Here is a 115343-nt window from a genome sequence, read left to right as displayed (position 1 = left end):
CCAATGCGCTGTGGGGTTCGAACGGTGTCGCGTTCGGGCCCGACGGGCGGCTGTACGCCGCGCAGTTCCTGGCGGGCCGGATCAGTGCCGTTGACCCCGCCACAGGGGACGTCGAGACGGTGGTGCCGATGGACGGGCCGGTCCAGTCCCCGGACGATCTCGCCTTCGCGCCGGACGGCTCGATGTACATCACCGATCTGGTGCCGGGGAGGGTGTGGCGTCGCAGCCCACAGGGGGCGTACACCCTCGTCTCCGACGAGGTGAAAGTGCCCAACGGCATCGCCTGCGTCGGCGACCGGCTCTTCGTCAACGAGATGAGGATGAACGGCCGGCTGCTGGAGCTGTTCCCCGACGGCGGCGGCTCCCCTCGTGTGCTCACCGAGGGGCTGGCCCTGGGCAACGCGATGCAACTCGGCCCGGACGGCCACCTGTACTACCCGCACATGGTGACGGGACAGGTCTGGCGGATATCTCCCCACGGTGGAGAGCCCGAACTCGTCGCGGAGGACGTGCACGAACCGGTCGCCGTCCGCTTCGACCGGGGCGGGGTCATGCTGGTGCTGTCCCGGGGCCGAGCGGGCATCGTGACCCGCGTCGATCTGCACGGAACGGGCTCCCGGTCCGTCGTCACCAGCGGCCTGGCGGGGCTCGACAACGCCGCCTTCGACGCGGAGAACAGGATGTTCGTCTCCAGCTTCGCCAGCGGCGGCATCACGGAGCTGCACCCCGACGGCCGGACCCGGGAGATCGTGCCCCGCGGCCTCGACGGCCCCTTCGGCGTCACCGTCGACCTGGCGGGCACGGTGTACGCCGCGGACCACTACCGCGTGGCCGGCCCCGATAGCCGCGCGGCGGACGCACCGGACGGGGTCACCACGCACGTCCTGCGGCCCTTCGCCCACGGCATCAGCGCCCAGGACGGACTCCTGCACCTCACCTCGCAGTACGGCGAGGTGACCACCTACGACCCCGCACACGGGACCACGCGCGTCCGGGCGAGCGGTCTGCGGCAACCCACGGGCATCGCCGCGCGGCCCGGGGGCGGGCTGATCGTCGCCGAGACGGGCGCGGGGCGGCTGCTCGCCCTGGCGGACGACGACACCGTCACCGTGCTCGCCGAGGGACTCGACCACCCCGTGGACGTGGCCCTCGACGGCGAGGGGCGCTGCTTTGTGAGTGACGATCAGCTCGGGGCGGTCCTCAGGATCGAGGACGGAAGGGCGATCACCGTCGCGGACGGACTCGACGCCCCTCAGGGACTGACGGTGCTGGGTGACGAGGTGTTCACCGTGGAGACGGGCTCGCGGAGGTTGCTGGCCATTTCGCTCACCACCGGGGAACACCGGATCGACGCCGAGGATCTGCCGGTCGGCCTGCCCCCGGGCACCGCCCGCCGCACCCGCCCCGCACTGTTCACCCACGGCATGCCCGGCGTGCCGGATCCGTTCGCCGGCCTCGCCGCGGCTCCCGGTGGCTGCCTTCTTCTCTCGGCCAACGGAGAGGGGACCGTCCTGCGACTGTCCCCCCGCTCCCCGAGAACCGATACGCGCGGTGCGGGACAGCGGCCCGCCGGCGAGCCACGCGAGGACGGCAGCGTCGAAGGAAGCCCCCTCAGTCCCTCCACGGAAAGGATTCACCATGACCAGTAAGGGTTTGGCGGGACGCGGTGTCGTTGTCACCGGGGCCGCGTCCGGCATCGGCAGGGCCACGGCCCTGCGATTCGCGGAGGAGGGCGCCCGGGTGCTGGTCGCCGACCTGAACGGGAGCGGCGCCGAAGAGGTCGTCCAGGAGATCGAGGAAGCCGGGGGCAGCGCCCTCGCCGTCGCCGGTGACCTGAGCGACCAGCAGGTGGTGGACACGGTCGTCGAGCGGGCCGTCGCGGCCTTCGGTGGTCTGGACGTCTTGGTGAACAACGCCGGCATCATGGACCGGATGTCCGCTTTGGGCGAGACCGACGACGCGGAGTGGGAGCGCGTCATACGGATCAACCTGACCGCGCCTTTCCTGCTGACCCGTGCCGTGCTGCCGCACATGCTCGCCGCCGGGCGCGGCTCGATCGTCTTCACGGCCTCGGAGGCCGGCCTGCGCGGCGGCGCGGCAGGCGCCGCCTACACCGCGTCCAAGCACGGCGTGGCCGGCCTGGTGAAGAATCTCGCCGTGATGTACCGGAAGCAGGGCATCCGAGCCAACGCCATAGCCCCCGGCCCCACCTTGACCAACATCAGCGTGGACGCGGCACCGGAGGCGCACGGCCCCGCCCTGATAGGTCAGCTGATCGGGGCGAACATCGGCAGGCTGGGCAGCGCAGAGGAACAGGCCGCCGCCATCGTCTTCCTGGCTTCCGACGCCGCCGCGTTCGTCAACGGCGCCGTCCTCCCGGTCGACGACGGCTGGGCGGCCGTCTGAACGTGCAAACGGCCCCGTCCCCTCACGATGCGAGGGGACGGGGCCGAGATGGAGCGCCGGGCAGGCCTTGCACCTGCATCTCCCCGCAGGAAGCGGGGCGTCTTTCCTTGGACAACCGACGCCGGACACACCGTCACATGGTGAACGGCGCGTTCAAGATCAATAGTATCGCAGCTGACGTCCTGTTGGCCACACGGCCCGCGCAGGACACCACTGCGCCCGTAGACGGTCGCCCCGGGAAAATACCCGCGCGCCGCAGAACCGCGAGCGGTACGGTCCGGGGATGCATGACGAGGACGGCTACTTCGGAGCGGACGTCGCATCCACCTATGACGAGTCCGCCGCGGACATGTTCCGGCCGGAGGCGGTGGACCCGGCGGTCGAGCTGCTGGCCGAGCTCGCCGGCGACGGCGGTGCCCTGGAACTCGGCATCGGCACCGGCCGGATCGCGCTGCCGCTGGCCCGCCGCGGCGTTCCGGTGCACGGTATCGACATGTCCCGGGCCATGGTGGCCCGGCTGCGCGCCAAGCCCGGTGGCGATGCCATCGGGGCGACCATCGGCGACTTCGCGACGACGCGGGTGCCCGGCAGCTTCGCGGTCGCCTATCTGGTCTTCAACACCATCAACAATCTGACGACGCAGGACGCCCAGGTGGCCTGCTTCCGCAACGCCGCCGCCCACCTCGTGCCCGGCGGCTGTTTCGTCATCGAGGTGGGACTGCCGGAGCTACGCCGTCTGCCACCGGGGCAGGACGCCGTGCCGTTCCACATCAGCCCGACGCGGTGGGCCTTCGACACCTACGACGTCGTCAGCCAGGCCATGAGTTCGCACTACGTCACGATCGTCGACGGGAACGCCGAGCACCGGTCCATACCGTTCCGGTACGTGTGGCCCTCCGAGCTGGACCTGATGGCGCGGCTCGCCGGGCTCCGGCTGCGCAACCGGTGGGAGGGCTGGACCCGGGCGCCCTTCACCAGCGAGAGCAACGGGCACGTCTCGGTCTGGGAGAAGCCCGCCGACTGACCGGAGCACCAGGGGCCGTCTGACCTCGGCAAATGGCCGGGCGGCCCGGCCGGGGAGACGAGCCGAGGGTCCGGGTACGCGGTGCCGGCGCCACGAACGGAACGGCCGGACTACGACCGACGGCGGGGTTTGCCGCGTTTGCCGCCCTTGGGACCGCCCGAAGCGCGCCGTGGATTCTTGCCGGTCGGCTTGCCGCCCGCGGGCTTCCGCTGCGCACCACCCGTATCGGGGCGCTTGCTCTTCGGCTGCGCCGGGGTCGGGGGCCGGCCACGTGTGCTGTTGACCGTCCGCCCCCGGACGATCCCGATGAACTGCTCCACCAGGTCGGTGGTGGCGTCCTCCGGCCACGACAGGGCGACGCGCGACTCGGGGGCGTCGGCGACCGGCCGGTAGGTGAGGTCCTTGCGGTGGTGCAGGCGGGCGAGTGACTGCGGCACGACCAGCAGTCCCACCCCTGCCGCCACCAGCTCGATGGCGTCCGCCGTCGTGGCGGGGCGCTCGTTCGCCGGCCGGCCCGGCCGGCTCTCCCAGACGAGGGTGTCGTCGAGGGGATGCAGCATGATGTCGTCGGCGAGATCCTCCGCGGAGACCGCGTCGACCGCCGCCACGACGTGGTCCTTCGGGACCACGACCACCGTCGTCTCGGTGTAGAGGGGGATCGCGCTGAGGTCCGCCCCGTCGACCGGCAGCCGTACGAATCCGGCGTCGGCGTCGCCGTCCCGCAGCGCTTCGCAGGCCGCGGCGGCGGGCACCGCGACAAGGGTCAGTGGGACGTCGGGCAGCCGCTCGTTCCAGATCCGCACCCACTTCGTGGGCGTCACGCCGGGGACGTACGCGAGCCGGAATGACGGGGTTACTTCCGAGCGTGTCACTCCGCCAGGTTACCGGTCCGTGGTCGGAGGTAGCGCACACGGTCGATACCCTTGACACCATGACGTCGCACCAATCCACCCAGACGATGAAGCCCGCCACCGCGGCGAAGAAGCTGGGCGTGTACCTCGAGGCCACCCCCGCCGAGTTCCAGGAGGGTGTGGTCTCCCGCACCGAGCTGAACGCCCTCCAGTCCGATCCGCCCGAGTGGCTGGTGGAACTGCGGCGCAACGGCCCGCACCCCAGGCCGGTGGTCGCGGCGAAGCTGGGCATCTCCATCTCCGGGCTCGCCCGCGGCGGCATCACCGACCCGCTCACCACGGAGCAGATCGAGGCGCTGAAGCAGGAGGGCCCCGAGTGGCTCGAGCGGGAGAGGGCCACCCAGGCCGAGGTCCGCAAGGAGGCCACGCGGATCAAGGAGAAGAACAAGGAGAAGGACGCGGAGAGCGGCGATCAGCCGGGCCGTCCGCGTTCCTGATCTTCCCGCCGAAGGCGTCTGACGAGCTGCGGCCCGTCGGGCGCCTTCGTCGTGCCGGGAGGCCGGGGAGCCGGGGAGGAGAGGCGCGGGCTTGCCTCGCGCACCGGGGTGAGGCGGGCCCCGTTCCTGGTCGTGCGCCCCCGCCGCCGCGGATGCCCGTGCGAAGATCCCTTCGATGCGCACCGGTTTCCGAACCTTGAAGGGGACGATGTACGCGGTATCCCTGGGCGACGACGGCGCGGAGCTGCGCCCACTCGAACCGTGGCAGGCGGAGGAGTTTCTGGCCCACATGGACCGGGGCCGGGAGTACATCGGGCAGCACAACGCGCTGCCCGACATCGTCACCGACCTGGAGTCGAGCCGGGCGTTCCTCCAGGCGTACGCGGAGAAGGCCGCGGCCGACACCGGGCGGATCCACGGCATCCGGTCGGACGGCAAGCTGGTCGGCGCCGTCATCCTCCGGACGATGGACGTCGAGCAGGGCACCGCCGAGGCGGGCTGCTGGCTGGAGCCGTCGGCGGTCGGCAGGGGGCTGGTGACCCGGGCCGCGCGCGTGCTCATCGATTGGGCCGTCGAGGAGCGGGGCATCCATCGCGTGGAGTGGTGGGTCTCGGTGGGCAATGAGGCCAGCATCGCCGTGGCCCGGCGGCTGGGGATGACGCGGGACGGCGTGCTGCGGGAGAGCTATCTCCACAAGGGGAAGCGGCACGACGAAGAGATCTGGGCGGTGCTCGCGCCCGAGTGGCGGGCGGGCCGGCGACCTTCTGCCTGAGCGCATCGGCCACATGACGAGCTTTCAGCATCCTGCGGTCGCGGCCCTCGCCCGTGCTGACATCGGCCGCACCTGAGGCTGCCTCCCCTTCGATTCCCCCAAAGCATCTGTTTCGTCATCAACTACAACTTTGCTGAACTTTGGTGTAGTTGAATCAATTTTCACTCCAGTCTCGACGGCAACAGGCGGCGAACGCGGCACTCGCGAACCGCCGCTTCCGCAATGCCAGGCGAGAGGTATGAGCACTATGGCAAGAACCCGCAGGACCCGATACGGAAGTCGGGCGCTCGCGCTGTCGACGGCAGCCCTGGGCATGGTCGGAGCGATGGCACTGCCCGCCGCGGCCGCCTCCACCGAAGAACCCACCCGGGAGCAGCTGATAGCCGACTGCGCGTCCGGAGAGGGAAAGTGCACCTTCAACGAGCCGACCCTCGGCAAGGCGTACCTCGGTGACTTCCGGCAGGTCTCCGACTCGCTCTACAACTGCAGCACTTCGGACGCCAGTCAGTCGATGGGCTGGTCCGACACCGTGGGCGCCACGGACTCGGCAGGGGTTTCGGTCACCGCGGGCGGCAAGATCGCCGGCCTCATCGACCTCAGCGTGACCGCCACCTACAGCCACACCTGGACGAGTTCGCACACCGAGAACAGCTCCCTCAACATGACGGTGAAGCCGGGTGAAGTGGGCTGGATCTCCCGTGCGCAGGTGATGCAGAAGGTCTCGGGCACCTGGCAGACCCACTACGACAGCCCGAAGTGGGACCACTATTACTGGTTCGTGCCCGAGACCGTCACCGGCCCGGCGCCGAACGGCACGGACGGGCAGGGCAACGCGGTGATCGTGAAGTCGCGGAAGATGACCGCCGAGGAGAAGGCGTCGTGCGGCGCCGATGCGAAGAAGGGCCGTTCCTTCGTGGTCACGCGCTGAGAGAACGCACGGCGGGCTCGGCCGGCATCGCGTGAATGCCGGCCGAGCCCGCCCCTCCGGCCCGGCGCACAAGAGCCGGGCCGGTCACTTCGTGGCTACGGCGCCATCTCGTACGCCCCGGCCAGGGCCTCGACGCGCTCCCAGACGCGGGCCGAACGGGCGTCGTCGACGACCGGACGCCGGACCGCGCCGAGCGCCCAGCTCTGCTGGTCCGCGGAGGCGGAGTCCTTGCCGTGCAGTTCGACGGCGTGCGCGGAGAAGTCGCGGACGAGGACGGCGAAGAGCTCGTCGAGCACGTCCTCCTCAAGGCCGGTCAGCCGCGCCTGCTCCAGGATCAGCTGACCGTGCACGACGAGCGCGAACAGCTGGCCGACGGCGAGCAGCAGGTCGAGGTCGCGGGCCTGCTCCGCGTCGGGCGCGGCGGTGGTGACGAACTCGCACAGCGCGTCCGCCTGCTCCCGGAAGCGGCCGACGTTGGGCACGTCGGCGTACGCGTCGTAGGCGGTGCGCCAGTCGTGGAACCGCACGGACCCCAGGCCGCGGGCCGGTCCCTGCTGGAAGAGGAACGCGTCGTCGGCCGCGTCGAGGCGGGTCGGCACCGCCTCGTAGTCGGCCGGGTTCAGCAGGTGGTTGCCCATGAACTTGAGGATCAGGGCGAGGTTGACGTGGACGGTGCCTTCCAGCTTCGGCAGTCCGCGGATCTCGGTCGCGGCCTGGGAGAAGTAGGTGTCCTTCTCGAAGCCCTTGGCCGCGATGACGTCCCACATCAGGTCGATGACCTTCTCGCCCTCGGTGGTCACCTTCATCTTCGTCATCGGGTTGAAGAGGAGGTAGCGGCGGTCGTCGGGGCCGGCCGAGCGGAAGTAGTCGACGGCCCGGTCGCTGAACAGTTTCATCCCGACGAGGCGGACGTACGCGTCGGTCAGCTCGCGGCGCACGTGCGGGAATGCCGTGACGGGGCGGCCGTAGAGGATCCGGTTGTGCGCGTGGGTGACGGCCTCGTACATCGCGTGCTCGCAGATGCCGATCGAGGCGGTGCAGAGGTTGAACTTGCCGACGTTGACGGTGTTGAGCGCGGCGTCGAAGGCGGCGCGGCCGGTGTGCAGGACGTCGTCGGGCCCGACCGGGTAGTTGTCGAGGCGGAACTCGCTGACGTACTTCGAGGAGTCGACGACGTTCTTCACCAGGTGGTAGGCCGGGTGGCGGCTGTCGGCGGCGAAGAAGACGTAGCCGTCGGGGCCCTCGACGTCAGTGCGGCGGCCGAAGACGGACACGAGTCCGGCTTCGTTGCCGTTGCCGATGTAGTACTTGGAGCCGCTCGCCGTGAAGCCGCCGGCCCCGTCACTGTCCGGCTCCAGCAGCATGTCGGTGGAGTAGATGTCGGCGCCGTGCGCCTTCTCGGAGAGGCCGAAGGCGAACACCTCGCCCTGGTCGAGGAGTTCCGCCGCGCGGGTGCGGGCGGCGGCGTTGTCGCTCTGCCAGACCGGGCCGAGTCCGAGGATGGTGACCTGCCACGCGTACCAGTAGTCCAGGCCGTAGAACCCGAAGATCTCGTTGAGAGCCGCGATCCGGGCCGTGTCCCAGCGCTTGTCCTCGTGCCCCTCCGCGGCGGACGCCGGGGTGAGGAAGGCCGCGAACAGCCCTTCCTTGGCGGAGAACGCAAGGAAGTCCGCCAGCCACGCACGGGAGCGGTAGTCCTCGATCAGCCGGCGCTTGCCGCGGGCCTCGAACCAGTCGACGGTGGCGCGCAGCAGCCGGCGGGTCTCGGGGTCGAAGTGCTCCGGGTCGTAGGTGCTCGGGTTGAACAGCAGCGGGTCGGCCATGGATGTTCGCCTTTCCGGCTCGGGTTGAGGGGTGAGGGTCGGGGCTTGAGGTGCGTGGGCGAAGGAGGGCGCCGATGAGACCGGCCGGCCCGGTGGCGCGTCGGCTCGGGTTCAGTGCTCGGGATCGAGTCGGCGGAGGGTGGCGAGGACGTCGTCGAGCCAGGCGAGCGTCATGCGCTCGTAGGCGATGCCGCCGCGCAGCACGACATGCTGGAGCTCCTGACCCGCGTCGGGCGGCCCGTGGGCCTCGGGGTCGGGGAAGTCACGCCGCTCCCCCGCGAGATAGTGCGCGAGCCGGTCGGTGTGCGCCTGGTGATGCCGCTCGACCTCGCGGATCAGCGCGGCCGGGTCGTCGAAGGCCGCGCCGCGGATCTTCACGGCGAGCTCGTGCCGGACGCTCTCCGGTTCGATCGGCGCGTGCAGCCAGTCGGAGAGGGCGGTCCGGCCGAGGTCGGCGACGGAGTACTCCTTCTTGTCCGGCCGGCCCTGTTGCGGCACCTCGCGCACATCGATCCAGCCGTCGCTCTCCATCCGCTTGAGAACGCGGTAGATCTGCTGGTGGGTGGCGGTCCAGAAGTATCCGATGGACCGATCGAACCGCCGGGCCAGCTCATAGCCGGAGCCCGGCTTCTCCAGCAGGGAGACGAGGATCGCGTGCTCGAGCGCCATGCCCCGATCCTTCTATGCAACTCGTTGCATAGACAAGAGGCACCGGCCGGGTGAGACACGGCTCACCCGACGGGCTCGCCAAGGGCGGCGGGAGGCCCTGGTCGTTTCTCGTTCACGTACCGCAGGGTCGGCCCGTACCGCACGGTCCCGTACCGCAGACGAGCGGCGCCCCCAGGGCGTGCAACCTCCACGCAACCTTGGGAAGCATTAGCTGGGTACTCCTGTCCTGTGGCGATGCGGCGAGCGGAAGGCAGGCGGCTCCGGCCGTTCAGGGGCTTGGCCGGTGCCGCGCTCCCGCCGTCGCCCGGGTGGGACCTCCGGTGGGCCGGCGAGCGAAGGGACCAGGCGTGTGCCGATGCGAGAAGAAGAACCTGCGGGTCAGCTGCTCGGCGAAGCGGCCGGTTCGCTGATGGCGGCGCAGGACGCCGCCGGCGTTGCCGCCACCCCGGACACCACGCGCCCCCCAGGCGCCCCGGACGCCGCGGCCACGGAGGGCAGCACCGCGCGAATCGCGCTCAGCGCGGCGGCCGTCGAACTGTTGCGCCTGCTGCGGGAGCAGCACGGGCCGCTGATGTTCCACCAGTCCGGCGGCTGCTGCGACGGCAGCGCGCCCATGTGCTACCCGGCCGGCGAGTTCCGTACGGGTTCCTCGGATGTGCTGCTGGCCCGGCTGGCCGTGGAAGGGGTACCCGAGACGGTCGGATTCTGGATGTCGGGGGACCAGTTCGCGCGCTGGCGGCACACGCATCTGACGGTGGACGTCGTGCCCGGACGCGGCAGCGGCTTCTCCTTGGAGGCGCCGGAGGGGGTGCGGTTCCTGATCCGCTCGCGGCTGTTCACCGACGAGGAGACCGAACGTCTCGACGACTGAGCAAGGCCACGGGGCCCGCAGGTGTCGTGAGGGCCGCGGCGGCGCGATCGCGGAACGGAAAGCTGGGAAAGCTGGGAAAGCTGGTGAGGCCCCGCGCACGGGGGATGGCGCGGGGCCTCACCACGGACAACGGGCAGGCGGGGGCGCGAGTTCCCGGGTCGTGAAGATTTGGCGAAGAGATTTTCACCCGGGTGCCCGGCGTCAGGCGTCGTCTCCCACCAATCGCTCCAGCATGTCCTGGAAGTCGTGGTCGACGACCACGCGCAGGCCCTCGCCGTCCGGCTCGCTCAGCGGGGTCATCACGCCTCGGCGCCACCAGAAGACGTTGGGGCTGATCGCCCCCGCCGCGTCCTCATGGCCGGCCGCCGCGAACTGCGCCATGGCCTGAAGCGCCGGGATGACGTGGGCGTCCTGGATGCGGTGGAACGCCAGTTGGTGCCGGAAGGGCATCGCGACCAGCGCACCGTCCTGGGTGAGTTCGGATCCCATGATCCGCTGCACCAGTTCGTCCAGCACCAGCACCCGGCTCGCGGTGAAGAAGGAATCCCCGAGCAACACCTCGAAGGCCGATCCGTCGCCGCGCCGCACCGTCTCGTGTCCCTCGACCGGCAGCGCCCGCAGATTGTTCATCGCGCGAATACGCAGCTCGGCGACGTCCCCGAGGTCGGTCAGGGAGTCCTCGCTCAGCATTTGCACCGCCTCGGGCAGGTCGAGCGCGAGCACTTCGCGCAGCCCGGGAGCCGGCTCCTTGCCGTATCGGAAGGAGTCCGAGGCGGGCAGCGTCTCCTGGGCGACCACGCGGGGGTAGAGGCAGGCCCGGATCTCGTCCTCGGAGAGGATCTCCAGCGGCTGCGGGCCGTCCATCGTGCGCAGGACCTTGCCGACGTGGTCGCGGATCAGGCCGGGCCAGCTGCGCTCGCCGCGGCGGTCGCGGTGGCACACCGCGGCGAGGTTGCCGAGGCCGAACTGGCGGCCCGCGGAGTCCGTGACGACCCCTGCGTAGGCGGTGACTTCGAGCCCCAGTTCGGCGAAGGCCTGCCGGACCTGCGATCTGAAGACGCCGCCCTCTCGCTCGGAGAAGAAGGTGAATTCCTCATCGCGTGCGAGGTCGCGGGAATCCCGCTTCGGTCCTCGGCGGAACAGGCCCATCTCTTCCTCCCGGCGACGGCCACGACGACGGCCACGAATGGGCCGATCGTAACGGGTGCGTCTGACGCAACCGACGCGCTCCACCGGGCCGGAGCCGGGTACGGCGCCCGCCCGCACACCCGGAGGCCGCCGGGACGCCGCCCGGCCCGCTCCGCGTCCGCGTACGGCCCCCCACCTGCCGCACCGTCCCGCACCGTTCGTGCCGTACGCACCGCCTACCGTCTCTCCGTACCCGTCCGTGGCACCGTCCATCCGATTCGCCGGAATAGCACGACCGAGCCCTTGGCGCCCCCTCAACTCCGCTGCGAATGGGGTGGCTTGTGTGTGCGGGGGCAGGGTCGGCCTGTGAGCATCTCGGCAAGGTGACCCGCCGTCATGGGCCATCGGGGAAGGTGGCACGGGAGGCCGATCCTGGGCCCCGGACAGGTTTGTCGCCCCGTTGCCCGGAACGGCAGCGGGGCGACACTCGGTGTCCTGCGGTCAGCCGCCGATGTTGACGTCGATGCAGGCGTAGAACGCGTTGGCGGTGTCGGCGATGTTCCAGACCGCCAGGATCTTCTGCTTGCCGGTCGCCCCACCGAAGTTGACGTTGTGGGAGACCGTCTCCGGCGGCTGCGCGCCACCGTCGTTGAATTCGGCGACCTTCCGGCCGCCGACGAAGTACTGCCAGGTGCTGGTGGAGTGCCGGGCCGTCAGCTTCCAGTTGAAGGTCGCGGACGTGCCGACCGGGGTGACCCGCCACCCCTTGGAGTCATCGTCGAGTTCGGCGAACTGACTGTTGCCGCCGCTGCAGCTCGTCAGCCCCTTGGGCCCCTCGACGCTCTGCGGCTCCCACTTGATCGGGCCGCATTCGATGGTGCCCGCCGCGCACTGCGCCTGCCTGCTGGGCGGCGAGGACACATAGCCGTGCGCACTCGCCGGGCTCGCGGGCATGGTCACGACGAGGAGCGGAGCGATGCCCGCGCCGATGGCGAGCGCCAGCCTTCTTTTCCTGTTCATGTCAACCCTTTCGCGAAGGGAGGCCGCCGCGCGGGAACAGGGGACCTGGCGCCACCGGTGGGCGCCGAACGTCCGCCCCGGGAAGCCTCGTTGGGGGGTGGATGACGCGAAGGTGTTCCACGGCGACCGCCCCCGCGCGGAGTCCCGCCCGGCGCCGACACCGGGCATGGACGGCCGCAGGCGGCCCGCCAATTGGTCTAGACTTTACCGGTTGATGGCGCACGGTCAAGAGGACGGTCACTCTCCGCTCCTCGCCACTGGCGGCACCTGCGTGAGGTGCGGAGACACCTGGTGCGTACGGGGCGGCCCCCTTCCCCGGGCTCCCCCGGGCATCGGACATGCGGCCGTGCGCCGGACCTGCGCGGCCCCGCGCACACGCGGGTCCCGCCACCGCACGCCTTCCGGGCGCGGCGGCGGCACGCGCCAAGGGTCGCACTCAATAGGCCGCGAGAGGCAGAACCTCACCTTCCCGGGCGCCGCCTGCGCCGGTGCGCGTCCGCTCTGCGGAAAGATCGTCGGGGCCGGGCGTCAGCGGCCGGCCGATCGTCCGGGAGGAGGTGCGGTGCGGGACGCGGACATCGTCATCGTGGGTGCGGGTGCGGCCGGTCTGTCGCTCGCGTACCGCCTCTGCACGGCTGCCGCCGGGTCCTCACGCCCCTCCGTCGTCCTCGTCGACGCGCCCCGGGGGCCGCTCAGACCGCCGGAGCGCACCTGGTGCTTCTGGGAGGCGCCTGGCGGCGAGTACGACGCCGCGTTGTCGGCGTCGTGGGAGCAGCTGCGGGTACGGGGCCGGGACGGCGGTTGCACCGTGGGGCGGCCGGCGCCCTTGCGGTACAAGATGCTCCGATCGAGGGCTTTCGAGACCCTGACCGGGGAGCGGCTGTCGCGCGCGGACGGGTTCCGCCGGGTCGAGGCCACGGTGCACAGCGTCCGCGACGCGCCCGGCGGCGCGGAGGTCCACGGGCAGGACACGGCGGGCAACCCGGTGCGTATCAGGGCCCGGTGGGCCTTCGACTCCCGTCCGTCGCCTCATCTGCCGCCCGCGCGCACGACGTTGCTCCAGCACTTCCGGGGCTGGTTCCTCCGCACCGCCCGCCCGGCCTTCGATCCGCGGGTCGCGGACCTGATGGACTTCCGTACCCGGCAGCCCGCGCACGGCCTGTCCTTCGGCTACGTCCTGCCGCTGGGGCCCCGGGAAGCGCTGGTGGAATACACCGAGTTCTCGCGCGCGGTGAGCGACGACGACGCCTACGACCGGGCGCTGCGCCACTACACCGGTGACGTCCTGGGGCTCGGCGAGTTCCGCGTCACGGCCGTGGAGCAGGGCGTGATCCCGATGACCGACGCCCGCTTCCCGCGCCGCGCGGGCCGTTCGGTGCTGCGGATCGGCACGGCGGGCGGCGCCACCCGGCCCTCGACCGGATACACCTTCGCCGCCGTACAGCGTCAGTCCGCGGCGATCGCGGACGATCTCCTGGCCGGGCGGCCGCCGTCGCCGCCACCCCCGCACGCACGACGGTCCCTGGCAATGGACGCGGTGCTGCTGCGCGCGCTGGACAGCGGGCGGGTGGACGGGGCGGAGTTCTTCACCGGGCTGTTCCGCGCCCTGCCGATGGGGCGGATGCTGCGCTTCCTCGACGGCCGGTCCCGGGTGTGGGAGGAACTCCTCATCGGACTGCACACGCCCATGGCGCCGATGGTGCGTACCGCCCTCGAAGTTCCGTGGCTGCCCCGGCGGCCGTCCCCGGCACGATCCGCGTCCGGCCGTCCGGACCGGCCCTGCGACCAGGAAGAGAGCGTCATATGACCCTGCTGCGCGATGACGAGCTGTCCGCGGCTTTCGACCACGCCTCCCGCGCCTACGACCGGCTGGTGGCGGTGAATCCCGGCTACCACCATGATCTGCGGCGCTCCGCCCGCCGGCTGCGGCTGCCCGCCGACGGCGCGGGCATGCGCCTGCTCGACCTGGGCTGCGGCACCGGCGCCTCCACCGCCGCGCTGCTCGCCGCGGCTCCCGAGGCCGAGATCGTGGCGGTGGACGCGTCGGCCGGGATGCTGGAGCGGGCAGCCGCCAAGTCCTGGCCGCGCGCGGTGTCGTTCGTGCACGCCTCGGTGGAGGAAATGGGCGCGGCGGGCGTGGCAGGGCCGTTCGACGCCGCATTCGCGGCGTATCTCTTCCGTAATGTCACCGACCCCGAAGGGGTCCTCACCGCCTTGCGCGATCTGCTCGCGCCCGGCGGCCGGCTTTCCGTTCACGAGTACACCCTCGGCGGGAGCGCAGGGCACCGCGCGCTGTGGACGGCGGTGTGCCGCGGCATCGTGATGCCGGCCGGTCGGCTCACCGGGGACGCGGAGCTGTACCGACACCTGTGGCGCAGCGTCGTGGAGTTCGACACCGCGCCGGCGTTCGGCGGGCGGGTGGCCCGCGCCGGGTTCACGGACGTACGGGTACTGCCGATGCCGGGGTGGCAGACCGGCATCACCCACACCTTCGTGGCCCGCGCGCCGGGGTCGGCGGAGGGAGGGCGGTGAACGCCCGCGAGGTCGAGGCGGCCGGCGCGGTCCCGGCGCGCGGCAGGGACAGACGGGCGCGGGTGGTGTGGCCGGCGCCGGGCAGCGGCCGCTTCGGCGGCGGCAGCGCACCCGGCGTGGCGGTGATCGGCGGCGGCATCGCCGGACTCGCCGCGGCCACGGCTCTGGCCGAACGCGGCGCGCGCGTGACGCTGTACGAGCGCGAGCAGCACCTCGGCGGCCGGCTCGCGGGCTGGCCGGTGGAGCTCGCGGACGGCTCCCGGGCCACCATGAGCCGCGGTTTTCACGCGTTCTTCCGCCAGTACTACAACCTGCGGGGACTGCTGCGCCGGGCGGACCCGGCGCTCGGCATGCTCACCGCGTTGCCCGACTATCCGCTGCGGCACAGCGGCGGGATGTACGACAGCTTCGCGCGGGTGCCCCGGACCCCGCCGTGGAGCGCCCTCGGTTTTGTCGCGCGCAGTCCCGCCTTCGGCTGGCAGGACCTGCTGCGGCTGAATCCGGGGGCGGCGCTGCCGCTGCTCGACGTGCGGGTGCCGGAGGTGTACGAGCGGTTCGACGACCTCAGCGCACGGGAGTTCCTGGCCCGCATCCGATTCCCGGAGGCCGCTCACCATCTGGCGTTCGAGGTGTTCTCCCGGAGCTTCTTCGCCGATCCGCGGGAACTGTCCGCCGCCGAGCTGGTGTTGATGTTCCACATCTACTTTCTCGGCTCCAGCGAGGGACTGCTCTTCGACGTGCCCGACGAGCCGTACCCGCAGGCGCTGTGGGAACCGCTGGCCCGCTATCTGACCGGGCACGGCACGCAGGTGCGTGCCGGGGTCGAGGTGACAAGCGTGCAGCCCGCGGTGGGCGGCGGGCTGGTCGTCGAAGCGGAGGGCCGCACCCGGCACCACGACGCGGTGGTGCTCGCGCTGGACACCGGCGGCCTGCGGCGGTTGGCCGGCGCGTCGCCACGGCTGGGCGACGCGCCGTGGCGCGCACGCCTGGCACGCTTGCGCACCGCGCCCCCGTTCCTGGTGTCCCGGCTGTGGCTGGACCGACCGGTGGCGGCGCACCGGCCCGGGTTCCTGGGCACCAGCGGCTACGGTCCGCTGGACAACGTCAGCGTGCTGGAGCGCTGGGAGGGCGAGGCGGCCCGCTGGGCAGCGCGCACCGGCGGATCGGTGGTGGAACTGCATGCCTACGCGGTCGACCCCGGAGCTGATCGTTCCACCGAACAGGACCGCCTGGTACAGCAGTTGGCTCGCGTGTACCCCGAGACACGGGAGGCGAGGGTCATCGACGCCCGACACGAGTGGCGTGCCGACTGCCCGCTGTTCCCCGTGGGCGGCTTCTGCGACCGGCCCACGGTGCGCACCCCCGATCCGTCCGTGGTGATGGCGGGCGATGTGGTGCACACGCCGTATCCGGTGGCGCTGATGGAGCGGGCGGCAACCACCGGGTTTCTCGCCGCGAACGCCTTGCTGGAACGGTGGGGCGTGCGGGGCCAGGTCCTGTGGACGGTCCCGGAGAAGGGCCGCTCGGCGGCTCTGCGGGCCGTGGCGCGACTGGGAGCCGGCTGATGCGGACCGCCCCGTGCGGCGTGCCGCGCCGGCGTGCCGATCAGCCCGGGAAGCGGCCGCTGCTGCGCAGGGCCCAACGCCGTTCCGCGTAAGCCATGTCGTCCCGCCACAGTCGCCCGGCGGCCGCCCGCATCAACGGGCGGAGTACGGGCGCGGCGGCTCGGGCCACGGCGAACCCGGGCCGGTCGGAGGAGGCGACGACCGCCTCGATGACCGCGGTGCGTGGCTTGCCCCGGTCATCCGGCCCGAGCGGGGTGGCGTGTGTCTCCACCACGGAGCCGCGCCCCTCCCCCTCGGTGATGTGCATGACGACCGTGCGGGGCTCGGGCGCGGTGAAGACCGCCCGAACCGGCACCACGGCTCGTCCGGCGACCTTGAAGGAGACGTCCAGCACGAACCCGTCCCCGCCCCGGCCCTCGGCGGGCACGTCCACCACGCTGAGATCGACGAAGGAGTACGGGTGGAGCCACGCTCCGTGCCACGGATCGAGCCGGTTGGCGACCACGTCCTGCGGTTCGCACACGCCGGTGCCGGTGTAGACCGCCGCGACGGCTCCGGCGGGGTGCGGACGCTCGGGGAGAACCGGCCGGTCCAGGGGCTCCTCCGCCCCCGCCTCGTCCAGGCGCACCCAGGCCAGCACGCCGTCGTCGTACGCCGGGAAGGGCTCCCAGCCCGCGAACGGCGCGCCGTCCAGGGCGAGTCCGTGCCAATGACAGATGAGAGTGCCGCAGCGCACCGGGCTGTCCTTGAGCGGCGCACCCAGATGGGGGCAGGCGCCCGGTCCCGCGACCAGCTGCCCTCCCGCGTCGCGCCAGAGCACCACTTCCCTGCCGGCGACGGTACGGCCGAAGGGACGGCCGGGCGTGATGTCGCGCGCGGCACCGACCACGTACCAGTTCCCGGAGGGGCGGGCCGTCGCCCGCTTCAAGGCGTCGGCGATCAGGCCGGGCCTTGCGTCCTGCCATGTGGGCCGCTGCTGCTCCCAAGGGACGGGGCGGCGACGCAGCCGCAGCGGATAGCGCCCGCGCCACGCGCGGTCCGCGCTCAAGCCGCCTCCTCGTGGGTGCGCCCGGGAGCCGGGAGCCGGCACGCCGCTTCCGGTCGGGGGAAGCCGGTCGCGCGCACGCGGGCGGCGGCGACGCGCGTCAGGCCGTCGAGCGCCACCGCGACGCGGCGCCGGCGGGGCACCACCGCGCGGCGGTGCAGTACGGCATAACCGTCATCGCGTACGGCGTCGAGGATGCCGGCGTAGAGGACGAACGCGGTACGGATGCAGGGGCGGGACACCGGGTCGAGTATGGCGAGACCGGGGGCCGCCTGGCGGTAGATGCCGCGGGTGAGGTCGGCGGCGGCTTCGAGGGAAGCGGTGATGCGCGGGTCCCGGGCACCCGTCGCCCGGCTCCAGCGCAGGAGTTCACGGTCGGCACCGTGGGCGGCGAGCAGGTCCGCGGGCAGATAGACACGGCCGCGGTCGAGGTCCTCGCCGACGTCCCGCAGGAAGTTGGTGAGCTGGAAGGCGACCCCGAGGGCTGCCGCGTGCGGCGCCGCTTCCTCGCGGGGGACGACGGTGCCGAGGACCGGCAGCATCTGGAGGCCGATCACCGCGGCCGACCCGTGCATGTAGCGGCTCAGGTCCTCGAAGGTCGGATAGTCGGTCACCTCCAGGTCGCTGCGCATGGACGCCATGAAGTCCGCGAAGTGGCGGTGGTCGATGCCGTACGCGCGCGCGGTGTGGGTCAGTGCCCGGACCACCGGCTCGGTGCTGTCGCCGTGGCGCAGCCCGCACTCCAGCCGCTGTTGCAGGGCGGCGAGGGCGCGGCCGCGTTCCGCGTTGGTCGCGTCGCTGTCGAGGTCGTCGACGATGTCGTCGGCCCAGCGCGCGAAGCCGTAGAGGGCGTGCACCGCGGGGCGTCGTGCGACGGGGAGCAGCCGGGTGGCGAGGAAGTAGGTCTTGCCGTGCCGGGCGTTGAGGCTCCGGCACCGCGTGTAGGCGGCGCGCAGTGCCGGATCGGTGATGCCCGCGGCGTCCAGTTCCCGGTCGGTCATGCCGGCACACCCTTCGCCGCCGGCCGGGGGGCTGCGGACGCGAGGCGCCGGGGCCGGGGGCCGGTGACGCGGGCGGCGGCGAGCTTGCCGGAGAGGAGGACCGTCGGTACGCCGACGCCCGGGGTGGTGCCGCAGCCCGCGAGTACGGCGTTCTCGGTGCCGTTCACCAGATTGCGCGGGCGGAAGGGGCCGGTCTGCGCGAAGGTGTGCGCGGTGGCGAACGGGGTGCCCGCGGCGTGCCCGGCCGCGGTCCAGTCCGCCGGGGTGACCAGGCACTCCTCCTCGATGGCGGAACCGAAGCCGCCGAGGCCGCGGCGGTCGAGCGTGGCGAGCAGCCGGTCCCGGTAGCGGGGCGCGAGGTCCTGCCACTCGCGGGCGCCCGGTCCGATGTCGGTGTTGGGGCAGGGGGCCAGGATGTAGTGCAGGTGGCGGCCGGGCGGCGCGAGTCCCGGGTCGGTGGCCGTGGGGCGGGTGATGAGCAGCGAAGGGTCCGTCATCAAACGTCCGGTACGTGTCAGTTCATGGAACGTGCTCTGCCACGCGGCGCCGAACGAGAGGGTGTGGTGGGCCAGTTGGGGCCAGGTGCGGTCGGTGCCGGCGTGCAGGACCACCGCCGAGGGTGAGTGCCGCAGCGCGAGGGGGCGGCGCGGCCGCCGACCGAGCAGGCCGTAGCTGACCGGCAGGTCCGGGGTGAGGACCACGGCGTCGCAGGGCAGGCGTTCCTGGTCGGTGATGACGGCGGTGATCCGGTCACCGGCGCGCTCCAGCCGGGTGACGTCCTGGCCGTAGCGGAATTCGGCGCCTGCGTCGGCGGCGGCGTCGGCCATGGCCTGCGGCAGCGCGTGCATGCCGCCGCGGGGGAAGTACACCCCGGCGACCGTGTCCATGTAGGCGATGACGGCGTACGCGGCGAGGGCGCGGGCGGGCGGCACGCCGGCGTACAGGGACTGGAAGGTGAAGACGCGGCGCAGCCGTTCGTCGGCGAGGAACCGGCCGACGCGGGCGTCCAGGCGGCCGAAGCCGCCGAGGGCCGCGAGCCGGGCGAGGTCGGGGTGGAGCAGTTGCAGCGGCGAGTCGAAGTTGGCGTCGATGAAGCGGCGCATCTGGACGCGGTGCAGCTTTTCGAGCCAGTCGCGCAGCCGCCGGTAGCCGGCCGCCGCGGCGGGCCCGGCGAACCGCTCGACCTCGGCTTCCATCGCCTCGGCGCCGGTGTGCACGTCCAGCTGGGTGCCGTCGGCGAACCGGGCGCGGTAGGCGGGGTGCAGGGCGACGAGCTCGATCCGGTCGCCGAGCCGTTCGCCGACCGCCGCGAAGCACTCCTCGACGAGGTCCGGCATGGTGAGCACGGTCGGTCCCGCGTCCATGCGGTAGCCGTTGCGTTCGATGCGACCTGCGCGGCCGCCGGGCAGTGCGTCGCGCTCGACGACGGTCACCCGGCGCCCGGCGCCGAGCAGATGCAGGGCCGCCGACAGCCCGGCGAGCCCGGCACCGACGACCACGACGTGGTCCGTGGGCCCGCTGAGTACCTTCATCGGCCACCTCTCCTGACGGCGCCGGTGACGGTCGCTGCGCCGCCGGGGCCTGCGCCGCCGTCCGGCGGGCCCGGGGCGCACCGCCGGCCGTCGGCGGCCCGCTTACCGGCGATGGCGCACACCATGTCCCGCAGGCGGCCGCCCGGCACCGGCGCCACGCCTGCCTCGTCCAGGTGGCGCGTGCTGTCTGCGGCGAGCCGGCCGATCTCGGCCTCGACGACGGCGCGGGCGCCGTTCGTCACGAGCACGTCGCGCACCCGGTCCACGTCGTCGTCCGACAGGCCGGCGTCTCCGAGGGCGCGGTCGAGAAGTGCCCGTGCCGCCTGGTCCCCGGCGCTCTCCGCGCGTGCCCTCGCGACGGCGACCAGGTAGGTCAGCTTGCCCTCCCGGATGTCGTCGCCGGACGGTTTTCCGGTGCGGTCCGGGTCGCCGAACACACCGAGCAGATCGTCGCCGAGCTGGAAGGCGATCCCCGCGCAGCGGCCCGCGGCGGCCAGGGCACGGGTGGTGCGCTCATCGGCCCCTGCCAGGGCCGCACCGAGGGTCAGCGGCCGCTCGACGGAGTACCGCCCGCTCTTCAAGGACGCCGTGCGGATCGCCTGCTCCCGCGAACGGCTGCGCGTGACCTGGTTGTGCAGATCGAGGTACTGGCCGGCGACCATCTCCGTGCGCATGGCCCGCCAGATCCCGTCCACCCGGCGGCGCGGGCCGGGAGCCAGGACGGTGTCGGTGACGGTGTCGTCGGCCCAGGCCAGCGCGAGGTCCCCGGCGAGGATGGCGGCCGCCGTACCGAACGGCTCCCGGGCGCCGTCGCCGTATTGCGCCGTCAGGTCGGCGTGCACCGCCGGCCGCCCGCGGCGCAGCGGAGAGCCGTCCATGACGTCGTCGTGCACCAGGGCGCAGGTCTGGAGGAGCTCCAGCCCGGCGGCGATGCGCAGGGCTGCCGCCACGTCCACCGAGGTGGTGCCGCCGCCGCAGGCCCGCAGCCCCCACCACAGGAACTGCGAGCGCGTACGTTTCCCGCCGTTCAGGGTGAAGCGCGCGACGCGCTCGGCGAGGTCCCTCGCGAAGGTTTCGTCGATCCCCGCCGCGCCGGCGACCCGCTCGCTCAGTACGGCCGCGAGGACACCGTCGACGGCGCCCGGGACGTCGGCGTCCACCACCTCGGGCTCCGCACTGCCCTCAAGCGCCACGCCCGGATGCGCGGAGTCCGGCCCGCGCACCGGACCGGACGGAGCCCTGCCGGGTCCGGACGGAGCCGTACCGGAGTCGGACCGCTCAGTCGCACAACACAGGGAAGCGAGGGACTCGTTCGCCCGGGTGCGCATCGCACGTCCTCTCCTGGCATCGATCTCTCATGGCGTCGATCGAACGAGGTCGTAGCTGTTCCCGGCTCGGCGCGCCATCGGAAAAACGCGGTGAACGGCGCCGTGCCGTGGGCCGAGCCGGCGCGGTCACCGCCGGTGCAGTCCACCACGCCCCTTCCCGCCCGCTTCGACGCCACGGCCGGGAGGCCGCCCGTTCGGCGGAGGCGACAGCACGCCTCCGCACGCCTGGTGACGTCCCGTCACCCAAGGAACGCGTGAGCGAGCCCTGCCGAGCACCGCCCCGTAGACATGTGGCCAGCGCCCGACGGCGGAGCGGGCGGTGCCACTCGTCGGCGCGGGCCGGGCGAGGGTCGCCGAGCGGGCCCACTCCTGCGCCTGCTCAAGTGGCGCTGTGGGGAGGCCCCTCCCTCAGCGCACGCGCCCTCGTGCCTGCCCCTCTTCCTCCTCGTCCTCCTCGTCCGGCAGGTGGATGTCGTCGACGGCGATGTTCACCTCGACGACTTCCAGACCCGTCATGCGCTCCACCGCGGCGATGACGTTCTCGCGGGTGTCGGCGGCGATCTCGGTGATGGGAGGGCCGTACTCGACGACGATGTCGAGGTCGACGGCGGTCTGGCGCTCACCGACTTCCACGTTCACTCCGCGGGTCACCTGCCCGCGGCCGCCGGGGACCCGGTCACGTACGGCGCCCATGGTGCGGGCGAGTCCGCCGCCCAGCGTGTGGATGCCCGGCACTTCCCGTGCCGCAGTACCGACGATCTTCGCCACCACGCTGTCGGAGAGGGTGGTTTTCCCCCGGCTCCCCGGCGGCGCGTCAGGCCCGGTCTCACCGGACTGCAATGTTGCTTCGTCCTTTCGTCCGGATCCCCCGGACGCACTGGTTCTGGTCTGCTCCGCCATGGGCGGCCACCTCCTGAACAGGACCGGGGCCACCGGTTCCGAGAACACGGGGAACACGGTGAACGCACCCGTTACCTCCAGTTTGCTGCGACGTGCCACCGGCGGCGACCGCACCGCTGTGAACAGGCATCGCGCCCGAGGCGCCGTCGGCTTGCCCGCTTCGCACGGCACCGGCGGCGGGCCGTTGCAGCGCATTGCGCGGCTCGTCACCGCCACGAGAGGTGACCGGCGGTGACCGCCGGCCTCCGGGCTGTACGGCTGCCCGCCGATCGAGAGATGCTCCGGGACGCGGTCACTGCGCGCCTGAGGAGGCCCAGCCCTCGGTCCCCCGGCCCGGGTTGGCCCAGCGGCTCCTCCGGGCGTGGGAGGGCAGCGTCGGCCGAGGGCCCAGGGACGCCACGATGCGCTGGACCGGGAGAGCCTGACGTGGCATCAGGGACCGTCGGCCGCCTCCGGCGCTCCTCGGTGCGGCTCTGCGGACGGCACCCGCTTCCGTCTTAAGCTCGGCCGTGTGACGTGGCTGCGGGCGCTGAGGGAGATCGTGCGCTCCGGGCTGACGATCGAGCGGACCCGGCTCGAACCGCTGGTCGCGCTGCGCGCGGCGGCCGGCGTGGCGATCGTGATCGGCCTCGCGCTGTCGCTGGTCTCCCCTGCGTTCGCCGCTTCTGCCGCGTTCGGCGCCTTCTCGGCCGGCACCGCCACCTTCCAGCGGAGCTGGCGCCCGCGAAAGGTCGTCGCGCTCGGTGCCGGTGCCGGACTGGCACTCAGCACCTTCCTGGGCTATCTCGCGGCGGCGTACACCGTGCCGTTCCTGCTGCTGCTCGCCCTGTGGGCCTTCCTCGCCGGGATGGCGTGGTCGGTCGGGCCCACCGCCGGGATCGTGGCGGCGACGACGGTGGCCATGATGCTGGTGACGGTCACCCTGCCCACCAGCGTCGTGGACGCGCTGGAGCACGCGGCGGTCATCGCGTTCGGCGGGGTGGTGCAGGCGACGCTGATCTTCCTCTTCCCCATCCGCCGATGGGGAGACCACCGGGACGCACTCGCCGACGCCTTCGCCGCGGTGGCGGACTACGCCCGGCGGCTGCGCCACGACCCGGTGGCCCCGTTCGACCCGGAGCCGATGATGACGGCTCGCAGCGCCGCCACCGTCACGCCGTCACAGGCACGCAGACGGCCTGCCGCCCTGCACGGCCCCCGGGGCCTGGCCGAGCGCATCCGGCCGGTCCTCGCCTCTCTCGCCGACCCCCGGGTGGGAGCCCCTGAGGAGGGGCCGGGACGTGACCGGGCCCGGGAACTGCTGAGTTCGGCCGCCGACATCCTGGACGGCGCGGCCCGCTCGATCCGTCGCGACGGCCCGGCCTTCATGCCCTCGGAGGGCGTACACGTCACGGACGACGACGTGTTGGAGGGGCCGGCGCGGCAGGCGGCGGTCCGGCTGGCCGATCAGCTCGGCGAGGTCCAGGAGATCGCCGGCAGCGGACGGACCCACGAGCCGTCCGGCGGGGCCCACGCGGCGGCTGAATCCCCCGCCCTGCTGCGTCCGACGCTGTTCCGGCTGGTACCGGTCATCCTCCGGGCGTTGCGCCGCGAACTCGACCCCGACTCCCCCGTCCTCCGGCACGCCGTACGCCTCGCGGCCGTGGCGTCACTCGGCTACCTGCTCGGCACCGCGCTTCCCCTGGGCCACGGCTACTGGGTGCCCATCACCTCGGTGTTGGTGATGCGGCCGGACTTCCACCAGACCTACTCCCGCGCGGTGGCACGGTTCGCCGGCACCCTGGTGGGCGTGGCGCTGGCCACCGGGGTGGTGCAGCTGGCCCACCCGGATGCGTCGCTCTCGGGCTGCCTGGCCGTGCTGTCGGCCGCGCTGATGTACCTGTTGATGCGCACGGGGTACGCGGTGTCGCAGTCCTTCGCCGCGGCGTATGTGGTCTTCCTGCTCGGGATGGGCGGCGCGGAGTGGCACCAGACGGTGCGCGACCGGGTCCTGCTCACCCTGCTCGGCGGTCTGCTCGCGATGCTCGCCTACCTGGTGTTCCCGGCCTGGGAGACACCGCGGCTGCTGGACCGGCTCGCGGACTGGCTCACCGCGAGCGGGCGGTACGCGGCGGCGGTGGTCGGCAGTTACGCGGATCCCACGGGCCGGCACCGCGCGGACGTACGCCGGACGCTGCTGGCAGCCCGCGAGGCGCAGACCGCATGGGAGGAGGCCTTCGAGCGGGCAAAGCAGGAGCCCGTACGGCACCGTGGGCTGACCCGCGAGGCAGCCGATGAGGCCCAGGACGCGCTCACCGCGCTGGGGCGCGCGGCGATGCTGCTGGAGGCGCATCTGCCGGAACGCGGAGCGCGGCCCGTCCCGGAGGCCGAGGACGTCGCCGAAGCGCTCCGTGGGGACACCGAGCACGGCGCACGGGATCTGCGGAGTTGGCGCGCCCCGAGCTGGGAGCGAACCGAGAAGGCGCTCGACGCCTGGGAGGGAGCCGGCGCCGACCGCGATCCGATGGTGCGACGCGGGGCGGAACTCCTGCTGGGGGCCATGCAGGAACTGGCGGACGCCATGGACACATCGCCGTTGGAACGGGACATCGAATCCGCCCTGCAGGAGCGGCACGCTCGTGCGGAACGGGAAGAGCAGTCCGGGGAGGGGGCCGGAACGGGGACGGGCGCGGGAAAGGGAGCGGAAACAGGCGGCGCGGAGGGCGCGCGGCGGGATCGCGGTGCCGGTCCGCCCGCGCCGCCCACGGAGACCGGCTGAGTCCTGATCACCTAGACTCTGCGGATGGCGAAGTATTTCGACGTGCACCCCGACAACCCCCAGCGGCGCACCATCAGCACGGTTGCTGACAGCATCCGCTCCGGTGCGCTCGTCGTGTACCCGACGGACTCCTGCTACGCGCTGGGAACCCGGTTGGGCAGCCGTGACGGCATCGGCCGGATCCGGTCGATCCGCAACCTCGACGACCGCCACCACTTCACCCTGGTGTGTCAGAACTTCTCGCAGCTCGGGCAGTTCGTCCACGTCGACAACGACGTGTTCCGCGCGATCAAGGCAGCCACCCCCGGCCGCTACACCTTCATTCTTCCCGCGACGAAGGAGGTGCCCCGCCAGCTGCTGCACCCCAAGAAGAAGACGGTGGGGGTGCGGATCCCCGACCATGCCGTCGCCCAGGCACTGCTCACCGAGCTCGGTGAACCGCTGCTCTCCAGCACCCTGCTCCTGCCGGACGAGGAGGAGCCGATGACCCAGGGCTGGGAGATCAAGGAGCGGCTCGACCACGTCGTGGACGCGGTGGTCGACTCCGGCGACTGCGGCACCGAGCCGACCACGGTCATCGACTTCTCCAGCGGCACGCTGGAAATCGTCCGCCGAGGAGCCGGCGACCCCACGCGCTTCGAGTAGCCGGAAGCAACTCCGCACATCGGGCACGGGCGCACGGACGCCCGTGCCCGTAACTGTGCCTGGGCACAGGCCGAGGCAGATCCCCGACTGCCGGTCCGGTCAGTCCCAGACGACGACGTTGCGGCGGACGGGCACCGACCCGGTGTCCGTGGCGAACAGCTCGGGCGAGCGTGCCCGGACGCGCTCGACGTCGTCGAACACCGCCCTCAGATGGGCGCGCATGGCCGAGCGGGCCTGAGCTGCTTCGCCCGCGAGCACCGCGTCGAAGATCTCGACGTGCTGGGCGGCGAAGCCCGCCGGCGAGGCGGTGTCGTAGAGGCCGAGCCGGCGCGCCCGGTCGAGATGCCCCTTGGCCGAGACCACGGTCGCCCAGGCGCTGCCGTGCCCGCTCAGCCGCAGCAGGGCGTGGTGGAACGCCTCGTCCAGCGCGAAGAACTCCTCCAGGTCAAGGCCCGGCCGCTGCTGCTCGGCGAGGTTGCGGCGCAGCTCCTCGATCTGCTCGGGATCGAGTGCGGTGGGGAGGTCGTCGAGCGCGGCGAGTTCCACGGCCTCCCGCAGGAACTGCGCGTCGGCCACCCTGGCCGGATCGACACGCGAGACGAACGATCCGACCTGCGGAAAGATCTGGACCAGCCCCTCCTGTGACAGGAGGATGAGGCTCTCGCGGACCGGGGTGCGACTCACCCCGAGGGACGCCGCGAGCTCGTTCTCGGAGAGCGCCGCGCCCGGTGGGAGTTCCAGGGCCAAAACCTTGCGGCGCAGCGTCTCGTAGACGGCTAGGCGGCTGGTTCGTTGCCGGTTCGATCGGGCCATGCGCTCATCGTATCGGGGCCCGCCGACCGCTCCGCCCATGCTGGTCAATCGATGTTTCGAAAGTATTGCGCAGCTGTACGACCAATGCTTGTATACCAGTGCTGGTCGGCCAGCTGTCGGATCGGCCGCACGCCGCCCACCGGCACGGTGCGTATACCGAAGGAGCAAGATTTCCGTGAGCAAGATCGAGCGTGTCGAGGTGTTCGTCGCCTCCCCCGGACGGACATTCGTCACCCTGCGCATCACCACCTCGGACGGCGTGACGGGGCTGGGCGACGCCACCTTGAACGGGCGCGAGCTGGCCGTGGCGAGCTATCTGCAGGACCACCTCGTGCCGCTGCTGATCGGCAAGGACCCGGCCCGTATCGAGGACATGTGGCAGTACCTGTACCGCGGTGCCTACTGGCGCCGCGGACCGGTGGCGATGACCGCCATCGCCGCCGTGGACACCGCCCTGTGGGACATCAAGGGCAAGGTCGCGGGCCTGCCGCTCTACCAGTTGCTCGGCGGCCGCTCCCGCGACGGCGTCATGGTCTACGGGCACGCCAGCGGCACGGACACCGCGTCCCTGCTCGACGACGTCGACCGCTACCTCGACCTCGGCTACAAGGCTGTGCGCGCGCAGGCCGCCGTCCCGGACGTGGGCGGCACGTACGGCGTGCGCAAGGGCAAGGTCTACGAGCCGGCCGCCACCTCACTGCCCGACGAGCAGCCCTGGGACACCGAGTCCTACCTGCGGTTCGCCCCCACCTACCTGGAGGCGGTCCGCGAGCGCTTCGGCTTCGGGTTCCACCTCCTGCACGACGTGCACCACCGGCTCACCCCGATCGAGGCGGCCCGCTTCGGCAAGCAGGTCGAGGACTGCCGGCTGTTCTGGATGGAGGACCCGACGCCGGCCGAGAACCAGGAGGCGTTCCGGCTCATCCGGCAGCACACGACGACACCGGTCGCCGTCGGAGAGGTGCTGACCTCCATCTGGGACGTCCAGCACCTGATCACCGAGCAGCTCATCGACTACGTCCGCACCAGCGTCGTGCACGCCGGCGGCATCACGCACCTGCGCCGCATCTTCGACCTGGCCGCGCTCTACCAGGTCAGGACCGGCTCGCACGGGGCGACGGACCTCTCCCCGGTCACTCTCGCCGCCGCTGTCCACCTCGACACCACGGTCCCCAACTTCGGTATCCAGGAGTACATGGAGCACGCGGACGAGACCGCGGAGGTCTTCCGCAGCGGGGTGACGTTCGCCGACGGCATGCTGCACCCGTCCGAGGAGCCCGGTCTCGGCGTGGAGTACGACGAGGAGGCCGCCGAACGCTTTCCCTACCAGGCGCGCTACCTGCCCGTCGCGCGCCGCCTGGACGGCTCGGTGCACGACTGGTGAGCGCCATGAACCTGCCCTCGGCCCCGGCCGCTCCCACGCTGAGCCGCCGCACCCTCGACCTGGTCCCCCCGGCCCTGCGCCCGGCCGTCGATCCCGGCGACCTGCGTCCGCGCATCATCCACTTCGGACTCGGCGCCTTCCACCGGGCGCACCAGGCCCGCTACACGGAGGCCGCCGCCGCCCGCTCCGGCGAACCCTGGGGGACCGTCGTCGTCGCCCCGCGCTCGGCCTCCACGGCGGCGGCGCTGCGGTCGCAGGACTGCCTCTACTCGATGACCGAGCTGCGTCCGGAAGGCACGGTCACCCGCGTGTCCGGGGCGATCGTCGACGCCCTGGGAATGCAGCCGGACGCCGCGCGGATCGACGGACTGCTCGCCTCCCCCGACGTCTCCGTGGTGAGCCTGACCATCACCGAGAAGGGCTACCACCGCCGCCCGGACACCGGCGCGCTGGACACCGCGGCACCGGGGATCGCCGCCGATCTCACAGCCTGCGGGACCGGCGTGCTCAGCACCGTCATCGGGCGCATCGCCACGGGACTCGCCGCGCGGATGCGCTCCGGCGGCGCCCCCGTCAGCGTCGTCTCCTGCGACAACATGGCGGCCAACGGTGCCGCGCTGGGCCGGGTCGTGCGCGACTTCGTCGAGGCCGCGCCGTGGCCGGACCGGCAGGCCGTACTCGACTGGATGGCCCTGTCGGTCACGTTCCCCTCGACGATCGTGGACCGCATCGTGCCCGCGACCACCGACGCGGACCTGCGGGCGGCGCAGGCCGCACTCGGCGTGCACGACGCCCTGCCGGTCGTCGGCGAACCGTACCGGCAATGGGTCCTGGAGGATTCCTTCGCCGGGCCGCGGCCCCCGTGGCAGCTGGACGGCGCGCTGTTCGTCCCCGACGTCGTGCCGTACCAGCTCATCAAGCTGCGGATGCTCAACGGCTGTCATTCCGCGCTGGCCTACGCGGGCGCCGCGGCGGGCTGCACGACCATCGCCGACACCCTGGCGACCGACTGGGGCGAGCGGCTGGTGCGTGCCCTGTGCACCGAGATCGCCCCGACGCTGCCCGCCGGCGGCCCCGCCCCGGCCGCCTACGCCGAGGGCCTGGTGCAGCGGTTCCGCAATCCCGGTGTGCGTCACCTGCTCCGGCAGATCGGCTCCGACGGATCCCTGAAGATCCCCGAGCGGTGGCTCGACGCGCTGCGTGCGCTGCGGGCCGCCTCCGCCGCCACCCCCGTACTCGAACTCGCGCTGGCGGCCTGGGCCAATGCCACGCGGCCCGACGGTGACGGCGGACAGCTGTTCGGTACGACGGACCCTGCCGCCCCGGCCCTGCACCGCTGCTGGCACGACGGCACGGACTCCAAGAGGCAGGACACGATCCGCCGCCTGCTTCTCGTGCTCGGTGCCACGGACCTGGCCGAGGACGCCGCCCTGACCAGCGCCGTCGCGGCCCGGCTACCCGCCCTGCGCGCCGGCCGCATCGAGGTCTGACCCGCGCCCGGGTCCGGCCCCCACCACCCCCTGCCCCAAGGACCGCCCACCCAGGGAGCCACGCCCCCGTCCCACCGCTCCCGCACGGCCAGAGAACAATGGAGTTCCTCATGACGGAAACGCAAGCGACGGAGCCGATGAGCGCCGCGAGAAGAACGACCCGCGATCTCACCAGAGCAGCCGTCTCAGGCTGGCTCGGCACCGCCATGGAATTCATGGACTTCCAGCTCTACTCGCTGGCCGCCGCCATCGTCTTCAACAAGATCTTCTTCCCCGACGTCAGCCCCGCGATCGGCCTCATCGCGGCCATGGCGACCTACGGGGTCGGCTACGTCGCCCGGCTCGCCGGGGCCCTCTACTTCGGCCGGATGGGCGACCGCATCGGACGCAAGAAGGTGCTGTTCCTCACCATCCTGCTGATGGGCGCCTCGACCACGCTGATCGGCGTGCTCCCCACGTACGGGGCGATCGGCATCCTCGCGCCGATTCTGCTGGTCGTCCTGCGCCTCGTGCAGGGCTTCGGCGCCGGCGCCGAGATCGCCGGGGCCACCGTCATGCTCGCCGAGTACGCTCCCGTCCGGCGCCGCGGCCTGATCTCCTCCCTGGTCTCCCTCGGCACCAACTCCGGCACCCTCGCCGCCTCGGGCCTGTGGGCGGTGCTGCTCGCCACGCTGAGCGAGGAGCAGCTGATCACCTGGGGTTGGCGGCTGCCGTTCCTGCTGAGCTTCGCCCTCATGGTCTTCGCGGTCTGGCTGCGCCGGAACCTCAAGGAGAGCCCGGTCTTCGAGGAGCGGGCCGACGTCGTGGACGGAGTGGCGATGTCGCGCGCGGAGGTCGCCTCCGCGGTCGAGAGCAAGACCACCGATGAGCAGCAGGAAAGCGTCCTCGAAGCCGGTATCCGGCAGCGCAAGGGCAAGGCGTTCTTCCTCGCGCTCGGCCTCCGCTTCGGGCAGGCCGGCAACTCGGGACTGATGCAGACGTTCCTCGTCGGCTATATCGCCACCACGCTGGGTGCCGACCGGTCCGTACCGACCGACGCCATCGTGTACGGCTCGCTGCTGGGTTTCGCCACGGTGCCGCTGGTCGGCCTGCTCGGTGACCGCTTCGGCCGTCGCCCCCTCTACATCGCCCTCACCGTTCTGACCATCCTCCTCGCGTTCCCGGTGATGCTGCTCATCGCCTCCGGCAGCACGGCCGGTGTGATGGCCGGCATGGTCGTCGGGCTCAATGTGGGTGTCCTGGGTCTGTTCTCGTTGGAGAGCGTCACGATGGCCGAGCTGTTCGGCGCGCGGACCCGCTTCACCCAGCTGGCGTTGGCCAAGGAGATCGGCGGCATCCTCGCCACCGCCGTCGGACCGGTCGTCGCGGCCACCCTCACCGCCGTCACCGGCAGCTGGTGGCCCGTCGCGGCGATGCTGGTCGTCTACTCGCTCATCACCCTGGTGTCCATCGTCCTCGCCCCCGAGACACGCGGACGTGACCTGGTGCGTCTGGAGGACGCGGCATGAAGGCAGTTGTCGCCCACGGCCCCGGCGACCTCCGGATCGACGAGCGTCCCGCACCGGTGCCGGGCCCTTGTGAAGTCCTCCTCGCCATGGAGTGGGGCGGGATCTGCGGTTCCGACGTCGCCTACTTCAAGCACGGGGCCTCCGGTACGGCCGCGCTCAAGGATCCGCTGGTGCTCGGGCACGAGGTCGCCGGCCGGATCGCCGCCGTCGGCAAGGAGGTCACCGGGCTGACGGAAGGGCAGCCGGTCACCGTCCACCCGGCGGAACCGGTGGGAGACGACCGGCTGCCCGACCGGATCGCCGGCCGCACGAACCTCCACCCCTGCATCCGCTACTTCGGTTCGGCCGCACTCCATCCGCACACCGACGGCGGATTCAGCGAGTACCGGGTGGTCCGGGCGGCGCAGATACGGCCGCTCCCGGAGAACGTCAGCACCGAGCACGGCGCCCTCGCCGAACCCCTCGCGGTGGCCCTGCACGCCGTGCACCGCGCCGGTGACCTGCGCGGAAAGACGGTACTGGTCAACGGCGCCGGCCCGATCGGTTCACTGGTGGTGGCCGCCGCCAGGCACCGCGGGGCCGCCGCGGTGATCGCCGCGGACCTCTCCTCGGCGTCGCTCTCGGTCGCCGAGGCCATGGGCGCGGACGAGACGGTCGACCTCGGCCACGGGGCGGCCCTCCCGCAGGACGTGGAGCTGGCCTTCGAGGCATCGGGCGCCCCGGCCGCACTGGGCCCGGTCCTGCGGGCAACCGCCCGCGGCGGCACCCTCGTGCAGGTCGGCAACCTGCCCGGCACTGCCGTCACCGCGGCCCTCGGAGATCTCGTCACACGGGAGATCACCTGGATCGGCTCGTACCGCTTCGTCGAGGAGATCGACGAAGCGCTCCTGGCCATGCAGCAGGGCCTCGACGTCTCGCCGGTCATCAGCCACCGTTTCGGGCTGGACCGGGCCGCGGAGGCACTGGCCGTCGCTGCCGACCCCACCAGCGGCAGCAGCAAGGTCATGCTGCGCCTGGGCACCGCACCGCCCAGGCCGGCCCGCGGAGGCAACCGGCCACCTGCCTGAGGGCCACGCCCCCCGCTCCGGCTCGAACGCCCGCTCCACCGGTTGAAGGATCCGGCGGAGCGGGCGTTGACAGGTCCCGGGGACGTTCCGCTGCCGATCAGGCCCGGCCGGGGTCACCGACCCGCTGAACAGGGCGTCCTTCGCCCATTTGGGAGCCGGTCGCAGATTTCACCGCGCACTCCGCTGTCGCGAACCTGCCGGCAGGGCAGAATGGCCTGATGAGGGTGTTGCCAGTGTGGTCACGGGTACGCCGTTGGATTCCGGCGGTAGTGATCGCTCTCGCGGCCCTGGTGGACCTGCTGACACCTCCCACGGTGTCGTCGGCCCCCTTGCTGGCCGTGGCACCGGTGACGGCCGTTTCCCTGCTCAGCCCGGCCGGCATCGTCGGCATCGGCCTTTCGGCGATGCTGGTGCAGGCGGGCCTGGGCTACGTCGACGGAACCTACGGCTGGCAGGACGACGCCGCCGTGCAGATCACCCTGGCGGCCGTCACCGCACTGGCCATCGGTCTGAACCGGTCGCTGCGCACCCAACATGTCAGCGCCAGCCGGGCACGCTACGCCGCGGAGGTGGCCCAACGGGCCGTACTGCCGCGTCCGCCGAGCCGGCTGGGAAACCTGCGGATCGCCGCCCGCTATGTGCCGGCCGAGGACATGGCGCTGATCGGTGGCGATCTCTACGTGGTCCAGGAGACGCCCTTCGGGGTGCGCGCCATGGTCGGCGACGTCAGGGGCAAGGGCCTGTCCGCCGTCACGGCGGTCAGCGTCGACATCGGGGTCTTCCGCTACGCCGCCGACCATGAGCCCGACCTGCCGAGCCTGGTGGAGTGCATGGAGGGGGCGCTGCTGCGGGAGAGCCAGCGACGCGAGGGGCTGGACTCGATCGAAGGGTTCACCACCGCCCTCATCGTGCAGTTCACCAGTGACCTCAGCCAGTTCCACCTCATCAACCGCGGCCACCCCGCCCCTCTCCTGCTGCACCAGGACGGCACCGCACGCGTACTGGAGCCGTCGGAGGAAGCACCGCCGCTGGGCATCACCGCTCTCGGGAGCTGGAAATCACCGGTGGAAACCCACCCTTTCCCACCCGGGGCCACGCTGTTGTGCTTCACCGACGGAGTGACCGAGGCCCGCGACCGCGCCGGCAACTTCTTCGACCCCGCCGAACGTGTCCCCCGCATGATGCAGTCCTACCTGCGCCAGACCGGCCAGCTCCCGGACCTGACCACCGTCCTGGACTTCCTCGTCCGCGATGTGAGCCGCCACAGCGACGGCGCCCCCCAGGACGACCAGGCCCTCCTTGCCCTTCACCGGCCCCTGCCCCGGGCGGACCTCCTCGCCCACCCCCTCTGACCTCGCTCGGTGGGCCGACAACCGAGATCCCGCACGCCGTCGGCGGACTCCGCCTAAGCGCGCAAGACCTTCCGAAGGAGCTGGCCGAACTCGGCGGGGTGCGTGGTCGAGCCGGTGTGCCCGCCGGGGAAGTGCAGGAGTTCCGTGCCGAGACGCTCGGCCAGGAAGGCGGCCGGCCGGTAGGGCAGCTCGCCTCGTGAGTCCTCGCCGCCGGCGAGTACGAGCCGGTCCGACACCGCCTGTAGCCGGTGGATGTCGGGGTCGTAGGACATGAAGCTGGGCACGATGCGCCCGACGAAGTACGGCAGGTTGGCCATCGTCGACTCGGCCCGCGCCGCTGCCTGCGGCGGAAGCTTCATCTCGGCCGCCGGCTCGGCGGTGTCCCCGGCCTTCTTCAGACCCGCGGCGAACACGGCCATCGCCGGCATGAGCCCCTGGGCGCGGAACGCCTCCTGCACGCGCGCGATGAGCGCGCGATGTTCGGCGGCGTCCGGCAGGACCTCCACGACGGGCGGTTCGTGCGCCACGACGCGTTCGACGCGTGCGGGGTGGGCGGTGAGCAGATGCAGGGCGGCGATCGCGCCCGAGCTGGTGCCGAACACCCGGGCGGGCTCATCGGGCGAGAGCAGGTCCAGTATCCGGAGCGCGTCAGCGGCGTGCTCGGCCACGCGTTGCTCGGCCTCGGGGTCGTCCAGCGTGCTGCGGGACATGCCGCGCGGGTCGTAGGTCGCGACGGTGAATTCGGCGGCCAGGTCATCGACGATGCCGTCGAAGGAGGCCGCGCCGCCCGACCCTCCGGGGATCAGCAGCAGGAGCGGGCCCTGGCCGCGTACGACGTAGTGCAGGGTCGCGCCGTTCACCCGCAGGGTGCTGATGGTCGGTGCGGTCATGAGGGGTCTCCTTCTCGGGACGGGGGCCAGTGCTCCAGGAGGGTGTGCAGGGCGTCGAGGGCGCGGACCCAGGAGTGCTGCGGTGAACGCTCGTGGGCGAACCCGCCTGCGGCCTCCAGGGCGACGAATCCGTGAAAGGTGCTGCGCAGCAACCGGACCGCGTCGGTCAGGTCGGGCTCGGGCAGTCCGTAGCCGCGCAGCATGCCGTAGGTCAGCTCGACCGCGCGCCGCGGTCCTGGCGCCTGTGCGGCAAGCTCGGGGTCGATCCGGATCCGGGTCTGCGTCGCCATGTAGCGACCCGGGTGCTGGTGGGCGTACTCCCGCCAGGCGTCGGCGAACGCGACCAGCGCGTCCTTGCCCGCCCGCCCGGCGGTCGCCTCCGCGATCCGGATGGTCTTCTCGTCCGCCGCCAGCAGCGCGATCCGTCCGCGCAGATCCTCCAGGTTGCGCACGTGCGCGTAGAGACTCGCGTCCTTCACGCCGAGCCGCCGCGCCACCTGCGACATGGTCACCCGGTCGAGCCCGACCTCGTCCGCCAGCTCGGCGCCCGCGATCGTCACCCGCTCCGCCGTCAGCCCTGCCCGCGCCATGCACCCTCCCATGATCCTAGGACCTCTAGATATAAACTAGGGGCCCTAGGAACGGCAAGTGGGATGGCGAGCGGCAGGCGTACTCGCGCCGATTCCGCCGAGATTCGGACAGGCTGACCGTGCGCACGCGCATCGACTGCAACGGTCCTCGTCGGCCATGTGCAGCGGCGCGGTCAGGGACTCCTGTGCCAGGCCGAGGGCGGAACGAAGGGTGTTCGCGTCGGCGGCGCGGGCATGTTCGGCGACCGGGGCGAAGCGCGCGCCGAGGAGCCGCCCGCAGCGGCTACCGAACGCGATCGGAACCGTATGCCCCGGGGACCGGGATGGGCCCGGCGACCTGCAAAAACGCAGGCCGGGAAGCCCATCCCCGTCCCACCTTCCACCCGACTCGGGCGATCCCCCGCGTCGCCCGAATCAGGGGGCTCTTACCGGATTCGCTGCCGAAGGCAGGCGGACACCCGGAGTTCCGCTGAGTATATTGGCTCTCAGCCAGTCAACGCAGGAGTTACAGCATGTCCCCCCGCAGCGCATCGGTCAATGAAGAGTTGCGGCGGCGATCTCGCGAGCGGCTGCTTCAGGCAGCGGTCGAGTTGGTGGGCGAACGCGGATATGAGGCGACCACGCTCGGTGACATCGCGCAGCGTGCGGGGGCGGCCCGCGGCCTGGTCTCCTACTACTTCCCCGGCAAGCGTCAACTGCTGCAGTCGGCGGTCCACCGCCTGATGCATCTGACCCTTGAGGCGGCGCTGCTGCGCGAGCCGCGACCGACGGGGCCGGAGGCGGGGAACGAGCTGATGGCCCGCGCCATCGACGCGATTTTGGGGCTGGCGCACGACCACCCGCTGCTGATGCGCACCCACATGGCCGGCATTCTGACGGCCGAGGGGTTCATCCGGTGTCCCGAGCAGCAGCGGCTGGCCCAGTTGCTGCGCGAGACGGTCACGGCGTACGGGTCGGTGGATCCGGACGTCGACTATCCGCTGCTCCGCGCGCTACTGATGGGCGCGGTGGTGGGCCTGCTCCTGCCGGGGGCACCGATGCCACAGGCCCGGCTGCGCGCAGAGCTGTTCCAACGGTACGGATTGGTATGGGAGTTGGGTGTCCCGCCGGCCGAGGAGCCGCCCGGCGGGACACGGGCGCCGGGCCCGACACGGCCGTAGCCGGCGTCGGACTCGGCTCTGACCGGTGTCGGTCTCAGCGGTAGTCGGGCTGGGTCTGGACGTTGAGCTCGCGCATCCGGACCGACTCGGCGCTGTCCGTACGACGGTCGTCGATCGCGAGAACGTCGAAGCCCTTGGCGATGTCGTTCGAGTAGATGTGCCCGTTGTAGTAGTAGGCCGACCAGGAACCGCCAGTGACCATCGAGCCCGTGGAGATCGGACCGCGCTCGAAGTAGCCGATCTCCTTCGGGTGTGCGGAGTCGGTGAAGTCCCAGATCGAGACGCCGCCCTGGTACCACGCCTGGACCATGATGTCGCGGTTCTTGGAGGGGATCAGCGAACCGTTGTGCGCGACGCAGTTCTCGGTGTCGGCCTGGTGGCGCGGAATCTTGTAGTAGCTCTTGAAGACGAGCTCGCGCCGGTCGCCCTTGCCGACGATGTCGTAGATGCCGTCCGCGCCGCGGTTCGGGCCGGTCGCCTCGTTGCAGGTGGCCGCGCCGCCGCCGCCCAACTCATCGGTGAACACGACCTTGTTGCCGCGCTCGTTGAACGTCGCGGAGTGCCAGAAGGCGAAGTTGACGTTGTCCTGGACCCGGTCGATGACCTTGGGCGCGGCCGGGTCGGAGATGTCCATCAGGATGCCGTCACCCATGCACGCGCCCGCGGCCAGCTTCAGCTTCGGGAAGGTGGTGATGTCGTGGCACCCGGTGGTCTGTGTCACACCGGGATTGGTGCTGCCCCCGGGGTTGCCACCGTCCGGGAAGAGGACTGGGAAGTCGACGACAGCGGCCTTCTCGGGCGCCGATCGCGGCACCTTGATGACCGAGACGCCGTCGTGCGGCGGCCGGCAGTCGGGGAAGGTCGCGCTGGGCGAGTAGGAGGACACGTAGAGGTAGACGTTGCGACGCTCGGGGACCAGCGTGTGGGTGTGCGAGCCGCAGGCGGTCTCGACGGCGGCGACGTACTTGGGGTTCTTCTTGTCGCTGATGTCGAAGACCTTCATGCCCTCCCACGAGGACTTCTCCGTGGCGGGCTGAGTGGTGCTGCTGCAGGAGTTGTCACTCCGCGAGGAGTCCGTGGAGAGAAACAGCAGGTTCCCGGAGACGGTGATGTCGTTCTGCGAGCCGGGGCAGAGCACCTGGCTCACGGTCCTGGGCGCCTTGGGCCGGGAGATGTCGTAGATGACAAAGCCGTCGTAGTTGCCCGCGAAGGCGTACTTGCCCTGGAAGGCGAGGTCGGAGTTGGTGCCCTGGAGCGCCTGCTTGGGGATGTTGGTCAGATGGCGGACGTTGTCGCTGTGCACGACCTCGTCCACGCCGGGTATCTCGCCGTCTTCCATCGCGGCCTTGGTGTCGGCCCGCTGACCGGGGCTCACCTCCTTGGCTGCGGAGGGGCTGTCGCCGGGATCGGGGGTCGCGGCCGCGGGTCCGGCCACGAGGAGTGCGGCCACGAGCCCGAAGGCCCCGGCCACCGCTCCGAGGTATCTGCGCCGCACGAGGGGTCTGTGCAACGACGTCACGAGGTCCTCCCTAGCGTCCGTTCGGAAGTGAACGGCTCATGGACCCGGTCATATCGCGCTGCTCATGTACATATCAATAGATGGGCTCGAAGATGTAACACCGAAATCCCTTCGGAGTACCCCATCGACAGGAGTACGCGCGTTGAAGCGTCCCAGGAGAGCCACCGCCCTCACCGTGTCCGGCCTCGGGCTGGCCATCTCCCTTGTGCTGAGCGGATGTTCGTCCGGCGACACGCCCGAGGCGAGCGATACCGGCGGCCCGAAGGTGGTGGCTCCGGGCAAGCCCGGTGAGCCGGCGAAGACGCTCACCGCCGACGAGGCCAAGAAGGCCCGGCGGGACGACTCCCCCAACTCCGCCGACTTCGGCTACGTCCAGATGATGATCGTTCACCACCGTCAGGCGCTGGTGATGACGGGCCTGGCCGCCCGGCACGCGGACACCGAGCAGGTCAGCCGGGTGGCGGAGCGGATAGCCGCGTCCCAGCGGCCCGAAATCGGCGCCATGGAAGGCTGGTTGAGCAACCACGGCGGCCCACGCAAGCAGCAGGGGCACCAGCATGCCGAGATGCCGGGCATGGCCACCGCCGCCGAGCTGGACCAGCTGCGGGAGGCGCGCGGCAAGGAGTTCGACGCGCTCTTCCTGAGGCTGATGATCGCCCACCACAACGGCGCGGTCACCATGGCCACCGATGCGCTCTCGGAGGGCAACAACACCCTGGTCGAGGAGATGGCGAACGACGTCATCGCGCAGCAGAGCGCCGAGATCGCCCGGATGCAGAAGATGCGGGCGGGCAAGGGTGATTGATGGCCCGCCGGGCGGCCGGTTGGCCCCTGGGCGGGAGTCGGCCTATGGCCGGTCCAGTCACGCGTGCAGGTCGGTCATGCGTATCGGTCGGTCATGCGTGTCAGTCGGCGATGTGTCGGTCGAGGGGTAAGGGAAGGCGGCAGCCCCGTGGCGCTAACGCTTGTGGCGCGGCGTCAGGAATCCCTCGTCGCGGGCTCCGGCGATCAGCCTCAGTGATCTTCGGCGATTGCGCCCGGTGGCGTGCATGACGGCCTCCACCGGGTCCCGACCCTGTCGTTGCGCCTCGCGGTAGGCGTCCGCGGCGAGTCTGCGGCGTTCGCTGGCCCGCGATCGGGCGAGGAGGGCGGGTGAAGCGTTCGGGTCGGACGGGGCCTCGGGGGCGGGGCCGCAAGACGTGAGGCAGGTGTCGGAGGCGGGCTCGGCACCCTGTTCGGGCGCAGCGTCGGCAACGGGTACGGGGCCCGAGGCCGACCCGTTCGAGGCGAGGGGATCGGTGACCTCCGGGGTGCCACTGCGTACGGCCCCCTGTACGCCGGACCCCTCGGTCTCGGCCTCGGCAGCGAAATGCGCCGGAGTGTCGGTGGGAGCGTGCGTAGGGGCGTCGAGAACGGCACCGCCTCGGTCGTCGGCCCCGATGCCATCTCGGGCGCCGAATCCGTCGCGATCGGCGGACGCGCCGGCCGCGCCGGTCAGGCCCGCCGCGTCCGCCCTGCCCACTGCGCCCGTCGCTTCCGCCGCGTCCGCGCCGCCCGTCGCGCAGAGCGGGCCCTCGCCATGGACGACACTCCCGGAAGGTGCTGCGATCGCCGGCCCCTGCGGCCGCGGCGCGCCGCCCTCCAGCCTGACCGGCGGCTCCGCCTCGGACCGCGCCTGCCACGGGTTCACCAAGGGTTTCGCCTCCGCGCCGGGCCGCGCCTTCCGGGGCCGGCCGGTGGCGGTCCGGCAGGCGTCGTCGAGCGGCCCGTCGATCCAGCGGGCCAGCGCGGCGAGCCCGTCGAGCGTCAGGGGCGGGTCGGCGCGCACGTCCTCGACGGCGATGCGGTCGTTGAAGACCGCCACCAGCACATCGACCCTGGCGCCATCGGCAAAGGTGAGCCGGGCGCTGAACCAAGGGCCCAGCGGATCGAGCCGTGCCGGCAAGACCCCGGGGCCTCGATCTCCGACCGGGTCGTCCAGGCAGGCAGGCTCAGGGGTGGGCGCGGCAGAGCCGTAGCCCTGCAGCTCCCAGACCGGCCATTCCGCGGCCACACCCTGAGCCCTATATCGGTCATTAACGGTATAAAAGTCACTTTCCGACACAAGGGAAACGTAGCCCCTAGCCCACCGGGCGCCGCCGCGCGGCACGCTTGGCGCACCGCGAGCAACCCCGATAGCGCATCTCCCCTCCCGCGCCCGCCAGTGGGATGCTGGGGGTACTTCGCGGAAGGAGCCACCTGTGCTTCGTGTCGCAGTGATCGGATCGGGACCAAGCGGCGTCTACACCGCCCAGTCCCTGGTCGAACAACAGGCCGTACCGGACATCGAGGTCTACGTCCTGGACCGGCTGCCCTGCCCGTACGGCCTGGTCCGCTACGGCGTCGCACCGGACCACGAGAAAATCAAATCACTGCAGAGCAATCTGCGGAGGGTGCTGGAGAACCCTCGCGTGCGTTTCCTCGGCAATGTGGAGGTCGGCACCGCGGGTTTGGGCCTGGAGGAGCTGCGGGAGATGTTCCACGCGGTGGTGTTCTGCGTGGGGGCGGCCACCGACCGGCACCTCGGGATCCCCGGTGAGGATCTTCCCGGCAGTCACCCGGCGACGGATTTCGTCGCTTGGTACAGCGCACATCCTGATGCCGCGGCCATCCGCTTCACCCTTGCCGCACGCTCCGCACTGGTGGTCGGCGTGGGCAATGTGGCCGTCGACGTGGCCCGGATCCTGGCCCGCGGCGCCGCGGAACTCGCCGCCACCGACATGCCGGAGGGGCCGCTCGGCGCGCTGGCGGACAGCCGTGTCGAGGACATCTGGATGATCGGCAGGCGCGGCCCCTCACAGGCCAAGTTCACGACCAAGGAACTGCGGGAGCTGGGGACAGTGCCGGGGGCGGAGGTGCTGGTGCGGCCGGAGGAGCTGGCGCTGGACCCCGCGTATCGCGACCCCGGTGCGCTGCCGGCGGCCGCACGGCGCAATGTCGAGGTGCTGCGCGGCTGGGCGGAACGGTCGACGTTGCAAGGGGCGGCAAGGGAACCGACCGCGGCGGAGCCGACGGCGGCGGCCGGGACGGGCCGTCCGCGCCGCATCCACCTGCGGTTCTTCCTGCGGCCCGTCGAGATGCTGGGAGATGCCGCGTCGGGCGTGCGGGTGGTCCGCTTCGAGCGGACGGCTCCCGACGGGCTCGGCGGGGTGGTGGGCACCGGCGTATTCGAGGACATCGAAGCGCAGTTGGTGCTGCGCTCGGTGGGCTACCGGGGTAAGCCGCAAGCGGGGTTGCCGTTCGACGAGAAGGGCGGGACGGTGCCCCACCTGGCGGGGCGCGTGCTGCTGCCGGACGGGACACCGCACCCCGGTGCGTATGTGGCGGGCTGGATCAAGCGGGGCCCCACGGGCGTGATCGGCACCAACCGGCCGTGCGCGAAGGAGACCGCGGCGTCACTGCTGGAGGATGCCACCACACTGACCGGGCACGAGGTGGCCGACGACCCGGTGGAGGCGCTGCGGCGGGCCGGGCAGCAGCCGGTTCCCTGGACAGGCTGGCTGGGCATCGAGGCAGCCGAGGCGGCGTGGGGGCATCAGCTGGGACGCGGGACGGTCAAACTCCCGGACTGGGAAGGGCTGTTGGGTGCGGCGGGCGCTGCGGGAACGGTGGACACGGTGAGCGCGGCAGGCACGGCGCGAACTGCTCGAACGGCCGTCGCTGCGGTCGCGGGGGCGGCGGGCCCAGCGGACGCGGGGGCCACGGGCTCTGCGGGGACGGCGGAGTCGGCAGGAACGGCGGGCGCCGCAGACTCGGCGGGCGCGCCGGGCACGAGCTCCGCGGGCGCGGGCACCGCCGGGTGAGCGTGGGCGAAGGCGGCGGACCGCAGGAGTGACCGCGCGGGCCTCACCCGGCCCTGGACACCGAGCGGCCGCCCCACACCTGCGCCGGACGTCGCCGGGCAAGCGGCCCCGTCAGACGTCTCGCGGAGTCGACGGCCCGGCGTCAGACATCGCCGAGTCGGCGGCTCTGCAGCTCGGCCGCCCGCAGGACGCCGTCGATCAGGCCGGGAAAGAGCGCGTCCAGGTCTCCGCGGCGCAGCCCGTTCATCTTGGCCGTGCCGCGGTAGCTCTGCCGGATGACGCCGTGCTCCCGCAGCACCCGGAAGTGGTGAGTGCAGGTCGACTTGCTGACCGGGAGCTCGACGTCCGCGCAGTTCAACTCCCCCTCGGCGGCGGCGAGCACGCAGACGATCCGCAGCCGCACCGGGTCGGCCAGCGCATGCAGAACGTCGGCGAGGCGGATGTCCTCAAGGGCCGGGTGCTCCAGCGCACGGGCGCCGGGCGCGGCGACCACGGGTGTCGTGTCGGTCGGCATGACGGCTCCTGACGTACGGCTCGGTCGGCATCCGCGTCGACCGTGCCGACCTCTCGACTGCTACCGCGAGGTCTTGCTCGACGCGTGGCGGGCGCCGCCCGCAGCGCCATTGTACGAGACCCGTCGTATTTTGCCATGCCCGGTGGTCACGACCTTGTCGCCCCTTGCCCCACAGCGCCGCGGAGCGGCCCACGTGGTGCGCCGTCAGTGACAGCACCAGCCCCGGCCACGGCCCCGCCCACGCCCACGCCGGGACTTGGCCGCGCACCCCCACCGCGCCCCGGAGGCCAGCAGCCCCAGGCCGATGCCCAGCATCCAGGAGTCCTTGGCCAGCACGATGCCGTCCTGGGTGGGGCGCGCACTGCCGGGCTCCCGCATTCCGGGCGTCCGCAGATACAGGCCCAGCAGACCGCCGGAGAACCCGGTGAGCGCCAAGCCGGCGACGGGTGTCGGCACGAAGGGGGCGAGGAGCGCTCCCCCGACCGTGATCTCGGTCCACGCCAGCAGGCGCGTGAAGCGTTCGGCCTCCAGCTTGCGCAGGAAGGGGTATGCCCCGCAGGCCATGCCGTGCAGGCCCTGCGCCATCGCCTCGTCCGCCTTCAACTTGCTCAGTCCGGAATTCAGAATGAACGCGCCGGTGACGAGACGCGGGGGCACGTCTCGCGGTTCGGGCACCTGCATCATCAAGGTCTCCTGAGGTCAGGTGGTCGGCCCCCTCGGCGAGCGTAGCCAGCGGCCCCTCGCCCTGCCATGCCACAGGCGCAGACGAGCGAACCTCGACGCCCCGCGCCCGCTTCCGCATCGCCCCTCGCGGTAGTACGACGGTCTTCGTAGTTTGACATCCACCGTAGTACGACGCCTATCGTATGATCGTGGATCCACCCGGAGCCCACCCCGCCTTCAGGTACAGGAGCTTGCCGTGAGCGCACTGTTCGAGCCCATCAACCTTCGCTCGCTGACCATTCCGAACCGCCTCTGGATGGCACCCATGTGCCAGTACTCGGCGGCGCCGGAGGGGCCCGCGGAGGGTGCGCCCGGCGACTGGCACTTCCAGCATCTGGCCGCACGCGCGGCGGGCGGGACGGGACTGATCCTCGCCGAGGCCACCGCGGTGAGCCCGGAAGGCCGGATCAGCCCCTTCGACCTCGGGCTCTGGAACGACACGCAGACCGAGGCGTTCCGGGGCATCACCGGCTTCCTCAAGTCCCAGGGGACGGTGCCCGGGATCCAGATCGCGCACGCGGGCCGCAAGGCGTCGACCGAGCGGACGTGGGTCAACCGCGGCGCCGCGCTCGCGCCGGGCCAGGACCACGGCTGGACGCCCGTGGGGCCGAGCCCGTTGCCGTTCGACGAGAGGTCCACGACCCCCGCGGAGCTTTCGGCGGCGCAGATCGGCGAGATCGTCGAGCAGTTCGCCGCGACGGCCCGCCGGGCACTGGCGGCCGGCTTCGAGGTGGCCGAGATCCACGGCGCCCACGGCTACCTGATCAACGAGTTCCTCTCCCCGTTCACCAACCGGCGCACCGACGGGTACGGCGGCTCGTACGAGAACCGGACCCGCTTCGCGCTGGAGATCGTGGACGCCGTACGTGCGGTGTGGCCCGAGGACCTGCCGGTGTTCTTCCGGATCTCGGCGACCGACTGGCTCAGCGAGAACGAGGCCGACGACCGGCAGGGCTGGACCGCCGAGGACACCGTGCGCTTCGCCGGTGACCTCAAGGCGCACGGCATCGACCTGCTCGACACCTCCACGGGCGGCAACGCGCCGGACGCGAAGATCGACGCGTCGCCCGGTTTCCAGGTGCCGTTCGCCGAGCGGGTCAAGCGGGAGGCGGGGCTCGCGGTGGGCGCCGTCGGTCTGATCACCGAGGCACGGCAGGCAGAGAAGATCATCGCGGACGGCCAGGCCGACGCGGTGCTGATCGGCCGCGAACTCCTGCGCTCCCCGAGCTTCGCCCAGCAGGCGGCGCGCGAGCTGGGCGCCGAGGTGCATGTCCCCCAGCCGTACCACCGGGCCGTCTGACCTGCACGAATATCATCCGGGACGCCATTGTCAGTGGTCGGGTGCAGACTGACGACTATCTGAGACAACGGCGTCCCGGAGGTGTCCGGAATGACAGACGTACTACTCGCGGTGGGCACGCGCAAAGGGCTGTTCATCGGCCGAAGGCGGCAGGGTGATTGGCGATGGGGCGGCCCGCATTTCCCCGCGCAGGCGGTGTACTCCCTCGGGATCGACACCCGCCGCGCGACGACCCGGCTGCTGGCCGGAGCCGACAGCGCGCACTGGGGCCCTTCCGTCTTCCACTCCGACGACCTCGGCGACACCTGGCACGAACCTGCCCGCCCCGCCGTCAAGTACCCGTCCTACACCGGGACTTCGCTGGAGCGCGTGTGGCAGCTGCATCCGGCGGGCCCCGCCGCCCCCGATGTGGTCTACGCGGGCACCGAGCCCGGCGGCCTCTTCCGGTCCGAGGACCGCGGCGAGACCTTTGACCTGGTGCGAGCACTCTGGGACCACCCCAGCCGGGAGAAGTGGGTCCCGGGCGGCGGCGGGCTCGCCGTCCATACGGTGATCACCGATCCGCGGGACGCCGAGGCGGTGACCGTCGCGGTCTCGACCGCCGGCGTGTTCCGCAGCGTGGACGGCGGGGCGGACTGGTCCCCGTCCAACAACGGCGTGAAGGCGGTCTTCCTGCCGGACCAGCACCCCGAGTTCGGCCAGTGCGTACACAAGATCGCGCAGGACCCGGTGGACCGCGACCGGCTCTATCTGCAGAACCACTGGGGCGTCTACCGCAGCGATGACGCCGGCGCCCGGTGGACGGATATCGGCCGCGGCCTCCCCTCGGACTTCGGCTTCGCCGTGGCCGCCCACCCGCGGAGAGGGAACGTCGCGTATCTCTTCCCCATCACCGCCGATATGGACCGGGTGCCCGCCGACCACCGCTGCCGGGTGTACCGCACGGCCGATGCGGGCGAGAGCTGGGAGCCCCTGAGCGACGGCCTGCCCGAGGAGGACCACTACGGCACGGTGCTCAGGGATGCGCTGACCGTGGACGACGCCGACCCTGCGGGCGTCTATTTCGGCAATCGCAACGGCGAGGTGTACGCCAGCGCGGACGACGGCGACAGCTGGCAGCAGCTCGCCTCCCATCTGCCGGATGTGCTGTGCGTGCGAGCCGCCATGGTGGGGTGAGCGGACGCGGAACCGTCTCGGGCCATGTCGACGAGCGAGGGGGCCGGGTCCTCGCGCGCCCCGGTTCGCCAGGCCGCGACGCCCCGGTTCGGCACACCGCGACCGAGCCACCACCGCGAACTCCCGCTAACTGTCATCGAGTTGGGGATGATCGCCGCAGAACACCGCCGTGAGCGCGACAGCCGAGGAACGACTCACCCGCGGACCATGGGCCACCCGGGCCACTGCCCACGGGAGGGCTCAGGCCATCGATTGAAGGGGGACGGTGCAGGGCCAGTAGGGTGATCCCGTGGCTGCACGACCTCTTCAAGACATCGTCGAACCCGGCTGGGCCAAGGCACTTGAGCCCGTCGCCGGACGGATCACCGCGATGGGCGACTTCCTGCGGGCGGAGATCGCCGCGGGACGGACGTACCTCCCGTCCGGCAGCAATGTGCTGCGGGCCTTTCAACAGCCCTTCGACGAGGTACGGGTACTCGTCGTCGGCCAGGACCCGTACCCCACACCGGGGCATGCGGTCGGTCTCAGCTTCTCCGTGGCACCGGATGTCCGTCCGCTGCCGGGGAGCCTGGAGAACATCTTCCGGGAGCTGCATTCCGACCTGGGCATACCGCGGCCGTCCAACGGCGACCTCACCCCGTGGACACGCCAGGGGGTGCTGCTGTTGAACAGGGCCCTGACGACGGCACCCCGCAAGCCCGCCGCACACCGCGGTAAGGGCTGGGAAGAGGTCACGGAGCAGGCCATTCGGGCCCTGGTGGGGCGTGGCCGCCCCATGGTGGCGGTGCTGTGGGGGCGCGATGCGCGCAACCTGCGGCCACTGCTCGGCGATCTCCCATCCGTCGAGTCCGCGCACCCCTCCCCCATGTCGGCCGACCGCGGCTTCTTCGGCTCCCGGCCGTTCAGCCGGGTGAACGATCTCTTGACGCGCCAGGGCGCCCAGCCCGTCGACTGGAGGCTGCCCTGACCCCGGGAGATAGTGTTCCCGCATGACACAAGCGAACATCCCTGCGGGTTGGTACGCCGACCCTCAGGGCACCCCCCACCAACTGCGCTGGTGGGACGGGGCACGGTGGACCGAGCACACCCACCCGGGGCAGCAGGCGCCATCGCCCGCCCCGAACCAGGCACCTCAGCAGGCGCCCCAGCAACAAACGGCCCCTCAGCAATCAGCACCGCAGCAACCGGCACCGCAGCAGGTCGCGCAGCAGCAAGCGCCCCAGCAGGTCGCACAGCAGCAGGCCCCCCAGCAGTACGCGCAGCAGCAGATGTCCCCGCAGTACGCGCCCCAGCATCAGCCGGCCCAGGCCCCGCAGCAGGGCGGGCCGCAAGGCGGTGCGCCGTACGGACAGCAGGGCTACGGCCACCCCCAGCAGGCGCCCGGTCAGCCCGCGCAGCAGCCGTATCCCCAGCAGATGCCGGGGCAGCCCGGCATGCATCCGGCCGGCTTGCCGCAGCAGGCACAGCAGCAGCCCGGGGCGGCTCCCGGCGGCCCGGGGGGCGGCAGCCTGTTCACCGAGCCGGTGCTGGTGGTGAACCAGAAGGCCAAGCTCATCGAGGTCACCAACGAGTACGGCGTCTTCGACCAGCACGGCAACGCCCTCGGCGCGGTCGTGCAGGTCGGCCAGAGCACCGCCAAGAAGGTGCTGCGCGTGGTCTCCAGCCTCGATCAGTACATGACCCACAAGCTGGAGATCCGGGACGCGTACGGTCAGCCGCAGCTGGTGCTGACCCGGCCCGCGAAGATCATCAAGTCCAAGGTGATCGTGGAGCGCCCGGACGGTCAGCCGGTGGGCGAGATCGTGCAGCAGAACGCCATCGGCAAGATCAACTTCGCGATCATGGTCAACGGCCAGCAGATCGGCGCGATCAAGGCCGAGAACTGGCGCGCGTGGAACTTCGCGATCGTGGACCACACCGACACCGAGGTCGCCCGCATCACCAAGACGTGGGAGGGCCTGGCGAAGACGATGTTCACCACCGCCGACAACTACGTCCTGCAGATCCACCGGCAGCTGCCGGACCCCCTGTTGAGCCTGGTCGTCGCCACGGCGCTGACCGTCGACACCGCCCTGAAGCAGGATGCCCGCGGCTTCGGGTGAGCCCGCCGACCGCGGCCGGCTCGTCGTGGGGGTCGACTCGGGCGGTTCCGGGCTGCGCGTCGCCGTCGCGCGCGCCGACGACCCCGAGGTCCGGCCGGTGGCCACGCGGCTCTCCGACGAGCCGGTCCGCACCGGCCCCGCGGGTATCGACGCCACCCACCTGCTGGAGCAACTGCTGCCCGCTGTCGAGGAGTTGACGGACGCGGCGGGCGGCGGGCGAGTGGCCGCCGTCTGCGTGGGCGCGGCCGGGATGGCCACGTTGGGCGACGATCTGCGCGCCCGGCTGCCCGGCGCACTGGCCACCGCGTTCGACGTGCGGCACCTCGCGCTGGCGGCGGACGCCGTCACCGCGTACGCGGGCGCACTGGGCCAGCGGCCGGGGGCCGTGGTCGCCGCGGGCACCGGAATGATCGCGATGGGCACGGACCTGACCCCGGCGGGCGGTTGGCGCCGCGCCGACGGGTGGGGCCACCTCCTGGGCGACTGCGGCAGCGGTGCCTGGATCGGCCGTGCCGGACTGGAGGCGGCGATGCGCGCCCACGACGGCCGGCCGGGCGGCTCCGGCGCGCTGCTGGCTCGCGCGCAAGCGCTGTTCGGGCCGGTCACCGGACTGCCGAACCAGCTCTACCCGCGGTCCGACCGGCCGGCCGTGCTGGCTTCCTTCGCCCCGGAGGTCGCCCGGTGCGCCGCCGAGCGGGACGCGGTGGCCGAGGGCATCGTGGGCGACGCCGCGCGCCATATCGCCGACGCGGCGGCGGCGGTCTGCCCGCCCGGTCCGAGCGCGGTGGCGTTCACGGGAGGCCTGTTCGGCATGGGGGAAGTGCTGCTCGCCCCGCTGCGTGCGGCGGTCGCCGAGCGGCTGCCGGAAGCCGTCCGGACGGAGGCGGCGGGCAGCCCGCTCGACGGGGCTCTGGCCATCGCCTCGGCGCTGGCCGGCGGACGGCTGGTTTTGCCCTCGGACGCGAGGTTGTTGCAGATCACATGCCCTGTGGGGTGATAGTGCCACCGTGACGCGCGGGATAAATCGGGACGGATACCGCTCGACCGAACCCTCCCTCGGCGCCGGGGTGGTCCGAGGCATTAGCATGCGGCGCCATGAGTTCCCCCACTGGGCCCGCACCTGGCACGCCCCATTTTGACGCCGATTCCCCGAGCCCGGGAGCCGCGCCCGGTCTGCCTGTACGGATGCCGCGCGCGCGGCAGTCCGGTCGCCACCGCAAGCCGGAACCCCTCGCCGCACCCGAGGGCGCACCCGCCCTGGTGCTGGCCGTACCCGGCACCCCCTCGCCCGCCACGCGCAGCCTGGCGGAGGAGGTCTCCAGCATCGCCCGCTCCGAGCTGCCCGGCCTCGACGCCCGGATCGGCTATGTCGACGGTGGCGACGAGGAGTTCCCGTCGCTGGAGGCGGTGCTCTCCCGGGCCGCCGCCGAGCAGCGGGCGCGGACCGGCCACGACGGACAGCCGGCGGACCCCGGCCCCGCCGCGGTGGTCGTGCCGCTGCTGGCCGGCCCCGAGAGCGCCCTGATGCGGCGGATACGCCAGGCCATGATGAACAGCGGCTCCGGCGCCGAGCTGACCGACGTGCTCGGCCCGCACCCGCTGCTCGCGGAGGCGCTGCACGTCCGGCTCTCCGAGGCCGGTCTGGCACGCGCCGACCGCGCGCGGCTGTTCACCGTCGCCACGGCCGCGGACGGCATCATCCTCGCCACCGTCGGCGGCGAGGAGGCCGTGCAGGCCGCCGGGATCACCGGCATGCTGCTCTCGGCGCGGCTCGCGGTGCCGGTGCTGGCCGCCGCCCTGGACGAGGAGGGCGCCATCTCGCGTACGGCCGAGCAGCTGCGCGGCTCCGGTTCGCAGCAGCTGGCGCTGGCGCCGTACCTGATCGGTCCGGAGATCGCCGACGGCCTTGTGGGGGCGGCCGCGGCGGAGGCGGGCTGTGCCGCGGCGGAGGCGCTGGGGGCGTACGGCACGGTGGGCCGGCTGGTGCTGTCGAACTACGCGGCGGCGCTGGGCATCACGCTGCAGCAGCCCGGCCAGGCGGCACCGACCCGATAGGGCTCGGCAGAGCGCATACCAGGCAAGGGCCGTCCTCGCGCTGAGCGCGCGGGGCGGCCCTCGCGTGTCTTCCGGCGGCGTCCGGCTCGACGCTCGATACCGTTGAGCGGCGCATACGCCCCTCTGCCGCCTCGGGACGACCACGGGCAGGGTGAATGTGCCAGGAGGGCCGCGCGCCCGCGTGCGGCGCTTTCAGGGCGGTTGCATCCCTGTTGCGGGACCGACCGATGAGTTCCATCGGCGGGCGGAGTCGACGTTCGAGATGAGGCCGCACGCGCGGAGCACACTCCGTACGCGGCACACGAGCCCTACGAGAGGACATGCCATGCAGTCCAGCGTCGATATCGTCCGCGCCTGTTTCGCCGGCTACCTCGCCCAGGACCGCGAGGCCATGGACCGCCTGCTCGCCGAGGATTTCGTGTTCACCAGCCCGCAGGACGACCACATCGACAAGGCCGCCTTTCTCGAACGGTGTTTCCCCACCGCGGACCGTCTGCGCTCCCAGGAGCTGCTCGAAGTCGTCCCGTTCGGCGACGGTGTCGACCATGTCTTCGTCCGTTACGAGTACGAGCTCAAGACCGGCGCGCGCCACCGCAATGTCGAGGTGCTGACGGTGCGCGGGGGCCAGGTCACCGAGACCCAGGTCTACTTCGGGGGCCGGTTTCCGCAGTCGTGAGGCGAGCGGGGCGCCGGGCCGCGCAGGAGAGCCTCCCCGGCGGCCGGGTCAGGCGAACACCACGCAGGAAGCGGCGGGGGCCGCCACGGAGCCGGCCGGGGACGGGATGCCGGTCTCCTGGTCGAGGGTGAACCAACTGACGTCGCCGGAGCGCTCGTTGGCGACGTAGAGGTGCCGGCCGCCGGGGTGGAGGGCCAGGTCGCGTGGCCAGTGGCCGCCGCACGGCACGGTCGTGACGAGGGTGGCGGTGCCCCCCGACGCCCCGAGCGCAAGCACGGAGATGCTGTCGTGACCCCGGTTGGCGACCCAGAGGAACCTGCCGTCCGGGGAGACGACCAGTTCCGAGGGGTAGGTGCCGACGGCCGAGGCCCCGTCGGGCAGCAGCCAGGTCTCGTTCAGCGGGGTGAGGGTGCCCCGGCCGGCGTCCCAGCGGCAGACCGTGACCGTCGGGTCGAATTCGTTGACGACGTAGGCGCGTGCGCCGCGCGGGTGGAAGGCGAGATGGCGCGGGCCGCTCCCGGGGCGCAGCGGGACCTCCTCGCGGACGGTCAGCGCTCCGCTCGCGGTGTCGAGGGTGCAGACCCGAACCGAGTCGGTACCCAGGTCGACGCTGAGCACCCAGTGGCCGGTGGGGTCGGGCAGCACCGCATGCGCGTGCGGGCCCTCCTGACGGTCGGTACGCGGGCCACTGCCTTCGTGCCGGAGGACGGTGGCGCGGTCGCCGAGCGTGCCGTCCGCCCGCAGGGGCAGCGTGCTGACGCTGCCGGAGCCGTAGTTGGCGGTGACCAGGTGCCCGGCGCTGAGGGTGAGGTGGGTGGGGTGGCCGCCGTCCACAGGGGTGGCCGGAGCGAGCAGCGCCGGCCCTTCCGGGGTGAGGGCGAACGCGGCTGCCGCTCCGTCGGGGGTCTCACTGACCGCGTAGAGGTACCTGCCGTCGGGGCTCGGCGCCAGGTAGGAGGGGTTGGGAACAGCGTCGGTGGAGCGCAGCGCGGTCAGCGCCCCGGACTTCGGGTCGACGGCCGCGACGGTCAGACCGTGGCCCCCGGCCGTCGTGAACGATCCGATGTATGCCCGTCGGCCCCTGTCCGTCGTCCCCACCAGGTCCGCCCCTTCGCCCGCTGCCGATTGAGCTGCTCGGGCGACGCTAACAGCCGGGAACGGGACTCCTCCGGCGATGGCTGATACCCGCGCGGAAGGGGCGTTCCGGCGCCCGCCTCAGGAGGCCGCGAAGGGTGCCCGCGGGGAACTGCGGACCGGGTGGGCGAGGGCGGTGAGGGCGGACTCCAGGCTGTGCAGGTGGGCCAGGGCCCGTTCGGCGCCGGGGTGGTGGTGCGGAGCCGATGCGGGTGCGGTGGGCGCGGCTGCGGGCTCCGCGCCGGGCGCGAAGAGGGTGCCGACGACGGCTTCGACGCGCTGGCAGGCGGCGGTGAGCCGGGCGTCGTGCGAGGCGGCCGGGTCGGCGGCGACCTCGGCGAGGCCCCTGACCTGCGCGGCGCAGTCGTCGAGGCAGGCGATGACCTGGCGGGCACGTGCCTTGCGGTGCCGCAACGGGTTGAGGGGGTGCAGCAGCGGCACCAGCGAGAGCCGGACCCGGGCCAGCAGCAGTTCGAGTTCGGCGACGTGCGGCGACGGGTCGGCGGCCTCGTCCCCGGCCAGCCGGCGGGCGGAGGTGGCGGTGCAGTCCCGTACGCAGTGCACGGCGCGCTGGATCCAGGCGTCGGTCGCCGCGTGCGTGGTGATCGGCAGGACGAGGGCGACGGCGAGCGCGGCGCCGAGCGCGCCGACGGCCGTCTCCTCGAAGCGGAGCGCGAGCAGCCCGGGGTGCAGCACGCCGAGCAGGCCGTAGAGCAGGCCGGCCATGACGGTGACGAAGAACATCATCCAGGAGTACGAGACGGCGGCCGTGTAGAAGATCCCGAAGACGCATACCGCGACGATCGCGGCGGTCGGTGCCGGCGCGCTGTGCAGCGGGATGGCGATGAGCAGCCCGGCGGCGATGCCGGCGACCGTGCCGAGGACCCGGCGGAAGCCGCGGACCAGGGTCTCGCCGCGGGAGGCGGTGTTCACGAAGATCCACCAGACGGCGCCGACGGCCCAGTACCAGCGGTCCTCGGACAGCATCTGGCCGACGCCCAGCGCGAAGGCGCAGGCGGCGGTCGCCTGGATCGCCTGGCGGGTGGTGGTGCGCGCCAGACCTCGGCCGGGGTGCGGCGCGGGGACGGCAGGCGGCGGTAGACGCCGTTCGTAGCACCAGACGCCGAAGCGGACGGCCGAGGAGGCGATCAGCGACAGCGCCACGGCGGCGTACAGCTCGGGCAGCTGATCGGGCGCCGGCTGGAGGAACTGCGCCATGAAGTAGGTCATGAACGCGAACACCCCCAGGGCGTGCCCCCGAGGGCCCCAGCGGCGCGCGTACACGCCGGCGCACACCACGGCGAGGAACGCGGCGTCCCGCAGCAGCGGATGCGCGTGCAGGACCGTGGCGAGGGCGAGCACCGGGAAGCCGACGGCGGGCAGCAGCGCGGTGGTGGCGGCCTGGCCCCGGACGGTGGCGTCGGTGACCGTGAAGAGCGCGAGCAGCGCGGAGAGCCCGCCGGCGATCGCCGCGACAAGCGAGTGGGCGGCAAGACCCGAGACGGTCACGGCCAGTGCGATGCCGAGGACCGCGCGGGCCGAGCTGCGCAGCCGCAGCCGCCCCGGATCCGGCGCGACGAACATCCTCTTCAGCACGGCCTCCGCGCCCCCTTACTTCCGCATGAAAAAGGCGCCGCGGGGATCCGCAGCGCCATCGACAAGAACATCAGACCATCCGGGCAGCCCTTGGCTCAAGGGACGCCCGGATGGCTGCGCCATTGGTACAGCATCTTCCCCGTGGGGTGGCCACAGGGAGGCCAACGGACCACCGCCGCGGACGGCGGCGGGACGGCGGCGGGGGACGGCGGCGGGCGGCGTCGCCATGGCTCGGCGGCGCCGGCCTGCCGTGCCGGCGGGTCAGCCGATCTGCGCCCCGGTCTTCTCCAGCACCTCGGCCACCGGCTGGTAGAAGGTCTCGCCGCCGCTGGAGCAGTTGCCGCTGCCTCCCGAGGTCGTGCCCAGTGCGGTGTCGCCCTCGAAGAGGGGGCCGCCGCTGTCGCCGGGCTCGGCGCAGACGCTGGTCTGGATGAGTCCGTCGACGGTGCCCTGCTGGTAGTTGACGGTCGCGTTGAGCGCGGTGACATTGCCGGCGTGCACCTGGGTGGTGCTGCCGCTGCGCTGCACCATCTGGCCCACGATCGCCTCGCCGGCCCTCGCGATGGGCTGTGTGCCGCCGTTGTAGAGGTTCACCTCGCTGGGGTGCGAGGTGTTGGCGGTGTACTTGACGATTCCGTAGTCGTCCCCGGGGAATCTGCTGGATTCCGTCGCGGCGATCTCGGCGCCGCCCTGGGTGGCGGCCCAGGTACGCGACTCGTTGGTGCAGTGCCCGGCGGTCAGGAAGTACGGCTCGCCGCCCTTGGTGACGTTGAATCCGAGGGAGCAGCGCGCGCCGCCGCCCCAGATGGCGTCGCCACCGGCGATCAGCGGGCTGAGCGTGCCGGTCGACTTCTTGATGGCGGTCCGGTCGCCCAGCGAGGAGGCGACCTTGGTGAGCTTCGCCAGGTTGGCGCCCTTGACCGTGCGGTCGGTGACGATGACGACCTTGTTGGTCCTCGGGTCCATCGCCCAGGACGTGCCGGGGACCGCCGCCTTCTGCTTCAGGGTGGCCTGCGCCTGCTCCAGCGAGACGAGGGAGTGCTTGACGACTCTGGCCTCGGCGCCGGCCGCGCGGGCCTTGCCCGCCGCCTTCTCATTGGTGACGTTGACGACCAGCTTGTGGCGGGTGGCGTCGTAGTAGGAGCCGGCGTGGTCGGCACCGAGGGTGGTGCCGATGGCCTTGGCGCGCTGGGCGGCGGCGGTGGCCGACGACGGGTCGGGGGCGGGGGTCGGAGTGGCGTGGGCACTTTGCAGGGTGAAGGCGGCGGTGATCACAGCCGCCACACCCGTACCGATGATGACGGAGTGACGCGTGGGTGCGCTCGTGTGCTTCAACTCGGAACCTCTTGTGGGGGTGGGCCGGCAGTGGGGGTGATCGGACCTGGAGGAAGCACGAGCGCCCGCCCTGGCCGAAGTCGCGTGCACGCCACGTCCCTCGGCAGGGCGCCCGGGCCCTCGCGCGGCGCAGAGCATCGCGCGAGGACCGTACGCCACCTTCACGGTCCGTCAGTTGCTTCGTGATGCGCCCGGCCCGCAAGGGGCTTTCGGCGCCCGCCAGGACAGGAAACCTGCGGGCGTGGCGCGGCAGAGCGCAGTTATTCTTGCCGTCACCTGCTCTGCGCTACACCCATGCGGCCACATATCCACACGAATCACCTGGACGGCCGGTGCGTCCCGCCACACCTGCCGCGTGGCCCGCCGAGCGTCACGGCCCGGGCCTGACGGGGCTGATCCCTTCCGTGCGGTCCGGTGAGGAGCCGCGGCCCGCCGACCGGCCCGCGTCACCCGACCGCGCCACCTTCACCCCGGGCCGCCGCTCCCCGACGATCGGCACGACGGTGGCGTCGAGGGGCGCCACCTCTCGCGCGACAGCAGGACCGGTGGCTCACCCCAGGCCGTGGCGAGATGGGCCATTGGTACAGTGAGCAGCGAATTAACCGACCGGGAGGAGGCCACCGGGCCATGGCCGTGGACGCCCTCGATGCCAAGATTCTCCGGCTGCTGCTGGATCAGCCGCGCACCAGCGTGCGGGAGTACGCACGCCTCCTCGGCGTCGCCCGGGGCACCGTGCAGGCGCGGCTGGACCGGCTGGAGCGGGACGGCGTGATCACTGCCTACAGCCCGCGGCTGTCGCCCGCCGCCCTGGGCCATCCCGTACTGGCCTTTGTGCACATCGAGGTGACGCAGGGCCATCTGGAGGAGATGGCCGACGCCCTGGCGGAGGTGCCGCAGATCATCGAGGCGTTCTCGACGACCGGCGGCGGGGATCTGCTGGCCCGGGTCGTGGCGCGGGACGCGGCACATCTGGAGGATCTGATCCAGCGGCTGATCAGCCTGCCGGGGGTGGTCAGGACCCGTACCGAGGTGGCCCTGCGCGAGCGGGTGCCGCACCGGATGCTGCCGCTGGTCGAGGACGTGGGCGGCACCGCGCAACAGCGGTGAGCACGCCCTTGGCATGCTGGAGGGCATGAGCACTTCCCCTGCCTCCCCGATCACGCCTGCCACGCCCACACCGGTGATCTTCGACCTCGACGGCACCCTGGTGGACAGCGAGCCGAACTACTACGAGGCGGGCCGCCGGCTGCTGGCCGGATACGGGGTGACCGACTTCAGCTGGGAGCAGCACACCCGCTTCATCGGTATCGGCACCCGCGAGACGCTGGAGATCCTCGCCCGGGAGTTCGGCATCGACGCGCCGCTCGACGAGTTGCTCGCGGGCAAGAACCGGGCCTACCTGGAGCTGGCGCGGGCCCACACCGAGGTCTTCCCGCAGATGCGGGTCTTCGTGGAGGGGCTGCACGCGGCGGGGCATCCGATGGCGGTCGCCTCGGGGTCCTCCCGGGCCGCGATCGAGGCGGTGCTGGCCGGCACGGGGCTCGACGCGCTGCTGACCACGCTCGTGTCGGCCGAGGAGGTCGCGCACGGCAAGCCGGAGCCCGATGTGTTCCTGGAGGCCGCCCGTCGGATGGGGGTCGCCCCGGCGGACTGTGTGGTGCTGGAGGACGCCCCGCCCGGTGCGCTGGCGGCGCACCGGGCGGGCATGCGGTGCATCGCGGTCCCGTATGTGGCGGGGACGGCGGACGACCCGGCGTTCACGAGCGCCGCGCTGCTGTTCAAGGGCGGCCAGGGCGAGTTCACGGCACGGGCCGCCTGCGACTGGCTCGGGCGGCCAGTTCGGTCTTCCTGATCTTTCCGGTAGCGGTCGTCGGCAGCGCGTCGACGAGTTCGAAGAGCGGCAGTTTGTAGCCCGCCATGATGCCGCTCGCCCAGTCCCGCAGGGCGTCGGCGGTGAGCGGGCTGCCGGGGACCGTGCAGACGTAGGCGTACGGGCGCTGACCACGGCGGGCGTCGTCGACGGCGACTACGGCCGCGGCGCGCACCTCGGGGTGCCGGCCGAGCAGCGTCTCAACCTCGGTGGGGAACACGCTCATCCCGCTGACCTTGATCATGTCCTTGTCGCGGCCGTGGTAGTGCAGCGCGCCGTCGGCGTCCAGGCTTCCGATGTCGCCGGTGTGCAGCCAGCCGCCGCGCAGTGCCCGGGCGGTGGCGTCGGGGGCGGACCAGTAGCGGGTGAGGACGGACGGGCCCCGGACGATGATCTCGCCACGCCCACCGACTGGCAGCGGTTCGCCGGTCACGAAGTCCACGACGAGGATGTCCGTGCCCGGCACCGGGAGGCCGCAGAAGACCGGGGCGGTGGTCAGGTCGTGGTCGTCGTCCTGGAAGCCGAGGGTGTGGGTGTCGCTGGTGTGCGTCTCGGTCATGCCGTAGGACGCCTCGCGCAGCACGCCGCCCGCCGCGGCACGCCAGCGTCGGCGTATCTCCGGGGTGAGCTTGCGGATGAAGGAGACGGTGAGCGGCGCGGTGAGGGTGGACAGGTCGCGGCGCGGCAGGTCGGGGTGGTCGAGGAGTTCGAGGTAGTTCTCGACGGTGCCGGCCATGGTGGTGACGCGGTGCCGTTCGACGGCCGCCAGGACCACGCCGGCGTCCCAGCGGGGCAGCAGCACGCCGGTACCGCCGGAGACGAGCGGGGCGAGGATGCCGAGGTTCTCCCCCGCTATCCAGAAGACCGGCAGGAAGCAGAGCGAGACCAGGGGCCGGGCGCGCTCGTCGGGTGCCCGGCCCGCCTCGATGGCGGTCGCGGTGTAGACCATGTGGCGCTGAGTGTGTTCGCAGCCCTTGGGCATACCCGTGGTGCCGCCGGTGTAGTTGAGGGCGGCGAGCACGTCCGGGTCGTCGGCGATGCGGCCGAGCGGGGCGTGCGCGAGCGCGGCGCGCCAGTCGTCGGTGTGGGTGACGAGGGTGTCCCGTACGGCGGTGCCCGCGCGGGCCGCGTCGAGGGCTGGTGCCAGGTCGGCGGCGGTGATGACCAGCACGGCGCCGGAGTCGGCCAGTTCGTGGCGCAGTTCGTCGGTCTTGAACATCGGGTTGACCGGCACGTGGACGGCGCCGAGGCGGAGCACGGCGAGCATCGAGAGCAGGAACTGCGGACAGTTGGGGAGGTGCACGCCCACGCGGTCGCCGAGGCGGACGCCGCGGGCGTCGAGTGCGCCCGCCAGCCGGTCGGCCGCGTCGTCGAGAGCGCCGTAGCTGTAGATCTCCTCGCCGTGCGGGCCGCCGGCGAAGACCAGGGCGGCGCGGCCGGGGTCGGTGCGCGCCCAGTGGTGGACGAGACCGGGCACGGTCACCGGGCCGGGCGGGTCGGGGACGGTGTCCGGCTGCCGTCCCTGCCGGGCGCGGGCCTGGCGGGCGCGCAGATCGTGCAGGTGCTCCTCGATGCGGGTGCGGCGGCTCACGGCTACTCCTTCGGTATCGCGTCGATTCCGAGCAGGTGCAGATACATGGCGGTGACGTCGCGCACGGCGGCGTCCAGCTCGCCGGGCTCGGCGGCGACCAGTCGGGCGAACTGGACGCTCATCCCGCCGACCGCGCGGGCGACCGCGAGCGGGTCGGCGACCGGGGCCAGCGCCCCGGCGGCGGTCATCCGGCGGATGTAACGGGCGGTGCGGTGCACGGGCCGTTCGGTGATCTCCTCCCACAGCGTGCGCACCTCCGCGTCCAGCTGGGCCTGCTGTTCCAACAGCCGTAGCAGGGGCAGGTGTCGGGCGTATGCGGCGATGAAGGCGGCGGTGGAGGCCGCGGCGACGGCGCGCACGTCGTCCGGGTCGGTGCCGGGGACGTCCTGCGCGGCGAGGAACGTGTCCCGCACCCGCACCGCGAGGACGCGGAAGATCTCTTCCTTGGACGCGAAGTAGACGTAGAAACTCGCCCGGGACAGATCCGCCTCAGCGGCGATGTCGGCGATGGTGGCGGGCCCGTAGCCGCGCCGCGCGAAGACCGTCTCCGCGGCGTCCAGCAGCCGGCCGCGGACGGCCGTCTCGGTGCGGTCGCGTGCGGTGCGGGTCGCCCAGGGCTCTTGTCTGCGTGCCACGCCCCGACCTTATTGACGTTGACGCCAATGTCAATGAGCATGACCGTGCCGTCTTCTCGGCCTGCTCGGGCCGTTCGGGAACGTGGAGGTTGTCCATGGGGCCAGCTGCCGTACTCGTCGCCAACCGTGGGGAGATCGCCGTACGGGTGCTGCGCGCCGCGGCCGGGGCGGGATGGCGCACGGCCACCGTGCATGCCGAGGACGACGCGGACGCGGGCGCCGTCCGGCTCGCCGACGAGGCGTACCCGCTGCCCGGCTCGGGCCCCGCGGCGTATCTCGACGCCGGGGCCGTCATCGCGGCGGCCCGGCGGGCCAACTGCGGCTTTCTGCACCCCGGTTACGGCTTCCTGAGCGAGGACGCCGACTTCGCGCGGGCCTGCGCCGCGGCCGGCATCACCTTCGTCGGCCCCTCCCCGCGGGTGCTGGAACTGTTCGGCGACAAGGTGGCGGCTCGCGCGCTCGCCCGGTCGCTGGGAGTGCCGGTGGCGCCCGGCACCGAGGGCCCTACGACCCTGGCGCAGGCCCAGGAGTTCCTCGCCGGGCTCGGCGAGGGAGCAGCGGTGATGATCAAGGCGCTCGGCGGGGGCGGCGGGCGCGGCATGCGGGCGGTGCAGGATCCGCGTGACCTGGACGCGGCGTGGGAGCGGTGCCGGTCGGAGGCACTGCAGGGCTTCGGTCGGGGCGAGCTGTACGTGGAGCAACTGGTCCGCGGCGCCCGGCACATCGAGGTGCAGACGGCGGGGGACGCGACGGGCGCGGTGACCCATCTGTGGGAGCGCGACTGCAGCGCGCAGCGCCGGCACCAGAAGTTGATAGAGATCGCTCCCGCGCCCGGCCTGCCGGAGACCGTGCGGGACGATCTGTTGAAGTGCGCGCTGCGGATGGCGCGCGAGGCGGACTGTACGGGCCTGGTGACCTTCGAATTCCTCGTGGACGGGCCGGAGTTCCACTTCATCGAGGCCAACCCGCGGCTGCAGGTGGAGCACACCGTCACGGAAGAGGTGACGGGCGTGGACCTGGTAGATGTCCAGTTGCGGCTGGCGGCCGGCGCGACGCTGGCGGAGCTGGGACTGTCGGAACCGCCGCCCCGGCCGCGCACCTTCGCGGTGCAGGCGCGGGTGAACGCCGAGGTGACGGGCGCGGACGGGGCGGTGCGCCCTGCCACCGGCACCCTGACCCGCTTCGAGGTGCCCACCGGGCCCGGGGTCCGGGTGGACACCGCGGCGCGCGCGGGCCTGGAGATCGGCGCGCGCTACGACCCGCTGCTCGCGAAGGTCGTGGCGCGGGCGCCGGGCCCGGATGTGGCGGCGGCCTGCGCGCGGGCCCACCGGGCGCTGGGTGAGTTCGCGGTCGAGGGGGTGCGGACAGGGATTGCGCTGCTGCGCGCGGCGCTGGCACATCCTGAGTTCACATCGGGCGGCATCCGCACCTCCTGGATCGAGGAGCGGTGGCCCGAACTCACCTCGGCAGAGGACGGCTTGGCGCTCATCGCGCCGACGGGTGCCGGCACGGGTGAGGTGGTCGCGCCGATGAGCGGCACGGTCGTCACCGTCGAGGTCGGCACCGGCGGGACGGTCCGGGCCGGACAGCAGTTGCTCGTCCTGGAGGCAATGAAGATGGAGCATGTGGTGCGCGCTCCGTCCGCCGGCACGGTGCTGTCCGTGGGCGTAGCGGTGGGCGAGACCGTCGACGAGGGCCGGCCGCTGGTGGCGCTGGCCCCGTCGGACGAGGACGCGCCGGAGGACGAGGCGGCGGAGGCGGCGGATCCGGACGCGATACGCCCCGACCTGGCCGAGGCGCTCCGGCGGCAGGCGATCGGGCTGGACGCCCAGCGGCCCGAGGCCGTCGCCAAACGCCGTGCGCTGGGGCGCCGTACGGCCCGGGAGAACATCGACGACCTGTGCGATCCGGGAAGCTTCACCGAGTTCGGGGCGCTCGCGGTGGCGGCCCAGAAACAGCGGCGCCCGCTGGCGGAGCTGATCGTGGCCACTCCCGCCGACGGCATGGTCACCGGCACCGGGACGGTGGACGGTGCGCCCTGCGTGGCCATGTCCTACGACTACACGGTGCTGGCCGGGACCCAGGGGCATCAAAACCACCGCAAGACCGACCGGATGCTGACGGTGGCAGAGCAACGACGGCTGCCCGTGGTGCTGTTCGCCGAGGGCGGCGGGGGCAGGCCCGGGGACACCGACACCGCCTCGGTCGCCGGCCTGGACGTGATGACGTTCCGGCAGATGGGGCGGCTGAGCGGACTGGTGCCGCTGGTGGGCATCGCCTCCGGACGCTGTTTCGCGGGCAACGCGGCCCTGCTGGGCTGCTGCGATCTGGTGATCGCCACTCCGGAGGCGTCCATCGGCATGGGCGGCCCGGCGATGATCGAGGGCGGCGGGCTGGGCACGTACCGCCCGGAGGAGGTGGGACCGCTCTCCGTCCAGGTGCCGAACGGCGTGGTGGATGTGGCGGTGCCGGACGAAGCGGCGGCGGTGCGCGTCGCCCGTCGCTATCTCTCGTACTTCCAGGGCGTGCACGCGAGTTGGGAGGCGCCCGATCAGCGTCTGCTGCGGCATGCGGTGCCGGAGAACCGGCGGCGCGCGTATCCGGTACGGACGGTGATCGAGGGACTCGCGGACACCGGCTCGGTGCTGGAGCTGCGGGCCGGTTTCGGGACCGGCGTGGTCACCGCGCTGGTGCGTATCGAGGGCCGGCCCATGGGGCTGCTGGCGAACAACCCGGAGCATCTGGGCGGCGCCGTCGACCGGGACGCCGCGGACAAGGCCGCGCGCTTCCTGCAGCTGTGCGACGCGTTCGGCCTGCCGGTGCTGTCACTGTGCGACACCCCGGGGTTCATGGTCGGACCGGACGCCGAACGCACCGCGACCGTACGGCACTTCTCCCGGCTCTTCGTCACCGGCGCCAACCTCTCCGTGCCGCTGGTGTCGGTGATCCTGCGCAAGGCCTACGGGCTGGGCGCGATGGCGATGATGGGCGGCTCCACCCGGGCGCCGCTGGCCACCGCGGCCTGGCCGAGCGGCGAGCTGGGCGGCATGGGCCTGGAGGGGGCGGTGCGGCTCGGCTACCGCAAGGAACTGGCGGCGGTGGCGGATCCGGAGGAGCGCCGACGGGCGTTCGAGGCGCGGGTGGCCGAGCTGTACGAGCACGGTAAGGCGGTGAACGCGGCGGCCGCGCTGGAGATCGATGCGGTCATCGACCCGGCGGGGACCCGGAGTTGGATCGTGTCGGCACTGGCCGGCCACGGTACGGCGGCGCCGGCCGCCAAGCGCCGGCCGTTCGTCGACACCTGGTGAGCGGGCGACCGGACAGACCGGGCTCGGGGCCGGTGGGAGACCGTGACGGACGACCGGCCGCCCCCATCGGGGCGGCCCGGTGATCCGCCGTCAGGCGCCGTCCGAGGTTCCCGGTACGCCGATCCGTATCAGCGAACCGGTTTCCAGCGCGACCCACAGGGCGCCGTCGGAGCCGACGGTGATGCCGTGCGGCTCCGACGCGCGGTCCGGCAGGTCGTATCCGTCGATCCGCCCGTCGGTGGTGATCCGGCCGATCCGCCCGGCGCCCCACTCGGTGAACCACAGGGCACCGTCCGGGCCGGTGACGATGGCGTGCGGGCGGGCATCCTTGTCGTGGAGCGGGAACTCCTCGATGGTGCCGTCGGTGGCGATCCGCGCGATCCGGCCGGCGGCGATCTCCACGCACCACAGCGCACCGTCCGGGCCGGGCGCGATGCCGACCGGGCCGGCGTCCGGGGTGGGCAGCGGGTGGAGGGTGAGGTCCCCGTCCACGGTGATCCGGCCGATGCGGCCGCCGGCCTGGTTGACGGTGAACCAGAGCGCACCGTCGGGTCCGGGCGCGATGACCGAGGCGAAGCCGCCACTGAGGGGCAGCGGATACTCGCTGACCTCCCCGTCGGTGGTGATCCGGCCGATCCGGTCGGCCGCGGACTGGGTGAACCACAGCGCACCGTCGGAGCCGGCGGCGATGCCGAGGGGTCCGGCGGTGGTGCCGGGCAGTGGGAACGAACGGATCTCACCTGCGGTGGTGATCCGCCCGATCCGGTGCGCCTTGAACTCGGTGAACCACAGGGCGCCGTCCGGCCCTGCGGTGATCATCATCGGCCCGCTCGACGCGGACGCCAGGTCATACGTGGTGACGGCGCCCTGTGTGGTGACGCGGGCAATGCCGCCGCCGTGCACCAACGTGCACCAGAGCGCGCCGTCAGGGCCTGTGGTGAGCGCGTAGGGCCCCGCCTCGGGCCCGGCGATGGTGAACTCCTGGAATACGACGTCGTGATGGGGCATCGGTGTGGGCAGTCCTCTCCGCGTTGGCAGGGGGAGGCTATGCCATCGCGTAAGGAAGTACCCAGGCATTTTCCGGGGGTGCGGCGGGCCCGCCCTCGTCCGCCGGTCCAGGCGGACGAGAGCAGCGGACGGGGCACCCGCACACCGTGCCGGGAAGCTCTCCGAGGCGCGGGGAGGCTCCGGTCACTCCAGGCCGAGGGACTTGCACTCCGCGGTGAGGTCCTTGCAGAGCCAGTCGGTGCGCACGACACCGTCCCGCACGACCGTGTCCTCCAAATTCTTCCTGGTCACGATCTGCGCCTCGAACAGCTTTGCGGGGATGCCGGACTTGCTCTTGCTGTCCGCCGTCGCCGGGGTAAGGGACTTGATGCTCTTCCCCTGAAGAAGACGGACGGCGATCTCCGCGGCGGTTTGCGCTTCCGGCCTGACCTCCTTGTAGATGGTGAAGGTCTGACTGCCGCTTACCAGCCGCCGCAGGGCCGGGAGTTCGGCGTCCTGGCCGCCGAGCGGCACATTCTCGACGCCGGCCGACTCCAGCGCTTCGGCAATGCCGCCCGCCATGCCGTCGTTGGCGGAGTAGACCGCGTCGAAACCGGCCGGACCGAGGTCGTCGATGACCTCGCTCATCTTCTTCTTGGCCTCCGCCGCGGACCAGTCCTGGATGTCCTTCTCGTAAACGATCTTGCGGACCTTGCGGTCGAGGATCTCGTGCGCGCCCTTCTTGAAGGACGGGGCGTTCGGGTCGCTCGGCGAGCCGTTCATCATGACGACGTCGGAGGTGGCCGCACGGGAGCCCAGGACAGCGGTGAGGCCCTTGGCCTGGAGCCGGCCGATCTCCTCGTTGTCGTAGGACACGTAGGCGGCGACGTCGCCCTCGGCGAGCCGGTCGTAGGCGACGACCTTGACGCCCTTCTTGGCGGCCTTGTCCACCCAGCTCCGGCTGGCCGCGGCGTCCACCGGATCGAGAATGATGACCCGCACGCCCTTGCTCACCAAGGCGTCGAACTGCCTTTTCTGCGTGGCCACATCCGACTTGGCGTTGCGGTAATCCAATTCGCATTCGAGGCACAGGGAGGCGACTCGCGAAGAAATAATGCGGCGGTCGAATTCCTCGTAACGAGATGCATTGTTCTCCGGCAGGAGCAGTCCAATGGACCGGTTATCCGCCGCTGCGCCGCTATCGTCATTTCCGCAGGCCGCAAGGGGCGCTACGAGCGAAAGCGCCATTGCACCCATGGCGACACGGCGCAGTATTGCATGCATTTCAGGTACCTCCAAAGGGGCCGTCCCTGACCGGCCCGTGAACGGCTGAAGTGAACGTCAATCACGCTCCGCAGTCAAGAATCGAAGCAATAACGATCCGAAAGCGACTTGTGCCTTGACGACCCGAAACGAGGTGATTGGGGTGTTGGTGGTCCGCGCCGGAGCGGGCCCCTCGTGGGCCGGACACCCCCGGGGCCGGCGGATCAACCGGCGCGGACGTGGCGATCGTCACCCCCGTGGGTGGCCGTGCGGGGAGCGTCGCCGCGGACCGGCACGCCCGGGGCCGACGGCCGCACGACCCTCTGCCACGCGACGTCCACACGTTCACCACATTTACCCGGCAGACAAATACACACCGCGCGTGGCTATGCCGTCACACCTTCCCCGCCCGGCACAGCGGATTTTCTCCAGGGGCGGCCGCGGAAACATACCGACAGGGGCACAGGGAGCGGATCCACGAGAAACAGCCGGTATGCCGATCACCTCGCGGGCGCCGGTCCGCGCCGCTCGCTGCGCGCCGCGAGCGACCCGGAGGATTTCCGCCGCCCCGCCCGGCTGCGCAGGGCCAGCTGGACGGCGATGATCACCACGGCGGTCACGATCGCGCTGTGCCACAGCAGCACGTCGAGCCGGTCCGCGGACAGGTAGGCCCCGGCCGCCACGGCGGCCAGCGCGCACACCCCTCGATCGACGATGCTCTCGACGGACAGCAGGGTGGCGCGCGGGGCGAGCGCCGGGATCGCGTCGTTGACCAGCTTGCGTTGGACGGGGTAGGCGAAGCCGGTGGCCGCCGCGAACACACACAGCAGCGCGACCACGGTCCACGGCCCGCCGAGGGTGATGCCGGCCAGCGTGCCCGCCAGCGCGAGGCTGAGCAGGGTCACCCAGGTCGTCGGTGCCGTCCTGCGGCCGAGCCACTGCGGACGCGCCGAGGCCACGGCCTCCGCCACGGTCATCGCCGCCAACACCCCGCCGTGCGCGCTCTCGCCGATGCCGTGGGCCATCAGGATGGGCTGGAAGAGATTGACCTGGCAGATGCGGGAGAGCGTGAACACGGCCACCCCTTGCACCATGAGCAGCGCGAGCCAGGGCGTGGCGCGCACCCAGCGCAGTGCCGCGGCCGCGTCGCGCACCAGCCCACCACGGCGGCGGCCGATGTCGTCGTGGTCGTGGGCTCCCGGCGCCTCGCCCCGGTGCGCCGGGGCCAGGCGCGGCAGTGCGACGGCACAGGCCAGCGAGCCCGCCGCGCTCACGGCGCTCAGCACGTACGGCGTCGGGTGGGCGACGGCCATCAACGGGCCGACCAGGGGCCAGCACATCACCTTCGCGGCGAGCCCCAGGGCGCGGGCGGTGCCCTCGGCCTTCAGATAGTGCTCCTCGCACCGCTCCTCGGCCAGGGCGTCGTACAGGTAGGCGCTGGCGGCGCCGGAGGTCAGGGAACGACCGGCGGCGATCGCCAGGAAGTGCACGAGGAAGCCCGCATACGAGGGAGCGAGCACCGGGACGAGGTTCGCCGCGGTCATCACCACCGCCCCGGCCCGCAGGCAGTTGCGGGCACCGATGCGGTCGGCCACCATCCCGGTCGGGATCTCGCACAGGCAGAACGCGATGTAGTAGATGCTCTGGATCCCGAAGATCTGCCCGTCGGAGAGTCCCGCCTGCCGTTGGTAGGCGTAGAACACCGGCATCCACCACAGCAGGTTGAACAGCAGCTGGAAGCCGTTGTTCAACCGGATGACCCGGCGGGCCACGGGGGTCGGGGGCGGTCCCGCCGGGCGTTGCCGGGCGGTGAGCCGGGGCCCGGGAAGCCGGCGGATCACAGCGCGTAGGGGCGGATCTGGACGAGCCGGAAGTCGCCCTGATCGGTCATCAGCCACTCGATGTCGAGCGGGCTGTCGGTGTCGGACTCGCTGAAGTGGGACTGCAGCAGCCTGCCGGTGAGAGCCAGGTCTGCGAGCCTGCCGCGGGTCACGGCGGGCAGGTCCGCGCCGGACGAGCCGAGCGCCACCGTGCGGCCGCCGCCCTCCACGGTGTTGTAGAGGTACTGCTGCGGCAGCGTCGTCCCGTCGACGACCGTCTCGGGAGAGCCCGGTGAGCAGTTGAGGTAGACGTTGCGGAAGTCTTCGCGCCGGGTCGGGTTGCAGGTCACCAGCACACCCCCGAGGTCCGCGGGGACGTACTGCTGGATGATCACCCCCATGTAGGTGTCGTCCAGCGAGATGCCGACCTGGTGGCGCAGCCGCACGCTGCGCGGCGACAGCAGGGAGGCCCACACCTGGCGTACCGCGGCCAGGAGTTCGTCGGCGCCGCGGACGGTGGTGACCGAGTCGTAGACCCCGGCCGCGGAGAACCCGGGCAGGTCCTCGGCGTTGGAGGAGGAGCGCACCACCAGGCGGCTGCCCGCGGCGAGCGGCGCGGGAAACGCCTGAGTGATCTGCCGGGTCACCTCGTCCGGCATCGGGGCGTGGCGGACGACGTGTTGCAGGTGCAGGCAGAGCGAGTCGAGCACCTCGACCGCGTCGAGTTCCAGCGCCATCTTGAGCTTGCCGATGCCCTGTTGCAGGGCCGGCGAGGAGATGAGAAAGCGGTGCTGCAGCGCGAACGGCAGGGCGACTCCGTCGGGAGCCGCGACGGTACGTGCGGCGAACGCGGCCGCCGCCGACCGGAGCTCGGCGGCGGTGGCGTCCGTGGTGCCGAGGCGGGCCGCGAGGTGGCCGTACAGATCGGTGCGGGGCGGCCGGGGCCGGGCGTAGAACGCGGTGAGGTCGGCGGTACGGCTGTCGAGGACGTGGTGCAGCTCCCCGAGGTTGGCCGCCTTGGTTCCGTAGCGGTCCCGGTCGGCGCGGCGCAGCCGGTGCAGGGACAGGGCCGGGACGTCCTCCAGCAGCGGCGGTTCCATCCGGATCCGCTGCTGGTGCCACGTCGGGGCCTGCAGGGCGGGGGCGTTCGCCAGCGGCGCGAGGGTGATCTCGTCGTCCCGCACCCGGTAGCGGACCCAGGCGCCGTTCAGGTCGTCCTGTTCGACGAGCTGCGGCAGGTCGCGGACGATCGCGTTGGGGATGCCCCAGCCGGAGGCGAGGACGTTGGTGTGGGAGAGCGGTGTGATGGGCGCGGTGTTGACGAAGCCGGCGACGCGCGGCACGTCGTCGGGCAGGCAGGCCATGGCGACGATGTCCGACCAGCCCAGTCCGGCGGCGACCGCCTCGTACTCCTCGCTGGTCGCGAAGTAGCGCAGCCGGCCGGTGGCCTCGCCCGGGTTGAGCGGGGTGCGGGTGCGGTTGCCGAAGAGCTCGTGGCTGAGGATCCGGGGCACCCGGACCCCGCTGATGGCGGTCAGTTCGTGTTCCTGACCGTGGTTGGCGGGCTTCAGCAGCAGCGGCAGGCGGCCGTCGACCCGGCTGCGGACGAATGTGTAGAAGTCTTCGAGCAGGGCGCCGTGCATGGTGTCGGCTTCGGTCGTCTCCAGGACGAGGAAGGGCCGTTCGCGGCTTTCGACGTCCTCGTCGGTGTGCAGGGAGAGCACGCCGAGGAGGAAGCGGCGCTCGGGGTCCGCGTACACCGAGGCGTTGAAGGCGTCCAAGGTCTCGTCCAGGGCCGTCAGTTCCATGCCGAGGATCCGGGTGGCGACGTAGTTGACGTGGAACGGGTGGACGGCGGTGTCGAGGAGATGCCAGGTGTTCTCGGTGCGGTCGACGACGACTTTCAGATAGGGGTGGCCGGCCAGCACTCCGGAGAGGGTGCGAAACAGCGGCAGCGAGAGGTTCTCGCCGACGACGGTGCGGTCGGTGTGCGGGCCCGGCGCCCCGAGCGTGAGCAGTTCGGTGGTCATGACGGGTCCTTCTCGGGGGCGACGGCGGGGAGGACGTGCGGCAGGGCGTCGACCAGGGTGCGGAAGTCGCCGAGGACGGTCTGCGGGTCGTCGGCGGAGAGCAGGCAGAGCGCCGCCATGGTGTTGGCGCCGGCGGCCGGGTCGTAGACCGGGACCACGGCGCCGTCGGGGAGGGAGTTCTCGGCCACGACGAACAGGCGGCTACCGTCACCGAGGGGGACGCCACGGGTCACCGCGGGGAAGTCCCAGACGCGCCGGTCCGGCCAGGGCTCACCGGCCCCGTCGACGGCCAGGACAACGAGCGAACCGGCCGCGCCCCGCGCCTCCTTCGGCGTACGGGCCCGTTCCGGCCAGATCACCGGGCGTCCCAGCAGGTGGTCGACGAGCATGCCGATGAGGTCGAGGCCGAAGACCTCCTCGATCTGCGGGACGGTCATCGCGCCGCCGAACCGGGCGGCCGTCTCGATCACCCACATCCGGCCGTCCGCACCGAGCTTGATCTCGGTGTGCGTACCGCAGTTCGCCAGGCCAAGCGCGTCCACGGCGTCCCGCGCGAGGGCCACCACCCGGTCCTGGGCGTCCTGCGGGAGCAGGGCCGGGGTGATGCCGGCGCGTTCGGTGAACGGTGCGACGGTCGGCATGCGGCCGCTGAGGCAGACCGGCCGGAAGTCGCCGTCGACGACGACGCCTTCGACGCTCACGTAGTCGCCCCACCCGGGCTCGTCGAACCAGTCCTCGGCCGAGCCCGTCACGATCTCCTCGACGAGGAAGTCCGCGCCGGCGCCTGCCACATGGAGTTCGGCGTAGCCGAGCTGAGCGGATTCGGCCATCACCGCACGCGACCGCTCCCAGGCCGCGCGCACCTCCCGCTCGGAGCAGATGATCTGGTGCGCGGTGGAGCCGGCGCTCCAGGCCGCCTTCAGCAGCAGAGGGAAGTCGAGAGCGGTGGCCGCGTCGTGCAGGTCCTGTTCGCAGGCGACCGGGCGGAACCGGGGCTGGGATATGCCCTGTTCCTGCCAGGTGCGTCGCATCATCCGCTTGTCGCGGGCGAGGACGCAGGAGGGGCCCGGGCCGGCGAGGCCGAGCTTCTCGCACGCCTCGGCGACGGCCACGACCGCGTACTCGGAGAAGGTGACGATCGCGTCCGCGCCGACGGCCTGGGCGCGGGCGACGATCAGGGAGACCAGGTCGTGCTGCTCCTGCGCGGTGGGGACCAGGACCGAGGCGCAGCGCCGCTCCGCGGTCGAGGCCAGGGTGGGAGGAAGTGCGCTGAGCGCCAACAGGTGCACTGCCGACCTCGCGGCGACCCGTGACAGAGCATGGCCGAGGGGCGGGCCGCCCTTGGCATGCACGTACAGCACCTTGCTCACAGGAATGCAACTCCTTCACGGAAAAGGGGTGGGGCGTCAAGAGGTGGACGGCGTCACCGGCGGACGGCGCGTCAAGGTGGCGGAAGGGGCGCCTCCAACGGGGCGCCTGCCACCCCTCAAGCGAAGCAGCCCCGAGGCTCCCGGGAAACCGCTTCGGGCGTCAGAGGGTCAGGCAAGTGCCAGAGTTGTGGGCGCCGTTGGGCAGGTGTGAAGGATCCGTGATGACGTATGGCGGGAGCGGCGGTGCGATGCCACCCGCCGGAGACCTCCCAGGTCGGCCGAGAACCGGGCTTGCGCGGGAACCGGACGGGATACGCATCGCGGTGTCACATCGCGCCAACCGGTTGAAACTTGATGGAAAGGTCGTCGTGGACGAGACCAGTCTCAAAGCGCTGCTCACACACCTCCCCGTGTCCTGGTGGGAGACCGACGGGCAGCTGCACGTCATCGACAGCGGCGGCGGCGCCTTCGGCGACACGCGGACGGCACAGCGGTTCCTCGACACACTGCGGCCCGATCTCGCCGCGAACACCGCCGGCCCCCGTCATTGGCACGCCCGGTTCGACGGTCGGGTCTTCGAGGTGAGCTGGCCCCTCGACGGCGCCGCCGGCCGCGGCCGCACCCGTGGACTTGCGGTGGAGGTCGACGCCAGGACCGCCCCCGGGCGCCGCTACGACGCGTTCGCCGACCTGGCCCCCGCCGCGGCCTTCATCCGGGACGAGAACGGGCGCTACCTGTGGACGAACCACGCCTACGCGCACCTCTACGGCGCCACTCCCCCGGACATCATCGGCAAGCACCTCAAGGACTTCGACTCCCCTGACGACGCCGCGCAGTTCCTCGCGCTCGACCGGGAGATCCTCGCCCACGGCAGGCCGGTGCGGCACACTCTGACGTACCACCGCGCCGACGGCAGCGACGGACACGCGGCGGGCCACCGCTTCCCCGTCCTGGAGGGCTCGCAGACCTGCGTGGCGGGCATCTACGTGGACATCACCGACTCCACGCGCGCGCTGCGCCAGCGCCGCGAGGCCGAGGAGAGCCTGCACGCGCTGCGCGACCACAGCGGGCTGCCCTGCGCCCTGATCTCGGCCGGGGGACGGATCAGGCAGGCGAGCGCCGCGGCCGCGGAACTGCTCCAGACCCGGCTCTCGGACCTCATCGGCCGCCGTGCCGACACCGTGCTGGCCCCGGCCCCGGAGCTCGACCTGCTGCACCACAGATGGAACGACCTGATAGCCCGCCGCAGCAGGCGGATCGAGACCTCCGTGGTGTTCCTGGACGCTCACGGCCGGCAGCGGCGGGCCCGGCTGCATCTGACGACGGTGGGCCGGACCTCGACGCGCGCGGCACACGTCTGGGCGGTCGTCACCCACCAGGGGCTCGCGCACGAGGTCCAACCGCCGCTCACCGCAAGCCAGATCCGCATCCTGTCCCTGCTGGCAGTGGGGCGCAGCAACGGGGAGATCGCCACGTCGTTGCGGCTCTCCCGGCAGACCGTCGACTACCACCTGCGACGGCTGCGCGATCTCCTCGGCGCCGCGACCAGACCCGCTCTGGTCGCCCGTGCGTACGTCCTGGGCATCCTCGCCCCCCAAGCCTGGCCGCCGCGTTCGGCCACGGCCACCCATCCACTCAGCCCCACCTGAGCGGAGCGGCGGCGGGCCGCTCCGGGGCGGGGCGCCGGTCGCCTGCGAGGACGGTCTGGGCGCGCAGAACGACCGGCCGGGGGCCGGTCGCGTTCCCGGGACGGGCGGCGGACCTCCCGCCCTGCCGCGCCCCACGTAAACTCACCCGGGACGGGGCAGGGGCACACCGACCGCGGAACGGACGCGAGTGACCTGCCCGGTCATCCAAGGGTCCGTGGGACCAGTGCCCGTGTGCCCGACGCAGCTCGCATCGCTGGAGGTTTCCGCCCGATGGCACCGTCCGTGGGTATCAAGGACGTCGCCCGCGCCGCCGGGGTTTCCGTGGGCACGGTCTCGAATGTCATCAACCGCCCGGAGGCCGTCGCCTCGGGCACCCGGGAACGGGTCCTGTCGGCCATCGACCGCCTCGGTTACGTCCGCAGCGAGTCCGCGCGACAGCTGCGCGCGGGGCACAGCCGCATCATGGGGCTGCTCGTCCTCGACATGGGCAACCCGTTCTTCGTCGACGTCGCACGCGGCGCGGAACGGGCCGCGCGCGCGGCCGGGCTCGGGGTGATGGTGTGCACCAGCGCCCAGAGCCCGACCGAGGAGGCCGAGTACCTGTCGCTCTTCGCCGAGCAGCGGGTCCGCGGCGTCCTCCTGACCCCCGCCGACGCGACCGGCCGCAACATCGCGGCCTTCCGCCGGCACAACATCCCCTTCGTGCTCCTCGACCGGGTCGCCGAGGGCACCTCCGAATGCTCCGTCTCCGTCGACGATGTCACCGGCGGCGCCCTCGCCGTACGCCACCTCGTCACCGCGGGGCACCGCGGCATCGCCTACGTCAGCGGCCCGTCCACGCTCCAGCAGGTCAAGGACCGGCGCACCGGCGCGCTCCAGGCCCTGGCCGAGGCCGGGCTCCCCGCCGAGTCGCTGCGCGAGCTGCCCAGCAAACGCCTCGACGTGGCCGCCGGGCGGGACGCCGGCGCCCGGCTCCTGGGCCTCACCGAGCGGCCCACCGCCGTCTTCTGCGCCAACGATCTGCTGGCGCTCGGCGTCCTCCAGGAGATGTACGCGGCGGGGGTGCGGGTCCCCGAGGACATCGCGATCGTCGGCTACGACGACATCGAGTTCGCGGCCGCGGCGGCGGTCCCGCTCACGTCCGTGCGGCAGCCCGCCGTCACCATGGGTGCCATGGCGGCCGAACTCCTCCTGGAGGAGATCGAGACGGAGGGCGAAGGCGGCCACGAGCACCGGCGTGAGGTCCTCCAGCCGGAACTGGTCGTGCGGCGCTCCAGCCTGGCACCGCACTGACCACTTCCGGCCAGGGCCGCGAACGCCTCGGGGCGGGTCAGGCCCCGCTCACCAGCACCACCTCCAGGGTGCGTGGACCGTGCACCCCCTCGACCCGGTCCAGCTCGATGTCGCTGGTGGCCGACGGGCCCGAGATCCAGGTCAGGGGGCGGCTCGGGTCGAGGAGCCCCATCGCGAGCGGCAGCGAGGCGACGACCTGCTCCGGCGCCCGCACCACGCAGATGTGGTGGTCGGGGACCAGCGTGATCCGGCGCCGCCCCTGGTCCGGGCCGCCGTCCAGGACGAGCGTGCCGGTCTCGGCGATCGCCACGGCGCAGCCCGTCACCACGCTGTCCGTGCCGTCGAGCCGCGCGGGAGCGAGCGCGGCCTCGTCGTGGACACGCGTCGGACCGCCGTCGGGCAGCCATCCGGACGGCAGGCCCGGCGGCACCACCACCGTCCGCGAGCCACGCTCGGCGAGCAACCGCGCCAGGAGGGCGGGCAGCCCGCCGGAATCCGTACGGTGCACCAGCGCGCGGTAGTCCGCCAGGTTCTCGGCGAGCAGCTCGACGGCCTGCTCGGGGGTGCGCCTACCGTGCTCGCGCAGATAGCCGCGGTCCACCGCCGACGAGTAGTCCTGCGGTTCGCGTGCCGGCCCCAGCGCCCGGCGCACTCGGCCGAGGACCCTGTCCCTGCTGCTCATGCGCTGTCCTTTCCGCCGGGCTGCCGGGTGCGCCGCCACCAGTCACGGAAGGGCTCCGCGGGCACCGGCGGCAGGTCGCGGGTCGCGCTCCAGGCCCGGCCGGGGCCAGGCAGCGTCCTGGGGTGGAGGCGGCGGGTGCGCGAGGCGAGCCGCTGGCCGGCCCGCAGCGCCGCGGGATGGCTGAAGGCCCAGCGCGCGGCCCGCATCGCGGCACGCTCGGCGGCGTGTCCCTTCGCGGGCCTCAAGGTGACCTTCGCCCCGTGACGGGTGACCTCGCCGCCCTGCACCACGCGCTCGCGGAGGTGCACCAGGACCTCGGGAATGTCGATGGCGACGGGGCAGACCTCGTAGCAGGCTCCGCAGAGGCTGGACGCGTACGGCAGCGAGGCGTCGATCTCGCTCTGGGTGCCCCGTAGTTGAGGGCTGAGGATGGCGCCGATCGGGCCGGGGTAGACGGAGCCGTACGCGTGCCCGCCCGCCCGCTCGTACACCGGGCACACGTTGAGGCACGCCGAGCAGCGGATGCAGCGCAGTGCCTGACGCCCGACCTCGTCGGCAAGGGTGTCGGTGCGCCCGTTGTCGAGGAGAACGAGGTGGAAGGCCCGCGGGCCGTCCCCCTCGGCGGCGGCGGTGGTCCCGGTCCACATCGAGGTGTAGGGGTTCATCCGCTCCGCCGTCGAGGAGCGGGGCAGCGTCTGGAGGAACACCTCCATGTCGCGCCAGGTCGGCACGGTCTTCTCGATGCCGACGACCGAGATCAGGGTCTCGGGGAGAGTGAGGCACATCCGGCCGTTGCCCTCGGACTCGACGACGACCAGCGTGCCGGTCTCGGCGACCATGAAGTTGGCGCCGGAGATGCCGACCTTGGCGCGCAGGAACTTCTCGCGGAGGTGGAGCCGGGCGGCCTCGGCGAGTTCGGCGGGGGTGTCGGTCAGCCCTTCGGGCGCCGGGCGGCCCCACGCGCTCATCTCCCGCCGGAAGATGTCACGGATCTCGCCACGGTTTCGGTGGATGGCCGGGACGAGAAGGTGTGAGGGCCGGTCCTTGCCGAGCTGCACGATGAGTTCGGCGAGGTCGGTCTCGTAGGCGCGGATGCCCTCGGCCTCCAGCGCCTCGTTCAGACCGGTCTCCTGGGTGGCCATCGACTTGACCTTGACGACTTCCCGCTCGCCGGTCTCACGCACCAGGCGGGTCACGATCCGGTTGGCCTCGGCCGCGTCGGCCGCCCAGTGCACGGTGCCGCCGGCCGCCGTGACCGATTCCTCCAACTGCACCAGATAGTGGTCCAGATGGCGCAGGGTGTGGTCCTTGATCTGCTTGCCCGCCTCGCGCAGCTCCGCCCAGTCCGCCAGCTCGGAGACCGCCTGGGCCCGCTTGTCACGGATGGTGTGCGTGGCGTGCCGCAGATTGGCGCGCAGCGTCCGGTCGCGCACGGCATCGTGCGCGGCTTGCGGAAAGGCGGGCATGCCCAGATACGTGCCGCTCATGACAGGGGCTCCTCTTCCGTGCTCGCCAGGATCTCCGCGAGGTGGACCGGGCGCAGCGGCGTACGCAGCCGTGCCATGGTGCCGCCGAGGTGCATCAGGCAGGAGTTGTCCGCCGCGCACAGGACCGCGGCGCCGGTCGACTCGGCGTTGCGTACCTTGTCGGTGCCCATCGCGGCCGAGACATCGGAGTTCTTGACGGCGAAGGTGCCGCCGAATCCGCAGCACTCCTCGGCGCCGGGCAGTTCGACGAGTTCGAGGCCGCGGACGGCTTCGAGCAGCCGGCGCGGCCGGTCGCCGAGCCCGAGGGAGCGCAGCCCGTGGCAGGTCGGGTGGTAGGTCACGGTGTGCGGGTACCAGGCACCGACGTCGCTCACGCCGAGCACGTCCACCAGGAACTCGGTGAGTTCGTAGGTCTTGGGGACCACCGGTGCGAGCGCCGTCGCCAGGTCCTCGCCGCGGCCCTCCGCACAGGCCCGTTCGCCCATGCGCGGATACAGCTCGCGCACCATCGCACCGCACGACCCGGAGGGCGTGACGATCGCGTCGTGGTCCGCGAACACCTCGGCGAAATTGCGGGCGAGCGGCTCCGCCTGCCGGCGGTAGCCGGTGTTGTAGTGGGCCTGCCCGCAGCAGGTCTGGCCCATCGGGAAGTCCACCTCGACGCCGAGCCTGGTCAGCAGTTTCACCACCGCCCGACCGGTGTCCGGATAGAGCGTGTCGTTGACACAGGTCAGAAACAGGGCGACACGCACCTCGGCCCCTTCGGTTCGTTCGGTTCGTTCGGTTGGTTCGGCACGTTCGGTCGTTGCTCGGACGGGTGCGGCGGGCCGGCCACCGGGGCGAGAGGGTGCCTCATCACGCCCCGATCCTGCGCTCGGCCGCGCGCCAGGCGGTGGCGTCGCCCCGCGGTTCGTACCGTGCCAGTGGCTGCGTGCGCGCGAGGAGCGCCCGCATCGCCGCCCGGTCGTCGACCAGACCGTGGGCCCGTGCCTGGACCAGGACGTTGCCGAGCGCGGCGGCCTCGGCGGGGCCCGCGACGACCGGCAGGCCGCAGGCGTCGGCCGTCAGCTGGCACAGCAGCGCGTTGCGTGCGCCGCCGCCGACGATGTGCACGACGTCGACCGGTCGATCGGCGAGCCGGGCCGCGTCGGCGAGGGTGCGGCGGTGCGCGAGCGCCAGGGAATCCAGGATGCAGCGGACCGTCGCGGCCCGGGTCTCGGGCACCGGCTGGCCCGTCGCCCGGCAGGCGGCGGCGATCCGCTCGGGCATCCGGCCCGGCGGGAGGAATGCGGCATCGCCCGCGTCGACGACCGACCGCAGCGCCGGTGCCTGTGCCGCGTCCCGCAGCAGCGGGGCGAGGTCCGGTCCGCCCCAGGCTCGCAGGCATTCCTGGAGGAGCCACAGGCCCATGATGTTGCGCAGGTAGCGCACGGTGCCGTCGAGGCCCAGTTCATTGGTGAAGTTGGCGGTGCGGCTCTCCTCGCTCAGGACGGGCGCGTCCAGCTCAAGGCCCGCGAGCGACCAGGTGCCGGTGCAGATGTACGCGAAGCGGTCAGTGGCCGTCGCGGGCACGGCCGCCACCGCGGACGCGGTGTCGTGCGAGCCCACCGCGGTCACCGGAACCGGGCCGGTCAGCCCCGTCTCCTCCAGCACGTGCGGCAGCAGCTCCCCCGCCGGATCGCCGGCGCGGCGCAGGGGCGCGAACAGGCCGAGATCGATGCCGAGCCGCTCGGCGATGCCGTACGCCCAGTCGCCGGTGCGCGGATCGATCAGCTGCGTGGTGGAGGCGTTGGTCAGCTCGGTGCCGGGCCGGCCCGTCAGCCAGTACGTCAGCAGATCGGGGATCAGCAACAGGCGCTCGGCAACGGCCAGTTGTGGTGTTCCGCGGGCCGCCGTCAGCTGGTACAGCGTGTTGAAGGGCGCGTACTGCAGGCCGGTCGCCGCGTACAGCTCGTCGGCCGGTACCCGCGCCCACACCTTCTCCGCGGCGCCTTCCGTCCGGCTGTCGCGGTAGTGCACCGGGTTGCCGAGCAGCGCCCCGTCCGCGTCGAGCAGGCCGTAGTCGACGGCCCAGCTGTCGATGCCGACGGAGGCGACCTGCCCGGCGGCCCGCAGCCCGTCGAGAACGCCCGCGTACAGCGCGAGCACGTCCCAGTGCAGCGTGCCGCCGGTGCGCACGGCGCGGTTGGGGAAGCGGTGAACCTCCGTCAGGTCCAGGACGTCCGGTCCGGCCCGGACCGTCATCACACGCCCACTGGAGGCGCCGAGGTCGACGGCGGCGAACGGGAGGGAGTCGGTGGGTGGCACAGGGTCCTCGCGGGGATCGTTGGTGCGGGGCGGCGGCCGCGCCGGGACGCGCGGCCGCCGTGACGGGGAACTGCCGGTGTCAGCGGAGGAAGGCCGCCGCGACGCCCGCGTCCACGGGAACGTGCAGCCCGGTCGTGTGGGTCAGGTCCCCGCCGGTCAGGGCGAACACCGCGTTCGCGACGTGCTCGGGCAGGACCTCGCGCTTGAGCAGGGTCCGCTGGGCGTAGAACTCACCGAGCTTGTCCTCCTCGATGCCGTATGTCGCCGCGCGCTGCGCTCCCCAACCTCCCGCGAAGATCCCGGAGCCGCGCACCACGCCGTCCGGATTGACCCCGTTGACGCGGATCCCGTGCTCCCCCAACTCCACTGCGAGCAGTCGCACCTGATGCGCCTGATCGGCCTTCGCGGCGGAGTAGGCGATGTTGTTCGGGCCGGCGAACACCGCGTTCTTGGACGCGATGTAGACGAGGTCGCCGCCGAGCCCCTGCGCCCGCATCATCCGCGCCGCCTCGCGCGAGACGAGGAACGATCCGCGCGCCATGATGTCGTGCTGAAGGTCCCAGTCCCGCGCCGTCGTCTCCAGCAGCGGCTTCGACAGCGAGATGCCCGCGTTGTTGACCACCAGGTCGACGCCGCCGAACGCCAGCGCCGCGGCCCGGAACGCCTCGGCGATCTGCTCCTCGGACGTGACATCCACGGTCACCGCGACCGCCTTGTCCGCGCCGCCCAGCTCCGCGGCGACGGCGGCCGCACTGTCGGCGTTCAGGTCAGCGACCACCACGCACGCGCCCTCGGCGACGAGGCGGTGCGCGACGGCCCTGCCGATGCCGCTGCCCGCGCCCGTCACCAGTGCCACGCGGGTGGCGAGCGGCCTCGGCTCCGGCATCCGCCGGAGCTTGGCCTCCTCCAGCGCCCAGTACTCGATGCGGAACTTCTCGGATTCCTCGATCGGCGCGTACGTCGAGACCGCCTCGGCGCCGCGCATCACATTGACGGCGTTGACGTAGAACTCCCCCGCCACCCGCGCCGTCTGCTTGTCCTTGCCGAAGGAGAACATCCCGACGCCCGGTACGAGCACGATCGCCGGGTCCGCGCCACGCATCGGCGGCGAGTCGGGCTCGGCGTGCCGGGTGTAGTAGGCGGCGTACGCGTCGCGGTACTCGGCGTGCAGCTCCTCGATGCGCGCGACGGCCTCGTCCAGCGGCGCGGACGGCGGCAGGTCGAGGACCAGCGGCCTGACCTTCGTCCGCAGGAAGTGGTCCGGGCAGGACGTGCCGAGGGCCGCCAGCCGGGGGTGCTCGGCACGGGCGAGGAAGTCGAGGACGGCCTCGGAGTCGTCGAAGTGGCCGACCTGCGGCCGGTCCTGGGAGGCCAGTCCCCGGATCACCGGTGCGAGCGCCGCGGCACGTACCCGGCGCGCGTCGGCGTCGAGGGGCGCGTATCCGTCCAGCAGCGGACCGAACGGCTCGGCCTTCCCGCGCTCGACGAGAAACGACTCCGCGGTGCGGATGAGGTGCAGGGCGTTGCGCTCGCACTCCTCGGACGTGTCCCCCCAGGCGGTGATGCCGTGGCCGCCGAGTACGCAGCCGATGGCCTGCGGGTTGTCCCTCTTGACCGCCGCGATGTCCAGGCCGAGCTGGAAACCCGGGCGCCGCCACGGCACCCAGGCCACCCGGTCGCCGAAGCACTCGGCCGTCAGCTTCTCGCCGTCCGCCGCGCAGGCGAGGGCGATTCCCGAGTCGGGGTGCAGATGGTCGACGTGCGCCGCGTCCACCAGGCCGTGCATCGCCGTGTCGATGGACGGCGCCGCGCCCCCCTTGCCGTGCAGGCAGTAGTCGAAGGCGGCGACCATCTCGTCCTCGCGCTCCACCCCCGGATACACCTCCGTCAGCGCGCGGAGCCGGTCCAGACGCAGCACGGCGAGCCCGTCGGCAGTGAGCGTGCCGAGGTCTCCGCCCGAGCCCTTCACCCACATCAGCTCGACCTCGCCGCCGGTCACCGGGTCGGCGGCGGAGCCCTTCGCGGAGGCATTGCCGCCCGCGTAGTTGGTGTTGCGCGGATCGGCGCCGAGCCGGTGCGCACGGGCCAGCAGCGCGGCGGCCGCCTCGGGGATCCGCGCGGAACCGGCGCCCGTCGGAGGGTCTTGGGGGTGGATGGCGGAAGCCATGAGCAAGTCCTTAAGGGAAGAGATGAGGTGCGTACGGGGCGGCGGGTCAGGCGCCCCAGCCCGCCTGCTGTCCGACGGCCCGCTCGGCGGCGATGTGTGCGGCCCAGCCGGAGCGGTGGTAGGCGGCGACCGGGTCGGGGTCGAGGCCCTGCTCCTCGCGGACCTCGGCGAGCAGCGGGCGTACGTCGGTGTTGAAGGCGTCCATCAGGACGGCGTTGGCCGCGAGGACGTCACCGGTGCGCTGTGCGCCGGCCAGCGCGTCGCGGTCGACGAGCAGCGCCTTGGCCGTGGCCTCCTGGACGTTCATCACCGAGCGGATGACCGCGGGGATCTTCGCCTCGATGTTGTGGCACTGGTCGAGCATGAACGCGATGCCCGAGCCGTCGTCCAGGCCGCCCCCGCGCCGCACCTCGTACATGATCCGGAACAGCTGGAACGGGTCGGCGGCGCCCGCCATCAGGTCGTCGTCGGCGAAGAAGCGTGAGTTGAAGTCGAACGCACCGAGTTTCCGCTCGCGCAGCAGCAGCGCGACGATGAACTCGATATTGGTGCCCGGCGCATGGTGCCCGGTGTCCACACACACCTGCGCCTTCTCACCGAGCTTGAGGCAGTGCCCGTACGCCGTGCCCCAGTCCGGCACATCGGTCGCGTAGAAGGCAGGCTCGAAGAACTTGTACTCCAGGACCATCCGCTGGTCGTCGCCGAGCCGCTCGTAGACGGCCTGCAGCGCTTCCGCCAGCCGGTCCTGGCGGTCGCGGATGTCGTCCTGGCCGGGATAGTTGGTGCCGTCGGAGAACCAGAGCTTCAGATCGCGGGAGCCGGTCTCGTCCATGATGTCGACGCACTCCAGCAGGTGGCCGAGCGCCTTGCGCCGCACCGCCGGGTCCGGGTTGGTGACGCTGCCCAGCTTGTAGTCGTCGTCCTGGAAGACATTGGAGTTGATCGTGCCCAGCTTCACGCCGCGCTCTTCGGCATACCGGGCGAGGCCCGCGTATCCGTCCGGCCCCTCGACCCTGTCCCAGGGGATGTGCAGCGCCACGGTCGGCGCGGCGCCGGTGAACTCGTGCACCTTCGCGGCGTCGTCCAGCTTTTCGCGCGGCGTGCGGGGCACTCCTGGCTGGGCGAACACCTTGAAGCGGGTGCCGGAGTTCCCGTAGCCCCAGGACGGCGTCTCGATGGCCTGGCGCTTCAGAACCGCCTTGGCCTGCGCCGTCCGTGCCTCGTCTGCGGTGGGCTCCGTCATGTCTCTCCTGTGGTGGCTCAACTGGTGGCTCGGTGGCTCAAAACCCATGATGAAACGATTCAATATTGGAGCTAAAGGCCCTCGCGGGGCCTGTCAACGGCCCCGCGTCCGTCAGACCGCGGCCCGCTCCGCTTCGAGCCGGTCGAGGGACTTGCCGGTGGTGTTCGGCATGAACATCCCGATCACGCCGCACACGCACAGGCAGAGCGTGAGGAACCCGGCGACCGCCGTGATGCCGGTCTCGGCGAGGGTCGGCACGAAGAAGGACCAGATCCCGAGGAAGACCCGGGCGACCCCGAAGGAGATGCCCTGCGCCGTACCCCGCAAGGTGGTCGGGAAGAGCTCCTGGCTGACCGTCTTGTAGAAGCCCTCGCCCGCCATGGTCTGGCCGATGCCGAACAGGACGACATTGAAGATGATCGTCGAGATGGTGAACGGCAGGATGAGGAAGAGGCCGTACGCCGTTATCTGCATCACCGAACCGGTGATCCACATCGCCTTGCGGTACTTGTGCCCCTTGTCGGCCATGCGCATGTAGAGGGCGACCGTGCCGACGATGGCGAGGGCGAAACTCGCACAGGACAGGAGCACGCTGGTGGCCTGGCTGCCGGCGCCGAGAGTCTTGACCATGTACGGGGTGAAGATCCCGTTCGTGCCGGCCGCGAGGTTCCAGAACAGGTAGATGCCGCCGGTGTAGAGCAGGGCCCGCAGGTTCGGTCCGCTCAGCAGGTCGCGGACCCGCGCCCTGGCCACCTTGCCGGACTGCGCCGCGAGCTTCCAGGCCACGGATTCGGTCATCCCGCGGCGCAGCGCGTAGGTGACCAGAGCGACCACGAACAGCTGGAGGAAGACCAGCCTGATGCCCAGCAGCCCCAGATCGGACAGCGCCCATGCCAGGAGGAGGACGACCACCGGGCCGAGATTCCACGTCACCTGGGTGAGCCCCATCAGCTTGCCGCGCGCCTTCGCCGGGGAGAACTCGCCGACCAGCGCCAGCGAGGTCGGGACGTCCGCACCGACCGCGAGACCCACGATGAAGGTGCCCACGAACAGCATCAGCGGGTTGACCGCGAAGGCGATGAGCAGCACCGCGCCCGCGTAGACGAGCAGGTCGTACTGGTAGATCCGCTTGCGTCCGAGCTTGTCGCCCAGCCGGCCGCCGATGAAGGCGCCGATGGCCGCGCCGACGGCGTTCGGGCCGATGGCTGTCAGCGTGCCCACGGCATCGCTGGACAGGCCCATGCTGTCCTGGAAGAGCGACAGGCCCGAGCCGAGCGCGACGATCGAGCCGGCGTCCAGATAGGAAGCCATTCCGGCCAGGGCCGTCCACTTCCACTGCTGCTTGGTGACGGCGCCGTTCTCGGCATCGCCCGTGGCGTCCTGGGTGGTTTCCACCGACATCACGGAGCCTCCTTCGTCCTGTTGCGGGGCGGGGGGAAACGGCCGGAGCAGGCCCGGCCATCGATACGAACCATCGATACGAAGCGCGTCCACCCAGGTGGACCGAGGGCCCGACCGGGCCGCAGCCGTCGGCCGCAGGGCTCCGAGGAATCGTGGCGCGCCGATTGAAACGACTCAAACATGACCTCAGGTGCCGGTGGACGTCAAGACATGCGGCCGTAACTTTTCCGCCGCAGGCGTCACCTCGCGCGCTACCGCCTGCCACCAGGGGGGTGGCGGGCGAGCGGACACCGGCTCCGGGGATTGACGCCCCCTCCGCACCACACGTAGCTTCCGGAGACTCCGATTGAAACATTTCAATCGGACTTGCGCCTGAGCCCGTAACCCCGCCTCCCGAACCCTTCATCCCGCTTTCGGCACCCCGTGCTCGCGAAGAGGAGCCGCCCCGTGCGCCGCGTCTGTTTCCTGCTGAAGGTCCGCCCCGACCGGATCGATGAGTACCGCGAACGCCATGCGCAGGTATGGCCGGAGATGCTGGCGGCGCTCTCCGCCGCCGGCTGGCACAACTACTCCCTCTTCCTCCACGAAGGCGGCCTTCTCGTCGGCTACTTGGAGACCGAGGACTTCGCGGCGTCACAGGCCGCGATGGCGGCCACCGAGGTCAACGCCCGCTGGCAGGCCGACATGGCGGACTTCTTCGAGGAGTTGGACGGCCGGGGCCCCGACGAGGCGATGCGGCCGCTCACGGAGGTATTCCACCTGGCCTGACCGCGCACGGAGTGGTCGAGGGCTGCGGGGGCGAGGCCGTCGAGGACGCCCGGAGGAGGCCGGGCGGGCGTCGGGGCCGTCGGGCCGTAGGGGGCATCCGAGGAGAGCCCGACCCCGACCATCCGTCGACCGACTTCGATCACCCAGCGACCGTCCCCGACCAGCTGTTGTCCACAGTTGTCGCCGTGCGATGCTGAGGCGTCCGTGGACCAGGTCAGGGATGAGGAGAGTTCAGCAGCGTGAGGGCAGTGACACGGCGGTTCGGAACCGGCACGTGGGATCGCTTCGTCGCGTCCGACCCGGGGCTGCTGCGACTGATGGCCGGGCTGCGGACGGTCGCCGCGATCGCGCTCACCCTCGTCGCCCTCGCCCTGCTCGACACCGACGTCACCCACATGGTCGCCGGCGCCATGGCCGCGATGGTCTCCACCTTCGCGATCAAGGAGAAGCAGGTGAGCGGCCAGGCGATCACGCTCGCGCTCGGCCTTCCGGTCGCGCTCGCGGCGATGTCCCTGGCGGCGCTGCTGCACAGCCGGATCATCGCGGGTGACCTGTTCTTCGTCGCGCTGATCTTCGCCGCCGTCTACAGCCGCCGCTTCGGCGACCGCGGTACCGCCCTGGGACTCATCGGCTTCCAGATCTACTTCGTCTCCCTCTTCGTGGGCGTCACGGTCTCCTCACTTCCCGACCTCTGCCTGACCCTTGCCATCGCCTTCGCCTGCAGTGCGGTCGTGCGCTTCGCCGTCGTACCGGAGACGCCCCAACGCATTCTGCGAAGGCTGCGCGACGCCTTCCGCGCCCGGCTCGCGCAGCTCGTCGCCAGCCAGATCGAACTGCTCGACGCGCCTCCCGAGCAGCTGGACAAGGTCCTCGACGACCTGCGGCGGCACACCGCCCGGTTGCACGAGGCGGCGCTGATGATTCAGGGCCGCCTGGAGGAGGGCACCCGGGACGCGGCCACGGCCGCGCTGCTGCAACGACGGGTCGCGGACGCCGAGATCGCCACGGAGCGTCTGGGCGTGCTGCTGCTGAACGCCCGCAGTGCCGAGCGCGCGGACACCCTCACCCTCCATCTGCCGCACGCGCCCGTGCCGGCCACCGGAACCCTCATCACCACGCACGACGACGCGACCGTCACCCTGCGCCGGGACCTGAAGGCACTGCACCTGCTGGTGGCACGGCCGGCGTCCGACGACAGGGGCACCGCCGTCGCCCATGTACGCAACCGGCTGCTGGGCTACCGCGACGAGGACAAGCTGCCGCCCGGCTCGACCGCCATCCAGGATGTCTTCCGCGGAATCGGTGAGGCCGCCCGCTCCGTCCTGGGCCTGCGGCTCGCGCTGGACGGGCCCCAGGACGAGTCCAACGACACCCCGGCGACGACCCGTTCACGCGAGGAGTTCGACGCCGAGGACGTCGCGATCGGCGCCGAGGAAGAGGAGGACGAGGACGACGACCGCACGGGGTTGCAGCGCCCCACCACCCGCGCCGCGTTCCAGGTCTCGGTGGGCTCGGTGCTGGCCATCATCGGCGGTGAGTTCCTCTCCACCCAGCGCTGGTACTGGGCGGTGCTGACCTGCTGGGTCGTCTTCCTCAACACCGCGTCCACCGGCGAGATCCTGGTCAAGGGCTACCGGCGGCTGCTCGGCACGGTCGTCGGGGTGGTGGCCGGTGTCGGGCTGGCGGGGCTGGTCGGCAACCACACCTGGATCGCCTTCACTCTCGTCCTGCTCTTCATCTTCGCCATGTTCTTCACCGCCCCGCTGTCGTACGCGCTCATGTCCTTCTTCGTCACCGCGATGCTGGGCCTGCTCTACACGCTGCTCAACACCTACAGCTTCTCGGTGCTGGTGCTGCGCATCGAGGAGACGGCGCTGGGCGCGGTCTGCGGCATCATCGCGGCGGTGCTGGTGCTGCCGGTGCACACCGACCGCCGCACCGACGAGCTGCTGGGCACCGTGCTGGACCGGCTGGGCGACGTGGTGTCGGCCGCGGTGGAACAGCTCAGCGGCGGCCCGGCGTCCGACCTGCTGGGCAAGGCGCGGGACCTGGACACGGCACTGGACGACCTGCGCGCCTCCACCAAGCCGCTGACGCACCCGATCACGCCGCTGCGCGGTCGCCGGCGGACCGCCCGCTACCTGGTGGCCCTGCTGGAGACCTGCGCCTACCACGCGCGCTCCCTGGCGGCGACGGCCGAACTCGTACCGCACAGCAAGAACATCGCCGCCGACCCCCGCCTGGAGCGGGCCGGCCGGCGCATCGCCCACAACATCGCGGTGATCGCCGCGTACGTCGAGGACGAGAAGACCGACGGCGAGGTCACGTCCGGCGCGAGCATCGCCTCGATGCTCAAGCACGACGGGCCGGGCGCGCTGCCGTCGGGCACGGTCGCCTTCCGCGTCCTGCGCCACCTTCAGCGTCTGGACGAAGGAGTGGTCGGCCTCGCCCGGCCTCTCGACGTACCGGTCGCCGACCGCGGCGAGAAGAAGGGCGCACGGGGCTGACACCCGGAGAGCGTGCGCCGGCCCGGGGTGGCGTCCCTGTCGCGGTACTGAGCCCACGTTCACGAGCACACGGTGCCGCCAGGTCCCGCCGTGTTCCTACAGCGGGCTGCCGCGGCGGTCACGAGCGCGCGGTCCGATGTACGCGCCCCGACAGGTGTGACGTGTGGGGCGAAAGAGGCAGATGACGCCGGGCAAGTCCGGGTCGGGCACCGGCTCACCAACCTCATGACCACCACCACTTTCCGTGGTCAAGTGGTTAGGATTGGCAGTCCTGTTGGGAGGTCCGCGAGGGGCCACCCACTCGGGGGAGGGGGCGCGAAGGTGCAGGTCGACATCGTCATGGAAGGTGACAGCGACGGCCGGGCCCTGGCATCCACGACCTCCCTGACGTCCTTGTACCGCTGGCTGGTCCAGGATCCGGATGTGGCAGAGCAGGCCGACGTCTCGCTGGGATCCGAGCAGGCCGGGGCCGGCGAGATGGGCGGCACGCTAGAGGTGATCAACGCGGTGGTCGCCAACGGCATCGCCCTCGGCAGCCTGGCGATCGCCTGCGCCACATGGCGGGCAGCCCGGCCCACGGCTCCTGCCGTACGGATCGAACGGGACGGCGTCACGGTCACCGTCGAGGACGCCTCTCCGGAGACGGTACGCCGCATCGTCGACGCCCTGGGCGAGCCGCAGACACCGGCGGGTGGACCGGGAACGGATCAGCAGCAGTGACGGCCTTATCCGACCCCGCCGCCTCACGGGCCCTGCTCATCGGCGTCCACGGCTACGAGACCCTGGATGAACTGCCCGCCGTCGAGCGCAATCTGATCGGTCTGAAGCGGGCCTTCACGGATGAGGCGCTGTGGGGATTGCCGGATGCGCACTGCGTGACGCTGCCGCAGCCGGAGAGCGCGCAGGCGGTGCTCGACACTCTCCACTCCGTCGCCCTGCAGACCACCGACACCCTCGTCGTCTACTACGCAGGCCATGGGCTCACCGACCCCTTCAGCGATGAGCTGTATCTGGCCCTGCCCGGTTCTGACGGGAACCGCATGTACAGCGCGCTGCCGTACGAGTGGGTGCGCAGGGCGATGCTCGATCCGCACATCAAGGCCCGGCGCAAGGTGGTGATTCTGGATTGCTGCTTCAGCGGCCGGGCGCTACTGGGCGGCATGAGCGGCACCGATCAGGTCGCCGACCGTGCTCTCATCGAGGGGACCTGCCTGATGGCGGCCTCCGCGGAGACCCGCAAGGCGCTGTCGCCTCCGGGCGAGGAGTTCACCGCCTTCACCGGCGAACTGATCACAGTCCTGGGCGAGGGGATCGCCGACGGCCCGCCCCTGCTGGACATGCACACACTGTTCCGGCACCTGCACACCACCCTGGCGGCCAAGGGCAGGCCGCTCCCGCAGCAACGCAACCGCAATACGGGCGGGTTGATCGCGCTGGCCCGCAACCGCGGGTATGCCCCGGTCGCCCCGGAGACGGTGCCCCACAAGGCGCCGGCGCCACCGGCGCCCGAGCCTCCCACCTCGGAGGCGGAGGAGCCTGCGGAGGCGAAGGAGCCCACGGAGGCGGAGGAGCCTGCGGAGGTGGAACAACCCGCAGAGACGGATGAGCCCGCAGAGACGGACCAGCCCGTGGAGACCGCCGAGCCCTCTCAGGCAACCGATTCCCCTGAGCCCACCGGCGCCCCACAGCTCCCCGAGTCCCCAGGGCCCAGCAGCGCCCCGCACCAGGCACATCCCCCACAGCCCGCCAAGACGCCCCAGCACACCCGCCCCCGGCCCGTCGTCCACCCAGCGCCACCCCAACAGGACAGTCTCCGGAGGGCCACCACCAACCCCACCGCCGTCTCGCCCACCCAACCCACACGAACCGGCTCCCCGCGTCTCAAGATCGGCGTGGCCTCGCTGGCGGTGCTCCTCGCCGCGGGTATCCCCGCCATCATCAGCTGGCTACCGGACGGGCCCGGTGGCCCCGGCGGCGGCTCCAAGGCTTCATACAACGCCGCGACGAAAGATGTCGTAAACAAATCGGAGATCACGGGCGACACCCTCAAATTCATCGGCCAGGACGCCGACTCCTGGGATCCGCAGCGCAGTTACTACGGCTACGTCTGGAACTTCGCCCGTTACTACACCCGCCAACTGGTGACGTACACCGCCAAGCCGGCCGCCGCGGGCACCAAGCTGACGCCGGATCTGGCCACCAGCAGAGCCAAGATCTCCAACGGCAGAAAGACATACACCTACACCCTGCGCAAGGGGGTCACCTGGGAGGACGGCTCCCCCATCACGTCCCAGGACATCAAGTACGGAATCGAGCGGCTCTGGGCTCAGGAGGTCATTCCCGGTGGCCCGACCCACCTCAGGGAGGCCCTCGACCCGAACCACACCTACGAAGGTCCGTACAAGGACAAGTCCGCGGACAAGCTGGGCCTGAAGGCCATCAAGACGCCGGACCGCACGACTATCCAGTTTCACCTGCCGAAACCGAACGCCGAGTTCGAGCAGTTGCTGGCCATGCCCGCGGCCTCACCGGTGAAGCGGGTGAAGGACACGAAGACCAAGTACGGCCTCGACCCGTTTTCCAGCGGCCCGTACGCCTTCCGTTCCTACGCACCCAACAAATCCCTGCAACTCGTCCGCAACTCCCATTGGAAAAGGCCCTCCGACCCGATCCGCAAAGCCCTGCCGGACACGATCACGGTCGATTTCTACACCAATGAGACAGCCGGCGAGGCCGCGCTGACCGCCGGCAAGTACGACCTGATGCTCGGCGGGCAGGGCCTGAACCGTCAGACCCAGACCAAAGCGCTCCAGAGCGCCGACCACAAGAAGAACCTCGACAACCCTCTCACCGGCGGCGTCCGCTACGTCGCCTTTCCGCGGACGGTCGCGCCGATGGACAACGTCCATTGCCGCAGAGCCGTCTTCTACGCCGCCGATCACAACGCGCTGCAGACCACGCTCGGAGGGCCCACGGCCGGCGACGTCGCCCCCAATATGCTCCCTCCGCACCTCAAGGGCTCGGATGCCACGTACGACCCGTACGGCGTGCGCCAGAACAGCGGCCGGCCGGATGTGCGCAAGGCTCAAGACGAATTGAAGGCGTGCGGCCGACGGAACGGCTTCTCCACGAAGATCGCTGTGCGCAACACCGCGCCGGAGGAGGTGGATGCCGCCACCTCCCTTCAGGAGTCGCTGAAAAAGGCCGGCATCAGGACCGAAATCGATCAGTTCGACGGTGAGAACGCCACCACCGTCACAGGCTCGCCGAACGTCGTGAAAAAGTCGGGATATGGCATCGTCCTCGGTCGTTGGAGCGCGGACTTCCCCACCGCCCAGACATTCTGGCAACCGCTGGTCGGCAGCAAGTTCATCCTCCCGAGCGGCAACTACAACGTCACCCAGGTCAATGACCGGGCCATCGACAAAGCCCTTGACGAGGCCGTCGGCTCCGATGGGTCGGCCGGGACGACCGGCGTCGACCCGGAAAAGGCCGGTACGTTCTACGAGCAGGTCAACCACGCGGTCGCGAAGGGGGCCTACTACCTGCCCCTTCTCTACGACAGGAACGTCACCTGGCGGAGCCCGAGGTTGGCCAACGTCTATACGTCCGACGCTTACGGCGACTACGACTTCGCCTCACTGGGCGTCAAGAGCAAAGAGCACTGACCTCCCAGGACGAGAGATGCACACCGGAGCGGCTCGACCCTAGCCTCCCCTGGCCTGAATACATCGGCATATTTCATCATTTACGGCATTCTATGCGCACGCACCGTACTTGATCCCTTACCTTGCGCAAGTGACTGCCTGCCCAGGTACGTCATCGATCATTCAGAGCGCAAGGAGACTCCTGAGTGAAGCGAACTCGCACCTTCCGCACGGTACTTGCCGCCTTCGGTGTCGCCATGACCATGGCCGCAGCGCCCGCCGCGGCCGCCGCCCCGCACGACCAGGACCGCGGCCGCCTGTCCGTCGCACCCCCGCCCGCACCCTGCACCGGGGAGTACCACGGAGAGGCCCGGCTGGGGCCGAAGGCGCTGCCGAAGAAGTGGCACGCGCCGGTGGGCCCCCTCCTGAACGGATGGAAGCGGACCGGGACACTGTCGCCTTCGGCCTTTCTGCAGAAATACTGGCAGGGGCCCGCGGAGAGCGGCAGCTGGAAGTACCCGCCCAACGACGGGTTCGCCGAGGTCAACGGCGAGATCGACAAGGAGCCCACGAAGCTCCGCGCGGGGCAGCGACTCGACCGCTTCGGATCCGAATACGGCTCGTACCTGGCCCCGGCCGGTGACCGCTACGCCGAGCGGGCGCTCCCCCCGCAGAACCTCAACACGCGTGATGAGGCGGCGCCGTGCGACTACCACGTCTACAAGGTCACCAAGCCGTTCTGGGTGTGGGAGGGCGGCATCGCGCCCTGGTTCGAGCAGCCCGGCGGAGGCCGGCAGATCAAGCTCGACCCGGTGTTCCTCGACCCGAGCGAAGGACAGCGGCTGAATGTGAAGTGGCTGCTGGAGCACGACTACCTCACCTCGGTAGAGCCGTAGTCCACCGATGGACCGTCACGAGCTGCGCGCCGCACTGAAGGCGGCGGGTGTCGCCGACGGCTACTACCGCATCGAAGGCGTCCATGAACCCGGCCCCACGCCCCCCGATTTCCTGTTCCTGCGGAGAACACCGGACGGGGCGTGGGAGACCGGAGCCTACGAACGTGGCGCGTACCGGACCATCTCGCGCCACCCGAGCGAAGAGGCGGCCTGTGCGCATCTGTGGCAGCTGCTGACGTGACCGAGGCTCCTCGCAGCCTCCGCCGACCGTTGCAAAGGGCACCGGTCGAACCGCTGAGGGACCCAACGGCACCTCACTACAGTCCCTCCTGGGTACGACATTGACGTTGTGGGTGGACGTGCAGCGTTCCACCGCTGGTCGAGCGTAGGGAGGCGGGACCATGAAGCCGAAGACGTGGCTGTGGCGCTGGCAGAGCAATCCGGTCAAGCGACCCTCCGATGTCCTGGAGTCGACAGTTCTGCTCGTCGCCATGGTGCTCGTGGTCATCGGCGGACCCACTGTGGCGGTCTTAGCGGGCTTATCGGCACAGGACATCTTCCGAGAACAGCGTCAGGAGCGTTATCGCGCTACCGCTGTCCTGGTCAACGACGCACCCGACCGAACATCGCCCGCCTACAGCAGCGGCGGTGACGACAAGGTGCGCGCCTCCATCCGGTGGCGCGACGCGCAAAGCACTGTCCACACGGGGATCACCCAGGTCGAGCCGGGCCGTCAGTCGGGGTCGAGCGTCCCTGTCTGGCTGGACGGCCGCGGTCGACTCACCCATCAGCCGCTCGGCCCGACCGGCGGTGCTGTCGCAGCAACGCTGGTCGGCGGCCTGGCGGCGGTCGGTTGGTGCGCCGTGGTGTCGGCCGTCACCTATGTCATTCGTCGGTGCCTGAGGCACCGGCGCGCCCGGCAATGGGACCAGGAATGGGCGGAAGTCGGTCCCCGCTGGGGACAGAAGCGCATCTGAGGTTCGCCGCCTGCCGAACTGCTACCGGGATCGCCCGTCAGCGGCTCGCCTCTGCCGGGCCCGCGCCCCACACCAGCGACGCGGCGTCCGATGTCGGCTGCAGCACCGCCTCCGTCACCGCCGAGGTGCGCAGATGCGTACCTCGCTGGTAGCCCTCGTCGCGGACCATCTCCGAGAAGGCCCGGCGGGACGGGTAGGACACCAGCAGCACCGCGTCCCATTCCTGGCCCGGCTCCGCGACGACCGGGGAGGCGCCCAGGCCGTAGTAGAGAATCGTGCCGCCCACCCGCTCGGCGTGCGGGCGGAAGTGCCGGAGGTAGTCCGCGTAGCCCTCGTCCCCGCCCCCCGGCGCGAAGCGGAGCAGGTTCAGCATCACCACCGGGGTATCGGGGTCCTCCAGGAGGAACTGCTTCAGGCTCTTTCCCGTGGGATCCACCGCCATGGCGCACACTTCCCATCTGTCCGTCGTCGATCTTGTCGGGTTCTTTCAGGGCTTCGTCGGCGTCAGTCATGCATCGGCGACGTCACCGCCCCCACCGACGCGCAGGACACCAACGCCCGGTACTTCCCCAGCACGCCCGACTCGTAACGCGGGCGCGGTGAGGTCCAGGACGCCAGGCGGCCCGCCAGTTCGGACGGAGACAGAGCCACCGAGAGTTCACGCCGCTCCACGTCGATCGTCACGCGGTCGCCGTCCTGCAGCGCGGCCAGCGGTCCGCCGGCAGCCGCCTCCGGTGCCACATGACCGGCCATCAGCCCCCGGGACGCGCCCGAGAAGCGGCCGTCCGTCACCAGACCGACATGAGGGCCCAGGCCACGGCCCACCAGCGCCGCCGTCACGCCCAGCATCTCCCGCATGCCCGGACCGCCGCGCGGGCCCTCGTACCGAATGACCACGACATCGCCCCGGCGGATGCGGCCTGCCTGCACCGCCGCCATCGCGTCCTCCTCGCGGTCGAAGACCACCGCAGGTCCGGTAAGCCGAGGCGTCACCGCGGCAGATGCCTTCACCACCGATCCCAAAGGCGCGAGATTGCCCTTGAGGACCAGCAGTCCGCCGGTCGGGCTCAGCGCACGCTCGGCCGGTACGACGACCAGCTGGCCGGGCGTCTCCCGGGCCTGGTGCACTTCCTCGGCCACGGTCCGGCCCGTCACCGTCAGTGCGTCGCCGCTCAGCAGTCCCGCCTCGTCCAGGACGCGGCCCACCAGACGGGTGCCGCCCGCACGGTCCAAGTCCACCGCTGTGAAACGCCCACTGGGGCGCAGGTCGGCGATGACCGGGGTGCGGGAGCTGATCGCGTCGAAGTCCGTCAGGTCCAGAGGGATACCGGCCTCGTGGGCGATGGCCAGCAGGTGGAGAACCAGGTTGGTGGAGCCGCCCGTTGCCGTTCCCACGGTGATCGCGTTGCGGAAGGCGTCCGGGGAGAGGATCTTCTCGGGGGTCAGGCCCTGTTCGACCAGCCGCATGACCAGTGCGCCTGCGCTCTCGCAGACCCCTGTCCGCCGCGGGTCGGTGGCCGGGGAATCCATCGAACCGAACGGACTCAGGCCCAGGAACTCCAGCGCCATCGCCATCGTGTTGGCCGTGTAGTGGCCCGCGCAGGCACCCGCGCCGGGGCAGGCGGCACGTTCCAGTTCCCCGAGCCCCGCATCGTCCAGGGCCCCTGCCGCATTGCGGCCGACCGCCTCGAAGACGTCCTGGAGCGTGACCTCTGAGCCACGGAAGGTGCCCGGCTGCATCGTGCCGGAGTACAGGACCAGCCCCGGAAGGCCGAGGCGGACATGGGCCAGCGCAGCGGCGGGGAGGGTCTTGTCGCAGCCCGCGATGGTGACCAGGCCGTCCAACGCATGCCCGCGGCCCACGAGTTCGATGGAGTCGGCGATCACCTCACGGCTGACCAGGGATGTGCGCATCCCCTCCGTCCCCATCGTGATCACGTCGGAGATCGCGATGGTGTTGATCTCCAGCGGCGTACCACCCGCGTCGCGGATGCCCCGCATCACGGACTCGGCCAGGCGACGGTGGTTCAAGTTGCACGGCATCGTGCCGATCCAGCTGTGGGCCACGCCGATCATGGGCCGGGACAGGTCCTCGGTCGACAGCCCGGTCGCGCGCAAGGCCGCACGCGCCGGAGCACGGTCACGGCCACTCAGAAACGGATTTGCTGGCATCGCCCCTCCGGGACTTTCCGCGGGTGACTGGGAAACAGGTCTGCTCACCTATCGATTCCCTTTTGCTTCTTCCTTTCGACGGAGGATAGGAAAGCCGCGCGAAGGCAGACAGAGGGGAAAGGAGAAGGTGGCGGATGGCGGGCCGTTGGCCCCCGGGCCGTACCACCTTCGTGGCAGTGAGGTGCACCGTACGGCGTAGCGGGGTGCACCGTCTGTGAATTATGCGCGGCGTGGGGCGCCGGTAGCGTCCGAGAGGGAAATTCATGTGTCGTTACTGCGGCGAATCGGAATGGAGTGTGCGGCATGGCAGCCGAATGGCACGAGGATGCTGTCCAGGTGGGGATCATCGGCGGAAGCGGGTTGTACGACCTGGAGGCGCTGACCGATGTGCGCGAGGTCAGGGTGACGACTCCGTACGGCGACCCCAGCGATGCGCTGGTGGTCGGTTCGCTGGGCGGGATTCGGGTGGCGTTTCTGCCACGGCACGGGCGGCGGCACCAGATCGTGCCCACGAATGTGCCGGCACGCGCGAACATCTATGCGCTCAAGAGCCTGGGCGTGCGCCAGCTGATCAGCGTCAGCGCGGTGGGCAGTCTGCGTGAGGACTTCCGGCCCGGCGATCTGGTGACGCCTGATCAGATCGTGGACCGAACCCGCAACCGCAGCGGTTCAACTTTCTTCGACGAGAACCTCGTCGTGCATGTGCCCTTCGGGGAGCCGTTCTGCGGCCGGCTGCGTGAGTTGTTGGCCTCGGCGGCGCGGGACGCCACGGACACGTCGGTCCACACCTCCGGTACTTACTGCTGCATGGAGGGGCCGCAGTTCTCCACGCGGGCCGAATCCGAGCTCTACCGGTCCTGGGGGCTGGACATCATCGGGATGACGGCGGTGCCGGAGGCCAAGCTCGCCCGCGAGGCGGAGCTGTGCTACGCCGGGCTCGCGCTGGTGACGGACTACGACTGCTGGCGGGCCGATTCCGAGGACGTCAGCGCGAGCGCGGTGACCGAGGTGATGCGGCGAAACAGTGCGGCTGCCAAGGCGAGCATGGTCGCGCTGCTGGCATCGCTGGATCCCGAGCCGAAGTGCGGCTGCCAGGACGCGCTGGCGACCTCGGTGATCACTCCGCTGGATGCCGTGTCGGAGACGACTCGGGACCGTAACAGGCTGCTGGTGGGCAGGTACTTCGCGGCGCAGGAGCCGAAGCCCGCGGCGTAGGAGAACGAGTGAGGGCCCGGCTCCGCTGGCGCGGGGCCGGGCCCTTCCTGTACCCGGCCGTACGTACCGGGTCGCGGGCCGGGGCGGTCAGCCGTCGGTCGTCAGAAGGGAGAAGACCCGGGCCGGGGCCAATCGGGCCGCGCCGTCGAGACCGCCGATGCTCGCGGCGACGGCATAGCCGGCTATGTCGCCTCCGCCGCCGGTGACGAGCGCGCCGGCCGCCGCGAACGTGCCGCCGGTGGCGAGCACATCGTCGACGACCAGGACGCGGGCGCCCGGCGCGAGGGCGTCGCGCTGGATCTCCAGGGTCGCGGTTCCGTACTCCAGCTCGTACTCGGCCCGGTGTACCGGGCCGGGGAGCTTCCCTTTCTTGCGGGCGAGGATGAGCGGGCGGTCCGCAGCGGCGGCCACCGCGGTACCGAGGATGAAGCCGCGGGCCTCGATCGCCAGTACCCGGTCGAACGCGCCGGCGAAGACCTCGGTGAAGGCCGTGGCCAGTCGCCGTACGAGGGCCGGGTCCCCGAAGACCGGGGTGAGGTCCTGGAACTGGATCCCGGGCTGGGGGAAGTCGGGGAAGACACGGATCCGCTGCCGTACGGCCGCGCGGAGGGCGGCCGCACCGGACGGGGCGGTCGGCGTGATCTCGGTGGACATCGTGTGCTGGGGTGTCATCTCTCCTGCTCTCGTGGTGGGTCGACCGGCCGGTGGCCGAGCTGCGGGTGGTGCGGTCCTCGGGTCACTGGGCCAGGTAGCCGCCGTCGACCGGGAGGATCGCGCCGGTGATGAAGGAGGCGTCGTCCGAGGCGAGGAAGCAGATCGCGGCGGCGACCTCGCCGGGCTCGCCGATCCGGCCGATCGGATGGCGCTTGGCGATGTCGGCGAGGTACTCGGCACCGCCCGGCTCCTCGGGGAGCCGTCGTACGCGTTCGGTCCTGATGGTTCCGGGCGCGACGGCGTTGACGCGGATGCCGTGCGCGGCCCACTCCACCGCCAGGTGGAGCGTCAGCCCGGAGGCGACGAACTTGGCCGGACCGTAGGTGCTCTGCGACTCCTGGCCCGCGAGTCCGGAGATGGAGGACAGACAGACGATGGAGCCGCCGCGGTTCGGCAACATCGCCTCGATCGCGTACTTGCAGGACAGGAACATGCCGCGGCCGTCGACCGCCATGACGTGGTCCCAGTCCTGCGGGGTGGCCTCGGTGATCCTCTGCAGGGGCAGGACCCCGGCGTTGGCGACCAGGACGTCCAGACGTCCGTAGTCCTCCATGGCGGCGTCGGTCATCCGGTAGGCGGCGCCGGGATCGGCAACGTCGCCGGTGACGGTGCGGACCTCGGCTCCTGTGGCGGTGAGTTCGGCGGCGAGCTTGTCGAGCGCCTCGCCGTCGACGTCGCCGAGCACGAGGCGGGCGCCTTCCGCGGCGAAGCGTTCGGCCGTGGCCCGGCCGATGCCCTGGGCACCGCCGGTGATCAGACAGGTCTTGCCGCTGAGGCGGCCGGGTGCCGGTGGCGCTGTCATGGAACCTCCTGGGGGATCGAAGCCGCGGCCGTACGGTCCGGCTGCGGTGCGGTGAGCGGGCCGGGCGGCCTGACGGCGGCCGGCCCGGAGGCAAGTGCGTCGCGGCGGCAGGCGCGATCCAGCCAGAAGCCGGCCATCTGGCAGGTCACGATGGACATCAGGACCAGCGCGGCGAAGAACTGGGCGTTGATGATGCCGGCGCCGTAGGTGACGCTCGCCAGCAGGACTCCGGGCGTTCCGCGGGCGTTGAGCGCGACCGCGAGGCGGGTGGACACGCCGCGCCCCTCCCCCGCCAGCATCCCGGCCAGCCAGACGCTGCCGCCCTTCACGACGCACGCCAGGGCGAGGAACCAGGCGAAGAACAGCGGGTCGAGCTGGCGGGCCAGGTCCAGGCGGAGGCCGACGAGCGCGAAGTAGACCGGGACGAAGAACGCCAGGGAGAAGTGCCTGATCGCCTCCCAGGCGTGCAGGGCCCGGCCTTCCGCCTGCAGATCGCCGCTGCCGGAGTCGCTGCGGGCGGCGCAGATCCCGGCCATCAGTGCGCCGAAGACGGTGTTGATGCCCAGGACCGCGCACACGGCGACGCCGGCGAAGAGTGCGGACAGGCGGAAGGCGGTGGGGCTCTGACGCTCCACCGGATTCCAGCGACGGCTCGCCAGCCGGCGGAAGAACCGTGGCCCCCAGGCCATGCAGACGGTGAAGAACAGCAGGGTGATGACGATGTAGTACGCCATGGTCGGAAGCGGCGCATCGGATCCGATCGCGGCCCACACGCCGACGGCGTCATCGGACCGGACGGCGGCGAGGCCGAGCACGACGGAGAGGGCGATGTAGAGGACGGCGTCCTCGGCGACGGCGACCATGAGGACGATGCGGGCGAACGGGGTGCCCTGAATGCCGAGATCCATGATGATCCGGGAGATTACGGGGATCGCGGCGACCGCGGTGGCGATGCCGAAGACGAGGGCGAGGGACAGGGCCGTGCCGTTGGGCCCCGCGAAGTCGTGGTGGCCGACCAGGCATACGACGAGGACGCCGGCCAGGAACGGCAGGACGAGTCCCGCGGCGGCGATGATGGCAGCGGTACGGCGTTCCTTCGCGCCCGCGCGGATGCGCAGTTCGACGCCGGCGAGGAACATCAGCAGGAGCAGGCCGATCTGATTGACGGCGTCCAGTCCGGTGGCGACCGGTCCCGTGGTGGGGAACAGCCGCGCGGTGAAGTCAGGTACGAGCGCACCCAGGACGGTCGGCCCGAGCAGCAGACCGCCCACGATCTCGCCGATCACCGGTGGTTGCCGGAACCGGGCGAACAACCGGCCCACGGTATGTGCGGTGACGACGAGAACCAGCAGAGCGATCAGCAAATGGGCGACGTCGGCTGTTGACAGCGACATACGACCTCCGGAATTCATCGGCTGGTGGACATGAATGTCCGGAAGCGTAATGACGGGGGGCGTCTTTCCGTATCGACGTAAAGGCCGCAGGGGGTATGGCCTTTAGGAGTGCCCGGGTACCGCGAAATTCCCGTACGGATGTAGCGAATTCAGGGGCGGCCGGGCGCATGCGCCCGCGTCGGCGGCACTTAGGTCGCAGGATTCGTACGACCCGTGGTCGATGCCGCCGGGCGGCGCTGGCCGAAAGACTCGGTGCGCACGCGTTGTGCTGTGTCATGTGCCCGAATTCGACCGGCTGAGGAGTCGCCCATGATCGTCCTTTTCTGCGGAGACGTCGTCGGAGAACGCGCCACCGAGCGGCTGGCGGCGAGCCTGCCAGAGCTGCGCCGGAGGTACCTGGTCGACCTGGTGGTGGTGAATGCGGAGAACAGTGCGCCCAACGGCCTCGGCATGGGTGCCAAGCAGGTCGACCAATTGCTGGAGGCGGGCGCCGATGTCATCACCGGCGGCAATCACTCCTGGGACAGCGAGGAGTCCGTCGCACTGCTGGATCTCCCGCAGGTCATTCGCCCGGCCAATCTCGCGCCCGGGGTGCCGGGCAGGGGCGTGCTGCATGCCGAGGCCGCCGGCGAAACGCTGACGGTGGTCAATCTGGCCGACCACTGCGCCATGAAGTCCGTCAAGGCCACCGCGGGCAAGTTCCTTCCCGCGTACGACGGCTGGCGCGCCGCGGACAAGCGGGGTGCGGTGCTGGTCGACTACCACGGCGACCATGTGCTGGAGAAGCAGATCTTCGCGCATGCGGTGGACGGCGAGGCCGCGGCCGTGCTCGGCAGCCATACCCACGAGGCGACCGGGCCGCTGCATCTGCTGCCCGGTGGTACGGCATTCGTCACCGAGGTCGGCATGACCGGTCCCGGCGACGGAGTGCAGGGGTTCGCGCCCACGAACCTCGTCTCGGGGCTGCGCGGGACGGGAAATCCCTTCTCCGGAGCGATGCCGTCGGTGAGCCTGGGCCCGCTCGTGCTGGGCGCCGTGGTGCTGGAGATCCGTCACGGGCGTACCGCACGCCTGGAGCGGGTGTCCTGGCCGGAGGACGATGCGGCCCCCGAGCCTCGGACGAAGTCCGGCGATGCGGGAGGCGCGATATGACGCAACATCAGATACCGCTTGCCGCACCGGCCTTCCCGTCGCCCCAAGGGTACGAAGTGCACGATCTCTCGCTGGTACTGGCGGAGGACCTGCCCTGCCACTGGCCCGCCCACCAGCCCTTTCAGCACAAGGTCTGGAGCTGGTTCGCCACGCAGAGGAGCGGGGCCCAGACGACGTACAACCGCAGCGGGGCCCCCTACTCCACCCGCTGGATGGCGATCGACGAGCACACGGGGACGCACTTCGACGCCCCCAGCCACTTCGTCCCTCCGCCGGGCTCCGGCCTGCCGGACGCCGGCCCCGCGGGTGAGATCACCGCGGAACGGGTGCCGGTCGCACAGTTGATGGGGCCTGCGGCCGTCGTGGACGTGACGCGGCTCGCGGCCGCCGGCGCCGACGGCCAGGAAGAAGGCGGGGTCAGTCCGTTCATCACCGCGGACCATCTCCTCGCGTGGGAGCGCCGGTACGGACGGCTCGCCCCCGGCGAGGTGGTGCTGCTGCACACCGGCTGGGACGCGCGCTACCGGCGCGGCCCCGAGGGCGATGCGTATCTGTACGACGTGATCGTGACCGGGCGTGCGCCCGGGTGGCCGGCGCCCGATGTGTCGGCGATGGAACTACTGCTGGACCGCGGAGTGGGGTGCGTCGGCATCGACGCGCCGTCGATGGGCGCCGCGCACGACGGCGTCCCGGTCCATGTCCGCGGGCTGAGCGCCGGCGCGGTGTACGTGGAGTGCCTGACCGGGCTGGCCCGGCTGCCGGCGCGGGGGGCGTGGTTCTGCTTTCTGCCGCTGAAGGTCGAGGGCGGTACGGGCGCGCCCGGACGGGCGGTGGCGTTCCTGCCGTCCGCAACCGACGACTGAAGATCACCTAAGACCTGAAGGAGTGTCACCATGCGTTCCACCATGCGCCGTACCGTCCGACTGTCCGGTGCGCTGCTGCTCGCCGTGTCGGGCAGCACGCTGGCCGCATCGCCTGCGCAGGCGGCCGCTGCGGCCGAGCCACGCGTCATCACCTGTTCGGGCACCATCGCGGAGACGTTCTCGCCGGGGCTGACCGTGAAAAAGCGGCCCACCAAGGTCGTGGCGCACAGCAGGCTGTCCTGCACCGGCGGGACGGTCACCTCGGTCACCTTCTCCTCCAGCTACACCGTGGAGGCCAGCTGTGTGTCCAATCAGCTGATCACCGTGGGCTCGCCGAAGTTCCGCTGGAACACCGGCGGCAACTCGACGGCCACGTTCACCTACGTCGTCGGGCGCCCGGCGGGGCAGACCGTCGCGGCCGGCGCGGGGCAGGTGACCGAGGGCCGGTTCGCGGGTTACGCCGCGACCCGCGTGCTCGCCTCGCCCTCCCCCGATGCGCTCAAGTGCCTCGGCGAGGGCATTCCGTCGGCCAAGGGCGTCGACCATGTGACGCTGGTGGCCCAGCCGTAAGACGTACCGCCTGGCAACGGACGCGGCGTGCCGGACGGGACTCTTCGGAGTCCCTCTCCGGCACGCCGCGTCCGTGCGTGTCCACGCCAGCGGTCACACCGTCCGCGGGCCGGCCCAGAAGGCGTCCAGCGGATGCGGGGTCGCGGCAGCGATGAGCTGGCGGGCGGTGGCATGGGCCCGGTCCGCCGCGTTCTCGACGGTGCCGACGGTGTACTGGGCGATGACGCCTTCGTACAGCAGCAGGAGCTGATCGGCCAGCAGATCGGGATCGGGGGTGCCGGTGGCCTCCGCGAGCTCCCGTACGCGGTCGCGCACAGCCCGCTTCTGACGGGCGACGACCCTGCGGCCCGGGTGCTCGGGAGGGGCGAGTTCGACCTGTGCGTGGACGAAGGCGCAGCTGCGGAAGCCCGAGGGAGAGGTCGCCCACTCCTTCAGCGCGTCGAAGACGGCGAGGAGCCTGGCGCGCGGGTCCTCACCGGCGTCGTCGATGCAGTCGTCGAGGACGAGCCGCCAGCGGGTCTGCCGGCCGTCGAGGTAGGCGAGGAAGGCAACGGTATCCATGGGGTTCTCCCTTCGGAGGGCCGGCCGGTGCGCCGGCCGGCGAGTCAGATCGCGCGGCGCGACCGGCCGCGCGCGGGCTGCAGGGGGGCGGTGTGGATGGTCCGGGACTCCGGACGTGCCGCCACCGTCGGTTCGGCGGGCGTGTGTTCGGGGGCCGGGCGATCGGGCGTACGGCCTGCGGAGCGGCGTACGGGCACCGGGGCGCCGTGGCGAATGGCATGGCCCGCGTTGATTCCGTAGGCCACGTCCTGGACGAGCTGTAGCAGGGAGCGGAGAAGTGCCTTCATGAGCGTCGGTTCCTTTCCGGTGATGAGCCGGCGGGCCCGAGGAGGCAGCCGGCCGGTCAGTCGCGGGGCAGCATCAGTCGTGCCAGCAGGGTGGTTGCGCACAGCAGGGCGGTAGCGAGGGCAAGGCTGAGGTGGAGGCCGTCGACGGAGAAGCCACCGTCGGCAGGTCGGGCGAGCAGCGTGCCGAAGAGGGCGACGGCCAGGGCGCCGCCGGTCTGCCGCATGGCGTTGAGCAGTCCGGAGGCGGTGCCTGCGCGGTGGCCCGGCACGCTGTCCATGAGCAGGGCGGTCAGCGCCGGCACGGTCACCGCGCTGATCCCGAACGGCAGCAGGAGCACCAGGACGAGCCAGGCGGGCGTGCCGGAACCGAGCACCAGCAAGGCCGCCATGGCCAGGGCGAGCAGGGCTTGGCCCCAGACGATGACGGAACGGCGGCCGTACCGGTCGGCGAGACGCGGGGAGAGGATGTTGACCGCGGTGATCACGGCGGCGGTGGGCACGAACATCAGCCCGGCGACGGTGCCGGACATGCCGCGCAGCTGCTGGTAGTAGAGGCCGAGCAGGAAGATCGTGCCGTAGTAGGCGGCGTTGACGGCGAAGCCGACGGTGAGGGTGACGACGACCTCGCGCTGCCGGAGCATCTCCAGCGGCACCATCGGCGCGGGGTGCCGGGCCTCGGCGGTGCGGAAGGTCAGGGCCGCGGCCAGGGCGACGACGAGCGCCATGCCGCTCTGCCAGGTCAGGCGGCCCGCGTGGCCGCCTTCGATGACCGCATAGGTCAGGGCTGCGAGGGCGAGGACGGCGGAGACCTGGCCTGCCGGGTCGAAGGGGACGTGGCGGCGTGCCGAGGCGGGGACCCGGGTGAGGAGGGCGAGGATGAGCGCGCCCACGGGGAGGTTGAGGAGGAAGACGGCGCGCCACCCCGCCGTTTCTGTGAGGGCGCCGCCGAGTACGGGGCCGATGGCCATGGCGAGCGAACCGCCGACCGACCACAGAGCGATCGCGCGGGCCCGGCGGCCGGGGTCGTCGTAGGTCTGCCGGATGAGGGCGAGGGAAGCGGGCAGGACCACCGCGGCCGCGCTGCCCTGGACGACACGGGCGGCGATCAGGGTGCCGATGCCGGGCGCGAGGGCGCAGGCGGCGGAGGCGACGGTGAAGAAGGCGACTCCGATGGCGTAGGCGCGGCGAGCCCCGGAGCGGTCGGCGAAGGCACCGGCGGAGAGCATCAGCGCGGCGAACATCAAGGTGTAGGCGTCGACCACCCACTGCAGATCCGCCATGCTGCCGTGCAGGGTCGAACGGATCGCGGGGAGCGCGATGTTGACGCCGGAGACGTCGACGGTGATGACGAGGAAGCCGAGGAGCCCGGCGAGGAGAGCGAAGGCCGGGGGCGCACCGGCCGCCTTCTGCGGCGCCGGTAACGCGGCGGACGCGCGGCCTGCGGCAGGCGGGGAGCCCGGCGCGGGTATGGGCGGGGTGGGGGCCGACATGGCGAATCCTCCAGGCAGAGGCGGGAGAGGACGACGGTGCGGGCGCGATGCGGGGTGCGTGTACGTGGGCGGGGTGGGGCCGGAGGGCGGACACGTCGGCACGCCTGCGGATCGGCGCGCCGGTCCGGGGAGGAGGCGCTCAGTCGCGCTCCCGCCCGAAGAACTCAACCAGCGCCTTGGCGGTTTCCTCGGGCTGGTCCTCGGCGATGAAGTGGCCGGCGCCGGGGATGGTGGCGCGTTCGGCACCGGGGATGGCGGCGGCGAGCTGGTCGCCCGTGGTGGTCGGCAGCCACTGGTCCTCGGCGCCCCACAGGACGAGGGTCGGCACGGTGACATCGCCCAGCCGGTCCACGGCTTCGCGAGTGTCCTCGAAGCTGACGGCGCAGACCTGGTCGATCCAGCGCCGCTGTCCTTCGGGGCCCGCCCAGGGCGCACGGTAGGCCGCGGCGGCCGCCTCGGGCATCGGGTGGTGCGCGGCGGTGTGGAAGCGGGCGGTGACGATGTCGTCGAAGATGTGTGCCGGCATCGTGCGGTAGGCCTCGGCGTAGCGCTGCTGGTGTTCGGTGAAGGGGGTGTTCCAGGGGCCGAGGACGGCGGCATCGAGGAGGGCGAGGTGGGAGGCCGGGACCCCGTCGAGGAGGTGGGCCCGCATGACGATGCCGCCACCGATGTCGTGTCCGACAAGCGCGGGTGCGGTGAGGCCCCAGTGGTCGACGAGCTCGGCGAGGGTACTGGCCTGCTGGGCGATGGAGGGGGTGGCTCCGGGGGCGATGCGGGAGGCGCCGAAACCGAGGAGGTCCCAGACGTAGACGGTGTGGTGGCGGGCCAGGGTGGGGACGGCGTTCCGCCAGAGGTACGAGGAGGCAGGGGTGCCGTGGACGAGGACGACGGGCGGGCCTTCGCCGAAGACGCCGGTGGCGGCCTCGCCGGCGGCGACCGGTACGCGCTGGTGGAGCTTCCACGGGGTGGGCTGGGCATGCGTGCTCATGCCAATCCCTCCAGACCTAAGGGGTATAGTTGGCGTTCTCCGATTACCCTAGCATGGAGTAAGGCTTGAAGATTCCTTTTTCCGATTACGCACTAGGCGCCGGTGTCGCGACCGACCTGGTCAACACCTCCGCCCTGGTCCGCAGAAGCACGGGCGAAATGCTCGTGGACCCCACCGCGCTCGACCGCTTCCTGAGCGAGTACGAGATCCCCGTGGACACCGCGACCCCCGGCCGCCGGCTGACCGAGGAGGATCTGGAGCAGGTGCTCGCGCTGCGCAAGGAGCTGCGCGAGCTACTGGAGTCCGACAGCGAGGACCAGGTGGCAGAGGGCGCGAATGCGCTGGTCAGGCGGTCAGGCGTGGGGACGTCCCTCGAACGGGACACGGAAGGGCTCTGGCAGTGGTACGTCAGCACCACTCCGGAAGCCTCACTCGCCGAGGAGCTGGCCGCCATGGTCGGTACCGGGCTGCTGGGCGTGCTGCGGACGCTCAACCACGACCGCATCCGCCACTGCGCCTCGCCCGTGTGCGACGGGATGTTCGTCGACACGAGCAAGGCGGGGCGGCGTCGGTACTGCATGCCCGACCTGTGCGGCAACCGCCTCAACGTCGCCAAGCACCGCGCCCGCCGGCTCGCGGCCTCGGGTTCGGACGGGACGGCAGAAGGAGGCGGGACGGGTCAGGGGGCGGGTCGCCGCACTACGGCGGGCCCGGCCGATCCCCCGGACGCGGCGGGCCTGCGGGACTGAGGCCCGGATCGCTCCCCGGGGACACGATGGCGCCCAGAAGAGCCCACCAGGCCCGGGTGAGCTGAACCGCGGCCACCGTGCCGGCACAGGCGCAGGCCGCCTGGAGCGCGGCGGTCTCCGCCGCCGCGACGAGGCTGACCGCCAGGACGGTCACCGTCGCCGGGTCCACCCCTGCCTGCAGTGCACCCTCCCGGTCCGCACGGGTGGTCACCGCGTGCAGGCTCGGCAGCCACGCTCCGTACCAGCCGTCCCGGTCCCCCGCCTCGTCGCCCAGCCGGCTCGCCGCCCGCACGAGGTCGTCCTCGCCGAGCAGCAGCACCAGTGCATGGGTGATGTCGATGACCGCCTGCAGCGCGCAGGTCGCGTCCGCGGCGCTGCGGGTCACGGCCTCGCGGGTGACCCGGTGGCCCTGCGCGCAGACCTCGTCGGCCAGCGCCCGTTTCGACGCGAAGTGAAAGGTGATCGATCCCATCGTCACCCCCGCCGTCCGCGTGATGTGGGTGAAGGTGGTGGCGGCGTAGCCCCGCCGGGCGAACTCCGCCGCGCCGGCCCGCAGGACACGCCGGCGGGTCCGTTCGGCTCGTTGCTGGGTCACCAAGTGCCCTTCTTCCTCGGCTGCCTGCCCTCCCCGGCGCCGGTGCGCCGCAAGCGGCGCACGGAACAGTAGGCGGGCTCGGCCCGTCGCTCCGTACGCCGCTCGGCGGCAACTCCGTACGCGCATGACCGCCGGGTCGGTGCAAGTGCGTACATCGGGTCGTGTCGTCCTTCGGTCCTTCGATCCTGCCGCGAAGGCGACCGTCGGCTCAGCGGCCGCCCTCCGGGAGGATCGCGTCGGCCTCGATCTCCACCAGCAGAGCGGGGTTGGCCAGCGCCGAGATGCCGACGAAGGTGGCGGCGGGGCGCGCCTCCCCGAACACCGCGGCATGCGCACGGGCCACGGCGTCGAAGTCCGCGATGTCGGTGAGGTAGACGCGGGTGCGGACGACGTCACCGACGTCGCCGCCGGCCTCCTTCAGCGCCGCGGCGATACGGTTCAGCACCTCGGCGGCCTGCTCGCCCGCGTCGTCGCCGCCGACCGGGCCTTCGGGACCCGAGGCCGTCGTACCGGAAACGGAGACGAACGGGCCGACGCGTACGGCACGCGAGAAGCCGACTAGGGACTCGAACGGGGAGCCGGAGCTGAAGAGTTGGCGCTCGTTGGTGATGCTGCTCATGGGATTTCCTCCAGATAATGGGGCGGGGTTCAGCGGTGGGTCGGGGCGTGCGGTGACGCGGCGGTGTCGGCGGCCTCCGCTCAGGACGTGACCGCCGCCGGTTGGTCCGGCACGGCTGCCGGCACCGGCGTCCGCCACTCCGGATGCCGGGCGTGGCCCGTCACCGTCGCCCGGAACGCCGCCGCGATCGCGTCGAACACCGGGCGTTCGCGCGCGTACGGGCGGCCTTCCAGCGACGCGACCGGCACCAGTTCACTGGCGGTCCCGGTGAGGAAGACCTCCTGCGCCGCGCGCACGTCGGAGACCTCCACCGGCCCCTCCGCCACCTCAAGACCCAGATCGCGGGCGAGGGTCAGCACGGTGTCCCGGGTGATGCCGGCAAGCAGGCTGTCGGTGAGCCACGGGGTGCGCAGCCGCCCGTCGGTGACGAGGAAGACGTTGGAGACGGTGGCCTCGGCGATCCGGCCGGTGACGCAGTCGAGTTGCAGGGCGTCGTCGAAGCCGGCGGTCACAGCCGCGGTCTTGGCCAGTGCCGAGGTGACGTACGTACCGACGGCCTTGGCGCGCGGCGGGAAGGTCTCCGGCGAGGGGCGACGCCACGGCGAGACGGTGAGCCGCACGCCCGGGACCGGGGCGACCGCCGACGTACGACCCTCGCCCGCCTCGGCAGGCGGCGCGGCCATCGCCCAGACCTCGATGCCCAGGGTGAAGGGCACGGTGGACAGATCGATGCTCAGGATCGGGTCGGCGGCGAAGAGACCGGGGCGTACATAGGCGTCGGCGAAGCCGCTCTCGGCCGCCGCGCGCAGCGTCGCCGCACGCAGCCGGCGCAGGTCGTGGTCATGGTGGATGCCGAGCAGGCGGGCCGAGTTCAGCAGTCGGAGCAGATGGTCGTCGAGGCGGAAGAGCGCGGGCCCTTCCGGTGTGGCGTAGCAGCGGATGCCTTCGAAGACGGCGGTGCCGTGCTGGACGCTGCTGCTGCCGAACGGGATGCCGCGCCCGGGCGCGGTGCGCTGTGCGCCGGGGCCGTCCCAGTAGGTGTAGGCCGAGGTGGATGGGTTCATCTCGTGCGCTCGCCTCCTTTCACAGGGCCGCGAGCACGGCCTGGGTGGTGTCGTCGGTGGTGGCGGTGCCGCCGAGGTCGGGGGTGCGCAGTCCTGCGTCCAGGGCGCGTTCGACGGCGGCCTCGACCGCGTCGGCGGCTTCCGGCCGCCCGAGTCCGTGACGGAGCATCAGCGCGACGGAGAGGATGGTGCCGAGGGGGCTGGCGTGGCCGCGGCCCGCGATGTCGGGGGCGGAGCCGTGTACGGGTTCGAAGAGCCCGCCGCGGACGCCGGCAGCGGGGTCGGGTGCGCCGGGCAGGGAGGCACTGGGCAGCAGTCCGAGGGAGCCGGCGATGGCGGCGGTCTCGTCGCTGAGGATGTCACCGAACATGTTCTCGGTGAGGACGACGTCGAAGGATGCGGGGTCGGTGACCAGGCGCATCGCGGCGGTGTCGACGAGGAGGTGGTCGAGGGCCAGGTGCGGGTATTCGCGCTCGGCGACGCGGGTGACCGTCTCGCGCCACAGCCGGGAGGTGTCCAGGACGTTCGCCTTGTCGACAGAAGTGACACGCGCGCGGCGGCCGGTGCGGGAGGCCAGTTCGCAGGCGACGCGGGTGACGCGCTCGATCTCGGCGACGGTGTAGGTACAGGTGTCGTAGGCGTCGTCGGCGGTGCGTGCGCGCCGGCCGAAGTACAGGCCCCCGGTCAGTTCGCGGACCACGATGAGGTCGACACCCTTGGTCCGTTCGGGCTTGAGGGGGCCCGCGTCGCCGAGTGCGGGAAACGGCCGCACGGGACGCAGGTTGGCGTACAAGCCGAGGGCCCGGCGCAGTTCGAGGACGCCCTGTTCGGGGCGGGGCGCGTCGGGGTCGGCGCTCTGGACCCCGGTGCCGACGGCGCCGAGCAGGACGGCGTCCGCCCGGGTGCAGGCGGCGAGCGTGTCCTGGGGCAGCGGCTGTCCCGTGCGGTCGATGGCGGCGGCGCCGATGGGGTGCTCGTCCACGTCGAAGTCCCCGACCGCGTGCAGCACTTGAAGGGCGGAGGCGACGACCTCGGGTCCGATGCCGTCGCCGGGGAGGGCGACGATGCGCGACCGTGCGGTGGGCATCGTCGGTGTACCGGGGGTGGTCACAGGTCCTCCGGGGAGGCGAGGCGGCCCAGGACGGCGGTGGCCGCGGCGACCGGCGGGGAGACCAGATGAGTGCGGGCGCGGTCGCCCTGGCGGCCTTCGAAGTTGCGGTTAGAGGTGGAGGCGCTGCGCTGGGCCGCCTGGAGGCGGTCGGGGTTGACGCCGATGCACATCGAGCAGCCGGCCGAGCGCCATTCGGCACCGGCATCGCGGAAGACCTTGTCCAGGCCCTCGGCCTCGGCGTCCAGGCGTACGCGGGTGGAGCCGGGGACGACGAGGGCGCGCACACCGGGGGCGACACGGCGGCCGCGCAGGACCTCGGCGGCGGCCCGCAGGTCTTCGATCCGGCCGTTGGTGCAGGAGCCGACGAAGACGGTGTCGACGGGGACGGACCGCAGCGGGGTGCCGGGGGCGAGGTCCATATAGGCCTGGGCGGCGCGCGCTGCCTCGCGTTCGCCCCTGTCGGCGAAGAGGTCCGGGTCGGGGACGGTGCTGTTGAGCGGTCCGCCCTGGCCGGGGTTGGTGCCCCAGGTGACGTACGGGCTCAACTCCGTGGCGTCGAGGGTGATCTCCTTGTCGAAGGCCGCTTCGCCGTCGGTCGCGAGGGTGCGCCAGTGGGCGACGGCGGCGTCCCAGGCGCCGCCGACGGGCGCGTGGGGACGGCCCTTGAGGTAGGCGAGGGTGGTGTCGTCGGGCGCGATCAGACCGGCCCTCGCACCTGCTTCGATGGACATGTTGCACACGGTCATCCGTGCTTCCATCGACAGGCCGCGGATGGCCTCGCCGCGGTATTCGATGACGTATCCCTGACCGCCGCCGGTGCCGATGCGGGCGATGACGGCGAGGATGAGGTCCTTCGCGGTGACGCCCGCGGGCAGGGCCCCCTCGACGTTGACGGCCATGGTGCGAAACGGCGGCATGGCCAGCGTCTGGGTGGCCAGGACGTGTTCGACCTCGCTGGTGCCGATGCCGAAGGCCAGCGCGCCGAGCGCGCCGTGGGTGCTGGTGTGGCTGTCACCGCAGACGATGGTCATACCGGGCTGGGTGAGGCCCAGTTGGGGACCGATGACGTGGACGATGCCCTGGTCCTCGTGGTCGAGGTCGAAGAGCTCCACGCCGAACTCCGTGCAGTTCTCGCGCAGGGCGTCGACCTGGGCGCGGGAGACGGGGTCGGCGATGGTGCGGCGTCCGGCAGTCAGGTCGGTGGGGACGTTGTGGTCCGCGGTGGCGACGGTCAGGTCGGGGCGGCGCACGCTGCGGCCCGCACCACGCAGCCCGTCGAAGGCCTGCGGGCTGGTCATCTCGTGCATGAGATGCAGATCGATGTAGATCAGGTCGGGCAGATTCTCGGCCCGGTCGACGGTATGTTCCTGCCATATCTTCTCCGCCAATGTAAGACCCATGGCCGTGGACGGTACCGCTCGGCAATCCCACATTTGAAGGCGAATCGGCGGGGAATTCCATTCGGGGCACATGGGCGCAGCATGGGTACGACGAAAGTCACATGCCACTTCCGCCCGAGTGGCCCCGGAAATTCACCCATCGTCGGGCGCGGTGACGATGGTCCCGGGGTAACACTCGGGACGTGACTTATTCTCCCGGAAATAATGCATCGGACCGGATACCACCGGCCCCCGAATCGCCCCGCGCAGCGGACCGTGAACAGCAGCGCGCCGGCGGCATGCCCGTGCACAAGTACCGCCGGTACCAACCGTTCAGGCTGCCCGACCGCACCTGGCCGGACCGTGTGGCGGAGCGGGCACCGACGTGGTGCAGCGTCGATCTGCGGGACGGCAATCAGGCTCTGCTGGAGCCGATGGACATCGAGCGCAAGCGGGCGATGTACGACCTGCTGGTGCGGCTCGGCTTCAAGGAGATCGAGCTGGGCTTTCCCATGTCCAGCCGCGCCGACCTGGAATTCACCCGCGATGTGATCGAGCGGGGCGCCATTCCCGACGATGTGACCATCCAGGTGATGTCGCCCATCCGCGACGGGATGATCGAGGACACCGTCAAGGCCATCGAGGGTGCGCCCCGCGCCATCGTGCAGATCTTCAATCCGACGTCGGTGACGCAGCGGCGCGCGGTGTTCCGGATGAGCCGCGCGGAGGTCAAGGCCCTGGCCCTGCGGGGCGCGGAGCGGGCGCTGAAGCTGCGTGACTCGCTGCCGGGCACCGAGATCTATCTGCAGTACGGCACGGAGTCCTTCACCCAGACCGAACCGGAGTTCGCGCTGGAGGTGCACAACGCGGTTCTGGAGCTGTGGCGCCCCGAGCCCAAGGAGCAGGTGCGGATCGTGCTGCCCGCGTCCGTCGAGGCCTATCCGCCGCATGAGTTCGCCGACCGCATCGAGTGGATGCACCGCAATCTGGCGTACCGCGATGCGATCTCGCTGACCCTGCACACCCACAACGACCGCGGCTCGGCGGTCGCCGCGACGGAGATGGCGGTGCTGGCGGGCGCGGACCGGGTGGAGGGCACCCTGTTCGGCAACGGTGAGCGGGCCGGCAACGTCTGCCTGATCACACTGGCGATGAATCTGTACTCGCAGGGCATCGACCCGGGCCTGGACCTCGGCGACCTGGACGAGGCGCGGCGAGTGGTCGAGCACTGCAACCGGATGCCGGTATCGCCACGCCATCCGTGGGTGGGCGACTTCGTCTACACCTCCTTCGCCGGTTCCCACCAGGACGCGATCGCCAAGGGGTTGCGGGCGCTGGAGGAGAGCGGGTCGCCGGTGTGGGACGTGCCGTACCTGCCGATCGACCCGCGTGATGTGGGCCGGGACTACCAGGCACTGATCCGGATCAACGGGCAGTCGGGCAAGGGCGGTGTGTCCCACCTCATGCGGACCGCGCACGCCTTCGAGCTGCCGCGGCGGCAGCAGATCGAGTTCGCCTCGATCGTGCAGACCAAGGCCGAGAACGGCGGCGAGGTGACGGCTGATCAGCTCCTGAAGTGGTTCACGGAGGTGTATCTGCACGAGAGGGACGGTGCCGCACTGCCCGGTCACGTGGAGGACCGGTCGTCCCCACAGGCCGTGCTGGACGCGCTGCTGTCCCAGCATGCCCTGGAGGGCTCGGTGAGCGAGACGCAGGTGCAGGGGCCGCGGGCCGGCGAGCAGCGGTGCGTGGCGTACGCCGAGGCCGTGGTGGGCACGACCACCCGCTGGGGTGTCGGCGTCGCGGCGACGGAGGAGGAGAGCCTGGCCAGGGCGCTGCGCTCGGTGGCACGGCGACTGGTTGCGGAGGTGGCGTCATGAGTCCGGTACCCGTGGTGCGGCACACCGGAACGGCGGCACCGCTGCGCCGCCGCGACGTGGACACCGACCAGATCATCCCGGCCGAGTTCTGCAAGCGCCTGGGGCGTACGGGATATGAGGACACGCTGTTCCACCGCTGGCGGCAGGATGCGGACTTCGTGCTGAACCTTCCGCTGTACGCCGGGGCGAGCGTGCTGGTGGCGGGCCCGGACTTCGGCATCGGCTCCTCACGCGAGCATGCGGTGTGGGCGCTGCGTGACTTCGGGTTCCGTGCGGTGATCGCCTCGTCCTTCGGCGACATCTTCCGCGCCAATGCGGCCAAGAACCAGCTGGTGACACCGCGGATGCCGGAGGAGGCGGTGGAGCGGCTGTGGGAGCTGATCGAGGCGGACCCGGCCACGGAGGTCACCGTGGACCTGCAGGAGCGACTCGTGCTGGCCGGGAGCATGCGCGTACCGTTCGAGATCGGTGAGCACAGCCGCTGGCAGCTGATGAACGGGCTGGACGACATCGAGATCACGCTGCGGCGCGGTGGCGGCATCGACGCGCACGAGCAGCGGCGCCCCGCGTGGCTGCCGCGGGTCGTGGCCTCGGGTGCGGCCGCTCGTCCAGCAGGCGGTGCGTCAGGCCGCGCGGAAGCAGGGTGAGCTCTCTGCCGCCAGACTTCCGTACCGTCCCCATGCAGGAAGGCCGCCCCGGATTGCGGGGCGGCCTTCCTGCGCTCGGTCAGCGCGCGGCGGCACCCGGCTCCGCCGCGGTCGGGAGCAGCCGCATGGCCATGGCCTTGTTGATGGCGTTCATGCGGGAGCGCACTTCGAGCTTGAGGTAGATGTTGGTCAGATGGCGTTTGACGGTGCCTTCGGAGATGTAGAGCTCGCCGGCGATCTGCGCGTTGCTCAGCCCGTGGGCCACCAGGCCCAGGACCTCCAACTCGCGGGCGGAGAGCGGCCCCTGGGCCGGGCGCTCCAGGCGGCTGACGGTCCCCTTGGCGACGGAGAGCACCACTCGGTCGGAGTCGTTGCGTACGGCGCGGATCGCGGCGAGCAGTTCCTCGCGCGTGGAACTCTTGGAGATGTACGCCTGGGCACCGATCGCGATGAGTCTGCTGACCATGCGGGCGTCGTCGTGCATGGTCAGGACGGCGACGCGGGGCGGCTGCGGGACCCTCAGCACCTGTTCGAGGGTCTCCTCGGCGCCCGGGCCCGGCATCTCCACATCCAACAGGAGGACATCGGGGCTCGTGCTGCGGACCTGCGCGACGGCCGCCTCGCCGTGGGCCGCCTCGCCGACGACGTGCAGATCGCTCTCGTTGTCGCATATCTCGACGATGCCCTCGCGGAAGAGCGTGTGGTCGTCGGCGATGACGACGCGGGCCGGGGCTCCCGTCCCGGTCGTCACCGTGCCGCCAGCGGTACCGTGACGGTGATCCGGGTACCGCCGCGGGGCCCCGGGCCCGTACGGAGCGAGCCTCCCAGTAAGGCAGCACGCTCCTGCATGGACGAGAGGCCAAGCCCTGTCGAGCGTTCCCTTCCACCACGCTGAAGGCCCGAGCCGTCGTCGGCGACCTCCGCGACCATCGTGCCGTCCCGGGTGTGCAGGGAGATGGTGATGTCGTCGGCGCCCGCGTGGGCGAGGGCGTTGCCCACGGCCTCGCGCAGAATGAGGTAGATCTCGCTGACGTCCGCGGTGCCGGCGGGGGCCGAGTGCGGTGGGTTCAGGGCGTGCCGCTGCTCGGTCCCGGACGTACGCAGCCGGGTGGCCAGCTCCTTGGCGGTGTGCAAGGCGTGGTGGAGGAACCGTACGGCGTCGGTCCGCTTGTCGCGGGCGCGCTCGGGGCGGCCGTCATCGGCGTAGAACTCGCTGAGTTCCAGGGAGTTGAGGCCGACGACGATGGCATGGGCGACGCGGTCGTGGAGTTCCCGGCTGAGCCCCTGCCGTTCGGAGGGGGCCAGGGAGCCGTCGGCCTCGGTCGACCCGTCCCCGTCGGCGGGCGTGTCCCGGCCATCCGCCGACGCACCCCGCTCCGCCTCCCTGCCCTGTCCCACTTCTCGGCCCGGCGGCCCGTCGCCTTCCGCTGTCGGGGGACGGTCCAGCACGCCGGTGCGGCGCGGCAGTGTCATTGCATTGCGTGTCATCACACAGCACTTCCTCAAGCATCGTCCGCGGTCGGGGGATGTTCGGAGATGAACGCACCTAATGCGCGCGCAGGATGCGCACACCTGGGCGCAGCGGAATCCAATTGCGGTGCGGCGGAGCGAATCCGGGTCGGCACACCGAGCTTTTGCCCGCATGCCCACGGGAGTTCATTGATGGCTGCCCTGCGCCTTCACGGCAGCTCCGGCCCTTTGCTCCCGGTGCAGAAATGGCCCGCCGGTCACATGCCTCCCTTCAGGCGCTCACAGAACAAAAGATAGCGCTCTTTATGTAACTTGGATAGGCCCACTGACGGGCAATCACACTCCCTTCGGCGCCCCTTGCTTCCCCTCGGCGCGCCGACCGTGCGTCACGGTGGCCATGCCCGGTGTCCCCAAAGCGCAGTGCCCGCTGTCACCTTCGCCGGATGTGACCGCACGGTCGCCGCGGCAATGCTGGAGCCCATGACAAACGGTAGGAACACCCATGTCGGAGTCGCCGTCGTGACCGGCGCTCGCCAGGGAATCGGCCGCTGCATCGCCGAAGTCCTCGCCGCCCGGGGCTACTCGCTCGCCCTGATCGACCTGGAGCACCCCAAGGAGGCCCTTGACGCCCTCGGCCCCGTTCTGGCCCCGGGCGCCGAGGCATTCGGGATCACCGCCGATGTTTCCGACGAGGCCGCGGTGGCTGCCGCCAAGGACGAGGTCCTCGACCGCTTCGGCCGGGTCGACGTCCTGGTCAACAACGCCGGCATCGGCTTGATCGCCCCGGCCGAGACCACCCCGGCCGCACAGTGGCGCCGGGTGCTGGACGTCAACCTCACCGGCCCCTTCCTGCTCAGCCAGGCCTTCGGCACGGCCATGCTCGAATCCGACCTGCCCGGCACGATCGTCAACATCGCCTCCATCGCCGGCCTCGGCGGTATCCCCGACCGCGTCGCCTACAACGCCAGCAAGCACGGCGTACTCGGCCTCACCCGCACCCTTGCCGTGGAGTGGGGCGGTCGCGGCATCCGCGTCAACGCGGTCTGCCCCGGCTTCGTCAAGACCGAGATGGACGAAGCCGACCTCGCCTCGGGCGCATACACCCTGGAGGACATCGTCGACCGCGTGCCGCTCGCCCGCTTCGCCTCACCCACCGACATCGCCGAGGCCGTCGCATACCTCGCAGACCCCCGGCACAGCGCGTATGTCAACGGTACGGCCCTGCCGGTGGACGGCGGCTGGACCGCGGACGCAACCTGGCGCGCGCTCCGGGTACGCAAGCGCGCGACGGCCTGAGGACGCGGCCTCCGCGGCCTCCGCGGCGTGCTGCGGCACGCGTCACGGCACCTCCCGACGCCTCGTCAGGCACGGCCAGTCGCCCTTTCCCCTCTCCCCCTGCTCACCGTTCCCCCCGAAGGAGACCTCATGGCCTCAACGCTGTTCACCTCGGAGTCCGTGACCGAGGGCCATCCTGACAAGATCGCTGACCAGATCAGCGACACCATCCTCGACGCACTGCTGCACGAGGACCCCCACTCCCGTGTGGCCGTCGAGACACTGATCACCACCGGACTGGTGCACGTGGCCGGTGAGGTCACCACCACGGCCTACGCGCCCATCGCCCAGCTCGTACGCAACAAGATCCTGGAAATCGGCTACGACTCCTCCGCCAAGGGCTTCGACGGAGCCTCCTGCGGCGTGTCGATCTCCATCGGCGCCCAGTCCCCCGACATCGCCCAGGGGGTGGACACCGCGTACGAACAGCGCGTCGAGGGCTCCTCCGACGGCCGGAGCGATGACGACCTGGACCGCCAGGGCGCCGGCGACCAGGGCCTGATGTTCGGCTACGCGACGGACGAGACCCCGGAGCTGATGCCGCTGCCCATCAGCCTCGCGCACCGCCTCTCCCACCGGCTGTCCGAGGTCCGCAAGAACGGCAAGCTCCCCTACCTGCGGCCCGACGGCAAGACGCAGGTCACCATCGAGTACGACGGTGACCGCGCGGTCCGCCTGGACACCGTGGTCGTCTCCTCGCAGCACGCCTCCGACGTCGACCTCGATGCGCTGCTCACGCCCGACATCCGCGAGTTCGTCGTCGAGCACGTCCTCAACCAACTGATCGAGGACGGCATCAAGCTCGACACCGACGGCTACCGCCTGCTGGTCAACCCCACCGGCCGCTTCGAGATCGGCGGCCCGATGGGCGACGCGGGCCTCACCGGCCGCAAAATCATCATCGACACCTACGGCGGCATGGCCCGCCACGGCGGCGGCGCCTTCTCCGGCAAGGACCCGTCCAAGGTCGACCGCTCCGCCGCGTACGCCATGCGCTACGTCGCGAAGAACGTCGTGGCCGCGGGCCTGGCCCAGCGCTGCGAGGTCCAGGTCGCCTACGCCATCGGCAAGGCCGAGCCGGTCGGACTGTTCGTGGAGACCTTCGGCACCGCCACGGTCGATGTCGAGAAGATCGAGCGGGCCATCTCCGAGGTCTTCGACCTCCGCCCCGCCGCGATCATCCGCGACCTCGACCTCCTGCGGCCCATCTACGCCGACACCGCCGCCTACGGCCACTTCGGCCGCGAAGCGGACGCCTTCACCTGGGAGCGCACCGACCGCGTCGGCGCCCTCCGGGCAGCGGCCGGGATGACCGCCTGAGCGGCTCCACGGCTCCGCCCGGGCCGTAGTCGTCGAACAGGGCCGGCGCCGTGCTGACCGGGCCGGCCCGCTACGGGCTCCCCGCCGGCCGTAGCGGCCGGGAGGCCCGCACGGCCCGGCCCAGGTCCGACGCGCCGCCCGCCCAGCATCCCGCGAGCCCGGCCCCGTACGCCGAACGGCCCCACCACGCAGGCAAGGAGAGAACACCGTGCAGATCGCCATCGCCGGATCGATCGCCACCGACCATCTGATGGCCTTCCCCGGCCGCTTCACCGACCAGCTCATCGCCGACCGGCTGGACCGGGTTTCGCTGTCCTTCCTCGCGGACCACCTGGAGGTCCGCCAGGGCGGGGTGGCGGCCAACATCGCGTGCGGCCTGGGCCGGCTGGGCCTGCGGCCCGTCCTGGTCGGCGCGGCCGGCACGGACTTCGCCGACTACGCGGCACGGCTGGCGGCCGACGGGGTCGATACCGGCTCCGTACGCATCAGCGAGACCCTGCACACCGCCCGCTTCATGTGCACGACCGACACCGACCAGAACCAGATCGCCACCTTCTACGCCGGAGCCATGGCCGAGGCGCGCAAGATCGACCTCGCCGTGGTCGCCCACCGCGCCGGCGGCCTCGACCTCGTCCTCATCGGCGCGGACGATCCCGAGGCGATGCTCCGGCACACCGCCGCCGCCCAGGCCGAGGGCTGCGCGGTGGCCGCCGACCCCTCCCAGCAGTTGGCCCGCCTGACGTCGGAACAGACCCGCTCCCTGGTCACGGGCGCGCGCCTGCTGTTCACCAACGAATACGAAGCGGGGCTGCTGCGGGAGCGCACCGGCTGGCGCACCGCCGACGTACTCGACCGCGTCGGCACCTGGATCACCACGCTCGGCGCGGACGGCGTACGCATCGCACGCGCCGGCGAACCGCCCCTGCACGTACCGGCCGTACCCGCCCGCGACATCGCCGACCCCACGGGCGCGGGCGACGCGTTCCGCGCCGGCTTCCTCGCCGGCCTCGCCTGGCAGTGGCCGTATCACCGCGCCGCTCAACTGGGCTGCGCGGTCGCAACCACCGCCCTGGAGTCGGTCGGCACCCAGGAGTACAAACTGATTCCCGCGGAGCTGCTGGAGCGGATTGCCGATGCCTACGGTCAGGAGACGGCTGCGGAGTTCGCGCCGAGGCTCGGGGAGATCTCGTGACCTCCCAGGACGACGAGGAACAGGCCGAGACGCTCCGTGAGGCGCTCGCCTCGCGCGTCGTGGTAGCCGACGGAGCCATGGGGACCATGCTCCAGGCCCAGGACCCCACTCTGGAGGACTTCGAGCAGCTTGAGGGTTGTAACGAGATCCTCAACATCACGCGTCCGGACATCGTGCGTTCGGTGCATGAGGAGTACTTCGCGGTCGGTGTCGACTGTGTGGAGACCAATACCTTCGGCGCGAACTTCGCGGCGCTGGCCGAGTACGACATTCCCGAGCGGGTCTTCGAGCTGTCGGAGTCCGGCGCCCGGATCGCCCGGGAGGTCGCCGACGAGTTCACCGCCTCCACCGGCCA

Annotated in this window: 100 protein-coding genes (1 of these 100 running past the window's edge); 50 read left to right on the top strand and 50 right to left on the bottom strand. The window is 71.6% G+C overall.

Annotated elements, in window-relative coordinates; translation table 11 throughout:
* The 3 genes from ACH4FH_RS18335 to ACH4FH_RS18325 all read left to right on the top strand — a co-directional run.
* Positions 1-1649: the 3' portion of a hypothetical protein gene (locus tag ACH4FH_RS18335; RefSeq protein WP_398556885.1), read on the top strand. It extends 85 nt beyond the left edge of the window; 1649 of the gene's 1734 nt are visible here — the last part of the coding sequence; its start codon lies off the left edge, out of view; the stop codon is at positions 1647-1649.
* A complete protein-coding gene (locus tag ACH4FH_RS18330; RefSeq protein ID WP_398556884.1) occupies positions 1639-2406 on the top strand; it encodes an SDR family NAD(P)-dependent oxidoreductase in 768 nt (255 codons plus the stop codon). The genes ACH4FH_RS18335 and ACH4FH_RS18330 overlap by 11 nt, the downstream gene beginning before the upstream one ends.
* A gap of 283 nt (positions 2407-2689) precedes the next feature.
* A complete protein-coding gene (locus ACH4FH_RS18325) occupies positions 2690-3430 on the top strand; it encodes a class I SAM-dependent DNA methyltransferase (protein WP_398556883.1) in 741 nt (246 codons plus the stop codon).
* Between the two features lie 110 nt (positions 3431-3540).
* On the opposite strand, the gene ACH4FH_RS18320 is transcribed toward ACH4FH_RS18325, so the two are convergent.
* Positions 3541-4302, bottom strand: coding sequence for a LysR substrate-binding domain-containing protein (locus ACH4FH_RS18320; protein WP_398556882.1), 762 nt, complete (start codon positions 4300-4302; stop codon positions 3541-3543).
* Between the two features lie 59 nt (positions 4303-4361).
* Here ACH4FH_RS18320 and ACH4FH_RS18315 point away from each other — a divergent pair, with 59 nt between their 5' ends.
* The 3 genes from ACH4FH_RS18315 to ACH4FH_RS18305 all read left to right on the top strand — a co-directional run bounded on the left by ACH4FH_RS18315 (position 4362) and on the right by ACH4FH_RS18305 (position 6478).
* A complete protein-coding gene (locus tag ACH4FH_RS18315) occupies positions 4362-4778 on the top strand; it encodes a DUF5997 family protein (protein WP_398556881.1) in 417 nt (138 codons plus the stop codon).
* 208 nt (positions 4779-4986) lie between these two features.
* Positions 4987-5550, top strand: a complete 564-nt coding sequence (locus ACH4FH_RS18310; RefSeq protein ID WP_398557107.1) for a GNAT family N-acetyltransferase — start codon at positions 4987-4989, stop codon at positions 5548-5550.
* Positions 5551-5788: 238 nt separating this feature from the next.
* The gene (locus ACH4FH_RS18305) at positions 5789-6478 is read left to right on the top strand and encodes a hypothetical protein (RefSeq protein ID WP_398556880.1); all 690 of its coding nucleotides are present in this window, start codon (positions 5789-5791) and stop codon (positions 6476-6478) included.
* 95 nt (positions 6479-6573) lie between these two features.
* Here the strand turns inward: ACH4FH_RS18305 and ACH4FH_RS18300 are convergent, their stop codons facing one another.
* Both ACH4FH_RS18300 and ACH4FH_RS18295 read right to left on the bottom strand, forming a co-directional pair.
* The gene (locus ACH4FH_RS18300) at positions 6574-8301 is read right to left on the bottom strand and encodes an acyl-CoA dehydrogenase family protein (RefSeq protein WP_398556879.1); all 1728 of its coding nucleotides are present in this window, start codon (positions 8299-8301) and stop codon (positions 6574-6576) included.
* Between the two features lie 111 nt (positions 8302-8412).
* Positions 8413-8970 (bottom strand): PadR family transcriptional regulator, encoded by a 558-nt coding sequence (locus ACH4FH_RS18295; RefSeq protein WP_398556878.1) that lies wholly within the window; start codon positions 8968-8970, stop codon positions 8413-8415.
* A 409-nt stretch (positions 8971-9379) separates the two neighbouring features.
* Here ACH4FH_RS18295 and ACH4FH_RS18290 point away from each other — a divergent pair, with 409 nt between their 5' ends.
* A complete protein-coding gene (locus ACH4FH_RS18290) occupies positions 9380-9841 on the top strand; it encodes a DUF779 domain-containing protein (protein WP_398557106.1) in 462 nt (153 codons plus the stop codon).
* A gap of 201 nt (positions 9842-10042) precedes the next feature.
* Here the strand turns inward: ACH4FH_RS18290 and ACH4FH_RS18285 are convergent, their stop codons facing one another.
* Positions 10043-10990: a hypothetical protein gene (locus ACH4FH_RS18285; protein ID WP_398556877.1), complete on the bottom strand. Its 948-nt coding sequence runs from the start codon at positions 10988-10990 to the stop codon at positions 10043-10045.
* A 480-nt stretch (positions 10991-11470) separates the two neighbouring features.
* On the bottom strand, positions 11471-11989 hold the full coding sequence (locus tag ACH4FH_RS18280) for a lytic polysaccharide monooxygenase auxiliary activity family 9 protein (RefSeq protein WP_398556876.1): 519 nt from the start codon (positions 11987-11989) through the stop codon (positions 11471-11473).
* Positions 11990-12551: 562 nt separating this feature from the next.
* On the opposite strand from ACH4FH_RS18280, the gene ACH4FH_RS18275 reads away from it, so the two are divergent.
* The 3 genes from ACH4FH_RS18275 to ACH4FH_RS18265 all read left to right on the top strand — a co-directional run bounded on the left by ACH4FH_RS18275 (position 12552) and on the right by ACH4FH_RS18265 (position 16086).
* A complete protein-coding gene (locus ACH4FH_RS18275; RefSeq protein ID WP_398556875.1) occupies positions 12552-13796 on the top strand; it encodes a lycopene cyclase family protein in 1245 nt (414 codons plus the stop codon).
* Positions 13793-14521 carry a class I SAM-dependent methyltransferase gene (locus tag ACH4FH_RS18270; protein WP_398556874.1) on the top strand — a complete coding sequence of 243 codons (729 nt, stop codon included), beginning with the start codon at positions 13793-13795 and terminating at the stop codon, positions 14519-14521. The genes ACH4FH_RS18275 and ACH4FH_RS18270 overlap by 4 nt, the downstream gene beginning before the upstream one ends.
* A gap of 62 nt (positions 14522-14583) precedes the next feature.
* The gene (locus ACH4FH_RS18265) at positions 14584-16086 is read left to right on the top strand and encodes an FAD-dependent oxidoreductase (RefSeq protein ID WP_398557105.1); all 1503 of its coding nucleotides are present in this window, start codon (positions 14584-14586) and stop codon (positions 16084-16086) included.
* A 40-nt stretch (positions 16087-16126) separates the two neighbouring features.
* On the opposite strand, the gene ACH4FH_RS18260 is transcribed toward ACH4FH_RS18265, so the two are convergent.
* The 5 genes from ACH4FH_RS18260 to ACH4FH_RS18240 form a co-directional block, all read right to left on the bottom strand.
* Complete coding sequence (locus tag ACH4FH_RS18260; RefSeq protein ID WP_398556873.1) at positions 16127-17134, bottom strand: DUF5914 domain-containing protein; 1008 nt, start codon at positions 17132-17134, stop codon at positions 16127-16129.
* Positions 17131-18132 (bottom strand): phytoene/squalene synthase family protein, encoded by a 1002-nt coding sequence (locus ACH4FH_RS18255; protein WP_398556872.1) that lies wholly within the window; start codon positions 18130-18132, stop codon positions 17131-17133. The genes ACH4FH_RS18260 and ACH4FH_RS18255 overlap by 4 nt, the downstream gene beginning before the upstream one ends.
* Positions 18129-19664: a phytoene desaturase gene (locus ACH4FH_RS18250; RefSeq protein WP_398556871.1), complete on the bottom strand. Its 1536-nt coding sequence runs from the start codon at positions 19662-19664 to the stop codon at positions 18129-18131. Before ACH4FH_RS18250 ends, ACH4FH_RS18255 begins: the two co-directional genes overlap by 4 nt.
* Positions 19661-20857: a polyprenyl synthetase family protein gene (locus tag ACH4FH_RS18245; RefSeq protein ID WP_398556870.1), complete on the bottom strand. Its 1197-nt coding sequence runs from the start codon at positions 20855-20857 to the stop codon at positions 19661-19663. The genes ACH4FH_RS18250 and ACH4FH_RS18245 overlap by 4 nt, the downstream gene beginning before the upstream one ends.
* Positions 20858-21400: 543 nt before the next feature.
* Positions 21401-21892, bottom strand: coding sequence for an Asp23/Gls24 family envelope stress response protein (locus ACH4FH_RS18240; RefSeq protein ID WP_398556869.1), 492 nt, complete (start codon positions 21890-21892; stop codon positions 21401-21403).
* A gap of 511 nt (positions 21893-22403) precedes the next feature.
* Between ACH4FH_RS18240 and ACH4FH_RS18235 the strand changes: the two genes are divergently transcribed.
* Together ACH4FH_RS18235 and ACH4FH_RS18230 are read left to right on the top strand one after the other, a co-directional pair.
* The gene (locus tag ACH4FH_RS18235; protein WP_398556868.1) at positions 22404-24650 is read left to right on the top strand and encodes an FUSC family protein; all 2247 of its coding nucleotides are present in this window, start codon (positions 22404-22406) and stop codon (positions 24648-24650) included.
* Between the two features lie 24 nt (positions 24651-24674).
* Complete coding sequence (locus ACH4FH_RS18230) at positions 24675-25295, top strand: L-threonylcarbamoyladenylate synthase (RefSeq protein ID WP_398556867.1); 621 nt, start codon at positions 24675-24677, stop codon at positions 25293-25295.
* Between the two features lie 99 nt (positions 25296-25394).
* On the opposite strand, the gene ACH4FH_RS18225 is transcribed toward ACH4FH_RS18230, so the two are convergent.
* Positions 25395-26108, bottom strand: coding sequence for a GntR family transcriptional regulator (locus ACH4FH_RS18225; RefSeq protein ID WP_398556866.1), 714 nt, complete (start codon positions 26106-26108; stop codon positions 25395-25397).
* 175 nt (positions 26109-26283) lie between these two features.
* Between ACH4FH_RS18225 and manD the strand changes: the two genes are divergently transcribed.
* From manD to ACH4FH_RS18200, 5 genes are all read left to right on the top strand, one after another.
* On the top strand, positions 26284-27492 hold the full coding sequence (gene manD / locus ACH4FH_RS18220; protein ID WP_398556865.1) for a D-mannonate dehydratase ManD: 1209 nt from the start codon (positions 26284-26286) through the stop codon (positions 27490-27492).
* A 5-nt stretch (positions 27493-27497) separates the two neighbouring features.
* On the top strand, positions 27498-28982 hold the full coding sequence (locus ACH4FH_RS18215) for a mannitol dehydrogenase family protein (protein ID WP_398556864.1): 1485 nt from the start codon (positions 27498-27500) through the stop codon (positions 28980-28982).
* Positions 28983-29092: 110 nt separating this feature from the next.
* Positions 29093-30490 carry an MFS transporter gene (locus tag ACH4FH_RS18210; protein ID WP_398556863.1) on the top strand — a complete coding sequence of 466 codons (1398 nt, stop codon included), beginning with the start codon at positions 29093-29095 and terminating at the stop codon, positions 30488-30490.
* Positions 30487-31557 (top strand): L-idonate 5-dehydrogenase, encoded by a 1071-nt coding sequence (locus ACH4FH_RS18205; protein WP_398556862.1) that lies wholly within the window; start codon positions 30487-30489, stop codon positions 31555-31557. Before ACH4FH_RS18210 ends, ACH4FH_RS18205 begins: the two co-directional genes overlap by 4 nt.
* 218 nt (positions 31558-31775) lie before the next feature.
* Entirely contained in the window at positions 31776-32909 is a 1134-nt protein-coding gene (locus ACH4FH_RS18200; protein ID WP_398556861.1) for a PP2C family protein-serine/threonine phosphatase, read from the top strand.
* Between the two features lie 53 nt (positions 32910-32962).
* Here ACH4FH_RS18200 and ACH4FH_RS18195 read toward each other — a convergent pair whose 3' ends face one another.
* Complete coding sequence (locus ACH4FH_RS18195; RefSeq protein ID WP_398556860.1) at positions 32963-33799, bottom strand: alpha/beta fold hydrolase; 837 nt, start codon at positions 33797-33799, stop codon at positions 32963-32965.
* Positions 33796-34389 carry a TetR/AcrR family transcriptional regulator gene (locus ACH4FH_RS18190; RefSeq protein ID WP_398556859.1) on the bottom strand — a complete coding sequence of 198 codons (594 nt, stop codon included), beginning with the start codon at positions 34387-34389 and terminating at the stop codon, positions 33796-33798. The genes ACH4FH_RS18195 and ACH4FH_RS18190 overlap by 4 nt, the downstream gene beginning before the upstream one ends.
* A gap of 512 nt (positions 34390-34901) precedes the next feature.
* Between ACH4FH_RS18190 and ACH4FH_RS18185 the strand changes: the two genes are divergently transcribed.
* Positions 34902-35549, top strand: coding sequence for a TetR/AcrR family transcriptional regulator (locus ACH4FH_RS18185; protein ID WP_398556858.1), 648 nt, complete (start codon positions 34902-34904; stop codon positions 35547-35549).
* Positions 35550-35583: 34 nt separating this feature from the next.
* Here the strand turns inward: ACH4FH_RS18185 and ACH4FH_RS18180 are convergent, their stop codons facing one another.
* Positions 35584-37068, bottom strand: a complete 1485-nt coding sequence (locus ACH4FH_RS18180; RefSeq protein ID WP_398556857.1) for an LVIVD repeat-containing protein — start codon at positions 37066-37068, stop codon at positions 35584-35586.
* 142 nt (positions 37069-37210) lie between these two features.
* Here ACH4FH_RS18180 and ACH4FH_RS18175 point away from each other — a divergent pair, with 142 nt between their 5' ends.
* Entirely contained in the window at positions 37211-37873 is a 663-nt protein-coding gene (locus ACH4FH_RS18175) for a DUF305 domain-containing protein (protein ID WP_398556856.1), read from the top strand.
* 153 nt (positions 37874-38026) lie between these two features.
* On the opposite strand, the gene ACH4FH_RS18170 is transcribed toward ACH4FH_RS18175, so the two are convergent.
* Entirely contained in the window at positions 38027-39121 is a 1095-nt protein-coding gene (locus tag ACH4FH_RS18170) for a DUF6214 family protein (protein ID WP_398556855.1), read from the bottom strand.
* Between the two features lie 187 nt (positions 39122-39308).
* Here ACH4FH_RS18170 and ACH4FH_RS18165 point away from each other — a divergent pair, with 187 nt between their 5' ends.
* Positions 39309-40910, top strand: a complete 1602-nt coding sequence (locus ACH4FH_RS18165) for an FAD-dependent oxidoreductase (protein WP_398556854.1) — start codon at positions 39309-39311, stop codon at positions 40908-40910.
* 142 nt (positions 40911-41052) lie between these two features.
* Here ACH4FH_RS18165 and ACH4FH_RS18160 read toward each other — a convergent pair whose 3' ends face one another.
* Positions 41053-41424 (bottom strand): ArsR/SmtB family transcription factor, encoded by a 372-nt coding sequence (locus ACH4FH_RS18160; protein WP_398556853.1) that lies wholly within the window; start codon positions 41422-41424, stop codon positions 41053-41055.
* Positions 41425-41628: 204 nt separating this feature from the next.
* Positions 41629-42108 carry a hypothetical protein gene (locus ACH4FH_RS18155; RefSeq protein ID WP_398556852.1) on the bottom strand — a complete coding sequence of 160 codons (480 nt, stop codon included), beginning with the start codon at positions 42106-42108 and terminating at the stop codon, positions 41629-41631.
* A 235-nt stretch (positions 42109-42343) separates the two neighbouring features.
* On the opposite strand from ACH4FH_RS18155, the gene ACH4FH_RS18150 reads away from it, so the two are divergent.
* From ACH4FH_RS18150 to ACH4FH_RS18120, 7 genes are all read left to right on the top strand, one after another.
* Positions 42344-43447, top strand: a complete 1104-nt coding sequence (locus ACH4FH_RS18150) for an NADH:flavin oxidoreductase/NADH oxidase (RefSeq protein WP_398556851.1) — start codon at positions 42344-42346, stop codon at positions 43445-43447.
* 90 nt (positions 43448-43537) lie between these two features.
* The gene (locus ACH4FH_RS18145) at positions 43538-44623 is read left to right on the top strand and encodes a WD40/YVTN/BNR-like repeat-containing protein (protein ID WP_398556850.1); all 1086 of its coding nucleotides are present in this window, start codon (positions 43538-43540) and stop codon (positions 44621-44623) included.
* A 289-nt stretch (positions 44624-44912) separates the two neighbouring features.
* Complete coding sequence (locus ACH4FH_RS18140) at positions 44913-45590, top strand: uracil-DNA glycosylase (RefSeq protein ID WP_398556849.1); 678 nt, start codon at positions 44913-44915, stop codon at positions 45588-45590.
* Positions 45591-45612: 22 nt separating this feature from the next.
* Positions 45613-46725 (top strand): phospholipid scramblase-related protein, encoded by a 1113-nt coding sequence (locus ACH4FH_RS18135; RefSeq protein WP_398556848.1) that lies wholly within the window; start codon positions 45613-45615, stop codon positions 46723-46725.
* Entirely contained in the window at positions 46706-47722 is a 1017-nt protein-coding gene (locus ACH4FH_RS18130; RefSeq protein ID WP_398556847.1) for an N-acetylglucosamine kinase, read from the top strand. Before ACH4FH_RS18135 ends, ACH4FH_RS18130 begins: the two co-directional genes overlap by 20 nt.
* A gap of 98 nt (positions 47723-47820) precedes the next feature.
* Positions 47821-48780: a sirohydrochlorin chelatase gene (locus ACH4FH_RS18125; protein ID WP_398556846.1), complete on the top strand. Its 960-nt coding sequence runs from the start codon at positions 47821-47823 to the stop codon at positions 48778-48780.
* 325 nt (positions 48781-49105) lie between these two features.
* Complete coding sequence (locus ACH4FH_RS18120) at positions 49106-49456, top strand: nuclear transport factor 2 family protein (RefSeq protein WP_398556845.1); 351 nt, start codon at positions 49106-49108, stop codon at positions 49454-49456.
* Between the two features lie 48 nt (positions 49457-49504).
* Here ACH4FH_RS18120 and ACH4FH_RS18115 read toward each other — a convergent pair whose 3' ends face one another.
* The 3 genes from ACH4FH_RS18115 to ACH4FH_RS18105 form a co-directional block, all read right to left on the bottom strand.
* Positions 49505-50554 (bottom strand): lactonase family protein, encoded by a 1050-nt coding sequence (locus tag ACH4FH_RS18115; protein WP_398556844.1) that lies wholly within the window; start codon positions 50552-50554, stop codon positions 49505-49507.
* A 117-nt stretch (positions 50555-50671) separates the two neighbouring features.
* Complete coding sequence (locus ACH4FH_RS18110) at positions 50672-52174, bottom strand: FUSC family protein (RefSeq protein ID WP_398557104.1); 1503 nt, start codon at positions 52172-52174, stop codon at positions 50672-50674.
* Between the two features lie 273 nt (positions 52175-52447).
* Complete coding sequence (locus tag ACH4FH_RS18105; RefSeq protein WP_398556843.1) at positions 52448-53611, bottom strand: S1 family peptidase; 1164 nt, start codon at positions 53609-53611, stop codon at positions 52448-52450.
* Between the two features lie 537 nt (positions 53612-54148).
* Here ACH4FH_RS18105 and ACH4FH_RS18100 point away from each other — a divergent pair.
* Together ACH4FH_RS18100 and ACH4FH_RS18095 are read left to right on the top strand one after the other, a co-directional pair.
* The gene (locus tag ACH4FH_RS18100; RefSeq protein ID WP_398556842.1) at positions 54149-54628 is read left to right on the top strand and encodes an Lrp/AsnC family transcriptional regulator; all 480 of its coding nucleotides are present in this window, start codon (positions 54149-54151) and stop codon (positions 54626-54628) included.
* Between the two features lie 25 nt (positions 54629-54653).
* Positions 54654-55373: an HAD family hydrolase gene (locus tag ACH4FH_RS18095; protein ID WP_398556841.1), complete on the top strand. Its 720-nt coding sequence runs from the start codon at positions 54654-54656 to the stop codon at positions 55371-55373.
* On the opposite strand, the gene ACH4FH_RS18090 is transcribed toward ACH4FH_RS18095, so the two are convergent.
* Both ACH4FH_RS18090 and ACH4FH_RS18085 read right to left on the bottom strand, forming a co-directional pair.
* On the bottom strand, positions 55321-56982 hold the full coding sequence (locus ACH4FH_RS18090; protein ID WP_398556840.1) for an AMP-binding protein: 1662 nt from the start codon (positions 56980-56982) through the stop codon (positions 55321-55323). The two genes, ACH4FH_RS18095 and ACH4FH_RS18090, sit on opposite strands and share 53 nt — an antisense overlap.
* A gap of 2 nt (positions 56983-56984) precedes the next feature.
* Positions 56985-57617, bottom strand: a complete 633-nt coding sequence (locus ACH4FH_RS18085) for a TetR/AcrR family transcriptional regulator (protein WP_398556839.1) — start codon at positions 57615-57617, stop codon at positions 56985-56987.
* Between the two features lie 95 nt (positions 57618-57712).
* On the opposite strand from ACH4FH_RS18085, the gene ACH4FH_RS18080 reads away from it, so the two are divergent.
* Entirely contained in the window at positions 57713-60925 is a 3213-nt protein-coding gene (locus ACH4FH_RS18080; RefSeq protein WP_398556838.1) for a carboxyl transferase domain-containing protein, read from the top strand.
* A 90-nt stretch (positions 60926-61015) separates the two neighbouring features.
* Here ACH4FH_RS18080 and ACH4FH_RS18075 read toward each other — a convergent pair whose 3' ends face one another.
* The 5 genes from ACH4FH_RS18075 to ACH4FH_RS18055 form a co-directional block, all read right to left on the bottom strand.
* Positions 61016-61933 (bottom strand): virginiamycin B lyase, encoded by a 918-nt coding sequence (locus tag ACH4FH_RS18075; RefSeq protein WP_398556837.1) that lies wholly within the window; start codon positions 61931-61933, stop codon positions 61016-61018.
* A gap of 183 nt (positions 61934-62116) precedes the next feature.
* A complete protein-coding gene (locus tag ACH4FH_RS18070) occupies positions 62117-63196 on the bottom strand; it encodes a sugar ABC transporter substrate-binding protein (protein ID WP_398556836.1) in 1080 nt (359 codons plus the stop codon).
* A gap of 479 nt (positions 63197-63675) precedes the next feature.
* Positions 63676-65016 carry an MFS transporter gene (locus tag ACH4FH_RS18065; RefSeq protein WP_398556835.1) on the bottom strand — a complete coding sequence of 447 codons (1341 nt, stop codon included), beginning with the start codon at positions 65014-65016 and terminating at the stop codon, positions 63676-63678.
* Positions 65013-67025, bottom strand: a complete 2013-nt coding sequence (locus ACH4FH_RS18060) for a PEP/pyruvate-binding domain-containing protein (protein WP_398556834.1) — start codon at positions 67023-67025, stop codon at positions 65013-65015. The genes ACH4FH_RS18065 and ACH4FH_RS18060 overlap by 4 nt, the downstream gene beginning before the upstream one ends.
* Complete coding sequence (locus ACH4FH_RS18055; protein ID WP_398556833.1) at positions 67022-68395, bottom strand: acetyl-CoA carboxylase biotin carboxylase subunit family protein; 1374 nt, start codon at positions 68393-68395, stop codon at positions 67022-67024. Before ACH4FH_RS18055 ends, ACH4FH_RS18060 begins: the two co-directional genes overlap by 4 nt.
* Positions 68396-68763: 368 nt before the next feature.
* Here ACH4FH_RS18055 and ACH4FH_RS18050 point away from each other — a divergent pair, with 368 nt between their 5' ends.
* Positions 68764-70044, top strand: coding sequence for a PAS domain-containing protein (locus ACH4FH_RS18050; protein WP_398556832.1), 1281 nt, complete (start codon positions 68764-68766; stop codon positions 70042-70044).
* Between the two features lie 270 nt (positions 70045-70314).
* Positions 70315-71337: a LacI family DNA-binding transcriptional regulator gene (locus ACH4FH_RS18045; protein ID WP_398556831.1), complete on the top strand. Its 1023-nt coding sequence runs from the start codon at positions 70315-70317 to the stop codon at positions 71335-71337.
* Positions 71338-71374: 37 nt separating this feature from the next.
* Here the strand turns inward: ACH4FH_RS18045 and ACH4FH_RS18040 are convergent, their stop codons facing one another.
* From ACH4FH_RS18040 to ACH4FH_RS18010, 7 genes are all read right to left on the bottom strand, one after another.
* Positions 71375-72019, bottom strand: a complete 645-nt coding sequence (locus tag ACH4FH_RS18040; RefSeq protein WP_398556830.1) for a lactate utilization protein C — start codon at positions 72017-72019, stop codon at positions 71375-71377.
* Complete coding sequence (locus ACH4FH_RS18035; protein ID WP_398556829.1) at positions 72016-73506, bottom strand: LutB/LldF family L-lactate oxidation iron-sulfur protein; 1491 nt, start codon at positions 73504-73506, stop codon at positions 72016-72018. The genes ACH4FH_RS18040 and ACH4FH_RS18035 overlap by 4 nt, the downstream gene beginning before the upstream one ends.
* Positions 73503-74258, bottom strand: coding sequence for a (Fe-S)-binding protein (locus ACH4FH_RS18030; RefSeq protein ID WP_398556828.1), 756 nt, complete (start codon positions 74256-74258; stop codon positions 73503-73505). The genes ACH4FH_RS18035 and ACH4FH_RS18030 overlap by 4 nt, the downstream gene beginning before the upstream one ends.
* Positions 74259-74361: 103 nt before the next feature.
* Positions 74362-75750: a rhamnulokinase family protein gene (locus tag ACH4FH_RS18025; RefSeq protein ID WP_398557103.1), complete on the bottom strand. Its 1389-nt coding sequence runs from the start codon at positions 75748-75750 to the stop codon at positions 74362-74364.
* Positions 75751-75892: 142 nt separating this feature from the next.
* Positions 75893-77980 carry a bifunctional aldolase/short-chain dehydrogenase gene (locus ACH4FH_RS18020; RefSeq protein ID WP_398556827.1) on the bottom strand — a complete coding sequence of 696 codons (2088 nt, stop codon included), beginning with the start codon at positions 77978-77980 and terminating at the stop codon, positions 75893-75895.
* Positions 77981-78026: 46 nt separating this feature from the next.
* On the bottom strand, positions 78027-79223 hold the full coding sequence (gene rhaI / locus ACH4FH_RS18015; RefSeq protein WP_398556826.1) for an L-rhamnose isomerase: 1197 nt from the start codon (positions 79221-79223) through the stop codon (positions 78027-78029).
* A gap of 111 nt (positions 79224-79334) precedes the next feature.
* Positions 79335-80624: an MFS transporter gene (locus ACH4FH_RS18010; RefSeq protein ID WP_398556825.1), complete on the bottom strand. Its 1290-nt coding sequence runs from the start codon at positions 80622-80624 to the stop codon at positions 79335-79337.
* Between the two features lie 447 nt (positions 80625-81071).
* Here ACH4FH_RS18010 and ACH4FH_RS18005 point away from each other — a divergent pair, with 447 nt between their 5' ends.
* From ACH4FH_RS18005 to ACH4FH_RS17975, 7 genes are all read left to right on the top strand, one after another.
* Complete coding sequence (locus ACH4FH_RS18005; protein WP_398556824.1) at positions 81072-81392, top strand: L-rhamnose mutarotase; 321 nt, start codon at positions 81072-81074, stop codon at positions 81390-81392.
* A gap of 317 nt (positions 81393-81709) precedes the next feature.
* Positions 81710-83899: an FUSC family protein gene (locus tag ACH4FH_RS18000; RefSeq protein WP_398557102.1), complete on the top strand. Its 2190-nt coding sequence runs from the start codon at positions 81710-81712 to the stop codon at positions 83897-83899.
* Between the two features lie 321 nt (positions 83900-84220).
* A complete protein-coding gene (locus ACH4FH_RS17995; protein WP_398556823.1) occupies positions 84221-84619 on the top strand; it encodes a hypothetical protein in 399 nt (132 codons plus the stop codon).
* Complete coding sequence (locus ACH4FH_RS17990) at positions 84616-87567, top strand: ABC transporter substrate-binding protein (protein WP_398556822.1); 2952 nt, start codon at positions 84616-84618, stop codon at positions 87565-87567. Before ACH4FH_RS17995 ends, ACH4FH_RS17990 begins: the two co-directional genes overlap by 4 nt.
* A gap of 236 nt (positions 87568-87803) precedes the next feature.
* Positions 87804-88442 carry a TNT domain-containing protein gene (locus ACH4FH_RS17985; RefSeq protein WP_398557101.1) on the top strand — a complete coding sequence of 213 codons (639 nt, stop codon included), beginning with the start codon at positions 87804-87806 and terminating at the stop codon, positions 88440-88442.
* Between the two features lie 7 nt (positions 88443-88449).
* Complete coding sequence (locus ACH4FH_RS17980) at positions 88450-88683, top strand: hypothetical protein (RefSeq protein ID WP_398556821.1); 234 nt, start codon at positions 88450-88452, stop codon at positions 88681-88683.
* 160 nt (positions 88684-88843) lie between these two features.
* Positions 88844-89419, top strand: a complete 576-nt coding sequence (locus ACH4FH_RS17975) for a hypothetical protein (protein ID WP_398556820.1) — start codon at positions 88844-88846, stop codon at positions 89417-89419.
* A gap of 37 nt (positions 89420-89456) precedes the next feature.
* Here the strand turns inward: ACH4FH_RS17975 and ACH4FH_RS17970 are convergent, their stop codons facing one another.
* Entirely contained in the window at positions 89457-89861 is a 405-nt protein-coding gene (locus ACH4FH_RS17970) for a DUF1330 domain-containing protein (protein WP_398556819.1), read from the bottom strand.
* A gap of 62 nt (positions 89862-89923) precedes the next feature.
* Positions 89924-91591, bottom strand: a complete 1668-nt coding sequence (gene ilvD / locus ACH4FH_RS17965; protein ID WP_398556818.1) for a dihydroxy-acid dehydratase — start codon at positions 91589-91591, stop codon at positions 89924-89926.
* A gap of 303 nt (positions 91592-91894) precedes the next feature.
* Between ilvD and mtnP the strand changes: the two genes are divergently transcribed.
* Positions 91895-92806 (top strand): S-methyl-5'-thioadenosine phosphorylase, encoded by a 912-nt coding sequence (mtnP, locus tag ACH4FH_RS17960; RefSeq protein ID WP_398556817.1) that lies wholly within the window; start codon positions 91895-91897, stop codon positions 92804-92806.
* A gap of 87 nt (positions 92807-92893) precedes the next feature.
* Here the strand turns inward: mtnP and ACH4FH_RS17955 are convergent, their stop codons facing one another.
* The 3 genes from ACH4FH_RS17955 to ACH4FH_RS17945 form a co-directional block, all read right to left on the bottom strand.
* Positions 92894-93478 carry an adenine phosphoribosyltransferase gene (locus ACH4FH_RS17955; protein ID WP_398556816.1) on the bottom strand — a complete coding sequence of 195 codons (585 nt, stop codon included), beginning with the start codon at positions 93476-93478 and terminating at the stop codon, positions 92894-92896.
* Positions 93479-93542: 64 nt separating this feature from the next.
* A complete protein-coding gene (locus ACH4FH_RS17950; protein ID WP_398556815.1) occupies positions 93543-94322 on the bottom strand; it encodes an SDR family NAD(P)-dependent oxidoreductase in 780 nt (259 codons plus the stop codon).
* Entirely contained in the window at positions 94319-95716 is a 1398-nt protein-coding gene (locus ACH4FH_RS17945) for a cation:proton antiporter (RefSeq protein WP_398556814.1), read from the bottom strand. The genes ACH4FH_RS17950 and ACH4FH_RS17945 overlap by 4 nt, the downstream gene beginning before the upstream one ends.
* A gap of 309 nt (positions 95717-96025) precedes the next feature.
* Here ACH4FH_RS17945 and ACH4FH_RS17940 point away from each other — a divergent pair, with 309 nt between their 5' ends.
* Genes ACH4FH_RS17940 through ACH4FH_RS17930 form a run of 3 tightly spaced genes read left to right on the top strand, consistent with a single transcriptional unit; the run spans position 96026 to position 98301 of the window.
* Complete coding sequence (locus ACH4FH_RS17940) at positions 96026-96868, top strand: YmdB family metallophosphoesterase (RefSeq protein WP_398556813.1); 843 nt, start codon at positions 96026-96028, stop codon at positions 96866-96868.
* Positions 96865-97731, top strand: a complete 867-nt coding sequence (locus ACH4FH_RS17935) for a cyclase family protein (RefSeq protein ID WP_398556812.1) — start codon at positions 96865-96867, stop codon at positions 97729-97731. Before ACH4FH_RS17940 ends, ACH4FH_RS17935 begins: the two co-directional genes overlap by 4 nt.
* Positions 97732-97761: 30 nt before the next feature.
* Complete coding sequence (locus tag ACH4FH_RS17930) at positions 97762-98301, top strand: hypothetical protein (protein ID WP_398556811.1); 540 nt, start codon at positions 97762-97764, stop codon at positions 98299-98301.
* Between the two features lie 93 nt (positions 98302-98394).
* On the opposite strand, the gene ACH4FH_RS17925 is transcribed toward ACH4FH_RS17930, so the two are convergent.
* From ACH4FH_RS17925 to ACH4FH_RS17910, 4 genes are all read right to left on the bottom strand, one after another.
* Positions 98395-98862, bottom strand: coding sequence for a TetR family transcriptional regulator (locus tag ACH4FH_RS17925; RefSeq protein WP_398556810.1), 468 nt, complete (start codon positions 98860-98862; stop codon positions 98395-98397).
* A gap of 44 nt (positions 98863-98906) precedes the next feature.
* Positions 98907-99149: a hypothetical protein gene (locus ACH4FH_RS17920; protein ID WP_398556809.1), complete on the bottom strand. Its 243-nt coding sequence runs from the start codon at positions 99147-99149 to the stop codon at positions 98907-98909.
* 56 nt (positions 99150-99205) lie between these two features.
* The gene (locus ACH4FH_RS17915; RefSeq protein ID WP_398556808.1) at positions 99206-100639 is read right to left on the bottom strand and encodes an MFS transporter; all 1434 of its coding nucleotides are present in this window, start codon (positions 100637-100639) and stop codon (positions 99206-99208) included.
* Between the two features lie 139 nt (positions 100640-100778).
* Positions 100779-101627, bottom strand: a complete 849-nt coding sequence (locus ACH4FH_RS17910) for an alpha/beta fold hydrolase (RefSeq protein WP_398556807.1) — start codon at positions 101625-101627, stop codon at positions 100779-100781.
* A 65-nt stretch (positions 101628-101692) separates the two neighbouring features.
* Between ACH4FH_RS17910 and ACH4FH_RS17905 the strand changes: the two genes are divergently transcribed.
* Entirely contained in the window at positions 101693-102376 is a 684-nt protein-coding gene (locus ACH4FH_RS17905) for a CGNR zinc finger domain-containing protein (protein ID WP_398556806.1), read from the top strand.
* Here ACH4FH_RS17905 and ACH4FH_RS17900 read toward each other — a convergent pair.
* The 5 genes from ACH4FH_RS17900 to leuC all read right to left on the bottom strand — a co-directional run bounded on the left by ACH4FH_RS17900 (position 102327) and on the right by leuC (position 107165).
* A complete protein-coding gene (locus ACH4FH_RS17900) occupies positions 102327-102971 on the bottom strand; it encodes a TetR family transcriptional regulator (RefSeq protein ID WP_398556805.1) in 645 nt (214 codons plus the stop codon). The genes ACH4FH_RS17905 and ACH4FH_RS17900 overlap by 50 nt on opposite strands.
* Before the next feature lie 208 nt (positions 102972-103179).
* Positions 103180-103590 (bottom strand): RidA family protein, encoded by a 411-nt coding sequence (locus ACH4FH_RS17895; protein ID WP_398556804.1) that lies wholly within the window; start codon positions 103588-103590, stop codon positions 103180-103182.
* 80 nt (positions 103591-103670) lie between these two features.
* Complete coding sequence (locus tag ACH4FH_RS17890; protein ID WP_398556803.1) at positions 103671-104654, bottom strand: aminotransferase class IV; 984 nt, start codon at positions 104652-104654, stop codon at positions 103671-103673.
* 19 nt (positions 104655-104673) lie between these two features.
* Positions 104674-105741 (bottom strand): 3-isopropylmalate dehydrogenase, encoded by a 1068-nt coding sequence (gene leuB / locus ACH4FH_RS17885; protein WP_398557100.1) that lies wholly within the window; start codon positions 105739-105741, stop codon positions 104674-104676.
* 20 nt (positions 105742-105761) lie between these two features.
* Positions 105762-107165, bottom strand: a complete 1404-nt coding sequence (gene leuC, locus ACH4FH_RS17880) for a 3-isopropylmalate dehydratase large subunit (protein ID WP_398556802.1) — start codon at positions 107163-107165, stop codon at positions 105762-105764.
* Between the two features lie 278 nt (positions 107166-107443).
* On the opposite strand from leuC, the gene ACH4FH_RS17875 reads away from it, so the two are divergent.
* A complete protein-coding gene (locus tag ACH4FH_RS17875; protein ID WP_398556801.1) occupies positions 107444-109024 on the top strand; it encodes a 2-isopropylmalate synthase in 1581 nt (526 codons plus the stop codon).
* Positions 109021-109671, top strand: coding sequence for a 3-isopropylmalate dehydratase small subunit (leuD, locus tag ACH4FH_RS17870; protein ID WP_398556800.1), 651 nt, complete (start codon positions 109021-109023; stop codon positions 109669-109671). Before ACH4FH_RS17875 ends, leuD begins: the two co-directional genes overlap by 4 nt.
* A gap of 79 nt (positions 109672-109750) precedes the next feature.
* On the opposite strand, the gene ACH4FH_RS17865 is transcribed toward leuD, so the two are convergent.
* Both ACH4FH_RS17865 and ACH4FH_RS17860 read right to left on the bottom strand, forming a co-directional pair.
* Positions 109751-110422, bottom strand: a complete 672-nt coding sequence (locus ACH4FH_RS17865) for a response regulator (protein WP_398556799.1) — start codon at positions 110420-110422, stop codon at positions 109751-109753.
* Complete coding sequence (locus ACH4FH_RS17860; RefSeq protein WP_398556798.1) at positions 110419-111159, bottom strand: sensor histidine kinase; 741 nt, start codon at positions 111157-111159, stop codon at positions 110419-110421. Before ACH4FH_RS17860 ends, ACH4FH_RS17865 begins: the two co-directional genes overlap by 4 nt.
* Positions 111160-111621: 462 nt before the next feature.
* Between ACH4FH_RS17860 and ACH4FH_RS17855 the strand changes: the two genes are divergently transcribed.
* The 4 genes from ACH4FH_RS17855 to ACH4FH_RS17840 all read left to right on the top strand — a co-directional run.
* Positions 111622-112437 carry an SDR family NAD(P)-dependent oxidoreductase gene (locus tag ACH4FH_RS17855; RefSeq protein ID WP_398556797.1) on the top strand — a complete coding sequence of 272 codons (816 nt, stop codon included), beginning with the start codon at positions 111622-111624 and terminating at the stop codon, positions 112435-112437.
* 129 nt (positions 112438-112566) lie between these two features.
* Positions 112567-113796, top strand: coding sequence for a methionine adenosyltransferase (metK, locus tag ACH4FH_RS17850; protein WP_398556796.1), 1230 nt, complete (start codon positions 112567-112569; stop codon positions 113794-113796).
* A gap of 208 nt (positions 113797-114004) precedes the next feature.
* Positions 114005-114988, top strand: a complete 984-nt coding sequence (locus tag ACH4FH_RS17845; protein WP_398556795.1) for a carbohydrate kinase family protein — start codon at positions 114005-114007, stop codon at positions 114986-114988.
* On the top strand, positions 114985-115343 hold a 359-nt coding region (locus tag ACH4FH_RS17840), incomplete at its 3' end, for a homocysteine S-methyltransferase family protein (protein WP_398556794.1). The genes ACH4FH_RS17845 and ACH4FH_RS17840, both read left to right, overlap by 4 nt.

It is taken from the genome of Streptomyces sp. NPDC017993, assembly GCF_044328065.1.
Classification (GTDB): domain Bacteria; phylum Actinomycetota; class Actinomycetes; order Streptomycetales; family Streptomycetaceae; genus Streptomyces.
Note: the sequence above shows the minus strand (reverse complement) of the source record. Positions and strands in the feature narration are given on the sequence as shown.

Coding starts and splice junctions, on each gene's coding strand:
- ACH4FH_RS18020 (WP_398556827.1), bottom strand. CDS start 77,980: ATGGCTTCCGCCATCCACCCCCAAGACCCTCCGACGGGCGCCGGTTCC.
- ACH4FH_RS18305 (WP_398556880.1), top strand. CDS start 5,789: ATGAGCACTATGGCAAGAACCCGCAGGACCCGATACGGAAGTCGGGCG.
- ACH4FH_RS18010 (WP_398556825.1), bottom strand. CDS start 80,624: ATGTCGGTGGAAACCACCCAGGACGCCACGGGCGATGCCGAGAACGGC.
- ACH4FH_RS18110 (WP_398557104.1), bottom strand. CDS start 52,174: ATGTTCGTCGCGCCGGATCCGGGGCGGCTGCGGCTGCGCAGCTCGGCC.
- ACH4FH_RS18120 (WP_398556845.1), top strand. CDS start 49,106: ATGCAGTCCAGCGTCGATATCGTCCGCGCCTGTTTCGCCGGCTACCTC.
- ACH4FH_RS17890 (WP_398556803.1), bottom strand. CDS start 104,654: ATGAACCCATCCACCTCGGCCTACACCTACTGGGACGGCCCCGGCGCA.
- ACH4FH_RS18270 (WP_398556874.1), top strand. CDS start 13,793: ATGACCCTGCTGCGCGATGACGAGCTGTCCGCGGCTTTCGACCACGCC.
- ACH4FH_RS18000 (WP_398557102.1), top strand. CDS start 81,710: ATGGCCGGGCTGCGGACGGTCGCCGCGATCGCGCTCACCCTCGTCGCC.
- ACH4FH_RS18200 (WP_398556861.1), top strand. CDS start 31,776: ATGAGGGTGTTGCCAGTGTGGTCACGGGTACGCCGTTGGATTCCGGCG.
- ACH4FH_RS18225 (WP_398556866.1), bottom strand. CDS start 26,108: ATGGCCCGATCGAACCGGCAACGAACCAGCCGCCTAGCCGTCTACGAG.
- ACH4FH_RS17955 (WP_398556816.1), bottom strand. CDS start 93,478: ATGACACCCCAGCACACGATGTCCACCGAGATCACGCCGACCGCCCCG.
- rhaI (WP_398556826.1), bottom strand. CDS start 79,223: ATGACGGAGCCCACCGCAGACGAGGCACGGACGGCGCAGGCCAAGGCG.
- ACH4FH_RS18330 (WP_398556884.1), top strand. CDS start 1,639: ATGACCAGTAAGGGTTTGGCGGGACGCGGTGTCGTTGTCACCGGGGCC.
- ACH4FH_RS18250 (WP_398556871.1), bottom strand. CDS start 19,664: ATGAAGGTACTCAGCGGGCCCACGGACCACGTCGTGGTCGTCGGTGCC.
- ACH4FH_RS17855 (WP_398556797.1), top strand. CDS start 111,622: ATGACAAACGGTAGGAACACCCATGTCGGAGTCGCCGTCGTGACCGGC.
- ACH4FH_RS17875 (WP_398556801.1), top strand. CDS start 107,444: ATGCCCGTGCACAAGTACCGCCGGTACCAACCGTTCAGGCTGCCCGAC.
- ACH4FH_RS18130 (WP_398556847.1), top strand. CDS start 46,706: ATGCCCGCGGCTTCGGGTGAGCCCGCCGACCGCGGCCGGCTCGTCGTG.
- ACH4FH_RS18300 (WP_398556879.1), bottom strand. CDS start 8,301: ATGGCCGACCCGCTGCTGTTCAACCCGAGCACCTACGACCCGGAGCAC.
- ACH4FH_RS18185 (WP_398556858.1), top strand. CDS start 34,902: ATGTCCCCCCGCAGCGCATCGGTCAATGAAGAGTTGCGGCGGCGATCT.
- ACH4FH_RS18075 (WP_398556837.1), bottom strand. CDS start 61,933: ATGCCCCATCACGACGTCGTATTCCAGGAGTTCACCATCGCCGGGCCC.
- ACH4FH_RS18310 (WP_398557107.1), top strand. CDS start 4,987: ATGTACGCGGTATCCCTGGGCGACGACGGCGCGGAGCTGCGCCCACTC.
- ACH4FH_RS18035 (WP_398556829.1), bottom strand. CDS start 73,506: ATGAGCGGCACGTATCTGGGCATGCCCGCCTTTCCGCAAGCCGCGCAC.
- leuB (WP_398557100.1), bottom strand. CDS start 105,741: ATGCCCACCGCACGGTCGCGCATCGTCGCCCTCCCCGGCGACGGCATC.
- ACH4FH_RS17860 (WP_398556798.1), bottom strand. CDS start 111,159: ATGACACGCAATGCAATGACACTGCCGCGCCGCACCGGCGTGCTGGAC.
- ACH4FH_RS17975 (WP_398556820.1), top strand. CDS start 88,844: ATGAAGCCGAAGACGTGGCTGTGGCGCTGGCAGAGCAATCCGGTCAAG.
- ACH4FH_RS18040 (WP_398556830.1), bottom strand. CDS start 72,019: ATGAGCAGCAGGGACAGGGTCCTCGGCCGAGTGCGCCGGGCGCTGGGG.
- ACH4FH_RS18070 (WP_398556836.1), bottom strand. CDS start 63,196: ATGCATGCAATACTGCGCCGTGTCGCCATGGGTGCAATGGCGCTTTCG.
- ACH4FH_RS18125 (WP_398556846.1), top strand. CDS start 47,821: ATGAGTTCCCCCACTGGGCCCGCACCTGGCACGCCCCATTTTGACGCC.
- ACH4FH_RS18045 (WP_398556831.1), top strand. CDS start 70,315: ATGGCACCGTCCGTGGGTATCAAGGACGTCGCCCGCGCCGCCGGGGTT.
- ACH4FH_RS18280 (WP_398556876.1), bottom strand. CDS start 11,989: ATGAACAGGAAAAGAAGGCTGGCGCTCGCCATCGGCGCGGGCATCGCT.
- metK (WP_398556796.1), top strand. CDS start 112,567: ATGGCCTCAACGCTGTTCACCTCGGAGTCCGTGACCGAGGGCCATCCT.
- ACH4FH_RS18025 (WP_398557103.1), bottom strand. CDS start 75,750: ATGACGGTCCGGGCCGGACCGGACGTCCTGGACCTGACGGAGGTTCAC.
- ACH4FH_RS17980 (WP_398556821.1), top strand. CDS start 88,450: ATGGACCGTCACGAGCTGCGCGCCGCACTGAAGGCGGCGGGTGTCGCC.
- ACH4FH_RS18060 (WP_398556834.1), bottom strand. CDS start 67,025: ATGACCACCGAACTGCTCACGCTCGGGGCGCCGGGCCCGCACACCGAC.
- ilvD (WP_398556818.1), bottom strand. CDS start 91,591: ATGCCAGCAAATCCGTTTCTGAGTGGCCGTGACCGTGCTCCGGCGCGT.
- ACH4FH_RS18255 (WP_398556872.1), bottom strand. CDS start 18,132: ATGACCGACCGGGAACTGGACGCCGCGGGCATCACCGATCCGGCACTG.
- ACH4FH_RS17930 (WP_398556811.1), top strand. CDS start 97,762: ATGCGTTCCACCATGCGCCGTACCGTCCGACTGTCCGGTGCGCTGCTG.
- ACH4FH_RS18240 (WP_398556869.1), bottom strand. CDS start 21,892: ATGGCGGAGCAGACCAGAACCAGTGCGTCCGGGGGATCCGGACGAAAG.
- mtnP (WP_398556817.1), top strand. CDS start 91,895: ATGGCAGCCGAATGGCACGAGGATGCTGTCCAGGTGGGGATCATCGGC.
- leuD (WP_398556800.1), top strand. CDS start 109,021: ATGAGTCCGGTACCCGTGGTGCGGCACACCGGAACGGCGGCACCGCTG.
- ACH4FH_RS18195 (WP_398556860.1), bottom strand. CDS start 33,799: ATGACCGCACCGACCATCAGCACCCTGCGGGTGAACGGCGCGACCCTG.
- leuC (WP_398556802.1), bottom strand. CDS start 107,165: ATGGGTCTTACATTGGCGGAGAAGATATGGCAGGAACATACCGTCGAC.
- ACH4FH_RS17915 (WP_398556808.1), bottom strand. CDS start 100,639: ATGTCGGCCCCCACCCCGCCCATACCCGCGCCGGGCTCCCCGCCTGCC.
- ACH4FH_RS17895 (WP_398556804.1), bottom strand. CDS start 103,590: ATGAGCAGCATCACCAACGAGCGCCAACTCTTCAGCTCCGGCTCCCCG.
- ACH4FH_RS18210 (WP_398556863.1), top strand. CDS start 29,093: ATGACGGAAACGCAAGCGACGGAGCCGATGAGCGCCGCGAGAAGAACG.
- ACH4FH_RS18325 (WP_398556883.1), top strand. CDS start 2,690: ATGCATGACGAGGACGGCTACTTCGGAGCGGACGTCGCATCCACCTAT.
- ACH4FH_RS17940 (WP_398556813.1), top strand. CDS start 96,026: ATGATCGTCCTTTTCTGCGGAGACGTCGTCGGAGAACGCGCCACCGAG.
- ACH4FH_RS18295 (WP_398556878.1), bottom strand. CDS start 8,970: ATGGCGCTCGAGCACGCGATCCTCGTCTCCCTGCTGGAGAAGCCGGGC.
- ACH4FH_RS18155 (WP_398556852.1), bottom strand. CDS start 42,108: ATGATGCAGGTGCCCGAACCGCGAGACGTGCCCCCGCGTCTCGTCACC.
- ACH4FH_RS17985 (WP_398557101.1), top strand. CDS start 87,804: ATGACCATGGCCGCAGCGCCCGCCGCGGCCGCCGCCCCGCACGACCAG.
- ACH4FH_RS17925 (WP_398556810.1), bottom strand. CDS start 98,862: ATGGATACCGTTGCCTTCCTCGCCTACCTCGACGGCCGGCAGACCCGC.
- ACH4FH_RS17910 (WP_398556807.1), bottom strand. CDS start 101,627: ATGAGCACGCATGCCCAGCCCACCCCGTGGAAGCTCCACCAGCGCGTA.
- ACH4FH_RS18190 (WP_398556859.1), bottom strand. CDS start 34,389: ATGGCGCGGGCAGGGCTGACGGCGGAGCGGGTGACGATCGCGGGCGCC.
- ACH4FH_RS18160 (WP_398556853.1), bottom strand. CDS start 41,424: ATGCCGACCGACACGACACCCGTGGTCGCCGCGCCCGGCGCCCGTGCG.
- ACH4FH_RS17945 (WP_398556814.1), bottom strand. CDS start 95,716: ATGTCGCTGTCAACAGCCGACGTCGCCCATTTGCTGATCGCTCTGCTG.
- ACH4FH_RS18135 (WP_398556848.1), top strand. CDS start 45,613: ATGACACAAGCGAACATCCCTGCGGGTTGGTACGCCGACCCTCAGGGC.
- ACH4FH_RS18095 (WP_398556841.1), top strand. CDS start 54,654: ATGAGCACTTCCCCTGCCTCCCCGATCACGCCTGCCACGCCCACACCG.
- ACH4FH_RS18290 (WP_398557106.1), top strand. CDS start 9,380: ATGGCGGCGCAGGACGCCGCCGGCGTTGCCGCCACCCCGGACACCACG.
- ACH4FH_RS18080 (WP_398556838.1), top strand. CDS start 57,713: ATGGGGCCAGCTGCCGTACTCGTCGCCAACCGTGGGGAGATCGCCGTA.
- ACH4FH_RS17950 (WP_398556815.1), bottom strand. CDS start 94,322: ATGACAGCGCCACCGGCACCCGGCCGCCTCAGCGGCAAGACCTGTCTG.
- ACH4FH_RS18145 (WP_398556850.1), top strand. CDS start 43,538: ATGACAGACGTACTACTCGCGGTGGGCACGCGCAAAGGGCTGTTCATC.
- ACH4FH_RS17920 (WP_398556809.1), bottom strand. CDS start 99,149: ATGAAGGCACTTCTCCGCTCCCTGCTACAGCTCGTCCAGGACGTGGCC.
- ACH4FH_RS18230 (WP_398556867.1), top strand. CDS start 24,675: ATGGCGAAGTATTTCGACGTGCACCCCGACAACCCCCAGCGGCGCACC.
- ACH4FH_RS17935 (WP_398556812.1), top strand. CDS start 96,865: ATGACGCAACATCAGATACCGCTTGCCGCACCGGCCTTCCCGTCGCCC.
- ACH4FH_RS18205 (WP_398556862.1), top strand. CDS start 30,487: ATGAAGGCAGTTGTCGCCCACGGCCCCGGCGACCTCCGGATCGACGAG.
- ACH4FH_RS18215 (WP_398556864.1), top strand. CDS start 27,498: ATGAACCTGCCCTCGGCCCCGGCCGCTCCCACGCTGAGCCGCCGCACC.
- ACH4FH_RS18315 (WP_398556881.1), top strand. CDS start 4,362: ATGACGTCGCACCAATCCACCCAGACGATGAAGCCCGCCACCGCGGCG.
- ACH4FH_RS18285 (WP_398556877.1), bottom strand. CDS start 10,990: ATGGGCCTGTTCCGCCGAGGACCGAAGCGGGATTCCCGCGACCTCGCA.
- ACH4FH_RS17970 (WP_398556819.1), bottom strand. CDS start 89,861: ATGGCGGTGGATCCCACGGGAAAGAGCCTGAAGCAGTTCCTCCTGGAG.
- ACH4FH_RS18100 (WP_398556842.1), top strand. CDS start 54,149: ATGGCCGTGGACGCCCTCGATGCCAAGATTCTCCGGCTGCTGCTGGAT.